Below are 115,343 nucleotides of genomic sequence, written 5' to 3'. Positions count from 1 at the left end.
CACACCCGTACAGGCCACGCCCCAGAAGCCGAAGGTGAAGGCGCTTTCGCCGCGATTGAACTTGCGCAGCAGTGGCGCATAGGCGGCATGGCAGATCACGCCGATGAAATAGATCAACTCGCCGCGTCCGACATCGAAAGACAGGATGGCGTCGATATTGCCGCGGAAAATCACCCAAACGGCACCCGCAGCGGCCAGAATGAGACTGGCCAGCACGGGTGGCCTCGTCTTCTGGCCGAGAAACACGAGGGCAAAACCCGCGCTCATCAGCGGCATGAGCGTGAAGACTGCACCCGTCGAAACCGGGCTGGTGAACTCCAGCGCCTTGAACATGGTGAACATGTAGACGGCCATCAGCATGCCAAGAATGACGAAACGCCAGAAGGCGGCCGGAACGCGGATCTCGACCCGAAGCACGAACAATCCGAAAAGGCCCATGACGGCAGTGCCGATGACATAGCGGATCGCATTGATCGCTGCTGACGGCATCACGCCAGCCGCCAATCCGCCCAGCGAGAAGGAACCGGCAATCAGGATGGCAAACAGCAACATGGCGCCGTGGGCCTTGAGCTTTTCGTAGCCTTTGGCGTGAATATTTGCGGAAGCTGCCATGATTGCGAATTCCAGACGAAGAGGATTGCCTGTGTGCCCGAGATGGCCGATGAAAGCAATCTCTGGTCGGTATCGAATGGCGGTTTGACGTGCAGTTTGCCCAGGAATTCATCCAGTCCCTGCTTCCCGGCCTCTCAGCGGGGATGCTGGCCATGCTGGCTCTGACAATTTTCGTTGCCGGATTGGCGCGGGGATTTTCCGGATTTGGCGCCGCGCTGATTTTCATACCACTCGCGAGCGCGCTCATCGGTCCGAAGCTTGCAAGCCCGGTTCTGCTTGTCATCGATATGGTGGCTGCAGCGGGATTGCTGCCGAATGCGGTGGCGAAAGCCAATCGTCGCGATGTCGGGGCAATGACCGCCGGCGCGCTGCTCGGCGTTCCGGCCGGTGCGGTGCTTTTGACGATGGCAGATCCGACGCTTGTCCGCTGGATCATTTCGTTGACCGCAGCCGCATTTCTGCTGCTTCTGATGTCGGGCTGGCGCTATAGCGGCAAGCCCTCGGTGCCGGTCGCCTCCGGTGTCGGACTGGTCGCCGGCCTCTATAGCGGTGCCGCGCAGCTGGGTGGGCCGCCGGTCGTCGCCTACTGGCTGGGCGGTCGCAGCAATCCCGATATGGTGCGGGCCAATGTGGTTCTTTATTTCGCCATTTCGTCGGTCATTTCCGCCGTGAGTTATGCGTTCGCGGGCCTACTGGTTCGCGATGTCTTTATTCTCGCACTCGTTTGCGGGCCGATTTACGCGCTCGGACTGACGATTGGCGCTCGTCTGTTCGGTCTGGTCAGCGACAGGGTCTTTCGCTTCATCTGTTATGGACTGATCGGCCTTGCCGCGCTCACCAGCCTGCCGCTTTTCGATCCGTGGATTCGTGGCTGAACAGAGTGGTGTATTGATATGGCCGACAGAAAAATGTGACATCTTATCATGTATAAGAGAATTCTGATGTTAATTTTTTCATCAAGATGTTGATATTGCTATAATTCTTGTTTTGCACGGGTGCTTGCGTTTCCGGTCGTTTGCCGAACATACTATCACGGTTGGTCTTGCTCCATCGAGCCGAATGTCCCGAGGAAACTTTTCCGGCTCGAGCGACAGACCATGCAAACGCCTGGCTTTGACAGAGGCCATCGCATGACCGAGTTTAATCGCGCCTGGAACAGACATCATGGCTTCATCTCACCTGAAATGGGTTGCCCGCGCCGCGTGCAGGCTGCCGCTCCCGATCATGAAACTTCTCAGCGGCAAACCGGCACAAATCGATGGCCGGCAACTCGATCCCGTCGTCCAGTTCATGGTTCGCTATTTCGCCGAGCCACCGGGCACGCTTGCATCCGTTCAGGAAACCCGCGACGGTTTTGATGTGCAGGGTAACTGGCTCACGCATCCGCCGGAGCCCAGTGTCCGGATTGAGGCCTGGTCTTTCCAGGGGCCTGCGGGCGAAGTCCGGTGCGAGATCCATCGTCCGGCGTCTCTCCCGGCCAAGGATGCACCGGTCCTGATCTTCTTTCACGGTGGCGGCCATGTCGCCGGTTCGCTCGATTCCCATCGCGATGTCTGTCGTCAGCTGGCGCATGACGGTCGCTGTGCTGTCATTGCCGTGGACTATCGCCTCGCACCCGAACACCGGTTTCCCGTCGGTATCAATGACTGCATTGCCGCCTTCGATTCGGTTGTCGCCAATGCCGAGATGCTCGGCATCGATCCGGCGAGGATTGGGCTCGGTGGCGACAGTGCGGGCGGAAATGCTGCCGCGGTTGTGGCGCAGCAGCGGCGCAAGGCCGCGTTCCCGCCGCGCCTGCAGATGCTCTGGGTGCCCTGGCTCGACATGAGCAAGCAGTCGCGTTCCTACCAGCTCTTTGCTGAGGGCTTCTTTCTCGAAAAGGCAAAGATGGAATGGTACACCGACCTCTATCTCAGCAAGCCCGATGACGCGCTCGATCCGATGGCATCACCGCTTCTTGGTGATGTGGACGGCGTATGCCCGGCCGTGTTGCTGATTGCCGGCTTCGACCCGCTACGCGACGAAGGACTGGCCTATGGCGAAAAGCTGAAGGCGGCCGGTGTGCCGACCGTGGTGAGACTGTTCGATGGTCTCGTCCATCCCTTCATCAATGTGGCTGGGTATGTGCCTGCGGCCAATGCCGCCTTCAGCGAAGCCACGCGATACCTGCGGGAACGCCTCTAAAGGGGCGTTCTTCCTCAGATTTCATCAATGGCTGACGGATTTCGACAGCAGATTGATGATCAGCACGCCGGCAATGATCAGGAAAAGACCGAAGATGGCCGCAAGATCGAGCTTCTGGCCGAAGAGAAGCCAGCCTGCGGCAGCTACGAGCACGATACCGGCGCCGGACCAGACGGCATAGACGATGCCGACCGGCAGCACCCGTGTAACGAGCGACAGCAGGAAAAAGGCGAAGCCGTAACCGATAATCGCAATCAGGCTCGGCCCGAGGCGGGTGAAGCCCTCCGTCTTTGGCAAGGCGGATGTTGCAATCACTTCAGCGACGATGGCGGCAAACAACAGGATGTAGGTCATACTGCGTCTTAGCCGGCAGCGCTTTCCAAGGCTAGCGGATTCCCGCCGGCGCCTGCCGTCCGAAGACCAGTCTTGCCGTCAAGCCTCGGGCACCCTACTTGATGGCCGGCAGGGGGAGATAAACATGCGGCTGAAGGTACGCGTCGCGGCGCTTTATGAATCGAAGTCGGGAGATGCGAACATCTTTCGCTACACTTTGCTTCTGATCGATATCGCCACGATCATTTTCCTCGTCATCAGCACCTTCATGATGGATGAACCCTGGGTCATCTGGGTCGATGTTGCGATCGGTATTTATGTGTTGCTCGATTATCTGGCGCGGCTTTGGATTGCGGGGCGCAAACTCGAATTCATTCGCCAACCCCTCAATCTGGTCGATCTGCTCGTCATCCTGTCGCTGTTTGCACCATTGTTCAATGCAAGCCTCTCCTTCCTGCGCAGCCTGAGAACGCTCAGGCTCCTCAGGTCCTACCGGCTGCAAAACAAATTGCGCGAGGATTTCGATTTCTATCGACGCAACGAGGATGTCATCAATAGTGCGCTCAATCTGCTGGTGTTCCTGTTCGTCATGACCGAACTGGTGTTCATGAGCCAGCACCGGATCAACCCGGAAATCGGTAACTTTCTCGATGCACTCTATTTTACGGTGACGACGCTGACGACGACCGGTTTCGGCGATGTGACGCTGGTGGGCGATGGCGGCAGGTTGCTGGCCATCTTCATCATGGTCATCGGGGTGTCGCTGTTCCTGCGGCTGATCCAGACGATTTTCCGGCCATCGAAGGTGCGCTACACCTGCGAGGATTGCGGCCTCTTCCTGCATGATCGCGACGCGGTCTGTTGCAAGCACTGCGGTTCGGTGCTGCATATTCCGAACGAGGGCGATGTTTAGTGTCGCGATATCGCACCTCTTGCATTCGTCGCGGATCGGCCTACATTGATCTCATGTTCAACGAAACGAAAGGAAGGTGATCCGATGTCTAATGAGTTTTCGGTACTCGCAGCTGGCATGGGAGTTCAGGTGAAGATTGCGGGGCAGCCCTCGCTCTGAACCAGCCTTCCAGGGATCGCCCTTCGGGTGATCCGGCCTGACACGAGGCCAGAATTCATGGGGGCCACCGAAAGGTGGCCCTTTTGATTTTCAGAGCTGATTTCTTTGTGGGAACGCTATTGGGACAGGGACGCGACTTCCAGCTTTACCGAACCCGGATGCAGGGCGTGGAGGCGGTGATGGCGAACAGCAATCGCGCTTTCGCCCGCCATACGCATGACCAGTTCGGCATCGGTATCGTCCTGCGGGGCGGCCAGACATCCACAAGCGGCCGAGGGCTCGTGGAGGCTGTTGCCGGCGATCTCATCACGGTCAATCCCGGCGAAGTGCATGATGGCATTCCGCTCAATGCCGATGGCCGAAGCTGGTCGATGCTCTATTTCGACTGCAATTTGATCCTCGATCATTTCGGGGACCTCGCCGAGGGGCGTTCCTATGACGAATTGCATTTCCCGGTTCTTAGGGATGACCGTGCTTCGTCGCTGTTTCTTCATCTCAAGGATGCTTTGACCGATGCTGGCTCCGTGACAGGCATGGCGGCCCAGAGCCTTCTCATCGAACTTCTTCATTGTCTGGTTTCAGCTGTGCCGTCTGAAAAGACCACGGCGGTGCCTCTGGCTGTCGAACGGGCGAAAGCACGGATCGATGATTGTCCTGTCGGTGAATATTCTCTGGGTAAACTTGCGGCGCAAAGCGCTCTCAGCCGTTTCCAGTTCCTGCGCGCCTTCCGGCGGCTGACTGGACTTACCCCGCATGCCTATATCCTGCAGAAGCGGGTACATCTGGCGCGGCGCCTGATCGGTTCGGGCGTCGGGTTGGCCGAGGTCTCTGCTGCTTCCGGTTTTGCCGACCAGAGTCATATGACCCGAGCCTTTGCCGCCCGCTACGGTATTTCGCCGGGAAGCTTTGCGGCGGCGATTGCCTGAACTGCAATTTCGTTCAAGACCGCAAGGTGCTGGTTGGCTAGTTTTTCGGGGATTGAACCCGGGAAACCAGCATGAGCCTCGAATTTCTGATCACCGCTTTTATTGTCGTTGCCTCACCGGGCACTGGCGCCATCTTCACCATCGCAACCGGGCTGACGCGGGGAGCGCGATCGAGCATCATCGCCGCCTTCGGCTGCACATTGGGCATCGTGCCGCATCTGGCTGCGGCCATCGGGGGGCTCGCGGTCGTGCTCCATACGAGTGCGCTCGTCTTTCAGCTGTTCAAATATGCCGGGGTCGCTTATCTCATCTACATGGCTTGGAACACGCTTCAGGAACAAGGAGCGCTCAGCGTCGATCCAACAAGCGCAGGCCCAGGCGGACGGAGAATCATTCCACAGGCGATCCTCATCAATCTGCTCAATCCAAAACTGTCGATCTTCTTTCTCGCCTTCCTGCCACAGTTCGTTCCTCAGGACGCCGCTGACGGGCTGGTGACGATGCTGCTGTAGAGCGGCGTCTTCATGCTGATGACCTTTGTGGTCTTTGCGATCTATGGCCTGTTTGCTGCGGCCGTGCGGGATCATGTCATTTCCCGGCCGCGGATCATGCTGTGGATGCGGCGCAGTTTCGCCGCAGCCTTTGTGGCTCTTGGCGCGAAGCTGGCGCTTGCGGAACGATAAGGTAGCCGGGCGGGTTGAAAAGAGGCTGCAGCAGGTTATCTCTTGCTCATGCGCGCTTCAGATCTGCTTTGCCCGATGCCGAAGGGGCTCTATTGTCCACCCGGCGATTTCTATATCGATCCGGTCGCCCCGGTGGAGCGGGCGCTGATCACCCATGGGCATTCCGACCATGCGCGGTCGGGGCACGCCCATGTGATGGCGACCGCCGAGACGCTCGATATCATGGGGCTGCGCTATGGTGCGGGGTATGCGGGGTCGGTGCAGATCGCGCGGCCGGGTGAGACGACAGCGATTAATGGCGTTTCCGTGCGGTTCGTACCCGCTGGGCATGTGCTGGGTTCGGCGCAGATCGTGGTCGAACAGGACGGCACCCGCATCGTGGCGTCAGGCGATTACAAGCGGCGGGCGGATGCGACCTGTGCGCCCTTCGAGCCGGTCGAATGCGATGTCTTCATAACCGAGGCGACGTTCGGGCTGCCGGTGTTCCGCCATCCAGACAGCGGCATGGAAATCCGGCGGCTCCTGCATTCCGTGGCGCAGTTTCCCGACCGGACGCATCTGGTCGGCGCCTATGCGCTGGGCAAGGCGCAGCGGGTGATCCGGCTGCTCCGAGAGGCTGGCTATGATCGCAAGATTTTCATTCACGGCGCCCTGCAGACATTGTCGGACTATTACCATAGCCAGGGCATCGATCTTGGCCCGCTCGGGCCCGCGACATTGGAGAAGGGGAAAGCCAGCGATTTCGCCGGCGAGATCGTGATCTCGACACCCTCTGCCTTCTCGGATCGCTGGGCGCGACGTTTTGCGGATCCGGTGACCTGCTTTGCCTCTGGCTGGATGCAGATCCGCCAGCGGGTGCGCCAGCGTGGTGTCGAACTGCCCCTGATCCTGTCGGATCACGCCGATTGGGACGAACTGACGGGCACGATCCGTGAGGTGAAGGCACCGGAAGTGTGGGTGACCCATGGCCGCGAAGAGGCGCTGGTGCGCTGGTGTTCACTCAACGGCATTGCCGCCCGGCCGCTCCATCTCGTCGGCTACGAGGACGAGAGCGAATGAGAGCATTTTCCGAACTTATCGACCGGCTGGTGCTGATGCCTTCGCGCAATGGCAAGCTGACGCTGCTCAAAAGCTATTTTGCCGAAACACCGGACCCCGATCGCGGGTTGGCGCTCGCGGCACTCACCGATGGCGGGCTCAACATTCCCGCCATCAAGCCAGCGGTGATCCGCGGGCTGGTGGCCGAGCGGGTCGATGAGGTATTGTTTGCATACAGCTACGATTATGTGGGCGATCTGGCCGAAACGGTGTCGTTGATCTGGCCGGAGCCGGCGGATGCCCAGGCCAATGACGAAGATCCCAGCCTCGGCATGGTGGTCGAAAGCCTGTCACGGGCCTCGCGCAGCGAAGCGCCGGCGCGCTTTGCCCAGTTGCTCGACCGGCTCGACCCGCCGGGCCGCTATGCGCTGATCAAGCTGGTGAGCGGTGGCTTGCGCATTGGAGTGTCGGCGCGGCTCGCCAAACAGGCACTGGCCGATTTCGGGGCCAAGGATATCATCGAGATCGAGGAGCTGTGGCATGGGCTGAAAGTGCCCTACACAGACCTGTTTGCCTGGCTGGAGGGCAGGGCGGAGAAGCCCAGCAATGCAGCACGTGCGCTTTTCCGGCCCGTGATGCTGGCCAATCCGGTCGAGGAGGGCGATCTCGACGGGCTCGACATCGCCGATTTCCGCGCCGAATGGAAATGGGACGGTATTCGGGTGCAGGTGAGCTGCGAAGGCGGCGTCAAGCGGCTCTATTCCCGCAGCGGTGATGATATTTCCGGCGCCTTTCCCGATCTGCTGGGCGCGGTGTCGGCCGAGGCTGTTATCGATGGCGAGTTGCTGGTTGGCGATCCCGCAGTCGAGACCGGCACATTCTCGGATCTGCAGCAGCGGCTGAACCGCAAGAGCGTATCGGCCAAGGTGATGCAGCAATATCCGGCCTTCGTGCGGGCCTATGATCTGCTGATGCTTGATGGACGCGACACGAGGGCCTTGCCGCTCGATGAGCGCCGGCAATTGCTGGAGGGGCTGGTCGCACGGCTCGATCCGCACCGGTTCGATCTCTCGCCGCTGGTGGCTTTCGACAGTTGGCAGCATCTCGACGAGATCAGGCGGGCGCCGATCCACCCCATCATCGAAGGGGTGATGATCAAGCACAAGGGCTCGCCTTATCTGCCCGGCCGCAAGAAGGGGCCCTGGTTCAAATGGAAGCGCGATCCGCATACGGTGGATGCGGTGTTGATGTATGCTCAACGCGGCCATGGCAAGCGATCGAGCTTCTATTCCGACTATACGTTCGGCGTCTGGAAAGAAGAGGCGGGAAACCTGCAACTGGTGCCGGTGGGCAAGGCCTATTTCGGCTTTTCCGATGAGGAACTGGCCCAGATCGACAAGTTCGTGCGCGACAATACCATTGATCGTTTCGGCCCGGTACGCTCCGTCAAGGCAACCGAGACTGAGGGGCTGGTGTTCGAAGTGGCGTTCGAAGGTTTGGCGCGCTCAAGCCGCCACAAATCCGGCGTCGCCATGCGCTTTCCCCGCATCTCGCGGCTCCGGTGGGACAAGCCGCCCGGCGAAGCGGACCGGCTCGAGACGCTGGAGAAAATGCTGGATGAGATGATCCGTTGAGGGTCAGGCGGTCCAGGGGTTGATGACGGGGACGCCGAGAGCTTCGAAAGCCGCTTGATCGCGCGTTGCCACCGAAAAGCCGTTTACTCTTGCGATGGATGCTATCTGACCATCGGCCATGCTCGTGTTGAAGCCATTTTTTCGGGCGTGGGCGACCGCGGTCGCATAAATTCTGGCGGCTTCGGTCGTGAAGGGTAGTATCCGGGGGCCGAACAAAGAATCCAGCAGCATCTCCATTTGGGCAAACATGGCGCGCTTCCGCTGACCATCCGGAACCAATTCCACGCCCACCAGCAATTCTGCCTGACTGACAGATGTAAGAAAAAGAGTTGCAGGCGGCTGATCGTTTAGCCATTGCTCGACCCTGGGATCGGGCCGTGAGCGCATTGGCTCGGAGATGATGTTCGTGTCGACGACGATCATTCAAAAGTCGCCGGTTCGATCGGGTTCTGATCCCGTTCGAAGTCGATATCTATTCCGCCGAACTTTACACCGAATTCGCGCAAAGCCGTCCCCAGCTTGATGGGCTCTTCCGGCTTCATGGCCTCGTCCAGAATGGCGCGGATTTCTGCTTCGGTACTACGACCATGCTTCTCCGCGTGCAGTTTCAAGGCGCGGTGCGTTTCATCGCTGAGATTGCGAATGAGGACATTGGCCATGGCATTTCTCCTTCAGGGCCTTGATATCACATTCGGCGATTTGATATCAATATCGGCGGGCGCCTTGAAAGAGAATGTACGGGAGCGAGTGGATAATGGCGCTCTTATGCAGCGCAAAATAAGGGCCTTGTTGCTGTGCACAGGTTGGCTGCCGGAAAGCAGATCTATTGCGGCTAATGCCCGTAAAAGATGCGCTTTTGCGGTTCCGGAAAATATCTTAAGCTTCGACAGTTGAGCCAGAGAAAGTAAGTCCAATGCCTCCATCGATCGATATGCGCGGGTATGAATTCAAGCGACGGGGCAGGTCTCTGAGATATGGCCAGCGGTCGGAACTTCGCGTGATCGATGTCATGACTGGAGAGTCGGAGGTGGTTTTTTCTAGCTCCGAACTAATCGAAGCTCCGAACTGGACGCCAGATGGGTCATTCCTGATTTTCAATGCCGGGGGTGAGATCTTCAGAATTGCTGTTGACGGGAAAGGCTTACCCGTGCGTATCGACACCGGTGATCTGGACGACCTCAATAACGACCATATCCTGTCCCCGGATGGGGCTGAACTCTATGTCAGTTCCGATGATGGGCATCTCTATGCGGTGCCGGTAACAGGAGGTATGCCAAGGCGCGTTTCCAACCATCATTCGTCGCCGTTTCACTATTATCTCCATGGGATTTCGCCGGACGGAACGACACTTGCCTACGTTGCTGTGGAAGGTGAAGGCAACGACAGGCGCATCAATCTCTTCACCATTCCTTCCGTCGGCGGAGCTGATCTGCGTTTGAGCGATATCGACAGGCCCAATGATGGGCCAGAATTCACGCCAGACGGCCGTTGGATTTACTTCAATTCCGAAAGAGAGGCGTTGCAACCGGGCCATTCGCAGATTTTCCGTATGCGACCGGATGGATCCGCAATCGAGCAACTCACGTTCGATAAACGGGTCAACTGGTTTCCGCATCTGTCGCCGGATGGCGCGCATATGGTCTATCTCAGCTATCCTTCCGGAACGCTTGGACACCCCGCCGACAAGGATGTCATTTTGCGTCTGATGGCGGCCGATGGCGGAGAACCGCATGATCTTGCGGCCTTTTTCGGCGGTCAGGGAACGATAAACGTCAACTCCTGGGCTCCCGATAGCCGCCGGTTGGCTTATGTCGCCTATCCGTTGTACGATTCAAGTCTATCAAGAGACTATTTAGGGCGTTGCGCCTGTTGAGACCCAGATGGTGAGAGAAGGGTTCTAGGGGATTAACCCCTCCCCCTTGCGGGGGAGGGGAAGCTGTTATTTGCGTCACGCCTGTTGCACCATGGTCAGATACTCGGGACAAGCCCGAGCATGACGGCAGTGACGGATTACTCCGCAGCCTCTTTGGCCATCGGGTTGTTGGGGTGCGTGGTCCAGTTGGCGTAGCTGTCGGAGACGACCTTGCCGGTGCGCTTGTCGGTGGTGCCGGGCGCCTGCTGCACCATGGTGATGCAGTTTTCGACCGGGCAGACATTGATGCAGAGGTTGCAGGCCACGCATTCCTCTTCGATGACCTCGAAATGGCGCTGGCCATCGAGCATCGAGGTGATGGCCTGGTGGGACGTGTCCTCGCAGGCGATGTGGCAGCGACCGCACTTGATGCAGGCGTCCTGGTCGATGTGGGCCTTGGCGATGTAATTGAGGTTGAGATACTGCCAGTCGGTGACGTTCGGCACGGCGCGGCCGCGGAAATCATCGAGGGTGGCATACCCCTTCTCGTCCATCCAGTTCTCAAGCCCGGTGATCATTTCCTCGACGATCTTGAAGCCATAGGTCATGACGGCGGTGCAGACCTGCACATTGCCGGCGCCGAGCATCATGAATTCGGCCGCATCGCGCCAGGTCGTCACGCCGCCGATGGCGGAGATCGGCAGGCCATGGGTCGCCGGGTCGCGGGCGATTTCCGCCACCATGTTCATGGCGATCGGCTTGACGGCCGGGCCGCAATAGCCGCCATGGGTGCCCTTGCCGTCGATCGACGGGGTCGGCGAGCAGGTGTCGAGATCAACGCCGGTGATAGAGTTGATCGTATTGATCAGCGACACGGCATCGGTGCCGGCCTCGTGCGCGGCGCGGGCCGGGCGGCGGATATCGGTGATGTTGGGTGTCAATTTGGTGATGACCGGCATGCGGGTATATTGCTTGCACCAGCGCACCACCATGGCGACATATTCCGGCACCTGGCCGACGGCGGCACCCATGCCGCGTTCGCTCATACCGTGCGGACAGCCGAAATTGAGCTCGATCCCATCGGCGCCGGTCTCTTCGACGAGCGGCAGGATGGCCTTCCATTCGTCCTCTTCGCAGGGCACCATGATCGAGGCGATGAGGGCGCGATCGGGCCAGTTCTTCTTCACCAGCTTCATTTCCTGCAGGTTCACCTGCAGGGGGCGGTCGGTGATCAGCTCGATATTGTTGAGGCCGAGCAGGCGACGGTCAGCGCCCCAGATGGCGCCATAGCGCGGGCCATTGACATTGACGACCGGCGGACCTTCCGAGCCGAGCGTCTTCCAGACAACGCCACCCCAGCCGGCCTTGAAGGCACGTTCGACATTGTAGGCCTTGTCGGTCGGCGGCGCGGATGCGAGCCAGAACGGGTTGGGGGATTTGATGCCAACGAAATTGTTACGGATATCAGCCATGGAATTGCTCCTCGCGCACGAAATCAGGCCAGAGCCTTGTGGATGGATTCGGCAGCGTCGCGACCCATCGCGGCGGCTGATACTGTGAGGTCGTCTCCTCCCTGGGCACAATCGCCGCCGGCCCAGACGCCGGAAAGCGTCGTGCGGCCTTCTTCGTCGATGGCGATCTTGCCACCTTCGATCTTGAGGCTTTCGATGCCGGTAACGTCGAGTTTCTGGCCGATGGCGGTCAGAACCTGGTCGCAGGCAAGCGTGATCGTGTGACCGGTGCCCTTGAGCGCGCCATCCTCGATATGGGTATATTCAAGCTCGATCGCGGAGACATGGCCATCCTTGTGGAAGATCTCCTTCGGCTTGACCCAATGGCGGATCAGAACGCCCTTCGATGCCGCGAGATCCTGCTCATATTCGGATGCGTTCATCTGCTCCTTGCCGCGGCGATAGCAGATTGTCACCTCTTCGGCGCCGAGCAGCTTGGACTGGATCGCGGCATCGACGGCCGTCATGCCGCCGCCGATGACGACGACGCGGCGACCGACCGGCACATCGGCCTTGCTGTCGGCAGAGCGCAGGGTTTCGATGAATTCCACCGCATCCATGACGCCATTGACGTGATCGCCGGTGGTGGCGAGCGCATTGACGCCTCCGAGGCCGATGCCGAGAAACACGGCATCATGCTTCTTCTTGAGATCATCGAGCGTGAAATCGCGGCCGAGCATCTGGCCGTCGAAAATGTCGATATTGCCGATGCCGAGAATGTAGTCGACCTCACGCTGAGCAAAGTCGTTGGGGGCCTTGTAGGCGGCAATACCATATTCGTTGAGGCCGCCAGCCTTCGGGCGAGCGTCGTAAATGGTAACCGCATGGCCCTTCATGGCGAGGCGATGGGCGCAGGCGAGACCCGCCGGACCAGCGCCGACGATACCGATCGTCTTGCCGGTCGAAGGAGCTGGCTTGTAGAACTGCTTGCCGGCGTCCATGGCCTTGTCAGTCGCATAGCGCTGGAGGCGGCCGATTTCGACCGGACGCTCTTCGGCGGTGTTGCGCACGCAGGCCTGTTCGCACAGAGTTTCGGTGGGACAGACGCGGGCGCACATGCCGCCCAGAATGTTCTGGTCGAAAATGGTCTTGGCGGCGCCGATCGCGTTGCCCGTCGATATCTGCCGGATGAACAGCGGAATATCGATGGAGGTGGGACAGGCCGTCATGCACGGCGCGTCATAACAGAAATAGCAGCGATCCGAGGCAACGAGCGCCTCGTGCTTGTCGAAGACCGGGTGAAGGTCGGAGAAATTCGCCTCGTATTCCTCGGGCGTCAGCCGCCCATGATGGATTCCGGGTGCGAGATTGGCCATCGTGCAGTTCCCTCTGGTTTTCTTGTTTATGGAGGGAGGATAACAAAGGAAAAAAATTTATCAAACGGTAAAACTTTTCCGGCCGAAGATTTTTTAACGGCTCTAAACTTGCCTCAAAAAGTCGAGAAATGCCGTGTGTTCGGGATCTGCCGGTCGGGGGAGATGAGGTGGAACCCAGATCAGATCTCGCCCAGTTGCCGGCGTTCCTGTTCGCGGAACTGGCGCGGTGTCACTCCGGCTTCGCGGGTGAAGAAGCGGGTGAAGTAGGCGGGATCGGAAAATCCAAGATCCCAGGCAATTTCCTGCGCTGTCATGAAGGTGAAAACGAGGTCGCGTCTCGCCTGACTCATGATCCTGTCCTTGAGCAGTTCGTTCATGGAACGGCCGGTTTCGTTGCGGCAGATGCGGTTGAGATGGGTGGGCGAGACGCCGATCTCGCCGGCATAGAATTCGACGGGGTAGTGCTGGCGAAAATGGGCGCCGATGAGGTCGTTGAGCTGGTCGATCCGGCTTTTATCACGGCTCGCGGTCATGTCGGACCCAGGCTCGCGGGATGCCAGGAGCGTCAGCACGATCTCGACATAGGCCTCGATCAGGCTCGATCGTGCGCCGAAACCCACGGCAAGTTCGTCGCCGATCCGATCGAGGGTCGTCGCCAGATAATCGCCATCGCCGGAGCCTGCGGTCAACCTTGTCACTGACGGCTGCGACATCAGTGACCGCCAGCCCGAACCCGGCCGCCGAGCCGGCAGGCGGGATGTCATGAGCGTGATCACCTGGCCATCGATATCATGCGAAAAGCGGAAGCCGTGGGTGAGTTTTTCGGGGACGGTAACAATGGTGCCGGGGCTCAGCCGTTCGCGGCGCTCGCCCAGCGCGGCATCGCCGGTTCCGTTCCTGACCTGCAGGATCTGGAAGAAACTCTCATGCCGGTGCTGACGGATTTCCCAATTGTAGAGCTGGCTGCGCGAAGCGATGGATTCGGCATGGATCCAGAAGTCGGGCGATCGCGCATCATCCTCGCCATAAAGACCGTAGGTGGGGACCTTCGCTTTCGGTCGCGACATTGATGGGGATCCTCCGTCATGTTCGGAAAGTGCAAGTTTATGATTGAAAACTGCATTCTTCAAGCCCCGGTCACGACTTATCATTTGCCAGAAATCCGGCGCCATAACCCGAACCGCCGGATGCCAATCATGGGGAGGAAAACCATGCGCACTCAAGTCTGCATCATCGGCTCTGGTCCGTCGGGCCTCATTCTCGGTCAATTGCTGTCCAACGCCGGCATCGACAATGTGATCCTCGATCGCGTCGACCGCGACTATATTCTCGGCCGCATTCGCGCCGGCGTTCTCGAAGTCGGTGCTGTCGAATTGCTCGACAGGGTGGGAGCTGGTGTGCGTATGCACAAGGAAGGCCTCATTCACGACGGGTTCGAACTGTCGTTTTCGGGCCGCCGCCACCGTATCCGGCTCAAGGAACTCACCGGAACCTCGGTGATGGTCTATGGCCAGACCGAACTCACGCGCGATCTGATGGATCATCGCGATGCGACCGGCGGCAAGACGATCTATGATGCGGCCAACGTGACGCCGCACGATTTCGACAGCGCCAAGCCCTATGTCACCTATGAGAAGGATGGCGTGACGCACCGGATCGACTGCGATTTCATCGCCGGCTGCGACGGTTATCATGGCGTCTGCCGCGCGTCGGTGCAGGACAAGGGCATCCAGAACTACGAGAAGGTCTATCCGTTTGGCTGGCTCGGCATTCTCGCCGACGTGCCGCCGGTGCATCACGAGCTGATCTATGCGAATCACGCGCGTGGTTTTGCGCTCTGCTCGCAGCGCTCGCTCACCCGGTCGCGTTATTACGTTCAGGTGCCGCTCACCGACAAGGTGGAAGAATGGTCTGACGATGCGTTCTGGGATGAGATCCGTCGCCGGCTGCCGGCCGATGTCGCCGAGGCGATGCAGACCGGTCCGTCGATCGAGAAGTCGATCGCGCCGCTTCGCTCCTTCGTGGCCGAGCCGCTGCGTTTCGGCTCGCTGTTCCTGGTCGGTGATGCCGGCCACATCGTGCCGCCGACCGGTGCCAAGGGGCTCAATCTTGCGGCGTCTGACGTGCATTATCTGTTTGAAGGTCTGCAGGAATTTTATGCGGACAAGAAGACGGCTGGCGTCGACGCTTACTCGCAGCGGGCCTTGAGCCGCATCTGGAAGGCCGAGCGCTTCTCCTGGTCGATGACGATGCTGATGCATCGGTTCCCGGCTGAAGGCGAGTTCGGTCAGAAGGTGCAGGAAGCGGAACTCGACTATCTGTCTTCCTCCACGGCGGCGCAGACGTCGATGGCCGAAAACTATGTCGGCTTGCCTTACTGATCCCGTCCGGATCGAGAAAAACGGCGCCCGATTGGGTGCCGTTTTTCTTGACTATAATCATCAAGTTTAATCTTTACTCTTTTTATCAAGTTATGTATCTGTCTTCCCACGGCGCCGATGAAGGGCGCGGCAAGATGCAGGGATGGACAGATGGCCAAGAAGAATCGCAATCGCCCGACGGCGCAGGCGAAGACTGTTGAGGAGACGAGCAAGCCACGCGAGGCTGCGCGCCTCAATGGGCGCGCCATTCTTTATGTCGGCGGTCGGGATTGCCAGGTCGCCCATTTGCGCCAGATCGCCGAGAATTTCGGTGCCGAACTGATCCATCACGATGGTGGCCTGCGCGAAGCCGTTTCCCGCATCGATACCGTGCTTCCGTCAGTCGAATGCGTCTTCTGCCCGATCGACTGTATCAGCCATGATGCCTGCCTGCGGGTGAAGACCGGGTGCAAGAAAACCGGCACGTCTTTCGTGCCATTGCGTAACGGTTCCAAATCCTCGTTCGAGCGGGCTCTACAGGAAATGAGCGAGCGCGCGCGACAATGAGCGACCTGACAAGAGATGATTTCATGATGATTGGCCTGCACAAGCTGGCGGCCGAACGTGGTGACGGACTGGTGCCGGAACTTCTGGCCGCGATTGCCGAACGCCGGCAGATGTTCAACGATCAGGTGATCATTCTCCATGCCGGCGAAAAAGTTGAGAAAAAAAGGAAGGTTCTGACTGGCAACGCTGGCGACAATGTCGTAGCGTTCCGGCGTCCCGCTCAGGGACGCAACTGACTATCGAGGAAGCTCCCATGTATATCGCCATGAACCGCTTCAAGGTCGCCGTCGGGCGGGAAGCGGAATTCGAATCCATCTGGAAGAACCGCAGTTCGAGCCTGCATGAAATGCCGGGCTATATCGAATTTCTGCTTCTGCGCGGCAAGACCTTTGCCGAGGATGGCTACACGCTCTTCTCGTCGCATACGAGCTGGAAGACGGAAGAGGATTTTGTGAACTGGACGCGATCGGAGAATTTCCGTCAGGCGCACAAGAATGCCGGCGCCAGCCGCGATCTCTATGTCGGACCACCTGTCTTCGAAGGCTTCAATACGATCGAAGGCGTCTGATTGATGGAGCAGGATGATCGGGTCGAGGTTTTGCCGATGCTTCCGTCTCTCGCTATTGAGGAGACGGAGGTTTTTTACCGGGACCGGCTGGGTTTCGACGAGACCGTCTATCGGGATGAAACCTACCTCATCCTCCGACGGGATTTCCTCGGAGGCAGGATCGAGATCCACTTCTGGAAAACCGACGACAGGCATCTCTGCGAGAATTCCGGTGTCTACATCCGTGGCGGCGGGATTGACCGCCTCCATGCGGAGTTCACTGAACGGGGTGCTGAGAAACTCTCACCCATGCTTCTGCGCCCCTGGAACATGGAGGAATTCTATGTCTGGGATCCGCACGGCAATATTCTGAAATTCGGGCGGATTCCGAAAGCCTGAGCCCCGTTCTGTATTTCGTTCAGCGGCGCGCCGGAAGTAGCGCGCCGATGGCGAGAATGACCCAGCCCAGGATCATCATGGTGCCGCCGGTCGGTGCCGACATCGGGAACAGGCCTTGCCCGGCTTCGGTCCGGTAGAGAAGATCACCCGCAAACAGAAGGCAGCCGAGGCCGATCAGCAGACTTGCAGGCACTGCAGTCCGGATCCTGTCGAAGCCTGCATAAAGGCCAAGCAGGGCAGGGGCATGCGCGAGGCAGATGCTGGCCGCCGTGCCGATGAGATGCGGATCCGCCCCATGGGCCGCCATGGCCGAGAGCGCGACGCCGGCAGCCCCGATCAATCCGGCGAGAAAGAGTGTCAGGCGCGCGAACCCAGCCGTCATGCCGGCCCTCCGTTTTCGTCGCGGTTCTGCATATGGTGGGCAAGGCGCTCGATCGGATCCCAGATGATCTCGCGCAGCTTGGGATGCTCGACCGTATCGGCAAGCGCCTGCCGGAAGCAGAGGATCCAGCCGTCTCTTTCTTCGGGTCCGATTGCTGCGGGAAAATGACGAGCCCGCAGGCGCGGATGGCCGTATTTCTCGATATAGAGCTGCGGACCGCCAAGATAGCCGGTCAGATATTCGTAAAGTTTCTGTTCGGAGCCGGCGAGACTGGGCGGATGAACATCACGACAGGCCTTTGCCTCCGGCAATGTATCCATCAACTCGTAGAAACGGCGCGTCAGCTTGCGAATGGTGGCATCGCCGCCAATCGCTTCGTACAGGGTAATTGTCTCTTCCGACATCTTGGCCTCCGGTCAATCGCTGATAAAGGGCCTGCGTTGGGCGGTCAATGCGGCATTTGCTCCGCAGTCCGTGGTTTTTAAAGCGCTCGTCATGGAGGCGGCGGCAGGCGAATTCAAACGCGAAAAATAGCCCTTGCGATGCGGGAAATTGCCAATTAACGTATCGATAAATTGAAAGCGCTTTCAAAATTTGGAGGAGATATCTATGACGATCCGCGCGCTGGTCTGGGGCGAAAACATCCACGAGAGAGTGAACACGGTTGTTGCCGGCCTCTATCCGGATGGGATGCATACGACGATCGCATCGGCACTGAACGCCGATGGCGGCATTTCGGCTAGCACCGCGACCCTTCAGGAAGCCGAGCATGGATTGACCGAGGCGCGATTGGCCGAAACGGATGTGCTTTTATGGTGGGGACACAGGGATCATGGTGCGGTGGCCGACGAGATCGTCGAGCGGGTCGCCCGCCGGGTCTATGAAGGCATGGGGTTGATCGTGCTGCATTCCGGCCATTTCTCGAAGATCTTCAAGCGGCTTATGGGCACGCCCTGCGCGCTCAAATGGCGCGAGGCCGGCGAGCGCGAGCGGATCTGGACCGTCAATCCCGGCCATCCGATCGCAAGCGGAATTCCGGAGCATTTCGTGATCGACAACGAGGAAATGTATGGCGAACATTTCTCGGTGCCGGAACCATTGGAAACGGTGTTCATTTCCTGGTTCGAGGGCGGCGAAGTGTTTCGCTCCGGCATGACCTGGAGGCGCGGCGCCGGCAATATCTTCTATTTCCGCCCCGGACACGAAACCTACCCGACCTACCATCATCCGATGGTCATGAAGGTCATCACCAACGGGGTCAAATGGGCGCATAACCCGATGCCGGCCCTGACGAGCGTTCACGATGCGCCGAATGTGCCGGTCGAAAAGGCGCTCGAACCGATCGTGCAGAAGGGGCCGACCCTGCACGAAGCCGGCGAGGAGGGCTTCAAGTGAGCGCAGCAACGAAGAAGCCTGTTCGCCTTCTGGTTCTGGGCACCGGAGGCATGGCGAACAGCCATGCCGAAGCCTTCGCGGCAATCGATGGTGTCGAGATGGTGGCCGCGGTCGATGTCGACCAGGCCCGCGTCGATGCCTTTGCCGCCAAACATGCGATCGCCCGCACCTTCACCTCACTTGAGGCTGCCATTGCCTGGGGTGAATTCGATGCCGTTACCAATGTGACGCCGGATCGGGCCCATTACCCGACCACGATGCAACTGGTTGCAGCAGGCAAGCACATGCTGTGCGAAAAGCCGCTGGCGGAGAATTACGACAAAGCGATGGAGATGACTGTGGCTGCCGAACGCGCGGGCCTCATCAACATGGTCAATCTCACCTATCGCAATGTGGCACCGCTGCAGAAAGCCCGTTCCATGGTGCAGGCCGGTGAGATCGGCCAAGTCAAGCATGTCGAAGCCTCCTATCTGCAAAGTTGGCTGATCTCGAAACAGTGGGGCGACTGGCGGACGGAAAGCCAGTGGCTCTGGCGTCTTTCGAGTGCGCATGGTTCAAACGGCGTGCTGGGCGACATTGGCATCCACATCCTCGACTTCGCCTCCTATGGCGCAGGGCTCGAGATCTATCATGTGTTCGGCCGTCTGAAGACCTTCGACAAGGTCGAGGGCGGCCGGATCGGCGACTACAGGCTGGATGCCAATGACAGTTTCACCATGTCGGTCGATTTTGCCAACGGCGCATTGGGCGTCATCCATGCGACGCGCTGGGCGGCCGGACATCTCAACGATCTGAAGCTGCGCATCTATGGCGACAAGGGTGGCATTGAAGTGCTGCACACGACCAAAGGATCCTGGTTGAAGGCCTCGGTCGGCGCCAATGTCGAAACGGCAGTCTGGGAGGATCTCGATGCCGGGGTGACGCCGACCAACTACCAGCGCTTCATCGATGCGGTGCGCACGGGACGCAACGGCGAGCCGGATTTCCGCCATGCGGCGCAGCTGCAGAAGGCGCTCGACCTGGCTTTCATTACCGAAAGGGAACGGCGCGAACTGTCGCTCTGAGCGGGCGGCGCTGTTCTTCGACTATCGGGTGATGCGGCCCAGCAGCTCCAGCAGGCGGTCCCGTTCGGCGGGGCCGCCGAGTTTTTCCACCAGCCTGTCTTCGTGGATGCGCCAGGTGCGCAACATACCGCGGGCAAATTCTTCGCCGCGTTCGGTGAGATAAAGCGCCTGCACACGGCGATCGGTTTCGGATTTACGGCGTTCTGCCAGTCCGCGCTGTTCGAGACTGTCGGCGATCGCCACGAAATTGGCGCGCTGGATGCCAAGCGCTTCGGCAACTTCGCTCTGTTTTAACCCGGGATTGGCCGAAACCACCAGCAGCACGGAAAAATCCGCCGGGCGCAGACCCTCGTTGGCAAAGGATTCGTGAAAGTCCTGGAAGACGGTGAGCTGGGCGCGCCGCAGCTGGTAGCCGATGGCTTCGACCAGAATCGAGAAATCGATCCTGCGGCCGTCATTCTGCATTTCGTCCTGTTCGAAAACGGCCATCGTCCCGTCCCGTCGTCTGGTTGTTCAAAATGCTATAGGGAATAATTGCTTTTAACGCAAACCATCTGCTTGCGGATCTGTCGAGAAAGTTATATTGCATAACTATATTGAACCGGACTGAAACCGGCGGGAGGAAAGATGAGCGAGCAGACCCCCAACATCGCGATCTCTGTCGAAGGATCGATCGCAATCCTGACCTTTTCGCGTCCGGAGAAGCGTAACGCGATCAATGACAGAACGCTAGCGGAGCTCGATGCTTTCTTTTCAACGCCGCCGGCTGGCGTGCGCGTGGCGGTGATCCATGGCGCAGGCGGCAATTTTTCCGCTGGTCTCGATCTTTCCGAAGCGGTGGAACGGGATGCGACGGCCGTTTTTGCCCATTCCCGCCATTGGCATGGTGTGATGGAGAAAATGCAGTTCGGCGGTCTGCCGATCGTTTCCGTCATGGAAGGTGCAGTGATGGGCGGCGGTCTTGAAATTGCCGCGGCTACGCATGTTCGGGTTGCCGATCCGACCGTCAAGTTCCAGCTGCCGGAAGGCAAGCGCGGCATTTTCGTCGGCGGTGGCGCAACGGCCCGCATTTCCCGGATCATCGGGCCGGACCGGATGACAGAAATGATGCTGACCGGTCGCATCTATGGCGGCGAAGAGGGAGTACGGCTCGGTCTGGCGCATTATCTCGTCGGCGAAGGCGAGGGGCTAGCGACCGCAAAGACGCTTGCGACCAACATCGCGTCCAATTCCTCGCTGATCAATCAGATGGTGATCCAGAGCATTTCGCGGATCTCAGACATGGGCCGTTCGGACGGATTGCATGTCGAGAGCCTGACGGCAGCGATCTGCCAGACGGGACCCGATGCTCGCGAAGGGCTCAAGGCGTTCCTCGAAAAGCGCAAGCCGAACTTCAGCTGATTGCTGTCAGCTGCCCTTGTTGGCCACGGCCATCAGTTCGGGCGGCAGCGCATAAGGCGCGTCGATCAGGCCGAGAAGCTGCTGGCGGTAGGCGTGGAGCGGCGCCATGTCGGGCGCTTCAAGCGTGATCGTCTTGCCATCGTAGCGATAGCCAAGCGCTTCGGCGACAATGCGGTGCCGATCCCAGATCGCCTGCCGCTGCGCTTCGTCATAGATCTCGAGCGCATGATAGGGATAGCCGCGCCAGAAGAAGGGATTGACGCTTGAGATGTTCTCGCGGAAGCCGACTTCCTGCTCGCGGGCCTGCAGGCGGCCGAAATCGCTTTCCTCGATTGCCTTGTCGATCTTGGCCTGGTCGCGGATGCCCAGCACCTGGCGGGCAAAGTTGCCGAACGCCGTTTCCTTGTCGAAATACATATCCTCATAGCGCATGAGGAAGACCGGGATTTCGGACTGGGTCAGCCAGGACAGGACGTTGAGATCCCAGCTGCCAACGCTGATCATGTAATGCGAACGGTTGCGGTTCGACAGCGTCATGAAGGGGTTGGCAATCAGCTTGATCCCCATCTCCGGCGTCGTCGTCATGTAATTGGCAAAGGAAGCCGCGACATCGATCGGGTTGCGGACAATCACCACGGCGCGCAGCGAAACATCCGGAGCAATGAGCGGGTTGCCATCAATGGTGCCGAAGCGGCTGTGGGTCTTGCAGAAATGACGGGAAGCGCCCACGCGGGCGGAAATCTGCCGCTGCAGCGGCGCCCGCCAGGCCATGTCGGGCAATACTTCCGGCATCGGCTGATCGCCATAAAAAAGCGCACGGGCTTCCGACGAGTTGCAGGTCGAGGTAAAGCGGGCAAACGCGCCCTTGTCATTGATAGTGCCGAGACCCAGGATCGAACTGATGAAGGCGCGCAGCCAGGTGTTGCCCGATTTCGGATAGCTTGCGAGCCAGATGATGTTTTGCGGCATGGTCGGCACTCTTTCTCGATGATGCCGCATCTCTCGCATGCCTGACTTGCCCGAACCTAGGGACAAAGGCGGTCAGGTCCCATGCCGGGCCGAAGCCGGATCGGATCTCGCCACGGTCCGTGGAAAAAGCGTTTTGGTTGGATGGAACTGAATTTTGCCATTGATGGCATCAAAGCTCTAGGCTAAAGGAGGGCTGTCGTGCTGCTTCGTGCGGCAACCGGCATGCGCACCCGTAGCTCAGCTGGATAGAGTGTTGGATTCCGATTCCAAAGGTCACAGGTTCGAATCCTGTCGGGTGCGCCAAAACACTTCATTGAAATAATTGAATAGTTTATTCCTCAGGGATTTGGCTGACACGGAAATACGCCGGCTCGGTTGCGCTTGCGCCTGACATTTTCGTTGCCGAAGTGAACGCCAAGGGAGATGCAAGATCAACGGCGAACGTGGTGGATTGCCTGCCTTTGAGCCGGTCAGACTGGTTGCCTTTGATTAACCGTACTGATTTCCACGATTGTAAGGACCTGTATGTTAGGAAACGTTCATCTGGCGATGGGCGGGCCTATGAATTTCAAGATTATACAACGCAGAATCCGAGACTTCATGTCGGTACAGAGCGAAAATCCTGAGCTTCTCAAAGCTCAGTATCGGGCTTTTACCCGTCAGATGCCGATGATGTATTTCATTCTGCTGTCTAGCACCTGGGCACTCGCCATGACCCATGTCAGCCTCGCCCCAGTGTGGCTGACGATCGGCGTGCCATCCGTACTGACATTCGGCTGCCTCCTTCGCGTGCTCTTCTGGTTCCGGACCAGAAATGTTACGCCATCACCCGAATTTGCCCATGCCGCACTTCAGCGTACCAACCGTCTCGCAGGTTTGATCGCGGTTGCCTTTACGCTCTGGTCCTTCGCCCTCATTCCCTATGGCGACGCCTACACGCGCTCGCATGTTGCCTTTTACATGGCAATCACCGTCATATCCTGCATCTTCTGTCTGATGTATGTCCGCTCGGCCGCCTTCATCGTGACGCTGATTGTCAACGGTGCCTTTATTGCTTTCTTCGTCTCGACGGCGCAGCCAACATTCGTCGCGATAGCGATCAATATCCTTCTGGTGTGCGCAGGGATGATGACCATTCTGTTGACCAACTACCGGAACTTCGAAAGCATGGTGGTTGCAAAGCAGCGGAGTGACGCGCTGAGTTGCGAGAATTTCAGGCTCGCCAATCTCGACAGCCTCACGGGTCTCGCAAACCGGCGCGCCTTCTTTGCGGACCTAGAATACGAACTGGAAAAGGCGCGGGCGAGCGGAAACCGCCTGGCGCTCGGGGTCATGGACCTGGATGGCTTCAAACCCGTCAATGACCTTTACGGTCATTCGGTCGGCGATCGTCTCCTGATCGAGGTCGCCAATCGCCTGTCCAACACTTTGACCGCCAGCACACCCTACAGATTGGGTGGTGACGAATTTGCGATCATTGCAGCGCTGCCGCCTGAGGATGCGCAGCTCGTCATAAATGCGAACAGGGTGTCTGCGCGGTTGCGGGAGCCGTATCCGATGCCGGAAGGCACGGTCCATGTCTCGGCGTCCATGGGGATCGCCGTCTTTCCCGACCTGGCCCTGAACCGCGAACAGCTTTTTGACCGGGCCGACTACGCGCTCTACCACGCCAAGAAGAGATTGCGTGGTGGTGCTGTTCTCTTCAATACCGACCATGAACATCAGATCAACCTTGAGGCCCGGATTGAAAGTGTGCTGAAGCAGGCCGATCTGGAAAAAGAGCTCTCGGTTGTTTTTCAGCCCATCGTGGATATCCGCGACGGCTCGACGATCGGGTTTGAAGCGCTGGCGCGATGGGATAGCCCGACTTTGGGGAAAGTGTCTCCGGCGAGCTTCATCCCGATCGCTGAGAGGGCCGGCATGATTGGCTCGCTGACGCGGCCCCTTTTCCGGAAGGCACTTGATGCAGCCATCTCATGGGATGCGCCTTTGCGCCTCTCGTTCAACCTGTCTGCGCATGACCTGAATGCTGCCGATGGTGTTCTGGCGATTATCGGCATCATCGAGACCAGCGGCTTCGATCCGAAACGGCTTGACCTCGAGATTACGGAAACCGCCTTCACCCACGACTTCGAGCAGGTGACGCAATCCGTCGAGACCTTGCGGCGCCTTGGTTGCGGAATCTCGCTCGACGATTTCGGAACCGGCTATTCGAGCCTCACTCGGCTGCATGCGCTGCCCCTGACGAAATTCAAGATCGACAGGAGTTTCGTCACGAACCTGCACCAGAGCCCCGCAAGTTACAAAATCGTCAAATCTCTCCTGACCCTCAGTGCCGACATGGGATTGGATTGCGTGATCGAGGGTGTCGAAACGGAAGAAGAACTCGAAGCACTCAAAGCCTTGGGCGGCACCAGCGTTCAGGGTTATCTCTTCTCGCCTCCGCTGCCGGAGGAGCAGGCGATGGAATTTGCGGCTCGAACCAGCCGCGAGGACAGCAAGATCGCCGTCTGATGGCTCAGGAGCAATATTCATTCATCCCGTTACGGCTAAAGGTTTCGCCGGCGCTTTAAACATAACGGCTGCGATCGCACCTGCGCACCCGCGCCCTGAACGCGTCTTGACCTCCCTTTTGGGCCTCGCCAGACGAACCCTACGCGCAGCGGATTGATTCCGGACTGCGCATTATTTAAATGCAGGATCCGGGCGCGGTGCGGAGCATTTCCGGACTTGCGGCTTTCTCCTTTGCCACGTTTCTGCAGCAAACGTTGCTCAACTCGACTGTTCTGAACGGACCGTTCTGACGATGTGGCATCTCTTAGCCAAGCTCAAGAGCTTTATCGTGTTTGGGGGCGGTTCGCTTCTGGGGGCGATCATCGATTATTTCATCACCCTCTCTCTGCACAATCACTATGGTCTGTCGCCTGGCGTCGCCCTTGTCCTGGCCATGGTTGTGAGCTCCCTTGTCGTCTTTCTCTACCACGATCACATCACCTTCCGTGTAGCCGAAAAGGGTGCGCTTGTGCGCTACGGGCGCTTTGCCCTGTTGACGGTCCTTGTCTTCGGTCTCCGCTTCGTGGTTCTGAATGGACTGATGGCCTGGGGAGCGTCGACCGAGATCGCGGTCATCGTCGCCATCGTTGCCGTCTCGATCATCAATTTCGGAATTTCCTCCGCCTTCATCTTCCTGAAAGATCGCCCATGACGTCCCTGTCGATCATCGTGCCCGTCTATAATGAGACGCCCAATCTTCAGATGCTGATCGAGCGTCTCGACGCGATCGCGCGTCGGCTCGAAGCCGAATATGGCATGGAGGTCCGCTATGTTTTCGTGGATGATGGCAGCCGGGACAATAGCTACGATCTTCTGCGGCAGCTCGATTTTGGCGGTCGCAAGGCCCGGCTTCTGCGGTTCTCGCGCAATTTCGGCAAGGAGGCTGCGCTGACCGCAGGCATCGATGCCGCAACCGATTGCGACGCCATCATCATGATGGATGCCGATCTTCAGCATCCGCCGGAAGTGATCGAGGAGATGGTCCGGATCTGGCGCGACGAAAAGGTCGACACCGTCTATGCCTACAAGGAATCGCGACGGGTCAGCGACGGTGTCGCAAAGGCGGCTCTGAGCCGGATTTTCTACAGGATCATGAACCAGGGTTCGCGCTTCCAGATGACCGAGAATGCCGGCGATTTCCGGCTGATCAGCCAGCGTTACGCCAATGCCTTGCGCATGTTGCCCGAGAGCGAACGGTTCATGAAGGGGCTTTACGGCTGGGTCGGCTTCTCGCAACGCGGCATCCCGCTCCCCCATGTCGAGCGCGAACGCGGCCAATCCAGCTTCAGCTCCTTGCGTCTGCTTGCGCTCTCCTTCGATGCCATGACCAGTTTCACGACGGCGCCGCTCCGGATCATGGCGTTTGCCGGGCTGCTGATCGCCTGTTTCAGCGGTCTTTATGGCCTCTATATCATCATCGAACGTCTGTTCTTCCCCTCCAGCAGCATTGGCCTTGCCTCGATCCTGACGCTGATTTCCTTTTTCGGCGGTCTGCAGATGGTGTTTCTCGGCCTGATCGGGGAATATGTCGGCAAGATCGTCTCGGAGGTCAAACGACGGCCGAGCTACGTGATTGCCGACGACAATCAGGTGACGGGTGACGGCAGGCCATCGCAATAAATCCTCTGCGTCTGTTGCCCCTGCATTTCCCTAGTTGAAAGAGTTGCCTGTGTCGCCCAAGTCTATCTGGTCAAGGCCATCCGTCTTTATCCTCATTCACTGCCTGGTCTGGTGGGTGATGACGATCAGTGCCAAGAGCACGCTCGATAGCTATGGCGATATGGTCGAAGTCTATGCCTGGTCGCAGCACTGGCTTCTGGGGTCCGACAAACATCCGCAATTTCTGCCGTGGATGGCAAAACTCTGGTTCCTGGCGGCTCCCAAATCGGTTGCCTCGTTCTATTTCCTGTCCGCCATCAATCTCGCCATCGCGCTGTACGGGATCGTGGCTCTCGGTCGCGCGCTCAAAATGAGCGAACCTGCCGTTTCGCTGGCGCTGGCTTTGACGGTGCTGGCGCTTCCCTATCTGACGCTGCCCGGCAAACTGAACATGAATGCAATCTGCCTGTCGGTCTGGCCCTGGGTGGTCTGGGCTTTTGCGAAGGCGCTGGATGGCAGAACGGAAAGTCGCAGAGTGCATGCGGCTGCGTTCGGGGTGCTGGCCGCAATCGCGATGCTGAGCAAATATTACTCCATTGTTCTGCTGCTTCCGTTGTTTGCCTATGCGTTCCTGCCATCCCAGCGCGGGATCTGGCGAACGGCCACGCCCTGGCTGGCCGTGGCTGTTTTCCTGCTTGCCTCTGCGCCGCATCTTTACTGGCTCGTGACGCATTCCGAAGCACTCGCCTATGCCAGCGAACAGGGCACCGACGACACCGCAGGGCAGCATGTCAAATACATCCTGAAGTTCCTGGCTGCCCCGCTCATCTATTGGCCGATCCCGCTTCTGGTTGCCTTTGCCTTTCTCGCGCGCGGCTCCTTGGCTGGGCGCATCCGGCAAATCCTCTCGCCCCGTTTCGTGCCGGGATTGCTCTTGTTTGCGGCGCTCGGTCCCTGGCTGACGACGATCCTTTTTTCCGTCGTTGGCCTTGTCGAACTCTCGATGCCCTGGGCGATTCCGATCGGTTTTGCCTTCACGCTCTATATCGCAACGAACGTTCCGCCGCAGATGCTTGCGGTTCGCTCGGCGCAGCTCGTGTCGGCGTTCCGCTTCCTCTGGCCGCTCATGATCGTGGCCGGTCTGGCAATTGGCGCGGTTCAGGGCCTCAAGGGCAGGCCCGGCTTCTATGTGCCGAATGAGGAAGCGGCGGCCGCCATTCTTGCCAACTGGTCCAAACGTTCGGCCTTGCCCCTGTCCTGGACGGCCAAGGGCAACAGCGCCGCAAATCTCGCGTTCTTTTCCGATGGTGCGGTCGAGGCTTTGCCAAACCTGCCCGACCGGATGCCATCCTACTATCCGCCCCGCACCAACTGGCGTCAGGAGGCCGGCGTGATCATCTGCTCGCTGGAGCCTGTCGGGAATGTCGATCGCGACTGTCTCAAAGAGGCGATGAACTGGGCGACGACCGTCGGTCTCAACAGTGCGGAAGCCATCCTTGAAACACGGCGGACTGGTGTGCGTTTTCCGCACAAGGTCCCGTTTGAAATGGCGGTTGTCTATGTCTGGCCAGGCTGACGCGATCGCGCTCACAATCGCTGACGATTTCGGCCTTGGTCGTGGACATGACCGCGTGATCCTGTCTCTTTTGGCGAGCGGCCGGATCGACGGAACCTCCGTCATGATCGACGGGGACATGGACATGGCCGATGTCAGCGCCTTGAAGGCGCTCAGAGAGAAGGGCGCAAAGGTCGGGCTCCACCTCAATCTCACGCATCCGTTTGCCGCCATGTCGGCGCATGCGCCGCTTTCGTCACTGATGCGGGAATGTCTGCTGGGCAAGGCTCCCGACTGGGCGCGAACCGAACTCGTCCGGCAAACGGAGGCGTTCCGCAAGCTCTTCGGAACGCTGCCGGATTATTATGACGGTCACCAGCATTGTCATTGCCTGCCGGGGATCGCTGCTTTTGCGGCCGATCTGCCGAGGGAGGAAGGGACATGGATGCGTGTTCCGCTTCCGGCCCATCTCCCGGGGCTGATCCTCAATGTGCGGGCAGGTGGGCTCAAGGTCCTGGTGGTCGCCGCAATGGCATGGCAGGCGAGAGCTGTCTTCGCCCGCAAACATTGGCGGATCAACAGCGATTTTTCCGGCTTTCTGAGACTGGACCGGCCGGACGCCGTTGCCCGATGGCTGCCGAGGCTGCTTGCGCGACGAAAAGACGATTGCCTGATGATGGTCCATCCGGGCGCCGTTGACGATCCGTGCCAATGTCCGGGCCACGATCCCGGCAGCAGGAAGGTCGAAGCGGTGATGCTGTCGCAGGTGGGTTGAAGACCGGCTGATCGATCCGGACGCATGGATTTTGCTGGAAAAATGGTAGTACTAGAGAGGATTAAAAACTGGAAATCTCCAAACTAAAGCATCATAAATACATGATATTATTACATTTTCATTATTTGATGAAACGCCGCTTTGTAGCAAGCTTTGCTTGCGGCTTTGTGGACGCGCGAAAGTTGGAAACGGACCAAGAGGCTATCCAAAAGCACAAATCGAGTTGCGCCAGCAAAAATACCCCTGCATTGCACTCCAATGCTAGTGAAGGCGATCAACATTCAAGCTAAAATTGCATATGGCGCTGAGTCGTGATTGAGCCGTATTTGACGCGCAATTGATGGAGTCTTGGGTGGCAATGGACATCTCGCAATACGCTAATCCGCTCAACAAGCTGCAACAACTCCTTACTGGTGCTAGCCCGGGCCTGTTAAATCCTAACAACAATTTTGAGGATGAATTTAGAGCGGAAATCAACAGAATGATTTACGCCAAAATTGAAGAAGAAGTGCCGAATTTAGTAAGAAGCGCTTTAGATCAATCGCAAATTCGTCTCGCAAAGCTTGACGGGCTTGTAGAAAATATCTCGCAATCCGTGTCCAGCGCCCAAGCAGAGTTATCCTCACTTGAGAACAAGAGTTCAAATATTAATCAAACTATTATCAATGTAGAAACGGATATCGAAGGGTTTAAGAACAGTGTCTTAGAGAAATTGAAGCTGGAGAAAGCAAGAAAATTGTGGACGACAAGGTCACTGAAATTTCGAGATTCATTTCGAAATTCTTCAATTATTATAGCAGTATTTTTGATATGCCCAATAATTTTTATCGCTACTGCAAATTTTCAAATACTACAATTCTTAAATAATATTGAAGCCGAAATGTTGGAAGTGGCGTCCGGTAAAGATATTGCCGGTGGTTTAGTATACGTAATAGCGTTAGGAAGATTGGTTGTCGTCACGTTGCCAATTGCTCTATATATTTGGATTATAAAATTGTTGATCAGATACAATGCAAGAACGCTGATTTTGCTGGATGACAGCGAGCAGCGTCATGCAATGCTCGAAACATATCTATACTTGGTTGAACAAGATGAAGGAACTAACTCGGATAGAGCAATTGTCCTAGAGGCGCTGTTTCGCGCTATGCCGGGGCACGCGAATGACGGAGGGGAGCCCTTCGCGATTGCGGATTTATTAAAGGCCGCTGGCAATCAACCTAGATAGTGGTATCGATCAAAGCCCGCCGATCTTCGCCGGCGGGCGTCGTTGTCAATCGCGACCATCGCCAAATTCGCGCCTGATGCTTTCCGGGATGTCGGGCGGCACATTGATTTTGCGGGCTGTAAGTTGTTGCTCTGCGGATCTGGAATTCTGGCAGTTCACGCCAAGTCGGTCGCTAGACTGGCTCGAATGCAAATCAAGGTGCTTGCCAGGTTTCTCTAAACTTGCTCAACGCAGCTAACCGGTTTCGCCTGAAGCACCGCTTCAAAGCAATTCACAACAATATCCAAAGGAAAAAATGGTGCTGCTAGAGAGATTTGAACTCTCGGCCTCTCCCTTACCAAGGGAGTGCTCTACCCCTGAGCTATAGCAGCATCGTGACCGGCGGGGCAAAGCCCGTAACCCGGTGAGCGGGCTGGCTATTGCCACAGCTAAAACCGAAGCGCAAGCGCCAATTCGTCTCTTTTGTGAGAATTGCCATGCTTTTTCAAAGTGGCCTTTGCCGGTTTGCGGGATTTGCAGTATCTGGAGCCAAAGACCGGGTGTTGATTTTTTTGGAGAGGCCGGAGGGTGATTTTGGAAAAAGAAGCAGATCCGACGGGAGCAGCGACGCCGGTTTCCGGCGAAAGGAAGCCAAATGCTGCGGCGAAGGCCAAAGAATCGCGTGATGAACGGTTAAAATCGCAGTTGCGCGCCAATCTGCAGCGGCGCAAGCAGCAGGCGCGGGCCCGGCGCGAAGGCCGCGAGGATGACAGGCCGGGCGATCTCGCGATTGGCGACACCAGCCGGGACCCGGAATAGGGCTTGCGTTTCGAGCGCCGCAATTTCCCCCCATTTACCGGATTTACCGCGTTTTGCGGCTTTTCTTGAATGTCGATCTCCAATCGTCTAAAGGGGCCGGATGGACGCGGGCGGCGCCCCCTTGGGCGCATACGGGACGGGATAACAGGACATATGGATCGAATCAGGATTGTGGGCGGACGCCCGCTCGAAGGCATCATTCCCATTTCCGGCGCGAAGAATGCGGCCCTGCCGCTGATGATCGCCTCGCTGATGACCAGTGACACGCTGACGCTCGAGAATGTTCCGCATCTCGCCGATGTCGAGCAGCTCATTCGCATTCTCGGCAACCATGGCGTCGATATTTCCGTCAATGGTCGCCGCGAGCATCAGGATGGTTCCTACGCGCGCACGGTGCACTTCACCTGCCGCACGGTGGCCGATGTGACCGCGCCTTACGAGCTCGTTTCCAAGATGCGCGCGAGCTTCTGGGTCATCGGGCCCTTGCTGGCGCGTGAAGGCAAGGCACGGGTATCGCTTCCGGGCGGTTGCGCCATCGGCACGCGTCCGGTGGATCTCTTCCTAGAAAGCCTCAAGGCTCTCGGCGCCGAAATGGAAATCGATGGCGGCTATGTCAATGCCACCGCGCCGAAGGGCGGCCTGATCGGCGCCCGCTACACCTTCCCGAAAGTTTCGGTCGGCGCCACCCATGTGATGATGATGGCTGCCTGTCTGGCTCGCGGCACGACTGTAATCGGCAATGCGGCGCGCGAGCCGGAAGTGGTCGATCTCGCCAATTGCCTCAATGCCATGGGTGCGCACATTTCCGGTGCCGGCACCTCGACGATCACCATCGAAGGTGTTTCGCTTCTGTCAGGCGCGCGCCATCGCGTGATGCCGGACCGGATCGAGACCGGCACCTATGCCATGGCCGTTGCCATGGCTGGCGGCGATGTGGAAATCATCGATACCAGCGTCGATTATCTCGAGACCGCCATCGAGGCGATCCGCCGCGCCGGTGCCGAGATCACAGTCACCGATCGCGGCATCCGCGTGCGTCGCAATGGCGGCCCGATCAAGCCGGTCGATGTCGTCACTGATCCCTATCCGGGTTTTCCGACCGACCTGCAGGCGCAGTTCATGGGTTTGATGACGCGCTCCAACGGCATTTCGCACATTACCGAGACGATTTTCGAAAACCGCTTCATGCATGTGCAGGAACTGGCCCGACTCGGCGCCAAGATTTCGCTCTCGGGCCAGACCGCCCGCATCGAAGGGGTGGAGAAGCTCAAGGGCGCGCCGGTGATGGCGACGGATCTGCGCGCGTCGGTGTCGCTGGTCATCGCCGGTCTTGCCGCTGAGGGCGAAACCACGGTCAGCCGTGTCTATCACCTCGATCGCGGCTTCGAACGGCTGGAAGAAAAACTCACCCGCTGCGGCGCCATTGTCGAACGTGTCAGCGAATAGGTTGCGCCGGAGGCTGGCACTTCTTATCTGAAGGACAGAAACAGTGCGGCGCCCCGGTGGGCGCCCTTCCATGTCTGGATGCGACCATGACCTTGAAATTGCTTGCCCTCGATGAAGAAGATCTCAGCGTCGTTTCGGCGCATATGCAGGATGCCGTCTTCAAGACCGCCGATGTCAGCTACCTTCAGAAACAGAAGCAGCTGACGATTGCCGCCAACCGTTTTGCCTGGGAAGAGACAAGCCGGTCGGAGCAGAATTTCGAACGGCACCGCACGGTTATTGCTTTCAAGCAGGTCAAGTCGGTCCGGTCGATCGGCATAGACCGCCGCGCCGGCGACAAGGTGCATTCGCTTCTTGCCGTCGTCTACGAAAAGGATGGCGACGGACCGGAAGGATCGATCGAACTGTTGCTTTCCGGCGACGCTTCGATCCTGCTAAATGTGGACTGTATCGAAGTTCAGCTTGCAGATACCGAGATTGCATGGGAAACGGGTCGCAGGCCGCGGCATCCCGGCGTCGGCTGAAGGATAGCAAGCAGGCAAGGGGGCATTCTTGGCAATCTGGCTCAATCAGCAGGCAGCGGATTTCGAGGCCCGTTTCAAGGCATTCCTGACGACCAAGCGTGAAGTCTCCGAAGACGTCAATGCCGCCGTCAAGTCCATCATTTCCGATGTGATTGCCCGTGGCGATGTCGCTCTTGCCGATTATTCGCTGAAATTCGACGGTCTCGATTTCAATCGCATCTCGATGCGGGTGACGGCAACCGAACTCGACGAGGCCTATCGCGATCTCGATCCGGCCATTCGCGATGCCCTTCATCTCGCCGCCGAGCGGATCGAGAAACATCACCGCCGGCAATTGCCGAAGGACGATATCTACGAAGATGCCATCGGTGTGACGCTCGGCTCGCGCTGGACGGCGATCGAAGCCGTCGGTCTCTATGTGCCGGGCGGCATGGCCTCCTATCCCAGTTCGGTGCTGATGAATGCCATTCCCGCCCGTGTTGCCGGCGTGCCGCGCATCGTCATGGTGGTTCCGGCACGCGAAGGCGCGATCAACCCGGCCGTGCTTGCAGCTGCCAAGATTGCCGGCATTGACGAGATCTACCGGGTCGGTGGCGCCCAGGCCGTGGCGGCTCTAGCCTATGGAACCGAAACGATCGCGCCGGTCGCCAAGATTACCGGACCGGGCAATGCCTTCGTGGCAGCCGCCAAGCGCCAGGTGTTCGGCACCGTCGGCATCGACATGATTGCCGGTCCTTCCGAGGTGCTGGTGATTGCCGATCGCGACAATGATCCGGACTGGCTGGCGGCGGATCTTCTGGCCCAGGCCGAACATGATACCGGCGCGCAATCGATCCTGATCACCAATGACGAGACGTTTGGCCGTTCGGTGGAACAGGCGGTCGAGCGACAGCTGAAGCGCCTGTCGCGCAACGAAACCGCATCGGCCTCCTGGCGTGATTTCGGTGCCATCATTCTCGTGCCCGATCTTGAGGCTTCGGTGCCGCTTGCGGACCGGATCGCTGCCGAACATCTGGAAATCGCCACCGACAATCCGGAAGCGCTGATGGCAAAGATCCGCAATGCCGGCGCCTTTTTCCTCGGACGCCATACGCCGGAAGTGATCGGGGACTATGTCGGCGGTTCCAACCATGTGCTGCCGACAGCGCGTTCGGCGCGGTTCTCGTCGGGTCTTTCGGTGCTCGATTACATGAAGCGCTCGTCGATCCTGCGGCTGGGTGCCGAACAGCTGCGGCAACTGGCGCCGCCGGCGATCACGCTCGCCAATTGCGAAGGGCTCGATGCCCATGCAAGGTCTGTCGCGATCCGGCTCAATCCGGAGGCGTAAGGATGAACGCAAAGAGCGCCTTCCGCCTGACAGACGTGACCCTCGATGAATCGATCGGCCGCTCGACGCCCGATGTCGAGCATGAGCGGGCAGTCGCGATTTTCGACCTGCTGGAGGAAAACTCCTTTACGCCCGAAGGCCATGCCGGCGGTCCCTATCATCTCAGGCTCTCCCTCGTCGACCAGAAGCTCGTCCTGACGATCATGACCGAGGCCAAGGAGCCGGTCGCCACGCATATCCTGTCGCTCACCCCCTTTCGCCGGATCATCAAGGACTATTTCATGATCTGCGAGAGTTATTATCAGGCGATCCGGTCCTCGACTCCGAGCCAGATCGAAGCGATCGACATGGGCCGTCGCGGTATCCATAATGAGGGGTCGCAGACGCTGCAGGAGCGCCTCAAGGGCAAGATCACACTCGACATGGATACGGCCCGGCGGCTGTTCACGCTGGTCTGTGTTCTCTACTGGCGGGGCTGAGCCCGATGGAACAACCGGGGGCCTCGTCCGGCAAGCAACCCGGCGCCATCCTGTTCATGTGCGGCATGAACTCCATCCGTTCGCCGATGGCCGAGGCGCTGGCGCGCCAGATGCTGCCCAACAGCGTCTATATTGCCTCTGCAGGGGTGCGGCGGGGCGAGCGCGATCCGTTTGTCGATGCGGTGCTGGATGAAGTCGGGCTGAGCCTCGGGCGCCACCAGCCGCATGTGCTGGAAGATCTCGAGGACGACTATTTTGATCTCATCGTCACGCTGGCGCCCGAAGCGCACCATGCAGCGCTCGATCTCACCCGCACCTGGGCGGTCGACGTCGTTTACTGGCCGACGCCGGATCCGACCGCAGCCACCGGGACGCGCGAACAGATTCTTTCGGCCTATCGCGAGGTCCGCGATCATCTTGCGCGGCTGATCCGGCAGCGGCTTGCGACCACAGTGCCGGCCACCGGTTCGTGATCGATCCGGCCTTTTGCGCAGAAAAGCGCCTGGAATGCTGCAATCAACGGTTTGCGGCTTCAAAAAACCGTTCCTGCCCTGTTCACAAACAGCAACGTTTTGTGTAGGTTCCGCGCCAATCGCGGGGCAGGGACCATCCGCCGCCGCTCTATCTAGGAAGATCATCCGAATATGCCGAAAGAAGAAGTACTGGAATTTCCGGGCGTCGTGACCGAATTGCTGCCCAACGCCACGTTCCGCGTCAAGCTCGAGAACGAGCATGAGATCATCGCGCACACGGCGGGCCGCATGCGCAAGAACCGCATCCGCGTTCTGGCCGGCGACAAGGTTCTGGTGGAAATGACCCCCTATGACCTGACCAAAGGCCGCATCACCTACCGCTTCAAGTAAACCTGGCCTGGAGCGGCGACCGGAATGCTCAAGCAAAGGCTGATACTGGCATCGGGCTCTCCGCGCCGTCTGGATCTTCTGGTTCAGGCCGGGATGCGGCCGGACCGGTTGATGCCGATGGATCTCGACGAGACGCCGAAACGCGCGGAGCATCCGCGCTCGCTGGCGCGGCGGCTGTCCGGCGAAAAGGCCGAAGCGGCCTTCCAGGCGCTCAAGGGCGATCCGCAATGGGCCGGCAGCTATATTCTCGCTGCCGATACCGTAGTCGCCGTGGGGCGGCGCATTCTCGGAAAGCCGGAATATCTCGAAGAAGCCTCATCGTCGTTGCATCTTCTGTCGGGTCGCAGCCACTGGGTCTATACCGGCATTGCAATCGTTACCCCGCTGGGCACCGTGCGCCAGAAGGTGGTGGAGACCAAGGTTCGCTTCAAGCGGCTGACCAATGTCGAAATCGCCGCCTATCTCGAATCGGGCGAATGGCGCGGCAAAGCGGGTGGCTATGCCATCCAGGGCTTCGGCGGAACATTCGTTCAGAAACTGGTCGGCTCCTACACAGCCGTAGTCGGGCTGCCGCTCTACGAAAGCATCCAGCTTCTCGTTGGCGAAGGCTTCCGCTTCCATGACAGCTGGAAAGAGGGCGGTGCGTCGTGACCGCAACTGTCGAACCGTTGCGCAAGGCAAGGCCTTGTCCGGAATGCGGGCGGCCATCGACCCGTGAGTCCTATCCCTTCTGTTCGGAGCGTTGCCGCAATCTCGACCTGTCGCGCTGGCTGAAGGGATCATACGCGATTCCCGTGGCTGACGACGAAGCGCTGGCTGAGTCTGAATCGGTGCGTCCTGAGCGTGGGGATGATTAAAACTCCCTTTATTTTCAGAGAGTTGGAAAAAGAATAAAAAAAGCGACCAAGGGGGTTGCACGTCTCTCCGAAGATGTTATAACCCCGCTCGCTTCCGGGGCGAACCAAGGTTCCGGTGAGGGTGAAAGCCCCGAGCAACAGGATGCCCAGGTAGCTCAGTTGGTAGAGCAGCGGATTGAAAATCCGCGTGTCGGTGGTTCGATTCCGCCCCTGGGCACCATTCATTTCCTGTGTATAGAAGCTTTACAGAGATTTGCGCGCTTTCTATCCGAGAATAGAAAGGTTTGTGTGCTATTGGGGATGTTAGGCGCACGCGCTTCGAGTGCCTGGGGCTTATTTCTTCGTAAATTCGACTTCAGGCCCATTCTCGCCTATTAATCGAAATGTGATAGGTATGGGTGCTTGTGATTGATCAATTCTACGTGCCTCTGCGAATAGACTGTCAATTTCATCTATCTCGGGAGTAGCTTCAGCGAGTTCGCCCATTTCCAAAAGGTTTTGTCGGCAAATTGAGTAGGCATCTGCCCCACATTCCGCGTGTGCTGTTACCATGGCATCAAACATCGTCTTGCGGTCTGACAGAAGGAAGCAAATTTGGAGAAATGCTGCCCAAGGCTTGGGGTTTTGTGGTGTCAAAAGAGCAAGAGCTAGAAGCGCAAAATGGGCGTCAATCAATGCTCCTCGCTCAATTGCTTGGACCATTATGTGATGGAGTTTTTCAGCCTGATGTGGCTTTGCTTGGATGCTATTGTGGAGAAACCACTTTGAAAGTTGAGCCTTTAATCTGACTTCTGCGGCAAGATTTTCATCTACAACCTTTTCAAGGTCCTCAAATGCAGTAGCGGCCTCCTCAAACGATCCCGCGTAAAGTTGGGCATCTGCTAAGCAAAACTGAAGTTTTTCCGTTTGTTCTAGCGACAATGCGGCTCGGTATGCGGTAACGGAGCATCTATATTTTCTAGAGAAAAACAACGATCCTCCAAGCTCACTCAAAAAATAAGATCTGGATAGGTAACTCGGCTCCAATTTACGAGCGCGGTTAAATGAGCGAACTGCCTTACCGTACAATCCGAGAGATGCCTGACTATTTCCTAGAGAATAAAATATGGCCGATGGATTTCGGCCCTGACTCGTTGCAGCTTTAGCGGCCTCCCGATTTAGCTTTTCTAGGGCTCGTGAATAGCGTTTGTCATTCCTCCCGTTATTCAGCAGTGAGATCACAAAGTTGCTGTAATTATAGTCTTGTTCTAGATGAATATTGTTCAAGATTGCTAGGTTTGTGGCCTCAAGGGGATCGCTCGCGAGCGCGCGGCAGGCTTCTGTTGCTAACTCTTTCTGTGGGGAAGTTAGATATTCTCTGAGGCAAAAAATCGCAGCGGACTTGGCGTGTGAATGAAGATTTATTCTAAGCAGAACGGCAGGAAGCCCATACAGAATTGTGGCTGATATTTCTTCATGGCTATAATTATTAATGCCGATATCCAGATTTCCTACGTCGGCCAACTCGATTCGAATGAATTTATCCCAGAGCTGAATGCTTAACTTGATGTCGTTTAGGCCTGGTTTGTTGAGATTGATGAAGGGGAGTGCGTATGAGACTCTGCGAAGTATCTTCTCGCTGTCAGAATAGTACTTGAACTTTCCCGTGTGATTTTGAAGCTCTATAAATATGTCTTCATTTTGTCTTGCAGATTGCAGTCTTCTAATAGCAATGAGGTGATTTTCAATTCTAGAAGGAGTCTCTTGCGTCCAATCGTTTGATAACGCGAGGGTAACGGTTTGGGTATCAGGCCGCATCACCTGGGCCAGCGCCTCTTGGTTCCAAATCCATTTCCAAGCACCGATTGGATCGCAATATCTGGCGATTAATGCAGGAACGTTCAGCGACGCTAAATAGTGTAATCTATCTGTTTTGATAGAAACTTTGTCGGATCTGCCTGCGTCATCTGTTGCCTTTAGTTGAACATTGAAGAAATACCCGGTTGCTTGACCGTCATCCCCAAAAATCTCAACCTCTAAGTCGACACCGTAGTCGCGACCTTTTTCCCTGCATACCCACTGTTCTGGAAGGAGCCTCTTAAACTCATTGATCGATTTATCTTCGAGCTGATGTGTTCTGGAGCGTTTGGGCAACTTGGATTCCAATAGAGGCTAAACATAGGACCTTCATTGATACATCGACTTCAAATTGCGTCCCATCGCAGACATTCTTTTTCCACTTCTTTAGGTTTACAGAACTCCAGCACCTCGCGGCAAACAGCCTTCTTACCTCTTTCTCGCCCGCTGATCCCTTCATCCACCGCCACGATGCGCGAGGTTGGTGCGACTTCGCCAGCTCCGGGCACTTCTTCGGATCGCCGGCTGCATAGCGCAGTCCTCACACTTTCCCTCAACCTGATAGGCACTCAACCTCATCATGTCCAAAAGCAAAAGGCCCGGAGTTTTCGCTCCGGGCCTTTCGGTCTTCTTAAGGTGAGGGGCCGCCGGAGCGGCCCTTTCGATCTTAGATTGCCTGGTAGGCGGTGATGACGGCGTTGACCTGGTCGCTATCCATGGCCTGGATCTGCTCTGCGGTGATCGCCTGCAGCTGGGTGCTCGAGAGGCCTGCGATATCGTCGGTCGACAGACCCGCCACAGCGCTGGTGCTGATGGCTGCGATGTCGTCGGTCGAGAAGGTCGCGAGATCTTCCGATGCCAGTGCTGCGATCGCTGCGGAGCTCAGTCCACCAACCTGCGTCGAAGACAGGGCCTCGATCTGTGTCGAACTCATTGCTTCGATCTGGGCCGTTGTCATGGCCGAGAGCGACTTCGAGCTCAACGAGGTGATCTGGTCGGTCGTCAGGGCCGCGATGCTTTCGGTCGTCAGCGCTGCGATCTGCGAGGAGGTCAGCGCTGCGATCTGCGTCGAGGCCAGAATGCCGACCTGATCGGTGGTCAGGGCCGCGATCTGGGTGGTCTTCAGGCCGACGATCTGGCCGGTCGAGAGTGCTGCAGTCTGCGAGGTCGACAGGACTGCGACACTATCGGTGGAGAGACCGCCGAGCGCCGTCAGGCTGATCGCTGCGATATCCTCGTCAGCGAAGGCTGCGATGTCTTCCGTGCTGAGCGCGCCGAGCTGGCTGGAGGTCAGAGCGGCCACCTGGGTGGAGCTCAGGGCCTCGAGTTGCGTCGAGCTCATCGCGGTGATCTGGGCTGTCGTCAGCATCGACACGGCCTTGGAGGTGAGAGCACCCACCTGGTCGGTCGACATTGCCGCGACACTGTCGGTCGACAGGGCCCAGATCTGGGTCGAGGTGATCGCCTTGACCTGATCGGTGCTCAGAACGCTGACCTGATCGGAGGACATGGCGCCGATCTGGGCGAACTTCAGAGCCGCGACCTGTGTCGTGGTCAGGGCCGCTGCCTGTGCCGTCGACAGGGCTGCGATGTTGTTGGTCGACAGGCCCGAAAGCGCCGTGATGCTGATGGCTGCGACATCTTCGTTGGCGAAGAGGGCGATGTCATCGGTCTGAAGGGCGCCGAGCTGCGTTGCGGTCAGAGCGCCAACCTGACTGGAGCTGAGGGCCGCGATGAGATCAGAACCCATGGCATCGATCTGAGCCGTGGACAGGCCGCCGAGGATCTTGGTGCTGAGCGCCGAGACCTGATCGGTGGACAGAGCCGCGATATTGGCGGTCGACAGCGATGCAAGCTGCGTGGAGCTGAGGGCGCCAAGCTGGGTGCTGCTGAGGACAGCGACCTGATCGGTGGACAGAGCCGCGATCTGGGTTGCCTTGAGCGTCGCGATCTGGGTGGAGGAGAGCGCCACCACCTGGTCGGTCGAGAGGGCTGCGAGGCTGTCGGTGGACAGTCCCGGCAGGGCCTTCACGTTCAGGGCTGCAATGTCGTCGGTCGAGAAGGTGGCGATGTCTTCGGTCGCGAAGGCTGCCAGCTGCGTCGAACTCAGGGCATTGACCTGCGTCGTGCTCAGGGCCGCGGCCTGTGTGGTGCTGAGGGCCGCGATCTGGGCGGAGCTCAGGGCCACCACAGCCTTGGAGCTAAGCGCCGTGACCTGATCGCTGGACAGGGCAGAGATCCCATCCGTGCTCATCGAAGACAACTGTGCCGAGCTCAGGGCCGCGATCTGGCCGGTGCTGAGGACGCTGATCTGATCGGTCGAGAGAGCAGCAACCTGGGCAGCGCGGAGCGAGGCGACCTGGCTGGTCGTCAGTGCGGCGGCCTGTGTGGTCGAGAGCACTGCGATATTGTCGGTCGCAAGACCGGCAAGAGCCTTATCGTTGATCGCCGCGATGTCGGTGGCGTCAAAGCCGGCCATATCCTCGGTCGCCAGGGCTGCGAGCTGGGTCGCGCTGAGGGCGCCGATCTGGGCGGTGGACAGGACGTCAACCTGATCGGTGGACAGAGCGCCGATCTGGGCGGTCGTCAGGGCTGCCAGAGACTTCGAGTTCAGCACCGAGACCTGGTCGGTCGACAGAGCCGCGATGCTGCCGGTCGAAAGGGCCGAGAGCTGCGAGGAGCTGAGAACCGCGACCTGGGTCGAGCTCAGAACCGCGATCTGGTCCGTCGACATTGCGCCGATCTGGGTCGACTTCAAGGCTGCGACCTGGGTGGTCGAGAGGGCGACTGCCTGATCGGTGGAGAGTGCGGCAATCACATCCGTCGAGAGCGAGCCAAGTGCCTTGACGTTGATGGCAGCGACATCATCGGTGGAGAAGGTCGCAATGTCATCGGTGGCAAGTGCCGCGATCTGGGTGGCGGTCATCGCGCCAACCTGGGCGGAGCTCAGGGCGCCGGCCTGGGCCGTGCTCAGGGCTGCGATCTGGCCAGATGTCAGGGCGCCCATCACTTTGGTGCTGAGCGACGTGATCTGGTCGGTCGAGAGGGCCGCCATGCTGTCGGTGGAGAGCGAAGCGAACTGGCTCGAAGAGAGGGCGCCAATCTGCGTGGAGGTCAGCACACCGATCTGATCGGTGGTCAGTGCCGCAACCTGCGTACCCTTCAGCGCCGCGATCTGGGTGCTGGAGAGGGCTGCAGCCTGATCGGTCGAGAGAGCGGCGATGCTTGAGGTCGACAGCGAGCCGACGACCTTGACGTTGATCGCAGCAATCTCGGTGGTCGAGAAGGTTGCAATGTCTTCGGTCGACAGGGCTGCGATCTGGGTGGCGCTGAGGGCGGCAACCTGGGTTGCGCTCAGGGCCTGTGCCTGATCAGAGGACAGGGCATCGATCTGGGCGGATGTCAGGCCGGCGAGGGCCTTGGTTCCGAGCGATGCGATCTGGTCTGTCGAGAGCGCTGCGATGCTCGAGGTCGATAGGGCTGCCAGCTGCGACGATGTCAGAGCGCCCACCTGGGTGGAGCTCAGAACGCCGATCTGGTCGGAGGTGAGGGCTGCAACCTGCGTTGCCTTCAGGGCGACCAGCTGAGCGGTCGTCAGGACGGACGCCTGGTCGGTCGACAGGGCCGCGACAGCTGCGGTGCTCATGCCGCTGATCGCCTTGGTGCTGATCGCGGTGATATCGGAGGACTGGAGGCCGACGAGATCTTCGGTCTGCAGCGCGCCGATCTGGGTCGCACCCAGGGCTGCGATGTGGAGCGAGCCAAGCGAGTCGATCTGGTCGGTGGTCATAGCGCTGATCTGCGCCGTCGACAGGGCGACCACCGCCTTGGTGCTCAGGTTCATGACCTGCTCGGTCGTGAGCTTGGAGATGTTGTCCGTCGAAAGTGCTGCCAGCTGGCTGGAGGACAGGGCGCCGACCTGGGTCGAGTTCAGAACCACGAGCTGATCGGAGGTCATGGCCGCAATCTGCGTCGACTTCAGCGCTGCGACCTGTGCCGTCGTCAGCGATGCGGCCTGATCGGTCGAAAGGGCTGCGATGTTGGCCGTCGAGAGGCTCGTGAGCGTCTTGATGCTGATTGCAGCAATTTCGCTGTTCGAGAAGGTCGCGATATCTTCGGTCTGAAGCGCACCGATCTGGGTGGCGCCGAGAGCTGCGATCTGCGACGAATTCAGAACATCGACTTGGTCGGTGGAGAGAGCGCCAACCTGGGCGGTCGTCAGCGCGCCGAGCACCTTGGTGCTCAGAGCCGTGACCTGATCCGTCGACAGGGCGGCAATCGCATCTGTGCTGAGAGCCGCGATCTGCGCGGAGGTGAGAGCGCCGATCTGGGTCGAGCTCAGGACTGCAACCTGGTCAGTGCCGAGGGCCGCGAGCTGCGTGGCCTTCATGGCAGCGATCTGGGTGCTGGACAGTGCGGCAGCCTGATCGGTCGACAGGACGGCAATGTTGGCCGACGAGAGCGAAGCGATCGACTTGGCGCTGATGGCAGCGACATCCTCAGTCGAGAAGGTGGCGAAATCCTCCGTAGCCAGCGCTGCGATCTGGGTTGCGCTGAGTGCAGCGACCTGCGTCGAGCTCAGGGCCGCGGCCTGGTCGGTCGACAGGGCGTTGATCTGGGCGCTCGAGAGGGCGCCGAGCACCTTGGTGCTGAGGGCGGCGATCTGGTCGGTCGACAGCGAAGCGACGGTGGTCGTGCTGAGTGCGCTCAGCTGTGCGGAGGTCAAGGCGCCGATCTGGGTCGAGGAGACGACTGCGAGCTGGTCGGTCGACAGTGCATTGATCTGCGCGGCACGCAGGGCTGCGAACTGGGTCGAGGTCAGCGCTGCGGTCTGGTCGGTCGAAAGTGCGGCAATGCTGTCGGTCGAGAGGCTGGAGAGCGCCTTGACGTTGATTGCGGCGATTTCGGTATCGAGGAAGGCGGCCATGTCTTCAGAGGCAAGGGCCGCGATCTGGGACGCGCTCAGTGCCGCGATCTGGGTGCTCGAGAGCATTTCGATCTGGTCGGTGCTCATCGCCGTGATCTGGGCCGTTGTCAGGCCAGCCATGACCTTGGAGCTCAGATAGGTGATCTGCGAGGTCGAAAGGGCGGCGACCGTATCCGTGCTGAGAGCCGCAATCTGGGTCGAGGAGAGTGCGCCGATCTGGGTCGAGCCGAGGACGCCGATCTGGTCGGTCGACAGGGCTGCGATCTGCGTGGCCTTGAGGGCTGCGATCTGGGCGGTGGTCAGAGCTGCTGTCTGGCTGGTGGAGAGGGTCGCCAGCGTGGTGCTCGAAAGGCCGGAGAGCGACTTGACGCTGATGGCGGCCACTTCCGCATCAGAGAAGGTGCTGAGATCTTCCGAAGCAAGGGCGGCAATCTGAGTTGCGCTGAGGGCGGCGATCTGGGTCGAAGACAGGGTTTCGACCTGATCGGTCGACAGCGCGCTGATCTGGGCCGAAGACAGTGCAACAATCGCCTTGGAGCTCAGCGATGTGATCTGGTCGGTCGAAAGGGCAGCGATGTTGGTGGTGCTGAAAGCTGCAAGCTGCGAAGAGGACAGCGCTGCGAGCTGGGTCGAGCTCAACACGCTGACCTGATCGGTGGAGAGGCCGGCAATCTGCGTGGCCTTCAGGGCAACGATCTGTGCCGAGGTGAGGGCTGCAGTCTGGTCGGTGGACAGTGCGCCGAGCGCCGTGCTCGAGAGACCCGTCAGAGCCTTGACGTTGATGGCGGCCACTTCATCGTTGCTGAAGGTGGCGAGATCTTCGGTCGCAAGCGCGCCGATCTGAGTGGCGCTCAGGGCTGCGATCTGGGTGGAATTCAGGACTGCAACCTGATCGGTGGAAAGAGCAGCGATCTGTGCCGTCGTCAGAGCGCTCATCACCTTCGAGCTGAGCGACGTGATCTGGTCGGTCGAAAGGGCAGCAATGTTCGTGGTGCTTATGGCAGTCAGCTGTGCCGAAGTGAGAGCACCGATCTGGGTCGAGCTGAGTACGCTGATCTGGTCGGTCGAAAGCGCTGCGACCTGGGCCGCGCGAAGGGCTGCAACCTGGGTGGAGGTGAGGGCCGTGGCCTGATCCGTCGAAAGGCCCGCGATCGAACCGGTCGAGAGGCCGGCGAGCGACTTGGCGCTGATTGCGGCGATTTCGTCGTTCGAGAAGGTCGCGATATCATCGCTGGCGAGAGCTGCAAGCTGGGCCGAGCTCAGGACGCTGATCTGGCGGGAGTCGAGGACATCAATCTGGTCGGTGCTCAGTCCGCCGATCTGGGTCGCGGACATGGCCGCAATCTGGGTGGTGCCCAGGCTGCTCATCTTTGCGGTTTCGAGAACGGCGAGCTGATCGAGGCTCAAGCCGGAAATCGAAGTGGATGCGATCGCGCCGATCTGGTCGGTCGACATGACCGCGAAATCTTCTGTCTGGATGGCCGCAATCTGGGCCGCCGACAGGGCCTTGACCTGAGTAGTGGACAGCGCCGCTACATCTTCCGTGGTCAAGTTGGCGATCATTGTGGTGGAGAGTGATCTGATCTGCGTCACAGACAGAGAGGAAACGATCGAAGTCATTGACACGGCCTTTGATGTTAACGGGTTACTATCGCCTTTCCTCTCGCACTGCCGGAGCCATAACCCGGTGCCGCATGGCCACGACAAAACGTCGCCCATGACTGACTTGGGTTTTGCTGCCGTCCGAGACCGTCTGTCTCTATCGCTGGACGCGTCTTCAGATGTGGCAGTGTTCTGAGGGACATGGCTCTCGAGAGCCTGGGTGCGGGAGTGGCCTCATGCATGCAGGGTTACCCTGCTTCCCACACCAGTATGTCAACATGTCTCGCGAGGGAGACCTTGCATTCCAAACCGTATCAGGCGCAATCATCTGCAGCCTTCAGATACAGCTATCTCGCCATAATGTTTAGGCAGTGCGTTTTAATATTGAGTTAACAGCACCACCCCTGATTTGCAGTGGCTTTCCACGATTTGTTTGGTATCGCTCCACGGACAGTCAATCGGTGCATTTTCGAAATGTTGCGGCGATTGATCTTTGCAACAATTGTTAATCACCAAGGTTCAGACGTCTGACCGTCTTTGGGAACTGTTTCCTTCCTCCAATTGCGATGACGCAAAGCTTTCATTGAAGAAAGCAATAGGCGCGCGAACTTGTCCGAGCCTGTAATTGAATAGGCGCCGGAGTACTTGTGCGGCGATCGACCGGTTCTGTTCACCGATCGGGTGCTGTTTGCTCTGGCAAGCCCAAAGCAAGCTAGCGGCTTTACATGTGGCCATCGCCCAATCTGCCGAAGTGCCGGCCAAGCGCCGCTCGACCCTGGAATATAAATGGCCACATCACCCCAATCCGCTGCCGAGACCGTTTCACCGCTGGTCGGAATCATTGATCGCGCCCGCAACCAGACGCTACCGCTGGGAGAATTGTTCCAGGTCGCCGAGAGCCTGAACGCGGCCGGGCACAGGGCGCAGGCCGCGGAAATCTACAAGGCCTGGATTGCCTTCAACGAAACCAATCCGCTCGTCCATGTCGTTTACTTTAACTATTCGGTAACCCTCAGGCAGCTTGGTGATGTGACCGGCGCCATTCATGCGCTGCGCGCCTGCCTCAGGGCCGAACCGAAGTTCGGTCAGGCCCACATCAATCTCGGTCGCGCGCTTGAAGACTGCAGCCTGATCAATCAGGCCGTTTCCGCCTGGCGCGTGTATCTCGACCAGACCGCTGATGTCACCCCGGACCGGTTGAGCCATCGTCTGATGACGTTGCAACATCTGGGGCGTGTGCTTGAAAATGCCAATCTGCTCGAAGAGGCCGAGAACATTCTCTGGCAGGCGATCGAACTGCGGCCGGACAAGCCGGAAGCCGGCCAGCATTGGACCTCGATCCGTCAGCGCCAGTGCAAATGGCCCGCGCTCGTGACTTCAGATCATGTCAGCGCCCGCCAGCTGATCGATGCGATGTCGCCGCTGACGCTTGGCTGCTATGCCGACGATCCGATGTTCCAGCTCGCCAAGGCCTACCGCTATAACCGCCAGCTCGTCGGACGACCGGACCTTTCGGCCCATCCCCGACCGGCTGCGAAGCTCAAGACGGGAACCGGACAGCGGTTGCGGGTCGGCTATGTGTCCTCGGATCTGCGCGATCATGCCGTCGGTTTTGCCCTGAGCGAAGTCTTCGAACTGCATGACAAGGCCAAGGTCGAGATCTATGCCTATTACTGCGGCGAACCGCGCGTCAATGATGCGACGCAGGACCGTATCCGTGCCGCCGTCGATTGCTGGCGGGATATCAGCAATCTCGACGATGCGGCTGCCGCTCTCACGATCGCTGGCGATGCAGTCGACATTCTGATCGACGTCAACGGCTATACAAAGCATGCCCGTACGAAGATTTTCGCCTACCGACCGGCTCCGGTCATCGTGAACTTCTGTGGCTATCCGGGGTCTATGGGCAGCCCGCACCATCAGTACATGATTGCCGACGGCCAGATCGTGCCGCCGGAAAACGAGATCTACTATTCGGAAAAGCTCTACCGGATTGCCTGCAACCAGCCGGTTGACCGCAAGAGGGTGATTGCGCAGAAGCCGACGCGCGCGGAAGCCGGCCTGCCGGACAATGTGTTCGTCTATGCCTGCTTCAACGGCATGCAGAAGATCAATGCCAGCTGCTTTGCGCGCTGGATGGCCATTCTTGCAGCGACGCCGCAAAGCGTTCTCTGGCTGCTTGCGGGCGGTGCCGATGTCGAACAGCGCCTGCGTCAGTCGGCTGCTGCGCTGGGTGTCGCTCCCGAGCGGCTGATTTTTGCCCCCAAGGCGCCAAATCCGCACCATCTGGCCCGCATCGCGCTTGCCGACCTGTTCCTCGACACGTTCCCCTATGGTGCGCATTCGACTGCAGGCGACGCGCTGACGATGGGTCTTCCGGTGCTGACGGTGCCCGGCAACAGTTTCGCTTCGCGCTTCTGCAGCAGCATCGTGCTGGCCGCCGGCGTGCCGGAACTGATCTGCACTGGCCCGGAGGATTTCGTCCGCAAGGCAATCGGTTTTGCGCGTGATCGCGACAGTCTTGCCCGGATCCGGCAGAGCCTGGCGGACAAACGCGAGACCAGCGTTCTCCGCGACATTCCGGGTCTGGCGCGTCGTCTGGAGGAAATCTACTGGCAGATGCAGGGCGAGGCCGAACGCGGCGAGACGCCCGTTCCGGATCTTTCCAATCTCGACATCTATTACGAGATCGGGGCGGAAATCATCAAGGATCGCACCGAGTTCTGGAACCGCGACGAGTATCACGCGATCTACAGAAGCCGGCTTGCGGAATGGGACGCGCATTCGCCCATCGCTGCCGACAGGCGTCTCTGGTCCGGCCCGACCGGCTGACCTAAAGTTAACTATTCTAGGAGGGGTGAATGGCTCCCGTCATTCTTGTTACTTTTGCCGGCCGCCAGCGACGCATGGAACTTCTGACGCGCTATGTGCGTGAAGCCATGAATGCCGGCATCATCGATGAATGGCATATCTGGGATTTCACCCGTTCGCCGGAAGATCACGAATGGGTGACGCGTGAATTCGGCCCGGTGCGTTTCATGGGCTCGACGGCCCCCTATGAAGCCAAGGGCAGCGTTTCGCCGCGCGCCTCTTTCCGCGCCAGCGCACTCATTGCCAACGATCTCCATGTCGCTGTGCTGCCCAAGACCGATCCCGACCACTATCTCGAGCTGGTCGTCGGTGGTTGGGCCAACCAGCATTCGGTCATGCGGCGCCTGCCGCGGAGCGAACTGCAGACTTTCGATCGCAACAATGTGCAGCACAACTGGGCGCGATCGACACCCGGAGTTCTTTCTCCCGGCAAGGCCAACGAAATCGTCCTCGGCATCGATGCGAAAGGCGTTCTGACGCTCAATGTCAACGATGTGGCGATCGGCAGCTGGCCGGAGATCGATCTGTCCGCCGGCGCAGAAGTGATGATCCGTGGTGGCTGGGGCGCCAATCTCGAGCTTTGCGATGTTCGCGAACGGATCATGCGTTACATCGGCAACCCCTATGAGAAGATGCCATACTGGCAGGCCTATGATTATTATGCCCGCCGGCTCGACATGTTCAAGGATGCGCTGTTCCTCAAATGTGACGACGACATCGTCTATATGGACAACGACAAGCTCGATGCCTTCATCGAGTTCCGCCGCGCCAACCCGAAATATTTCGTCGTCTCGGCCAATGTGGTCAACAATGGCGTCTGCGCCTACTGGCAACAGGTGGCGGGATCGCTTCCCTCCCATATCGGCCAGTTCGAATATCCGCCGGGCGGCTTTGGCGGCACCCTCTGGCAAAGCGCCGGCAAGGCGACCGATCTGCACGATTTCTTCCTGACCACGCCGGAAAAACAGCTGCCGCTGCCGAACCCGGTCATCGAATGGACCGAGCGGCAATCGATCAATTTCATCTCCTGGCTCGGTCGCGACCTTGTCCATATGGCGCTGCCGAAAGGCGACGACGAACATATGCTGACGGTCGAACTGCCGACCATGCTGGGCCGGCCGACGGCGATTTTTTCCGATTTCACCGTCAGCCATCTCAGCTTCGGCCCGCAGGAGGCCGGGCTCGATCCGGATCGCCTGATCGATCGCTATGAAGAACTGATGAACCTCAAGCTCGCCTCGTGAGGGCAGGAACCGGAACGCAGGTTTCCGGGTGAACCATATCCGTCGGGAGGAAAGATCCGCCATGGTCCATAAGGGAAACATCGCCGTCGTTGGGGCAGGGCTCTCGGGCGCCGTCATTGGCCGCGAGCTGGCGGAAGCCGGTTATCAGGTGACAGCCTTCGACAGCCGCGATCATATTGCGGGCAACTGCCATACCGAGCGCGATGCCGATACCGGGGTGATGGTGCATGTCTATGGACCGCATATCTTCCATACCGACGATCAGGAAGTGTGGGACTATGTCAACCGCTTCATGCGCTTCATGCCCTACAAGAACCGGGTGAAGACCACCAGCCAGGGGCAGGTCTTCTCGCTTCCGGTCAATCTGCACACGATCAACCAGTATTTCGGCAAGACCTTCAGGCCTGATGAGGCGCGTGCGTTTCTCGAAAGCCTGGCCGACCGCTCGATTGAAAACCCGCAAACCTTCGAGGAGCAGGCGCTGCGGTTCGTCGGCAAGGATCTCTACGAGGCGTTCTTCAAGGGCTACACCCAGAAGCAATGGGGCTGCTCTCCCACCGAACTGCCGGCTTCGATCCTGAAACGATTGCCGGTACGCTTCAACTATGAGGACAACTATTTCTTCCACAAGTTCCAAGGCATGCCTGAGCATGGCTACACGGAAATGGTGGCAGGCATTCTCGATCATCCGGCCATTTCCGTTCGACTCGGCCAGAATTTTTCCCGCGCCGAGGTGGCCGATTTCGATCATGTTTTCTATTCGGGGCCACTCGACGGATATTTCGATTATCAATCCGGTCAGCTGGGTTACCGGACGCTGGATTTCGAACGTTTCACCTATGATGGCGACTATCAGGGCTGTGCCGTGATGAACTATGGCGATGTCGAGGTTCCCTATACCCGCATCACCGAGCACAAGCATTTCTCGCCCTGGGAGGAGCATCAGGGCTCCGTTTGCTACCGCGAGTTCTCGCGGGCCTGCGAGCGTGACGATATTCCCTACTATCCGATCCGGCTCGTCGAAGAGAAGGAACAGCTGGCGACCTATGTCGCATCGGCCGAGCAGGAAAAGGGGATCACCTTTGTCGGTCGTCTGGGGACCTATCGCTATCTCGACATGGATGTGACGATCCGCGAGGCGCTTGATACCGCAAGGCTCTACCTCACGGCAAATGCCAGCGGCCAGGCCATGCCGGCCTTCCTGCGCTCGCCGCTCTAGGTTTCGCCTCGCGGCGTTGATCTTCCGTTTTCCGGGCGATCGCAAACCTGCAAATGCAGGTGTAATTTATTAGCTTGATTGAATTCTGTTTTTCCTTCAACCTAACTTCTGCTTGATTGCAGGAGGGACGTTGAAGAAATCGAAGGCGAATACTTTCAAAAGCAAGGAAGCGCCCCGGTTCTTGTATGACCGGGCCCATGAGAAACGTTTATCGCTCGCCTATCAGGCTGCCAGTATCGCGCTCGTTCTTTTCGGTGCAGTTTGGGCTGTGTGGATGACGTTCGAGGGCGAGCCTTTGCTCGTCCTTCTCAACCTCTTCTACATGCTGGCAGGGCTTGTTCTCTGGTGGCGGATCCGCAGCGGAAACTTCATCACGGCGGCCACCATCGTCCACGCAGCCTTGACGCTCGTTCTCTTCGAAATCTGTCTGAATTTCGATATTCCGTCTGCGGCAGCGCCACGGGTGACGCATCTCTATTTTCTTGCTCTGGCCTTTCTGGCTTACGTCACCTTCCGTGACAGCCATCCTCGCATGACGATCACAGTCGTCCTGTTCTACCTTGCATCCTTCATCGTCTTTTCCAGCACCACCTTCGGCACATCCTATGCCACGCCCTTGCCGGATCATGTGCGCATGCTCGGTTCATGGGTGCACAGTTTCGTGGCGATCGCCATCATGTGTATCAGCGTCCTTATCATGCAGGCGGAATTTGCGGCGCGGTCAGACATGGGGCGCCAACTGATCGCCGCGCTGACGGGTGGTCAGTTTGAACTCTACTACCAGCCACAGGTTGACCGGATAGGGCAGGTCAAGGGTGCCGAAGCCCTGTTGCGGTGGAAGCATCCCACACGCGGGATGGTCCCTCCCGGCGAATTCATTTCGGTTGCCGAGCAGTTGAACATGATGCCTGCAATCGGGCGCTGGGTGTTTGAGGCAGCCTGTTTGCAGCTTGCCCAATGGCAGTCGGACGAACGGACGCGGTCATTGACCGTGTCGGTCAATGTCAGTCCCCAGCAGTTTCTTGATGCCGGTTTCGTCGCGGAATTAAGGGACATCATCGCCCGCCATGGTGTCGACCCGCGCCTTATCAAACTCGAACTTACGGAAAGCGTGGTCGTGGATGATATCGAGGATGTGATCGGCAAGATGAACGAACTCAAGGCCCTGGGGCTGACACTGGCGCTTGACGATTTCGGAACCGGCTATTCCTCGCTGCAATATCTCAAGCGCATGCCCTTCACGCAGGTGAAGATCGACCAGAGTTTCGTGCGCGACATGCTGTCGGAGGCGCGGGGTGCAGTTATCGTGAAAGGGATCGTGCAGATGGGGCGGGACCTCAATCTGTCGGTTCTGGCGGAAGGCGTAGAGACGGTGCAGCACCGCGACCATCTACTCGCACTCGGCTGCACCGAATTCCAGGGCTATCTGTTCGGGCGACCGGTTCCCGCCGACCGGTTTGCGGATTTTCTCGTCGCGCCAGAGCACCAGGCGGCGGGGTGAGATTGGCTGTTACGTGGCAGCGAATTGATCGCCGGGGCCACCTTCCTATTTGATGCCGCTTGGCATAGGTTGCCGGCCGAAACGATCCTTGCCACAGCAGTCCGAGCCCATGATTCTGTCCCACGAGCACAAGTTCATCTTCCTCAAGCCGCGCAAGGTCGCTGGCACCTCGTTCGAGATCGCACTGTCGCGCTTCGTCAATCGGCCGGATGACATCGTAACCCCGATCTCGCGCAAGGATGAGGCGATCCGCCGCTCACATGGATTTGCGGGGCCTCGCAATTTCCAGTTCGAGTTCCTCAAGCGGTTCAGCAATGATCCGCAACGGCCGGCCAGATTGTTCGGCTACGAATTGCCGCTGAAATTCTACAATCACATTCCGGCCGCGCGGGCGAAATCGCGCCTGCCGGCCGAAGTCTGGCGCGATTATCAGCGCATTTCTCTCGTTAGAAATCCGTGGGATCGGGCGGTGTCTCTGTTCTTCTGGCGCAACAAGGGCAGCGAGAAGCCGGATCTCAAGGACTTCACGACCTATTTCAAGAACAATCAGAAATATCTCGAAATCAATTACCCCAACTATCGCGTCGGCGGTCAGGATGTCATCGACCGCTATTTGCGCTACGAGCATTTCCAGGAGGACATGCTGGCGCTCGAAGCGGAACGTCCGGCGCTGTCCGGGCTCTGGGAGACGTTCAGCGGCATCAACGCCAAGGGGGCTGCGCGTGACCGGTCGGTTACGACTGCTGAGATCTTCGCCAGCCATCCCGAAGTCAACGCCATGGTCGAAAGGCTGAATGCCTGGGAAATCGAGAAATTCGGCTATCGCCTTCAATAGGCAGAATTGGCCAAGGCAGCGCTATTTCAGATAGACCTTGACGGTGGCCGCCCGGCCGATCGCATCGATGACCGTCAGTGTCGAATAGCCGGCGCCATCCGGTATCCATTGAAAATTGCGCTTGCGGATCGCATCCGGCATCGCCTTGCCATTGGCGAGCCAGCGGAAGGGCGGGCGGCCTCCTTGAAGTTTCAGGGCGAGAGGCAATGTCTCGCCGCTGTTCAGCCCGAGTTCCACTTCGGCACCCTCGGGCGGATAGACGATCTGTGGCGCCGGTTCGCGTGCACTGAAGGATATGAGGCCCGTGCGCGTCATGGCAAAACGCTTGAGGCTCGCCGGCAATTCGGCTTCCGTGAGCCGCAGGGCTCCCGGGGGAGCCGCCGGCATCGATTCGATCGCGACGCCCGACTTGACGAAGGCTTCGAACAGGATCGGCGCTGCCGACTGATAGCCGCTGATGCCGGGAACGGCCGCATTGTCGGCTCGGCCGACCCAGACGCCGATGACATGGCGCCCGTCGTATCCCACCGACCAGGCATCGCGGTAGCCGTAGGAGGTGCCCGTCTTGTAGGCGATGTTGCGATCGACGGCGCCCTGTGGCGGGCGCATGCCGGACAGGATATCGTTGACCTGCCAGGCGGCGGCCGGTGTGAGCAGTGGTTCGCCGGCAATGGCTTCGGGCTGTTCATGCACCCCGTCGCCGAGCTTCACCGGCGCGCCGCCATTGGCTAGGGCGGCATAGAGCTGCACGAGATCCTTGAGCGTGATGCCGACACCGCCGAGCGCGATGGCCAGTCCCGGCGTCTCGTTCGCCGGCAGAACGGGTTTAACCGCGGCGCGGCGGAACCGCACCATCAGTCGTGACGGTCCGACCGATTCCAGCAGTTTGACCGCCGGAACGTTGAGGCTCATCTGCAAAGCCTGGCGAATGGTGACATCGCCCTGATAGGACATATCGAAGTTGCGCGGCCGATAGCCGTAGAAATCCGCCGGACGATCCTCGATGATCGTCTGCTGCGCAATCATGCCCTCTTCGAAGCCAAGACCGTAGATGAAGGGCTTGAGCGTCGAGCCCGGCGAGCGCAGCGACCGCGTCATGTCGATGAACCCGGCCCGGCTGGAATCGAAATAGTCCGCCGATCCCGTGGCGCCGATGATTTCGCCGGTGCTGGCATCTGCCATCACGATCGCGACGGAAATCTTGGGGCCGAGCTTGCGCGCCGATTGCGACGCCACGGCTTCCAGCGCCGCCTGCACATCGCGGCGCAGGGTGGTCGGATGGATCTGCTTCTGCTTGTCGCGGCTCACGGCCATCTGCGCCAGGTGGGCGGCATAGGATGGAAGCGCGAGGCGCTTGTTCGGAACCGCCACCAGCCCGGCGCGCTCGACCTCGCCTTCGCCGATCACGGCGGAAACGGCCATGCGATTGAGCACGCGGGCGCGGGCTTCCGTCGCCGCCTTGTGATAACGATCCGGGCGGCGGCGTTCCGGCAATTGCGGCAGGGCGACGAGCAGGGCCGATTGCGCGACTGTGAGCTTGGTTGGTTCCTTGCCGAAATAGGCGAGGCTTGCGGCACGCACGCCTTCGAGATTGCCGCCATAGGGGGCGAGGTTGAGATAGAGATCGAGGATCTCGTCCTTGCTCAGGCGCCGTTCGATCTGGGCAGCCCGTGCCATTTGCAGGAGTTTGGAGCCAATCGAGCGGTCCTGACGCGGTTCGAGCAGTCGCGCCACCTGCATCGACAAGGTCGAGCCGCCGGAAAGAATGCGGAGATTGGTCGTGAACTGGTAGGCTGCGCGACCGAGTGCCAGAAGATCGATGCCCCTGTGTTCGGCAAAGCGCCGGTCCTCATAGGCAATCAGCATGCGTTTATATTGTGGGTCGACGAGCGCGCCATCGACTTTCAGGCGCCACTTGCCATCCGGCGTGGTGAAGGCCCGTAGCAAGCGGCCGTTGGCATCCACCACTTCCCTGGAATAGACCGACGCCTTTTCAAGCGGCGGCGGGAAGGCGCGGTCGGCAGCCTCGATGCCCCAGGTAATGCCGGCGGCAAAGGCCACCTGCATGCCTGCGAAGATCAGAAACAGCCGTGTCCGCGCCATCCGTGTCATTGCCTCAGTTCTTCACCACCTGCATGCGACCGGCGGCCGTGCGGGCAGAGAGTTCCGGACGATACATGTCCTCGACGGTAGCGGCCGGATGGGCATAGGTGCCGGGATTGACCGCGCGGACCACGTAGGCCAGCGTGAATTCCCGTCCGTTGCCCGGCGCGTAATCGAGTGCCGCCGTGAAGCGATCATAGCGGAACTCGAGATGCGCGGCCTGGGTTTCCGGCAGCCAGTCGAAATTGCCGAGCGAGGCCGAGTTGACCAGACCCGGATTGTCGATGGTGAAGCCGGCCGGCAGCAGGTCGTTGACCATCAGACGGGTTGCCCAGTCGTTGGTCTGCTTGACCGTGAGGACGACGACATAGCGTTCGTTCTGCACCGCTTCGCTGACATTGGCTTCCTCGCCGTCGAGCGTGTAGTAGGCGCGGCTGATTTCAAAGCCGTCGCCACCCGCCGTCAGCGGCTCCTTGGGCGCTGCAACCGTGGTCAGAACCGCCGTGACCGGCTGATCGGACTCGTTTGAAACGCTGATCGGATTGACGAGCAGATCCTCGCCCGTCACCGTCGAACGGTAGCCGCCGGATTTCAGTTCACCATTGACGCTGACCCGGATCGACTTGTCCTGTTCCTTGAGCGCGCGCGCTGCCAGAACCATCCAGGTCTGTTCCTGGGTCGAGAGGTAGCTGCGGCGCTGCCATTCCTTGTCGACCAGTTGCGCCATCATGTCGATGATCGGCGGTTGCGGCCGGCTTTCGGCAGCAAGCGCAAGGATCGCGGCATCGTCACGCAGGGCCGAACCATAGTCGGAGCGTGCAAGGCTGACATTGACGAGCATGCTCGACATCTGCGCCGCACCGGCAAAGATCTTCTCGGACCGTTCCACATCGCCATAGAGCGCCAGGGCCGCGGCAATATGGGCCTTGGCAAGCTGGGTGGGGAACTGTTCGAGCATCGTGTCGGCATAGTAACGCAGATCGGAGATCGCGGCGCGCTTGTTGCGGGCCAGCACATAGAGCGCATAGGCCATCTCGTTGCCACGCACGGCGACATTGTCGTCGTAGCCCAGCACGTTTTCGAGATTGTCGAGTGCCGAAACCATCGCCTGTTCCGGAACCAGATATTTCTGTTCGCGGGCGCGGGTGAGGAAGTCGGTGACATAGGAATCGAGCCAGAGATCACCCGAGCCTGGGCCCCAGAGGCCGAAGCTGCCCGCCGACGACTGGTAGGACAGGACGCGATAGATCGCATCCTGCACGCGTTCGCGCACCTTGTCGTCATCCGGCATGCCGGCATCCTTCGAAAGCTGGCTCAGATAGAGCAGCGGCAGGGCGCGGCTGGTTGTCTGTTCGGCGCAACCATAGGGGTAGCGGTCGAGTGACATCAGAAGTGCCGGAATGTCGAAGGCGGGCGAACGGGTCAGGTTGAGGCTGATCGAGGCACCCTGCATGATCGAACCGGCAAGCAGCTGGTCATCGACGGTCAGGCTGCGACCCGGCTCCAGCCGCACCAGACGACGCTCGGTCATCGGCATGGTCTGCGGACGCACCAGCACATCCAGCGACTGGTCGATCGTCATGCCATCGGCGCCGCGCAGCGTGACGGTAATCGTGCCGCTTCCGGGAACGCCGGCCACGATCGGCAGCGTCACGTCGGCCTTGGCGCCGGCTTCCAGACGGATGGACTTGGGTGCTTTCTCCGCATCGACTTTCACCAGATCAGATGCGCTGACGGTGAGGGCATAATCGCCCGCCGGTGCATCGGTATTGGCAATGTCGAGCCGCATTTCAGCCTTGTCTTCCGGCGCGAGGAAGCGCGGCAGCGAGGCGGTGACGACGATCGGATCGCGGATCACCACATCCTTTTCGGCATGACCGATACCGGCCTTCGACCAGGCAACCGCCATGACGCGAGCCGTGCCGTTGAACTGCGGAATATCGAAGCTCACGGAGACATTGCCATCGGCATCGACCTTGAGCGGGCCGGAGAAGAAGGCAACGAGCTTTTCGGTCGGCGGGTTGCCCGACAGAGGCTCCTCGCCGCCGTCACCACCGGTCCGGAGCTTGCCGGTCGCACCCAGCGAGCCATCGATCAGGCGGCCGTAGAGGTCGCGGATTTCAAGACCCAGCCGGCGCTGGCCGAAATACCAGCCTTCCGGATTGGGCGTCTCGTAGCGGGTCAGGTTGAGAATGCCGACATCGACGGCCGCGACCGTGACATAGGCTTCCTCGCCGGCCTTGGCATTGGCGACCTTCACCGAGATATCGAGCGGCTGGCGGGGCAGGGTCTTTTCAGGGGCCGTGATCGCCAGCGACAGCTTGCGGTCGCCCGGATCGACGCTCAGCCATTTCAGGCCGATCGCCCGCATCGGCATGCGGCTTTCCTGGGCATCCCCCGGGCGGAAGAGCGTTGCCGTCACATAGGCACCTGAACCGAAATCGGAGGTGACCGGGATTTCCACCACGGTTCCTTCAGCAGGAACGGTGGCGGTCACCGTCTTGACCACGCTTTCGGTGCCGATATTGATCAGGGCCTCACCGGCAAAACGCGGCGAGATATTGAGGCGCATCGTATCGCCGACATGATAGGACGGCTTGTCGAGCGCGATTTCCAGCCCATCCGGCGTTTCCGTGGAGGTGGCTTCGACATACCAGCCGGCATCGAATTCGACGCTGGTGGTGGGGCCATCCGGCGCCATCGTTTCCACTTCGAGGCGGTACCGACCCCAGGTCACCGGTGCAGAAATCTTGGCGCCGTCTGCGGTCGGGCTGATCGTGCCCGTCGCCACCTGCTTGGTGGTGGTGATGGGTTCATAACGCCAGGACGAACCGTCGCGATACCATTGATACTGACGTTCGACGCTCAGGAGCTTCCAGACCAGATCCTTCATCGCAACGCGGCTGCCGCCGCTGTCGAAACCGGCAACATGGAAGTTGGCGATCGAGTTTTCCGGCAGGGCGTCGGCGAATTCCGGTTTGATGCCGATCATCGGACCTTCAGGGCGAACCGGCAGTGCAATTTCGCGCTCGACGGCCCGGCCACCGGCCTCGCTCATGCGAACCACGATGCGGGCATCGAGGAGCTGGGTGGTCGAGGGCAATTCGGGAAGGTCGACATCGAAGGCAGCCTTGCCTTCCTCATCGAGCGGTTCGAGGCCGGCAATGGCCGCACGGGTTTCTTCCTGGGCTTCCTCATCGGCAAGGCCGAAGAAATAGCCGGGAATGCTTTCGCGGGTGCGGGTTGGCTTGACGACCACATCGCCTTCGATATCGAGGCCGGCCGCCGGGGCGCCATAGAGGAAGCGTCCGTCAACGGTCACCTTGGCGGGTTCAGTGCTTGCAATATCCTTGGAGGTCGTGGCGAGATCGAATTCGATGCGATCCGGCACGAAGTCGTCGACCATGAAGGTCTTTTCGGCGATCGCCGTCTGGTTGGGGTCGGTATGGACCCGCATGGTCCAGGTGCCGCGCATGGCGTTCGACTGGATCGGCAGGTCGAGCGTATGGCCGCCCAAGCTGCCGCCATCAGACACCATGCGGCGTTCTTCCACGCCATCCGGGCGCGAGAAGATGAAGGTCAGCGGCAGTTTCTCGATCGCCTGGCCGGCAATGTCGCGGGCAAGGGCCGAGACATGCACCGTTTCGCCGGGACGATAGATGCCGCGTTCGGTCCAGGTCAGGACATCGACGGCACCCGGTGCCGGACGACCCGTCACGCCGCGATCGGAGAGATCGAAGCCGGCGCGGGTCATGTCGAGGAACACATAGTCCTTGTCGGCATTGGCGGCCGTGATGACGGCTGGCGTCATGGCGGCGGTCCCGCGCATCAGGCCGGCATCGAAGGTGGCGCGACCGTTGGCATCGGTCGTTGCGGTGCCCAAGATTTCGTTGTTCTTGGCCAGAAGCTGCAGGGTCACATTGGCGAGCGGCTTTGCGGTGGCGAGTGAGCGGACGAAGACGTTCAGCCCATCCGTGCCGGCATAGGTGGAAATGCCGAGATCGGACACCACGAACCACTGCGTAGCCTTGGAATCCCAGTAGTTGCCCTGTTCCTCGGAGGAGACCGCAGTCAGCACATAGACGCCGGGCTTGCGCTCGGGCAGGGCCTCATCGACCGGGAAGGAGGTGATGACTTCCTTGTTGAGTTCGTTGCCGACATCGATCGAACCCTGCCAGACCAACTGGCCCTGTTCGTCTTCGATCTGGCTGGCGCGATAGCCGTCGACCTGGGTCAGGAACTGCGAGTTGGCGAGCACCGAGGCGATGTTGCGGTCGCCGATCCGGTAGAGTTTCAGCTTTGCGCTCGAAGAATTGATCGAAACGATCGGGATACCGCGACGCGCAGTCGAAGGCAGCACGAAACTGTCGCCGGTAAAGCGCACGCTCGGGGTGCGGTCGCGGACATAGATCGACAGATCGACCTGGGCGCTGAGCGGTTCATCGACGGCGGACGGAAGTCCTTCGCGTAGCGAGATCTTGTAGCGCTGGCCGTGCTGGAGGCCCTCGACGCAGAGTTCGGCCTCCTTGGCTTCGATGGCTTTCGGGGCCTGCCCGTCGACCAGAACGTAGGAGGCGTAATCGACCCCGGCCTTGACGAGCTGTTCGGAGAACTGCACGCAGGCACGCGGATTGGAATTGTCGTTGTCGAGCGTATTGCCGACCACCCGGAAACCCTGGCGAAGGCGAAGATCGTCAAGGGCGGCGCGGACCGTGCCGTTATCCACCAGCTTGAGGCTGGCCTTGTAGGCGTTGATGCCGGCCCGGTAATACTGGTTGTTTTCCATCGACTTGGCCATCAATGCCAGGACGCGGGCGCGATCGGGAGCCGTGCGCGTCAGCCGATAGGCGTTGATGGCGGCAGACATTCCCTGATTGTTGATCGTGTAATTGTCGCTGACGCGGTTGGCGGCCTCTACGAGACCGGTCCAGAGATCGAGATTGTCGGGAGAGGATACCAGGCCTGACTGATAGGCTGCGATGGCGCGATCGATGGCGCCCCGGTTCAACTCTTCCTTGGCGGCGGCCTTGATGCCGTCAATGCCGAGGGTTTCGTAGCCAAGCGAGACGGCCAAATTCTGGCGGAAGGTCGTGGCATCCACTTCCTGCTGCTCGGTCAGGAAAGCGAGCGTCGGCGGTGCGCCGATATCGGGAGCGGATGCGGCCTGGACGACGACCTTGCCGGCGACGGCGCCCGCGAACGGGTTCATCGTCTTGAAGTCGGATTTCAGGAAGCACCAGCCGGCCTTGGTGTTGAAGGTGAAGGCCTTGCAGGCGTTGTCGTCGATGCAGGCGGCCTTGCACTCGTCCAGCGTCACGTTCTGGACGGTTCTTAGGTCGAAGCCGAAATAGTCGGCATCCTTGACGGTTACGATCGTGCGTTTTCCATCCGCCGCATGCGATGTGGCGGCAAAAGGTGCAGCAAGAGCGAGAAGCACAAGGGATGACCGGATGAGTGCGCGCATGGTCTCTTTCTCCCGATGGTGGCCCGGACGTCGTTTCCGCGGCGATTGCGCCGCAGCCCTCCAGGATCCTCAAGCAATGTTTCCACGTCATTGCGGACGTGGTCAACAATATCTTCAGATGATTCGATGTCAGCGCTTTTCGGTTACTTGCAAAAAGCAAAATACCGCAGAAAAGCACGGTCAAGTAAATCCGCTGGCGAGCGTGAAAACGCAGGGCGCCAAAGATTGTCCTTGCCGTGTGATGAGACGCGCCGGTTCCCGATTTTATTCGGTTGCAGAGCGCCTGCTTTTCTGTGGATGGGGGTCAGGCGTTCGGCTTGAACGCGAGCACGTGGTAACCGGCGACCATGACAAGGCCGACATTGTAGCCAGCGACGGCAAGGCCAAGGCTCATGAAACTCGCGCCGGTGAAGATGTAGGCAATGAGGAAGGCAACCACCAGCAGGAACGCGACGAGAATGATGGAGACCACCGAGCGCAGAAGAGCGGCGCTCACTCCCAGCATCATGGCGGTTGCAAAAATCATCTTCGATCTCCGTCGGCGTTATCGGACGACAATGCCACCGGCAAACTAAATTAGGTTTAGACCGATCGATTGCATTTTAACGATCGGTCGAAGTTTCGTCCACCATCAGGGCTGCACGCACCGAATCTGGCAGGGGCACGGCCATCAGTCGCTCCGGATCGTCCGGATAGCGCCCGGTCCAGACACGTTTTTCGTGGCCGCGAATGGCTTCCTTGCCATCCTTCAGGATACGGTGTTCGATCGAGAAGCTTGATCGGCCGAGCTCGCTGACTTTCGAATGGATTGAGACGACATCGCCATAGGTGCAGGGATTGCTGAAGCTCGCCCCCGTATCCACCATCGGTATGCCGACAATGCCATAGGCCTTCGTCCAGGCGGCTTTCTTCATGCCGAAGGCCTTTTCGAGAAGATAGGCCGTTGAGGCATCGAAGATGGCGAAATAGCGGGGATAGAAAACGATGCCGGCGGCATCGCAATCTCCCCACTCGATTTCGACGGTCCGGGTGTTTTCGATCATCCGGTTATTTTGGCTGCATGCGCAGTGCGCCGTCAAGCCGCACGGTCTCGCCGTTCAAGTAGGGATTTTCGATCATCGACTGGACGAGGCGTGCGAAATCCTCCGGCAGGCCGAGACGCGAGGGGAAGGGAATCGAGCGGCCAAGGCTTTCCTGGATCTCTTCCGGCAGTTCGTCCATCAGCGGGGTCTTGAAGAGGCCGGGGGCGATCGTGAGAACGCGGATGCCGATGCGTGCAAATTCGCGTGCTGCCGGCAGGGTGAGGGCGACGATGCCACCCTTGGAGGCAGCATAGGCAGCCTGGCCGATCTGGCCTTCGTAGGCGGCCACCGAGGCGGTGGAAATGATGACGCCGCGTTCGCCATCGCTGTTCGGTTCGTTGGCCTGCATGCGAGCGGCGGCCAGACGCATCATGTTGAAGGTACCGATGAGATTGACCCGGATGACCTTGTCGAAAGCCGAAAGCGGCATCGGTCCATCCTTGCCGACGATGCGGGCGGCGGTACCGATGCCGGCGCAGTTGATGAGCGCATTTGGTCCGCCGATGGTTGCGGCCAACTGGTCGAGTGCAGCGATTGCGCTCTCCTCGCTTGCCACGTCGCAACGGGCAAAGGCGCCGCCAAGTGCGGAAGCCAGCGCCTCACCGGCATCCTGGTTGAGATCGAGAATGCCGACCTTGGCGCCGAGAGCTGCAAGATGCCGCGCCACGCCGGCACCGAGGCCCGAGGCGCCGCCGGTGATATAAATCGTCCTGCCTTCAATATTCATCCGTTCCTCCTCTGATGCCGGTAAATCGGCGCCGATCGCTCTTCAGCCCTTGCGATCGGCCACGAGCACATGGGCTTTGATCGTCTTGTCGTAGAGATCGTCCACCAGGTCCGGATTGTTGGCAATGACGGCCTTCTGGTTGATCGATCCCTTGTCGGTGATCTCATTGCGGGCCGGATCGGGCAGCCGGTCGATGATGATCGCTCGCGCTAACAGTGTGGACGAGCCGGTGGAACGGCGCGCCAGATCGTTGAGACCTGCCTGGATGCGGGCGCGGATCTCAGGATTTCTGGCGATGACGACTTCATCTTCGATGGTGGCGAGGGCCGGCACGACCTTGCGGCAGGCGTCGGCATCGAGATAGAGGAACGCGCCGATATGCGGGCGGTCGAGGCCGGTCAGGACCATATCGCGCACGAGCGGCGCGAGGCCCGAGATGGTGGCCGCGCGGACAGCTGCCATATTCACCCAGGTGCCGGTGTCGAGCTTGAAATCCTCGCTGACGCGGCCATCGAACAGGAGCCCCTTAGACGGATCGTCCGGATCGACGAATTTCAATGCGTCGCCGATCTTGTAGAAGCCTTCCTCATCGAAGGATTCCGCCGTCTTGTCCGGCTGCCGCCAGTAGCCTGGCGTGATCGAGGGACCGCGCAGGCGCAGTTCGAGCTTTTCGGCATTCGGAACCAACTTCATTTCGAGCCCGGTGGCCGGCAGGCCGATTTCGCCCGGACGTCCGACCGGCCAGGTGGTGGTCGCGGCAAAGGGAGCGGTTTCGGTCGAGCCGTAACCGGTGATGATCATCACCTTCTTGCCGATCGTCTGTTCGGCGAGCCCCTCCAGCGCGTCCCAGACATGCTTGGCGAGCGAAGCGCCGGCATATTGCAGGATGTTGAGACGGCTGAAGAATTTCGTCCGCAGTTCGTCATTGCTGGTGAGATGCTCCGCCAGCATTTCATAGCCCTTGGGCACATTGAAATAGAGCGTGGGCTGGACATCGAGCAGGTTGCGGACCGTCTTGAAGATGCCTTTAGGCGTCGGTGCGCCGTCATCGATATAGAGCGTGCCGCCATTGAACAAGGCAATGCCGAAATTGTGGTTGCCGCCGGCCGTATGGTTCCAGGGCAGCCAGTCGCATAGGACCGGCGGCTCCTCCTTGAGGAAGGCCATGGCTTCCCGGATCATGACCTGGTTGCAGCAGAGCATTCTCTGCGTGTTGATGACGGCCTTCGGCAGGCCCGTCGAACCCGATGTGAAGAGGAATTTGGCGATCGTATCGGGCGTCAGGGCGGCGATCGATTGATCGACTTCCGGGCCGGCAGGCGTCTGCGTGATTTCATCGAGACTGTGTGCCCGCGGCAGGGTCGAAAGGTCGCCGGTGCCGAAGACGGGTGTCGCTTCCGGCACGGTGGCGCGGATGGCTTCGGCGAAAAGCTCGATATGCTCGGCGAAAATCATGCCGGGCGTCAGCAGGCTGACGACATGGCGCAACTTCTGAAAATCGTGCGTAACGGTGGAATAGGCCGGCGCAATGGCCGAGTAGGGCACGCCGGCTGCCATGGCACCGAGTGCCACGAGTGCGTGATTGACGGAGTTGCCCGACAGGATCAGGACCGGATGATCGACCGAGAGATTATGGCCGAGAATCCAGGCGGCGACGGAACGCGTCATCCGCCAGGTCTCGGCATAGGTCAGACGCCGCCACTCGCCGTTTGGCAACCGGTCGGCAATGAAGATCCGGTCGGGTTCGGTTTCAGCCCAATGACGCAGCATGTCGATGTTGGTGCGCGGAACGTCGGTGAGTTCGGCCACGGATCGAACATACTGGACGCCGTCCTCGGCCTTGCGGACGGTAACGCCCATATCGCCCATCAGAACAGGACGCAGACCCGGCAAATTGATTTGTGGCATGATTTCCTCCCAGAATTAGTTTTATGATATAACAATTATCTGGGATATCAAGAGGCATCGCGTCGAATATGTCGGCGTACGATTTTCAAGCCTTGGCAGTGTTGCCATGCGGCCGGGCATTGGAAGCGATTGGCTTTTCGGGCGGGGAGATGGAGTACAAACAAAAAAGGCCAGGCGTTTGCCTGACCCTCCTTGCAGCTCGGATCTTCGACGGTGCCAGTACATCCGTGGTCACCGGAAAATCCGAACGCTGTCGGTTTAACCGTTCATGATGACAGTTAAGCAACAGATTGGTTAATATTTGGTTAAGATCCGAAAAATATCAAGGGTCCGAATGAAAAAACTTTCACAGGACGCAAGATGCAGAAAAGGGAGGCGCATTTCGGCGCCTCCCTTGACTTCATACTCATTCTAGCCGGACGCCTGCGAACGGGCATCGGCGAAGATCAATGGCTGTCCTTGCCGACAGCGCTGCCGCGACAACCCTTGAGGAAGTCGAGGTCGGCGCCGGTATCGGCACCCTGCACATGCTGCTGGTGCAGCCAGGCATATCCCGACGTCGGCAATTCGTGGCTTGGCTTCCATTCGGCCAGACGACGTGCCAGTTCCTCGTCGGAAATGTCGAGATGCAGGCGCCGGTTCGGTACATCGAGCTCGATCATGTCGCCATTCTTCACCACAGCCAGCGGGCCACCGACAGCGGCTTCGGGTGAGGTGTGCAGCACGACAGTGCCGTAGGCGGTGCCGGACATGCGGGCGTCAGAAATGCGCACCATGTCGGTGATGCCTTTCTTCAGCACCTTGGGCGGCAGGCCCATGTTGCCGACTTCTGCCATGCCGGGATAGCCCTTGGGTCCGCAATTCTTCATGACCATGACGCAGGTCTCGTCGATATCGAGATTGTCGTCGTTGATCTTGGCCTTGTAGTCGTCGATATCCTCGAACACCACGGCGCGACCGCGATGGACGAGCAGGCTCGGCGTCGCAGCCGACGGCTTAAGCACCGCGCCCTTGGGGGCGAGGTTGCCGCGCAGGACGACGATACCACCAGACTGGGTGAGCGCCTTTTCGGCCGGCAAGATCACGTCTTCGTTCCAGTTGACGACGTCCTTGACCTCGTCCCAGACCGTTTCGCCCGATACGGTCATCGCATCCTTATGCAGGAGACCCGCCTCGCCGAGGCGCTTGAGCACGACAGGCAGACCGCCGGCATAGAAGAACTCTTCCATGAGATATTTGCCCGAGGGCATCAGATTGACAATCGTCGGCACATCGCGGCCGCAGCGATCCCAGTCGTCGAGCGTCAGGTCGATACCGACGCGGCCGGCCATCGCGAGAAGATGGATCACGGCATTGGTCGAACCACCGATCGCCGCATTGGTGCGGATGGCATTCTCGAAGGCCTTCTTCGTCATGATGTCGGACGGCTTGAGATCGTCCTTGACCATCTGCACGATGCGGCGGCCGGTGATCTGCGCCATTGCCTTGCGGCGGGAATCGACGCCGGGGATGGCGGCATTGCCCGAAAGTGCCATGCCGAGCGCTTCGGCCATCGAAGCCATGGTCGAGGCGGTCCCCATCGTATTGCAGGTGCCTGACGAACGGCTCATCGAGGCTTCGGCTTCGAGGAATTCGGCCTGGGTCATTTCACCGGCCTTGACCATCTCGGAGAACTTCCACAGATGGGTGCCGGAACCGACGCGCTCGCCGCGGAAATAGCCGTTGAGCATCGGACCGCCGGTCACCACGATCGAAGGCAGGTCGCAGGAGGCCGCGCCCATCAGAAGCGACGGGGTGGTCTTGTCGCAACCGACCAGCAACACGCAGCCATCCATCGGCTGGCCGCGGATCGCTTCTTCGACCGCGAGTGCCGCCAGGTTGCGGTACATCATCGCGGTGGGGCGGAAGGTGTTTTCGGAGGCCGAAAACACCGGCACTTCGAGCGGGAAGCCACCGGCCTCCCACACGCCCGCCTTCACCTTTTCGGCAAGTTCGCGGAGATGGCCGTTGCACGGCGTCATATCCGACCAGGTATTGAGGATACCGATCACCGGGCGTCCGTCGAACAGGTCGTGGGGATAACCCTGATTCTTCAACCAGCCACGATGATAGATGACGTCACGGCTCGTGCCGCCATACCATTCCTGAGATCTCAACCGACGCGGCCATTCCGCTTTCTTGCTCATTGACGTCTTCCTTGGAAGGCTTGGCCCGCTTATCAGGCCAAGGTGTAGGATGTTTTCACCGAGGTGTAGAACTCGGCGGCATATTTGCCCTGTTCGCGCGAACCGAAGGAGGAACCCTTGCGGCCGCCGAAAGGCACGTGGAAATCAACACCAGCGGTCGCGACATTGACCATCACCATGCCGGCTTCGACATTGCGCTTGAAATGGGTCGCGTGCTTGAGGCTGGTGGTGCAGATGCCGGCCGACAGGCCGAACGTCGTGTCATTGGCCGTGGCCAGCGCTTCGTCGTAGTCCTTGACGCGAATGACGGAAGCCACCGGTCCGAAGATCTCTTCGCGGCTGATGCGCATCTGGTTGGTCGCTTCGGTGAAGAGCGCGGGCTTGAGATAGAAGCCGGGCGTTTCGCGGTTGAGACGCTCACCGCCGGAAACCAGCTTCGCGCCTTCCTTCTGGCCGATCTCGATATAATCCTCGTCCTGCTTCATCTGGCTGGCATCGACCACCGGACCGATATGAGTGCCGGCTTTCAGCGCATTGTCGATCACGAGGCCATTGAGGCGTTCGGTGACGGCGGCAACGAAACGGTCGTGGATGCCTTCGGTGACGATCAGGCGCGAGGAGGCCGTGCAACGCTGGCCGGTCGAGAAGAAGGAGCCGTTGACACAGGCCTCGACAGCATTGGCGAGATCGGCATCATCGAGAACCACCATCGGGTTCTTGCCGCCCATTTCGAGCTGGTACTTGCGGTTATGCTCGACGGAGGCAAGGGCGACGCGCTTGCCGGTGCCGGTGGAGCCGGTGAAGGTGATGCCGGAAAGCAGCGGGCTGTCGAGCATGACCTGGCCGACGACCGAGCCCTTGCCCATGACGAGGTTGAGGACGCCCTTCGGCAGGCCGGCGCGGTTGAGAATGTCGACGATGGCCCAGGCGCAGCCAGGAACCAGTTCGGCCGGCTTGAAGACGACCGTGTTGCCGTAGCAGAGCGCAGGAGCGATCTTCCAGGCCGGGATGGCGATCGGGAAATTCCATGGCGTGATGATGCCGATGACGCCGAGCGGATCACGGGTGATTTCGATGCCGATGCCCGGGCGGACCGACGGAAGGGTTTCGCCTGCCAGACGCAGTGCTTCGCCGGCAAAGAAATCGAAGATCTGGGCGGCGCGGATCGTCTCGCCGATACCTTCGGCGAGCGTCTTGCCTTCTTCGCGCGAAAGCAGGGCGCCCAGTTCATCCTTGCGGGCCAAGATTTCGTCGGCGGTCTTCTTCAGGATCGCGTGGCGCTCGAGGATGCCGGACCGCGACCAGGCCGGGAAGGCGGCTTTGGCAGCGGCAATCGCATCCTGCATGTCCTGGGCCGAACCGCGCGCATACTCGCCCACGACATCGTTGGTGTCGGACGGATTGATGTTGGCGATCGCGTCGCCACCGACCCATTCGCCGGCGATAAGGTTCTGGTGCAGTGCCATGTCGGTAAACTCCATTTCAGGCGGGGAAAGCGACCGGAGCGGGGACTCGGTCCGGCGCGTTTAAAGAGACCGGATGGTTATTTCCTCTTTGGCTGCTATTTTCAACGGATTACGCAGGGCAAGCCCGAATTCCGGCACCTCGATTTCGAAGACATCGCCTTCTTCCGGCTTGATGCCATCGGCAAAAGACAGCGTCGCGGTGCCGAACATATGGACATGCACATCGCCCGGCTGGCGGAACAGGCCATATTTGAAATGGTGATATTCGAGGTTCGCGAAAGTGTGGCTCATGTTGGCCTCGCCCGACAGGAACGGCTTTTCGAAGATCACCTGATCGCCGCGGCGAATCCGCGAGGTGCCGCGGATATCTTCCGGCGGCGCGCCGATGCGGATTTCGGGGCCGAAGCTTGCCTGCCGCAGCTTGGAATGGGCGAGATAGAGATAGTTGATCCGCTCGGTCACGTGATCGGAGAATTCGTTGGAGACGGCAAATCCGACCCGGTAGGGTACGCCATCGTCACCGATCACGTAGATGCCAGCCATTTCCGGCTCTTCGCCGCCATCGAGCGCGAATGACGGGGAGATAAGCGGCTGCTCCGAGGCGATCGCCTGGGTGCCGTTGCCCTTGTAGAACCATTCCGGCTGCACGCCGGTTTCGCCCGGTGCCGGCTTGCCATTCTCGAGCCCCATGCGGAACATCTTCATGGAATCGGTCAGGGTTTCTTCTGCCGCTTCCGTTGTCTTCTTGTGCATGGAATCGCGTGTGGCCGCTGAGCCGAGATGCGTCAGGCCCGTGCCCGTCAGGTGCAGATGCGCCGGATCGGGATGGGTGATGGGTGGCAGGAAGCGGCCTTCGTTGCGAACGGTTTCAAGGTCGATTTCCATGCCGAAGCCACGGGCTTCGATAACCGAGACGAGAGACTGGCCGGTGCGGGCCGCTTCGAGTGCGAGCGCCCGAACAGATGTGGTTCCCAGCACTTCGCGTGCCTTTCCACCCACTTCGCGCGCCGCAACGATGGTGGTGCCTTCCGGAGTGATGATCTGCGAAATGAGCATTGCTTATCCTTTCTGCGGTCGCTTGAGGACGCAACAGGGCATCCATCGGTTTCGCGACGGTCAAACTGGTCGTTCGGGAGGGGTTGAACGCGTAGGTAAGCGCTCAGCCCTTCCGCTTGTTGTAGACGTCGAAATAGACTGCTGCGAGCAGCACCAGGCCCTTGACCAGCTGCTGGTAGTCGATGCTGAGACCCATGATGGACATGCCGTTGTTCAGCACACCCATGATAAAGGCGCCGATGACAGCACCGGTGATCTTGCCGACGCCGCCGGAGGCCGAGGCGCCACCGATGAAGCAGGCGGCGATGACGTCAAGTTCGATGCCGACACCCGCCTTCGGGGTCGCCGAGTTCAGACGTGCGGCAATGATCATGCCGGCCAGCGCAGCCAACACACCCATGTTCGCGAAGGCATAGAATGTCAGTCGCTCGGTATTGATGCCGGAAAGCTTGGCCGCCTTCTCGTTGCCGCCCATTGCATAGATGCGGCGGCCGATGGTCGAACGGCTGGTGACGAAGCTGTAGAAGGCAATCAGAACCGCCATCAGGACGAGAACGTTCGGCAGGCCCTTGTAGGTCGAAAGCTGGAAGCCGATGAAGATGGCGACGATGCTGGTGAGACCCATCTGCAGTGCGAAGAAGACGACCGGCTCGTTTTCGGTGCCGTGCGCATCGTTGAGTTTCCGCTTCCGGAAACCGGCATAGATCATCCAGCCGACGAGAGCGACAACCACGATCAAGGCGAACCAGTTCTTGATCAGGCTCGTTGCCGGATCGCCCTGCAGGAAGGAGAAGAAATCAGGGATGAAACCGGTCGAGAGCAGGCCGAATTCCTTCGGGAAGGGACCAACCGGGCGGTTGGACAGGACCAGATAGGTGAGGCCGCGAAACACCAGCATGCCGGCAAGCGTGACGATGAAGGCGGGGATCTTCTGGTAGGCGGTCCAATAGCCCTGTGCGGCGCCGGCGATGCCCCCAAGCACCAGACACAGCGGGATCACGATAACCACGGGAAGCGGCGGCAGGCCGAGCCAGGGAACGCCCTTGATGATCAGGATGCCCGACAGGCCGCCGACGAGGGCCGCGATCGAACCGACGGAAAGGTCGATATGGCCCGCCACGATGATCAGCAGCATTCCGAGCGCCATGATGACGATGAAGGAATTCTGCAGCACGAGGTTGGTCAGGTTGACCGGGCGAAAGAGAACCCCGCCGGTGATGACCTGGAAAAACAGCATGATGACGATGAGTGCGATCAGCAGGCCGTACTCACGGATGTTCTTGCGGAAATAATCGCCCACCGAAGGCTGGGTCTTTGCGTTGCTGCTGGTTTCCGAGACCATTACTTCTTCTCCCCGGAGCGCATGATGGCGCGCATGATGGATTCCTGGCTTGCCTCTGCCTTCGAAAGTTCGGCGACGATGCGGCCCTCGTTCATCACGTAGATGCGATCACAGGTGCCGAGCAGTTCGGGCATTTCCGACGAGATCATCAGAATGCCTTTGCCGTCGGCGGCAAGCTCGTTGATAATGCTGTAGATTTCATATTTCGCGCCGACATCGATGCCGCGCGTCGGTTCATCGAGAATGAGCACTTCCGGGTTGGTGAAGAGCCATTTCGACAAGACGACCTTCTGCTGGTTGCCGCCGGAAAGATTGACGGTTTCCTGATAGATCGAATGGGAGCGGATGCGCAGCCGCTTGCGGAAATCGGTCGAGACCCGCATTTCGGCATGGTCATCGATGACGCCCGAGCGCGATACGTCGTCCAGATTGGAAAGCGTGGTGTTGTGCATGATCGAGTTGATCAGCACGAGGCCGAGATGCTTTCGGTCTTCCGTCACATAGGCGAGGCCGGCATCGATGGCCTTGGGAATGGTGCTGACATCGACCGTCTTGCCGCGAACCTTCACCTCGCCGGTGATTTTGTGGCCCCAGGAGCGGCCGAAGATGCTCATCGCCGTTTCAGTACGGCCGGCACCCATCAGGCCGGCGATGCCGACGACTTCGCCGGCGCGGACGGTAATGTTCACATCATGCAGGAACTGGCGGTCGCGATGGTTCTGGTGGAAGACGTTCCAGTTGTTGACTTCGAGAACCGTGTCGCCGATCGGCACGTCGCGTGGCGGATAGCGGTCTTCCATGTCGCGCCCGACCATGCCCTTGATGATGCGGTCTTCGGAGACTTCCGTCGTATGGCAGTCGAGCGTCTCGACCGTGCCGCCGTCGCGCAGGATGGTGATCTGGTCGGCGACCTTGCGGATCTCGTTTAGCTTGTGGGAGATAATGATCGAGGTCATGCCCTGCTTGCGGAACTCAATCAGGAGATTGAGGAGGGCATCGGAATCCTTTTCGTTGAGCGAGGCTGTCGGCTCGTCGAGAATGAGCAGACGGACTTTTTTCGACAGCGCCTTGGCAATTTCGACCAGCTGCTGCTTGCCGACGCCGATATCGGTGATCAGCGTTGTGGCCGGCTCCTTGAGCCCGACCTTCGTCAGCAGCTCCTGGGTGCGCGCGAATGTCTGCGGCCAGTCGATGACGCCGTTCCTGGCGATCTCGTTGCCGAGGAAAATGTTTTCTGCGATCGACAGGAGCGGCACGAGCGCCAGTTCCTGATGGATGATGATGATGCCGAGATCTTCGCTGTCGGCGATGGTGGAAAAGCGCCGCACCACGCCATCGAAATAGATATCGCCATCATAGGTACCGGCCGGATAGACGCCGCTCAGGACCTTCATCAGCGTCGATTTGCCGGCGCCGTTTTCGCCGACCAGCGCGTGGATCTCGCCTTCGCGTACCTTCAGATTGACATTGTCCAGCGCTTTCACGCCAGGGAATGTCTTGGTGATGCCGCGCATCTCGAGAATGATCTTATCCATATGCAAGCATTCCAGAAACCAGGCGCCGGTAAAGGTCGGCGGGGAGCTTCGTCTCAGATGTGATCGGGGCCCGCGGCTGGCGCGGACCCCTTTGAAGGTGAAAGAGAGATCAGTTGTTGATCTGGTCTTCCGTGTAGTAGCCGGCGCCGACCAGGATGTCCTTGACGTTGGACTTGTCGGCAGCAACCGGGGTCAGCAGGTAGGACGGAACAACCTTGACACCATTGTTGTAGGTCTTGGTGTCGTTGATCTCGGGCTCCTTGCCGGTCATGATCGCGTTGACCATGTTGACGGCGACCTTTGCCAGTTCGCGGGTGTCCTTGAAGACGGTCGAGTACTGTTCGTTGGCAAGGATGGACTTGACCGACGGCAGTTCTGCGTCCTGACCGGTGACGACCGGCATGGTCATGTCGCCCGAGCCGTAGCCGACGCCCTTGAGGGCCGACAGGATGCCGATCGACAGACCGTCATAGGGAGCGAGAACGCCATTGACCTTGGCATCGGTGTAGGTGGAGGAGAGCAGGTTTTCCATGCGGGCCTGGGCAACAGCACCATCCCAACGCAGGGTGCCGACCTGGTCCATGCCCATCTGGCCGGACTTGATCACGATGTCGCCGGAGTCGATCATCGGCTGCAGAACGCTCATGGCGCCGTCATAGAAGAAGAAGGCGTTGTTGTCGTCCGGCGAACCGCCGAAGAGTTCGACGTTCCACGGCTTCACGCCCGGGAACTTTTCCTTCAGGCCCTGAACGAGCGAGTTGGCCTGCAGGACGCCGACCTGGAAGTTGTCGAAGGTGGCGTAGTAGTCGACATTGCCGGAATCACGGATCAGGCGGTCATAGGCGATGACCTTGACGCCAGCATCGTGAGCCTTCTGGAGAATGTCGGAGAGCGTGGTGCCGTCGATAGCGGCGATCACGAGCACCTTGGCGCCCTTGGTCACCATGTTCTCGATCTGCGAAAGCTGGTTCGGGATGTCATCGTCTGCGAACTGCAGGTCAGGCGTGTAGCCGGCATCCTTGAAGAGCTTCTCCATGGTCTCGCCGTCAGAAATCCAGCGGGTGGAGGTCTTGGTCGGCATGGAAATGCCCACCATGCCCTTGTCTTCGGCAAAGGCCGGGGCGACGAAGGACGCCACGGTCATGGCAGCTGCAGCAAGCAGCGAGGTAATGATTTTCATTTGGTTCTCTCCCTAGGTGAACTTCAGACGGCAAAACCGCCTGATCCCGAAACGCGAGGATGGAACAAGGTCGTCGCCAACATCCGCACTTAAACGGTGCTTTAAATCGATGCAAATGGCCACGTATCCTCCGCATCCCTCCCATGCGTAGCGGCAAACTGCCTACAAACTCATATAACTGTCAAATAGAATAGATGTAGCTATATATACCGAAATTGGTATAATATCCAAAAAGTCATACTTTTCAAAGGGTATTGGAATGGACCAGAGATCGGGCGGCCCGAATTTTCCCCAACTACTGCGCCCAAGCAGCCATCCGCCTGAAAGCGTAAACGATTCTCTCGTCAAATCCGGTCTCAAGTTGAACCATCTCCGGTTGATTGCGGCGGTGGCCGATACAGGCCAGGTAAGCACGGCGGCCGAAAGGATGAACATCTCCCAGCCGGCCGCTTCGCGCCTGTTGAGCGAGGTGGAGGCGATGCTGAAAGCGCCGCTGTTCGAAAGAGCGGCGCGCGGCATGGAGCCGACCCGTTTCGGCGAGGCGATGGCCCGGCGCGCCCGATCCATTCTTCTGGAGGTGCGCGAAGCAAATCGCGAGATTGCCGAATTGAAGTCCGGGTTCGGCGGTTCGGTCAGCCTCGGCTCGGTCACCGGGCCGGCGATCGGTCTGGCTGTGCCGGCGATCCGTAAGGTGCGGCGTCTCTACCCTGCGATCCAGGTTCATTGCCAGGTCGAAACCAGCAACGTTCTGGCCCGCGACCTGCTTGCCGCGCGTTACGATTTCGTCATTGGCCGTATTCCGGACGATCTCAATCCGAAAATCTTCAATGCGAAAATGCTGGGTGTCGAGCGTGCCTGCCTGATCGTGCGCGCCGGTCACCCTCTTCTCACGCGCGCGCCGGTGCGTGTAGCGGATCTCGCCGAATATGACTGGGTCTACCAGCCGCGCGGATCGCTGCTGCGCCGCGCCGTCGAACAGCTGTTCCTCCGAAACGATGTGCCCCTGCCAGAGAATGTCGTCAGCACTTCTTCCGTGCTTTTGACCATGGCGCTGATTTCCGAAACCGATACGATCGCGCCGATCGCGGAGGATGTCGCCCGGTTCATCGCCAGTCGTTCGGCGCGCGTTGGCGAAATCGTCGTCCTCGAGACCGATTTCGAGATTGCGCTCGATCCGGTCAGCCTCATCACGGCGCAGGGGCGTGACCTGCCGCCGTCCGCCAAGATGCTCTATGACATGATCCTTGAGGAGAACCTTTCACTTACGGGCGACCAGCTTCGCTAAATCCAGGTCTGCTTTGCTGGGGGCGAAGGGAGATGCCATGCCCGTATTCGGCAAGACCGTGTTTCAGACGCTTCTCGACAAGGCCGAGGATCAGAGCGAAGACGAGGATGACGAGGCATTGACTCCGTCATCGCCGCAGGTGCGTGGCTTCAACTCGGGTTTCGTGCATGCCGGCTGGAATCCCGTCCTTGAGACCGATCCCGTCGAAATGCAGTTCGGCTATGATGATTACATCGATGCGGAGGATCTTGGGTCCGAGCCGCCGGTTGAGCCGGAAACCCTCATGGATCTGTCGCGCATGCTCAAGCTGACAGCGGAGGACATCGCGGCCGAACTGGATCTGGCGAGCGTGACAGATATCGCTGCCCTGCGCCGGTTGCGGCGGGATTTCGCCCGCGCCAATCATCCCGATCGGGTGCCTGCCGTCTGGCGGCAGGAAGCAACCATCCGGATGATGATCGCCAACCAGTTGATCGACAAGGCGCTCAGGGCTCTTTCGAGGGCGTGATGTCCTGATCCGGCTTTTCGTCGCTTGCAGCCTTATCCTCTGGCTCATCGGCAGGGCGCGCAGGTGGAGGCTCAGGCGGCTTGTAGGCGATCAGCAGCGTGAAAACGCAATAGACTGCGGTTGCCCCGGAGATGACCAGCCAGAAGGGATCGCGACCGTAGATCTCGAGCGCCAGCCAGAGAGCTGCGCCGATACAGATGCCGATGCGCAATCCGATCGGGCGATAGAATTCGCTTGATGTGTCGATCAGGTAAAAGGGCGTTGTGCGTTTCTTTTCGGTCATGGCTCGATTTTGATCGATTGAGACAATGTCCCATGGCATGCGCCAGCGCTTTCGACAAGCCGGACCGGGCAGATTGACGATTGTCATGCCCTGAAGCGATGTCGAACGGTGAATTGTCGATGCCGCTCCCGGAATATCTCCTGGCAACTGGATTTGAGCGAGAAATCATTTAAACGTTTCAGTCATTCAAGAAGGATTCGAACATGACTGAAGACAAGGGCAAGGCGCTGCCCAAGAGCGGCGACCTCGATGAGCAGGCACTTTTCTTTCACCGCTATCCGCGCCCCGGCAAGCTTGAAATTCAGGCAACCAAGCCGCTCGGCAACCAGCGCGACCTGGCGCTGGCCTATTCGCCCGGGGTTGCCGCGCCCTGTCTTGCCATTCGCGACAATCCCGATGCCGCTGCCGAATATACCTCGCGCGCCAATCTGGTCGCGGTGATTTCCAACGGCACGGCGGTTCTCGGTCTCGGCAATATCGGTCCGCTTGCGTCCAAGCCGGTCATGGAAGGCAAGGCCGTCCTGTTCAAAAAATTCGCCGGTATCGATGTGTTCGACATCGAAATCGAAGCGCCGGAAATCGATCGCATGGTCGATGTGATCTCCTCGCTCGAGCCGACCTTCGGCGGTATCAATCTCGAAGATATCAAGGCGCCGGAATGTTTCGAAGTCGAGCGCCGGCTGCGCGAGAAGATGGCGATCCCGGTCTTTCACGATGACCAGCATGGTACGGCGATCATCGTGGCGGCCGCCATCCTCAACGGTCTCAGCCTCGCCGGCAAGGATATCGCCAACGTCAAGATCGTCGCTTCGGGTGCGGGCGCAGCGGCACTTGCCTGCCTCAATCTGCTCGTCAATCTCGGCGCCAAGCGCGAAAATATCTGGGTCCATGATATCGAGGGACTGGTCTATAAGGGACGCGAAGTCCTGATGGATCCGTGGAAATCTGTCTATGCGCAGGAGACCGACAAGCGTGTGCTCGCCGAGTCGATCCCCGGCGCCGACGTATTTCTCGGTCTCTCTGCGGCGGGCGTGCTGAAACCCGACCTGCTCGGGCAGATGGCGGAGCGGCCGCTCATCATGGCGCTCGCCAACCCGACGCCAGAAATCATGCCGGATCAAGCGCGGGCCGTGCGCCCTGATGCGATGATCTGCACCGGGCGTTCGGATTTCCCCAATCAGGTCAACAACGTTCTCTGCTTCCCCTACATCTTCCGCGGTGCGCTTGATTGTGGTGCCACCACGATCAATGAAGAAATGAAGATGGCGGCTGTGAAGGCGATCGCGTCGCTTGCGCGCGAGGAAGTCAACGAGGTCGCCGCCAAGGCGATCGGCGGCGATACGCCGATTTTCGGGGCCGATTATCTCATCCCGTCGCCGTTCGACCAGCGGCTCATCCTGCGCATTGCGCCGGCAGTGGCCCGCGCGGCGGAGGAAACCGGCGTCGCCAAGCGGCCGATTGCCGATTACGACGCCTATCTCGACCAGCTCAACCGCTTCGTCTTCCGCTCCGGCTTCATCATGAAGCCGGTTTTCGCAGCGGCAAAACTGGCCAGCAAGAAGCGTGTCATCTTCGCCGAGGGCGAGGACGAGCGCGTGCTGCGGGCCGCCCAGGTTCTGCTCGAGGAAAACATCGCCAAGCCGATCCTGATTGGTCGCCCGTCGATCATCGAGGCGCGGCTGCAGCGGTTTGGTCTCAAGATCCGGCCGGAAATCGATTTCGAACTGGTCAACCCGCAGGACGATCCGCGCTTCAAGGATTATGTCGACGACTATTTCAATCTCGTCGGCCGCAAGGGCGTCATTCCGGAAGCCGCTCGCACGATCGTGCGCACCAATGCCACCGTCATCGGTGCGATCGCGGTCAAGCGCGGCGATGCCGATGCACTGATCTGCGGTGTCGAAGGCCGTTACGCCCGCCATCTGCGCGATGTCAGCCAGATCATCGGCAAGAAACCCGGGGTGCTGGATTTCTCTGCCCTCAGCCTGCTGATCTCGCAGCGCGGTGCCACCTTCTTCACCGATACCTATGTGACCTTCAATCCGTCGGCTGAAGAAATCGCCGAGATGACGATCATGGCGGCGGCGGAAATCCGCCGGTTTGGTATCACGCCGAAGGCAGCGCTGGTTTCGCATTCCAACTTCGGCAGCCGCGATTCCGACAGTTCGGAAAAGATGCGCAAGGCGATCTGCCTGGTGAAGGAGCTCGCGCCCGATCTCGAGGCCGATGGTGAAATGCACGGTGATTCGGCGATTTCGGAAGTGCTTCGCAAACGCGTGATGCCGAATTCGACGCTCACGGGCGAAGCCAACCTGCTGGTGTTCCCCAACATCGATGCGGCCAACATCACGCTCGGCGTCGTCAAGACGATGACGGATTCGCTGCATGTCGGTCCGATTCTTCTTGGTGCTGCCCTTCCGGCGCATATCCTGTCGCCGTCGGTCACCTCGCGCGGTGTCGTCAACATGGCGGCGCTGGCGGTGGTCGAGGCGTCCTATCCGGAACAGGCATAACGAAAAGCCGCGATGCAGGTGTCTGCATCGCGGCTTCAATTGCGGTTTCTATAGAATTATTGCTGTTCGACGCTGACCGTCACCGAGATCATTTCGGGCGAGTTGCCGAGGCGCATGCCGGAAACCGGTGCGGTATCCTCCGCGTCAAGTCCGTGCGCGACCCGCACATAGCGCTGGTCGGGGCAGATCTTGTTGGCAGGATCGAACCCGACCCAGCCGAGGCCCGGAAGATGTGCCTCCGCCCAGGCATGCGAGGCGGCGGCCATGTCGGACGTGTCGAACATGTAACCGGCCACGTAACGGGCCGGCAGCCCGAGCATGCGGGCGATGCCGATGAAGACATGGGCATGATCTTGGCAGACGCCGGCACCCTGTTCGAGCGCCTGTTCGGCCGTTGTCTTCGAATCGGTGGCGTTCTTGCGATATTCGAGGGTGGTGTGAACAAGCTCCATCAGCTGATGCATGCGGGCAAGATCGCCGTCCGCATCGATTTGTTTGCCGAGCTCGCGCATGAACTTGCCGGGTTTGGTGAGTGCGGTCTCGCGCTTGAAAAGCCAAAGCGGCACATGACCGATATGAGCGCCGAATACACCGTTGAGCTCTTCGGTCTCCACCTCTCCCATCGCCATGATTGAAATGCGCTCGGCGCCATCGATCACGCTGACAAGTTCGACGATATTGCCGAAATGATCTTCGTACTGGGCTTCATTCTGCACGCCTGAGACGGTGGTCATCCAGGAGATCACCTTTTGGCCGGGCCCGTCCTTGGGCGTCAGTCGCAGGCGCTGCAGCGCAAACTCCACCGGCTCGTCATAGCTATACTCGGTCATATGGCTGATTTTCAGACGCATGCTGTCAACTCACTTGTAGAACCGGTAGCCGTCGGAGATTTCCTGGGCGAGCTTGTCGTTGGCGATGATGAAATTCTCGATGAATTCATGCAGGCCGCTTTCCATGACCGCATCGATCGATGTGTTCATCAGCCGGTCGCGGGTTCTCGCCGCCGTCTCATGCGCATCCACCTGGCAGCCATAATCGCGCGCGATATGGGCGAGGTTGCCGCTGAGCTGCTCGTAACAGAAGGCGAGCGACCGCGGCATGCGCCGGTTGAGAATGAGGAAGTGGGCGATATTGGCCGGCTTGTACTCGGAGTCATAGACCCAGGAATAGGAGCGCAAAGCCGAGACGGACCGCAGGATCGACTGCCATTGGAAATTGTCCATGGAAGTGCCGACATGCATGAGCGATGGCAAGAGCACGTAGTACTTCACATCGAGGATGCGGGCCGTATTGTCTGCCCGTTCGATGAAGGATCCCAGCATGGCGAAATTGTAGATTTCGTCGCGCAACTGGGTGCCGGAGAAGGTGCCGCGCATCAGGGCGACCCGCCGTTTGATCGCGTCGATAACATCGGGCAAGGTCGCTTGTGTCACCTTGCGCGACAGAACCTGGCGCAGTTCCAGCCAGGTTTCGTTGACGGCTTCCCAGGTTTCGCGCGTCAGCGCCGTGCGCACCATGCGGGCATTGTTGCGGCCATATTCCAGGCAGTTGATGATCGACGACGGGTTCGATTTGTCGCGCAGCAGAAAATCAAGCGCATCCGCGCCGGTGACCCGATCGGATTTCTGCGCATAGAGTTCGCGCATGCCGGCACTTTGCAATACCCCGTCCCAATCCTCGTCGGAAGCGACGGATCGGGTCAGGGACATACGAAAGCCGGCATCGATCAGGCGAGCAGTGTTTTCGGCGCGTTCGATGTAGCGGGACATCCAGAACAGGCCTTGAGCGGTTCTTCCTAGCATCATCGATCAGTCCTCCAGAACCCAGGTATCCTTCGTCCCGCCGCCCTGGCTGGAATTGACAACCAGCGAGCCTTTCTTGAGCGCGACGCGGGTCAACCCGCCGGGGATGATATGAACCTTGTCGGAGACCAGCACATAGGGGCGCAGGTCCACATGGCGCGGAGCGATGCCCTTCTTGACCATGATCGGCACGGTGGAGAGCGAGAGCGTCGGCTGGGCGATGTAGTTGGCCGGCTTGGCCTTCAGCTTTTCGGCGAAAAGGGCAATCTCCTTGCGGCTTGCAGTGGGCCCCACCAGCATGCCGTAGCCGCCCGAACCATGGACTTCCTTGACCACCAGTTCCGGCAGATGCTCCATCACATATTTGAAACTGTCCGGCTCCGAGCAGCGCCAGGTCGGGACATTCTCCAGCATGGCCTTGCGGCCGGTATAGAATTCCACGATTTCCGGCATGTAGGAGTAGATCGCCTTGTCATCGGAGATCCCGGTGCCGGGCGCGTTTGCGATCGTGACGTTGCCGGCGCGATAGACATCCATGATGCCGGCGACGCCGAGACAGGAATCGGGCCGGAAGGTGAGGGGGTCGAGGAAATCGTCATCGACGCGGCGGTAGATCACATCGACGGGCTCGTAGCCCTGCGTGGTGCGCATGCAGACCTTGCCGTTGATGACCCTGAGATCCGACCCTTCCACCAGTTCGGCGCCCATCTGGTCGGCCAGAAAGGCATGTTCATAGTAGGCCGAATTGAAGATGCCCGGCGTCAGCACCACAACGCGCGGCTTGCCCTTGCAGCCTGGAGGGGCGAGCCGGTCGAGGCTCTGGCGCAGTTTCGACGGATAATCCTCCACCGGTCGTACCCGGACCTTGTAGAAAAGCTCCGGGAACATCTGCATCATCGTCTCGCGGTCTTCGAGCATGTAGGAGACGCCGGAGGGGGTACGGGCATTGTCTTCCAGCACATAGAACTGGTCTTCACCGGTCCTGACGATATCGGTGCCGATGATATGGGTATAGACGCCGCCGGGCGGTTTCATGCCGATCATCTGTGGCAGGAAGGCGAGGTTCTTCTCGATCAGTTCGCGCGGGATGCGACCAGCGCGGATGATCTCCTGCTTGTGATAGATGTCCTCGAGGAAGGCGTTGAGCGCCAGCACGCGCTGTTCGATGCCCTGGGCAAGCTTGCGCCATTCGGAACCGGAGATGATGCGCGGGATGAGATCGAACGGGATGAGCTTTTCGGTCGCATCCTCATGGCCATAGACTGCGAAGGTGATACCGGTTTTGCGGAAAATGTTTTCTGCATCCCGGGCCTTGGCTTCCAGATAAGCCGGGTTCTGCTCCTTAAACCACTCGAAATATTGCTTGTATGGCCCTCGCGGATTGCCATCCGCGTCAATCATTTCATCGAATGCCAAGTGTTCGTTCCCCAATGTTATGCCTGCATTTGAGCCCAATGTTTGGATCAATGCAAGAAGCATGCACAATTGCGGGTTAGGATTTTCGTCGATGAAAAAATCCGGCAAATGAACGGGCAATTGACGTTTCTGGTGGCAACAGTCGCAATTGCCTCTCCCAGAATTGTTCAGTGCTCTACAGATTTCGTCCAAAAAATAGGCGTATTGAGCAAACTGTCGGCAGAAATAGTCATTGCATTCAGTTTGCGGTACCGGGATGACGGAATATCTTGAGGCCCTTCAACCAGAGACGCAGTGCCTCGTAATGAATGCCGGCGATGACCTTGAGCGTCATCAGCGGAAATGCGATGAACTGCCGCAGCAATTCCCGGTCGGTCAATGGCCGCCGTTTCATCGCCATGGTGGCGGTCAGCACCAGCCCATCGCGATCACGGTCGCGGATGGCGATCGAGAAATCGTCTTTCGGTGGATGAACGATAAAATCGTAGGCGAGATCCATCGGCAGGAACGGCGAGACGTGGAAGGCTTTTGCGCAGGTCTGGGTGATCGGCAAAGCGGCGGACGCATCGACGGGCAGGGCATAGATGTGGCGTTCGCCGAACGTGTTGTGGACTTCATAGAGGATGGCGGCGAGCCGCTTGTCCGCCGCATAGCAGAAATGAACGGTCAGCGGATTGAATGCATAGCCGAGAAGGCGCGGCATCGTCATCGACCGGATCGTTGCATCTGGACCAAGCGCGATCCCTTCGCGATCAGCCAAATCCAACAGACGCTCCTTCAGCGTTCCCAGCCCGTCGGGGCCGAAATCCTTCTCATGGATGGAGAAGAGGTTGAAACGGCCGACCGAGAGAAGGCGCAGTCTTCCATCAAGCGTTTCGAGCTCATCGAGATCGATCAGCAGCTGGAACAGGCTGTAACGCAGGAAATGCCGCTTCGGCTTCAGGCGGCGATGCGCCACCGAACCATAATAGACTGCGGACTGGCCTTCCTCGCGTCTGCTCATTCCGCTGCCATTGCCTCCGCATCGGCATGATCGCCGAGCACGATTCTACCGGATTCGTTGGCGACCGACCATGGACGGCGCACGTCACCCAGTTGCTCGGCGACCGCGAGGCCGGCCTGAAGACCGTCTTCATGGAACCCGGCGCCGAAATAGGCGCCGGCAAACCACACTCCGCCGTGGCCTTGCAGCGACCATAGGCGTTGCTGGGCCGAAATCGCATGGTGATCAAACATCGGATGCTCATAGGTCACACGGTAATGGACCTGGGCGGGATCCGGATCGGTCAGCGGATTGAGCGACAGGAAAAGCGGATTGTTGGGATCAATGCCCTGCAGGCGGTTCATCCAGTAGGTGACGCTCAAGGCATCCGCCCGCGACCTGTCGGCGAGATAGTTCCAGCTCGACCAGGCCCTTTTCCGCTTTGGCATCAGGCGGCGATCCGAGTGCAGGACGGCTTCGTTGACGCTGTAGCGGAAGGCACCGAGAATGCTCTGCTCGGAGGGTGTCGGGCGGGCAATCATGGCGAGGGCCTGGTCGGCGTGGCAGGCAAGAACGACATGGTCGAATATTTCGGATTGGCCGGTCTCATCGATCACCGAAACGCCATGGGGCTGACGAACGATCTTGTGAACGCCGCAGTTCAACCTCGGACGTTCGCCGATTTCGGACAGCATGCGGTTGACATAGTTGCGGCTACCACCCTTGACCGTTTTCCAGATCGGTCGACCGGAAACTTTAAGAAGTCCGTGATTTTCGCAGAAGCGGACGAAGCTCTTGGCCGGATAGGCGCCGACGGATCCGGCCGGCGTCGACCAGATCGCGGCCGCCATCGGGTAGAGGTGGTCGTCGCGGAAAGCGCGGCCGTAACCCTTGCGGTCGAGATAGGAATCAAGGCTTTCCAGCCCCATCAGCTCGAGGTCGGCCGGGGCCTCGCGATAAAAGCGCAGGATGTCGCGCAGCATGCTGAGGAAGCGCAGGTTCACCAGATTGCTTTTCTGCGCGAAGATGCCGGCAAGATCGGTTCCGGAATATTCGAGCTTGCCGTGGTCGAGCGACACCGCGAAGGACATCTCCGTATCGACCGTTTTCACATCGAGATGTTTGAACAGCGCCGTCAGGTTCGGATAGGTCACTTCATTGAAGACGATGAAGCCTGTATCGACGGGAACCGGACCCATTGCGGTCTCGGCAACAACGGTATTGGAATGCCCGCCCGGCCGGCTGTCGGTTTCATAGAGCCTGACGTCATGCTTTTTGGAAAGCAGCCAGGCGGCTGACAGCCCGGATATGCCGGAGCCTATGACCGCGATCTTGAGTGGTGGTGTCGTTCCGGTCATCCGCTGCAGCAAGTGAGCTTCCTTTCGCGATAGATCGTTTGTTTTTTCTGGGTTATGTACGAAGCACGTGCGGGGGAGGATCACCGGGCGCCGGAGAGTTTTTTGTCAGTCTTCTGTGATCCGTCAAAACAGCACATGCGTAATTGGGGCTATGAATGCGAAAACGTCAAAAGACTCGAGGGACATCGGTCCCAGGCCCGCGCTCCGGACGCTCTTCATGAGTGGATCGGATGATCGCGCATGGATGCCGACGGCCAGTGATCTGGCTGAACTGCTGGGGCTAGTCGCCGTCCATCAGGACCGACAGGCTTTCGCGGCCCTGTTCCGATTCTATGCGCCTCGTCTGAAGTCCTTCCTGTTGCGGCAGGGCTTTTCCGACAGCGAATGCGAGGATCTGATTCAGGAAGCGATGCTCAATGTCTGGCGTCGTGCCGCAAGCTTCGACATTGCCAAAGCCGGTGTATCGACCTGGATTTTCACGATTGCGCGCAATGCCGGGATTGATCGGCGCCGGCGCGAGGCGAGGGCGTTGCAGCCAGCCTATGAAGATCCGGTCGAGGAGTCCGATCCGGCGCCCAGCGCCGAGGGAGAGCTTATCAGTCGGCAGAGCGAGCAGCAGGTGCGGGCCGCACTGGAACGTCTGCCGCCCGATCAGGCGACGGTCATCCGGCTGTCCTACTATTCGGACAACCCGCAATCCGAGATCTCGAAGGCGCTCGGCATTCCCCTTGGTACGGTTAAATCGCGCATGCGGCTGGCGCTCCAGCGCTTGCGCCAGCTGATGGAAGAGCGCGAATGACGATGACCCAACATATTGCGAGCGACGACGTTCTTTTGCGTCATTCGTCGGGACGTCTGTCGGCCGCCCATGCGCTCGTTCTGGATTGCCATCTGGAAATGTCTGCCGAAGCAAGGTCGCGCTATTCCCATATGGAGGCGCTCGGCGGGATGCTGCTGGAAGAGTTGCCGCTGGCACAGGTTGGCGACGACCTGTTCGAAAAGACGCTTGCGCGCCTGAACCAGCCGGTCGTTGCAACGCCCCGGCGTGTTCCGCATTACGATCACCAGCGCCTGGCCATGGGGGTGGATGTTCCCACACCGCTGCGGCATCGGCAGATCGGAAACTGGCGGTGGATGGGCCCCGGCATGCGCTTTGCCCGGATCGAAATGCCGGAAGACCCGACAATCAACCTGGTTCTGTTGCGGATTGCCGCTGGCCAGCGAATGCCGGAACATGGGCATTCCGGCAAGGAACTCACGCTCATTCTCAAGGGGGCCTTCAGCGATGAAAGCGGCCGCTACACGGTGGGGGATCTTGCCGAAGAGGATGGTGAAACCGAACATCGGCCGATCGTCGATACAGATGGGGAATGCATCTGTCTTGCCTCGATCGAGGGGCCGATGCGCCCGCACGGCTGGGCCGCGCGGCTCTTCCAGCCTTTCATCGGGCTTTGAGCCATGACCGTGGCGATCATCATCGCCGCGCTGTGGATGGTCCTTGCCATGGCGATCCTGTGGAGCCGCTCGGAAAAGAGCGGCGTTTCCGGTGAGATCGATGGCGGCTGGGCGCTTTCGACCGGGATTGCCTGCCTCATCATGGCCCTCTGGCCCGGAGAGGGCTGGCTGCCGGAACCGCGACAGGTGGTCGTGGCAATTCTTTCTTCGATCTGGTCCTATCGGCTTGGCCGGCACATCTTTTCGCGCAATGGACCGGCGGGCGATGATCCCCGTTATGCCGCCTTGCGTCGCCAGTGGCAGGAGCGGGCTTCGGTCCGCATGTTTCTCTTTCTGCAAAGCCAGGCCGTTGCTGGTCTCATTCTCGCTTTCGCTGTCTATGTCGTTGCTCATCGGGACTCCGGGTTTCCCGATCTTTTCGATCTGATCGGAGCCGGGGTCGCTATCTTTGCACTCGTCAATGAAGCGCGCGCTGATGCACAGCTTGCGTCCTATCGGCGTCAGAAGGACCGAGCACCAGTTTGTGAAATCGGCTGGTGGGGGCGCAGCCGTCACCCGAATTACTTCTTCGAGTTTCTGTTCTGGTTCGGACTTGCCTTGATGGGCGTCGACTGGCGGCTGGATGAATTGATGGGATTGCTTGCTTTCGTCGCGCCCGCGATGATGTACCATCTCCTGACGAAGGTCTCCGGTATTCCGCCGCTGGAAGAGCATATGCTGGCCAGCCGCGGCGAAGCCTATCGCGACTACATGGAGCGGGTGCCGCCCTTCTTCCCGAAATGGTAGAAGAGCGGCAGAGATGTGGGCCTATCCGCGGTTCGTGAACCAGAGTGTCACAAGCGTGCCGACATAGGCGGCAATGGCGCTTGCGATCATGCCCCAGGCCATGTCGAGAACAGTAATCGTTACCGGCCAGTTCTTCAGCGTCGCCTGGTTGGTGAGATCGTAGGTCGCATAGGCGATGAGACCGAACAGGCCGCCATAGACAAGTGCCATCACCGGGCGGCCGGATGTCAGACCGGACTGAACCCCGAACACCACCAGGCCGACGCCATAGATCAGATAAAAAAGCACTGCGGGCAAAAGCAGGAAGCGATCGAGCACCAGGTCACCCATCAAAGGCTTATAGACCCTGGAGGCCATGGTGCCGAGCCAGATGGCGTCGAGAACGAGGAAACTGGCTAGAGAAGAAACATAGGCAATGACTGCATTTCGCATGGAAACCTCCGTGGTGTTTGTCTTGATACGTAGCGAAGCTGGAGGTGGTTCAAAATGCGCGGTGGTTACGTGTTTTGACCTTCGTCAGCCAATGGTATAGGGCTGCGCCGGTCATCGTTTTCATTGCAAAGGCCCTTCCTTGTCTCTTGAGCGTCTTGCGCCGGCCTTGTTCGTGCTTCTCTGGTCGACGGGCTGGATCGCGCCCGTCTATGGTATCGGCCATGCTTCCGCGGAAATCTTTCTGGTGGTGCGTTTCGCGCTCGCCGCGCTTGCCTTTGCCGGCTTGAGCCTGATCATGGGCGCGCGCTGGCCGCGTGAACCGAAAGCGATGCTGCATGCGACGATCTCGGGCATGCTGCTGCATGGTGTCTATCTCGGCGGTGTCTGGTGGGCGATCTTCAATGGCGTCCCAGCATCGGTATCTGGCGTCATCGCCGCTCTGCAGCCTCTGATGACGGCAGCGCTTGCGCCGTGGCTCGTGCGGGAACGCCTCTCGCTCGTGCAGATCACGGGCCTGGTGCTGGGACTCGTCGGCATTCTGATTGCGCTTTCGCCCAGCATGGCGGGCGTGACGGCGGAAACCTTCTCTGCCCAGGGGCTGCCGATCCTGATCAATGTCGGCGCGATGGTCGGCGCCGTTCTCGGAACACTCTACCAGAAACGTTATCTCCAGGTCGGCGATCTGCGCACGATCGGCACCTTTCAATATCTCGGAGCATTTCTGGTCGTGGCGGTATTGGCGCTGATCGTCGAGGAGCCGCATTTCGATTTCAGCCTGCCGCTGATGGGTGTTTTGCTCTGGTCGGTGTTCGGCCTGTCTATGGGGGCCGTCGGGCTTCTGCTTTATCTGGTGCGGCGAGGTCAGGTCGCGCGCGCCGCCTCCCTGATCTATCTCATCCCGCCGACGGTCGCGGTCGAATCCTTCCTCTTGCTCGGCGAACCGTTGCAGCCCATGATGATCATCGGGACCCTTATCGTCGTCGTCGGCCTGTGGCTGGCCGGACGCAAGACGAACGCAACCACCTGAAAATCTTTAATCGGCGCTCGTCCTCCCGCCCTTTCGGGCGGGTGCCTTCGCACGTCCCGCATTTGCTGAATTTTGCAATTGCCAATCCGAATTGCGAGTCTATATTAAGAATAATTCTCAATAGCAGAAAAGTCGATCATGGACGCGCGCAGCAAATCGAACGACGGATGGAGAGTGGATCGTGGCGAGGCGCCGCTTGCGGATGTGCACCGCTCGATCAAGGTGTCGCCCAATGCGAGCTGGCTCAAGCGCATGTTGTCGTTCGTCGGTCCTGGCTACATGGTCGCGGTCGGTTACATGGATCCCGGCAACTGGGCCACCTCGCTCGCGGGCGGTTCGAAATTCGGTTATATGCTGCTGAGCGTGGCGCTGATCTCCAATATCATTGCCATCATCCTGCAATCGCTTTCCGCCCGGCTGGCGATCGCCTCGGGGCGGGATCTGGCGCAGGCCTGCCGCGATGCCTATCCGAAGCCGGTCGCCTATATTCTGTGGCTGCTGGCTGAACTGGCGATCATTGCTACCGATATTGCGGAAGTGATCGGTACTGCGATTGGCCTCAACCTGATTTTCGGTATTCCGCTCGAACTCGGAGTCATCATCACGGCGCTCGACGTCTTCCTCATCCTTTACCTGCAGAAGCTTGGCTTCCGCTGGATCGAAGGTTTCGTAGTGGCGCTCCTCGCCGTGATCGCCGTCTGTTTCGCGATCCAGATCGCCATGGCCGATCCTGTGTGGGGGGATGTGATCCGCGGCTTTGCACCGACGGTCGAGATCGTGAATAATCGCGACATGCTCTTTCTGGCGCTCGGCATTCTTGGCGCCACCGTGATGCCGCATAATCTCTACCTGCATTCGGGCATCGTGCTGACGCGCGATTTCGGCGACACGATCCCTGAAAAGCGGCAGGCGCTGACCTTCGCGACCATCGATTCGACCGTGGCGCTGATGTTTGCGCTTTTGATCAATGCCTCGATCCTGATTCTGGCGGCTGCGGCCTTCCATCACAATGGTCGGACGGATGTCGCCGAACTGGGCGATGCGCATACGCTCCTGGCGCCGCTTCTCGGTTCTGCGATCGCTCCGACGCTCTTCGGCATCGCGCTGCTTGCCTGTGGGATCAACTCGACCGTGACAGCAACCCTGGCCGGCCAGATCGTGATGGAGGGTTTCATCCAGTTCAGGTTACCCGCATGGATGCGGCGACTGATCACGCGCGGTATCGCCATCGTGCCGGCCGCTGTCGTGACGATCTTCTATGGCGAAAGCGGTACGGGCAAGCTTCTCATTCTCAGTCAGGTTGTTCTCAGCCTGCAACTGTCCTTCGCGGTCTTTCCGCTGGTGTTGTTCACGGCCGACCGCGCCAAGATGGGCGCGCTTGCGGCGCCCCGCTGGCTGGTCGTCCTATCTCTTTTGATCGCCATCTTCATCGCAGGGCTGAACATGAAGCTGCTCTATGATGTATTCTCAGTTCTTTAGGGCCTCAATCAGGCCATCTGGAGGGCGATGCGGTTGCCTTCGGAATCGCTGATTTCCGCGACATAGATGCCGTTGGTCGCGAGTGTCTTGGGAAAAAGGATTTCGCTTCCCTGGGCGATCGCCTTTTCGATTGTTGCATCGATATCCTTGACGACGAAGTAGAGAATGGCACCATTAACTGTGGGGACATAGGCCGGTCCTTCGCAGAGCGCGCCGCTGGCGCCTTCGCGCGTTTCGTCGAACGGAAAAAAGGCCATGCGACTGTCGTGAAGCAGGACGGTGTCGGAAAATTCGATATCAAACAGGGTTGTATAGAAACGGACGGCTCTTTCCAGATCCGTGACCGCGATTTCCACGTGGGAGATGATGTTCATCCGATTGTCTCCAAGTTTGAGCTTATATAGGACGCAAAAAGGGCCCGGCGAGAGGCCGGGCCCAAAATCACTCGCTCTGCGGCAAAATTAGAGCAACAGAGCGTCGCTCACCGCAAATTTACATTATTTTACAAAGGCTCACCCTTGGGTGCCGGCCTTGCGGCCGCCGCCATTGCCACTGCGCTGGCGATAACGCTGCTGACCGCCGCCGCGATGGTCGGTACGCTTGTCACCGCGCTTCTCTCCCGGCTGCTGCGGACGGGCGGGTTTGCGGGCTTCGGCGTTACCGACGAAATTGTCGTCGTTGGCAAAACCGGCGAGCCGGGCCGGCTGATGGCGATTGGCGCCGGACGCAGCCTTGTCGCCGACTGCAGCTTGCTTGCGCTCCTGGCCTTCGGGCCGTGGACCACGGTGGCGGTTGTCCTTGCGATTGTCGCCTCGGGCCTCGGTGCGCGCGTCACTCCTGCCTTCCGCACGGTTCTCCGAGCGGGGCGCGCCTTCGCCGCCAAACGGCTTCTGGCGCTGCTCATTTGTCTGGGCACGGTCCTGACGGTCAGCGAAGCTGCGACGATCCGGACGCGGACGGCGTGCCTTGCGGCGACCGGCGAAATCGGGATCTTCGGCCAGATCCTTCACGACCACGAATTCGGCGTCGGCCTTGGCCTTGCGCTCTTCGGCGCGCTGGCCGGCCTGCTCGCGTTCCTCGCGCGGACCACGGCTTTCCGGACGGCGACCGCGATGACCTTCGCCGCCGCTTGCCGCCTTTTTCTTGCCTTGCCATTCGTGACGATCGCCGCTGGCGACCGGGATGGCGATGCCCATCAGCTTCTCGATATCATAGAGAAGCTTGATATCCTCGGGACCGCACAGCGCAATCGCCTGGCCTTCGCGGCCGGCACGTGCGGTACGGCCGATGCGGTGGACATAGGTGTCGGGAACGTTGGGCAGATCGTAGTTGTAGACATGGCTGACGCCTGGAACGTCGATGCCGCGCGCAGCGACGTCCGTCGCCACAAGGGTCGCGATCTCGTTTTCGCGGAAGGCCTTCAGAGCCCGGTCGCGCTGGCCCTGGCTCTTGTTGCCATGGATGGAGGCGACAGAGAAGCCGCTGTGATCCAGGTGGCGCGACAGTTTTTCGGCACCATGCTTGGTCTTGCAGAAAATCAGCGACAGGCCCTTGTTGGCCTTGAGCAGGTCCTTCAGCAGGGCGGTCTTGTGATCGCGGCCAAGCACGAAATGGACCTGCTGATCGATCCTGTCGGCGGCCTTGCCCGGCGGGGTCACGGAGACCTGCACCGGATCGGTCAGGTAGTTTACAGAGAGATCGGCAATCGCTTCCGGCATGGTGGCCGAAAACAGCATCGTCTGGCGACGCTTCGGAACCATCTTCACGATCTTCTTGAGATCGTGGATGAAGCCGAGATCGAGCATCTGGTCAGCTTCATCGAGCACGAGATAGCGGGTTGCCGAAAGATTGAGTGCCTTGCGATCGCAGAGATCGAGCAGGCGGCCCGGGGTAGCGACGAGAATGTCGACGCCCTTTTCGAGGATCTTGGCCTGCACGTTGATCGAGGCGCCACCGACGACAGCCGTCTGCTTGAGCGGTGATTTGCGGGTGAAAACTTTCAGGCTTTCGGCGATCTGGTTCACCAGTTCGCGCGTCGGCGCCAGAATGAGGGCACGACAGGCCTTGGGTTCGGCCTTTACGCCTTCCTTGATCAGGCGGGCAATGATCGGCAGGCCGAAACCGAGTGTCTTGCCGGTGCCGGTCTGGGCGAGGCCAATGAGATCGCGGCCTTCGAGGAGATGGGGAATTGCCTGCGCCTGGATCGGCGTCGGTGTTTCGAAGCCATTGGCTGCGAGCGTATCGAGGAGATATTGCGAGAGGCCGAGCGTTTGAAAGCTGGACAAATTGGTACTACCTTTCGGGGTGCCAAACGACCTTACCGGACAGGCACCATTGCCTTCCGGTTCGTCTGGCCCAAGAACCCCGCGTGAAATGGGAACTTGCTGTTCGTTTATGGATATGCTTTCCGGCACTGGGCCGCCGTGTCGGCGGTCATAAATGATCCGTGCTTTGCCTCTTCAAACGAAATCCTTGGCTCGTGCGGGCAGCTCACGCGGCGCCCTCGAGGGGAAAGCTGGTGCTCATGTCGTTCATTCGCCCGACAATGTCAAGGGGAAAGGCGGAGGATGATTGCCGCTCATTTGAGCGCATGCTTACCGAAGCGGCACCGAAACCCGTGCCTCGAAGCCGCCTTCCGGCCGGTTTTCAAGTGTGAGATCAAGCCCATAGACATCGATGATCTCACGCACGATCGACAGTCCGAGGCCGCTGCCGGGCTTTCGATGATCGAGGCGAACACCACGCACGGTCAGGCGTGCAAGGTCGTCGTCCGGAACTCCTGGACCATCATCGGCAATCTGGATGGTCCAGCGATCGGGCAATGTTTCTGTTGCGATCCGGATGCGGCTCCTCGCCCATTTGCTGGCATTCTCGAAAAGATTGCCCAGCATTTCTCGCAGATCATTCGGATCGATCGGCAATTCCGGATCGGCATCTAGTTCCACCGACCAGTCGAGACGTTCGCCGGCTTCGGTCCGGTTCAGCGTCTTGACCAGGTCGCGGACGATCTTTCCGGGCTGCACATCGGAACGCCGCTGGTCGGGCGTGTTGGCAATGCGGGAGCGCGCCAGTTCATGGTCGATATGAGCGAGCATCGAGCCCGCCAGCATGTCGAGTTCCTCGGCGATTTCGGTTTCGCCGCGTTCGCGCAGGGTCAAGGCATCGTTGGAAATGACGGTCAGCGGGGTCTTCAATCCATGCGCCAGGTCGCTCGCGCGCTGGCGTGCGCGTTCGATCGCCTGTGCCTGGCTCTCCAGAAGCTGGTTGAGCCTTGCGACCAGCGGTGCCAATTCGCGCGGATAGGGGCCGGGAAGCGCCTTGAGCTTTCGCTGCCGGACGTTTTCCAGATCGTCTGCCACCTTGTCGAGCGGTTTGAGGCCGATCTTGAGCTGGACCAGGGACATGATGACGAGAAAGGCGGCCAGGGCCGTGATATAGGGCAGGAGATCACCGGCAAAATCGCGTTTGGCACTGTCGAGCGCTGCGGCATCAAGGGCTACCGCGATCCGGATCAGGCGCGTGCCGCCGGGCGCCACCACCTGCAGCGCCCGCTCAAGCACGATCACTTCGGCGCCTTCCGGCCCATTCAGTCGATAATGGTGGATGGTGCCGGCGGGATGGCCGTCGTTGGGCAACGGCAGCGCATAGTCGAAGAGGGAGGGCGAGCGGAGTTCTGTGCGTTGGTCGGCATCGAAGACCTGCCAGTAGAGGCCGCTATAGATCTGGAAGAAGCGGTTGTCGGCCGGGCTTGCCGGTGCAAGCAGCTTGCCAGTGGCATCGAAACGCAGATCGCCCGCCAGTCGGCTGATATGGCTGCTCAGTTCGGCATCGATCCGACGGCGGTAGCTCTCTTCAAACAGCGCGATCAGGAACCAGGCGGCAAAGACGAGTGCGATCGTGACGCTGGCGAGAGAGATAAGCGCGAAACGGACCCGGATCGACATCATTCCGGATCGTCCTGCGCTATCTGATAACCGAAGCCACGCCTTGTCAGGATGGCCTCCTTGCCGAGTTTTCGACGCAACCGCCCGATCAGAACCTCGACGGAATTGCTCTCGCGCTCGAAATCCTGGTGGTAGAGTTGCTCGGTCAGTTCCGCCTGCGATACGGCGCGTGTCCGGTGCTGCATGAGGGTGGCGACACAGCGATATTCGAGAGGGGTGACATCGACCTGCTTGCCATCGATGCTGACGGTCTGCTGGCGCATGTCCACCGAAACCGGACCGCTGCTCATCACCGGGCTTGCCTGGCCGGAATAGCGGCGCAGAACTGCCCGCAGGCGTGCCAGAAGCTCCTGCATCCGGAACGGCTTGCCAAGATAATCGTCGGCGCCGGCATCGATGCCTTCGACCCGTTCCTCCCAGTTGCCGCGTGCAGTTAAAACGATGACCGGCATGTTGCGGCCCGCAGCGCGCCAGCGCTTGAGAATGGCGAGCCCGTCGAGTTTCGGCAGCCCGAGGTCGAGCACAACGGCAGCAAAGTCTTCACTGTCGCCGGCATACCAGGCATCCTCGCCATCCGGTGCATGATAGACGTTGAAACCCGCAGCTTCGAGATGCCGGGTGACATCGCGGGCAATCATGGGATCATCTTCGGCCAGCAGAATGCGCATCAGGGTCAAGACTCAATCAGGTTTCGCGCGTCGCAGATACTCGATGAATGATCGATCCATCTTCAGATCCGCTTCTAAAACCGGACGATTTTTCCGCATACTACGCTCCAAATCCTGATTGAGTTTTGACCTAGTCGTTCTCGACCTCGAGGACCTTGCCGCTGCGGGCGTCGACTTCCACTTCGATCAGGTTGCCGTTGGCGGCTAGGATCTTGATCTCGTAGATGACTGTTCCTTTCTCCCCGTCGATCGAAAGATCGACGATTTCGCCGGGCCAGGCGGCCAGCACTTTCTGTTTTATGCTTGCGAGCGAGAGAAGCCGACCGGCGCGAACGCCTTCGAGCACGTCATCATAGTCCATGTCGCCATCATCGAATTGTCGATGATCGTCGCCATCTGCCCGCACATGCAACGGCATCGCCGCGCCCGCGAGGGACGCGATCAGGATTGCTGCAAGGCGGGTCCGTATCTTCTGCATGGGCAATGTTTACGTTCGTGAAGCTGACCGAAGCCTGACAGGACGGGTCACCCCTCTGTCAGGTTCGGCCGCCTAGGGTGCATTCAACGGTTCGGGCAATCAAGTCCGCCGCGTTGATCCAAGGAGATCCCGATGAAGTCAATCGTTCTCGCCGCCACCGTAGCACTTGCAGCTCTCGCGTCCACCGCTCATGCCGAATCCGACAAGTGCGGCAACGTTCCGAAGGACAAGTGGATGACGGAAGATGCGATCCGCGAAAAGGCCAAGGGCATGGGTTATGACGTCCGCAAGATCAAGATCGAGGACGGCTGCTACGAGGTTTACGCGATCGATGCCAAGGGCAGCAAGGTCGAGAGCCTCTTCAATCCGGAAACCGGCGCAGTCGTCGGCCAGGACGGTGACGACTGATGGTTGCCAACGCTGATGTGGTCGCAGGGGACGGCAAGAGCCCGTCCCCGACCGTGAAGGTCTGGGACCCGTTTGTCCGGATCTTTCACTGGTCGCTCGTTGGCCTGTTCGCCTTCTCGTTCCTGACGGGTGACGAATGGAAATCCGCGCACATCTATTCCGGATATGCCATCGGCACATTGATCCTGCTGCGGGTGCTTTGGGGGCTGGTCGGTTCCCGGCATGCACGTTTTTCGGATTTCATCTTCAGCCCAGGCACCGTTATCGGCTTCCTCTTCGATACGGTGCGGATGCGGGCGCAACGGTATCTCGGTCACAATCCGGCAGGGGGCGCCATGGTGGTGGCTCTGCTTCTGATGATCGCAGGCATTGCGACCAGCGGATACATGATGACCACGGATGCCTATTGGGGCATCGAATGGGTCGAAGAGCTGCATGAAACCCTGGTCTATCTGACCATCGGCCTTATTGCCCTGCATGTGGCAGGTGTCGTTCTGGCCAGTTTCGAACATCGCGAAAATCTCGTTCGCGCCATGTTCACCGGACGCAAGCGCCGGTCCTGAGTTCCGTAGCGTCGCGGCCTTGCACAAGCCGCGGCGAAGAGGCCCGGATGTGCTCCCCGCATCCGGGCCTTTGCCTGTGCTTCGATCAGAAATCGGTCGGCACGCCACCTTCTGCCTTGCGGCGGGCAACGAAGGCGTCGAGTTCTTCTTCGATCGCCGGATCGATGGCGGGGCGTTCATAGGCGGCAAGCTTTTCCTTCCAGACCCGGTTGGCATGATCGAACGTCGTCGGCTTGCCGGCTTCCACCCAGGTTTCATTGTTGCGCCAATCCGACAGGATCGGCGAATAGAAGGCCGTTTCATAGCGGTCGAGCGTGTGCTGGGTTCCGAAGAAATGGCCCCCCGGTCCGACATCCCGGATCGCGTCGAGCGCAAGCGTGTCGGGGCTTACGTCCAGAGGCTTGAGGAACTCTGCGACCATCTGCAGAAGGTCCACATCGAGAATGAATTTCTCGTAGGATGCGGTCAGCCCGCCTTCGGTCCATCCGGCCGAATGCATGATCAGATTGCCTCCGCCTTCGATCACGCCCCAGAGCGAGAAGACCGATTCGTACGCAGCCTGAGCATCGATCGTGTTGGCCGCATTGGTGTTTGAGGTACGGTAGGGAATGCCGTAACGGCGCGCGAGCTGGCCGCCGGCGATCACGGCCTTCATATATTCCGGCGTTCCAAAGGCTGGTGCGCCACTCTTCATGTCGACGTTGGAGGTGAAGCCACCATAGACGGCCGGCGCACCACGCCTCACCATCTGGGTGAAGGCCAGCCCTGCAAGAGCTTCGGCATTCTGCATCACGAGGGCGCCTGCGACGGTCACTGGCGCCATCGCACCTGCCAGAGTGAAGGGTGTCAGCACCACCACCTGGTTGGCGGACGACATTTCGATGATGCCCTGCATCATCGGTGCATCGAGCCGGAGCGGCGACGAGGAGTTGATGATCGTGAAGAGCGACGGTTCGCTTTCGAGTTGCTCGCGGCTGATGCCGCGGCCGATCCGGGCAATCTCGAGCGCATCCTGGTTGCGTTCCTTGCCGAGCGAATAGGCATGAAACACCTTGTCGGTGAGCTTGACGAGATCCGACAGGCAGTCGAGATGGCGCACCGATGCGTGGACATCGACCGGTTCCACCGGATAGCCGCCGGTCATATGCACGACATCGTAGCATTGGGCGAGCTTGACCAGATTGCGGAAATCCGCCTGGTTTCCGGTGCGGCGACCACCTTCCATGTCCGATACGAAGGGAGCGGATGCGATCTGCGCGAAAACGAGATTGTTGCCGCCGATGCGGACATTGCGGACCGGGTTGCGGGCATGCAGGGTAAATTCCGACGGGATGGTCGAGATCATGTCCATGATCAGGCCGCGGTCGAAACGCACGCGCTCGGTGCCCGCCTCAACATCGGCGCCGGCGGCCTTCATGCGCTCGCGCGCCTCGGGCAGGATCACATCGATGCCGATTTCTTCAAGAACGGTCAGCGATGCATTGTGGATTGCCTCAAGCTGGTCCTCGGAAATGAGATCGACCTTTTTACGGTCATTGATCAGGTTGAGATAGGACGGGCCGCTCATACGACGGGTACGATCCCCGCCGCGTCCGGACCTGCGACGACGCTGCTCTCCGACTTCTGTTTCGGTCAAGACTGTCTTGTTTTCTGCGGTCATCCTGGCTCCCCGGCATTCATGCTTGCATGGTTGGATCATCGCAGAACTGCTGCCGCCTGACAGCGGGCAAATACGACACGATTTCTTCGTTCCTTGGCGCAGGCAGCAAAGAGACTGCCCCGAATGCGGCGCGAACTCCGCGCAATGTTGGAGCAATAGGAGAAACAATCGGAGACGGTTTTCGGTGGGGAAACCGACCGGCGTTCCCCAGTCGAAATTTCGTTATGGTTAACCGATTGTTTATGACGCGAGTGCTAGAGCAGAAACACGCCTAGGGAGACGTGAGTGATCTATTACAGGGACCCGCTGCTCGAGAAAATCTGCGACCGCATCAACGGTCTGCCGACGCCTGCCTTTATCAAGAACAGCGAACTCGTCTATGTTGCGGTCAATCAGGCCTTTGCGGACCTGTTCAATGGAACGATTTCGGACTTCGTCGGCACGTCGAGCAGCGATCACGAGGAAATCGAATCCCTTCTGGGGCTTTATGACCGCGAGCGCGCCTGTATCGTCTTCGGAGAGGACCAATCCAGTCACTATGCCGATCCCTATGGACGTGGGCGCTACCGCGTCGAGCTCGAGCGCTTCACGCTCGCGGATGGCCAGACCTATCTCTATTGCATCTTTGGCGATCTCTCGGCGGTCTCGTCGAGTCTGTCCGACCATCAAAAACGCGATGAACCGGTCCTTGATATCGCTCCGGAACCTCCGGTAGCCGAAGAACAGCCAGAGCCGCAGATCAAGGGGGCGGGCGGCGGTATCGACATTCATCAAGCTGAACAACTGATCCGAGCCTTTGATGTCGGCATCTGCATCTGGAGCGCAGATGGAAGGCTGACCTACTATAATGAAAAGCTGGAAGAATATTACGGCCATGTCATCGGCCAGGTCTACCTCGGTATGCAAATCCGGGAGATCGCCGAGCTTGCCTACGACCGTATCATGCAACACTATCCGGCAACCCTCGCAAACTACACTGGCAGCCGCGAAGAGTGGATCGAGGCCCGGCTGAAGACCTATTCCAGCACCGAAAGCGAAGAATTTCTAAGATTGCCCAGTGGCATCTGGATCCGCAGTGTCAACCGCCGCCTGGATGACGGCAGCCTGGTCGGGCTCAGGATCGATGTCACCGAAGCGAAGAACCGGGAACTCGCGCTCGAGAAACATATCGAGGATGTTTCACTATACCGGACGCTTCTGGATCATCTGCCTGTCCCTTCCTACGCTCGTGATTCCGACCATCGACTGCTCTATGCCAATCCAGCCTTCGGGGACTTTTTCAACCTGCCGGTCGATACGCTCATCGGCACAACGGAACTTGACACCTATGGGTCGGTCGGTTTCGCGGTATGGGATGCGAACCAGAAGCTGCTAAATGACGGGCAAGCCTTCGAAATCGAGCGGCAAATCCGGACCGGCGACCAAAAGCTTGTCGATACAATCGGCAAGGTGTCGCGCCTGGTCACCGAGACAGGTGCCCGTTATGTCGTCGGCTCCTTCATGGATATCTCCGAGATGCGCCGGCATGAGCGGCAGATGCATGAAGCCAATGCCAAGGCAGAGGCGTTGCAGCGAGACTTCGAGCATATCGTCTCGGGTATCAATGTCGGCCTCATCCTTCTCGATTCTGACCTCAACATCCAGCTGGTCAACGATGCCTATCGCACTCGGATCTGGGGGGGCGCCGCCGATAGCTGGCAGGGCGAACTGGTCGGTCGCCCATTCGAGGATCTGCTTCGCCACAACTTCAAGGCGGGCCATACGCCGCAGAGCCATCCGGATTTGGAAAGCTACTGCCGCGACCGTCTGGAGGAGATCCGCCGCGGTCCGATCGATGCCAGAGAAGTCGTTTTCCACGACGGAACCGTGACGCTTTATTCCGGTATCAAACTGTCCAGCGGAAGCTATGTCCTGTCCTATGTCGACCTGACCGAGATGCGGATGCGCGATCTTGAGGCGCGTGAGGCGCATCTCGCTGCGGAACGCGCCTACAATCTCGTTCGGAACGCGACGGATGCCATGCCCGAGGGGCTGATGGTGCTCGAAGGCGATCAGATCATCCTCGCCAACCATTGCCTGGCCGACGTGATCAATGTGCCGGACCAACTGCTGGTGCCCGGTGGTCGCTGGGTCGATGTCTTCATGGAAACATCACGCCAGAACCCGGATCTGGATGAGCAGCAGATCGAGCAGCAGTTCCGCCGCTTCGAAGCGGCGGTCAATGAACGTCGCGCTGTTTCCTATAAATTTCGTCTCGATTCAGAGCGTTGGGTTCAGCTCGACATGCGGCCGCTGAGCAACGGCCAGATGGTCATTCTTTGTGACGACCATACCGAGGTCGTACGACGCGAAGCGGAACTGAAGCATCTTCTGGCGAAGGCCGAGGCTGCCGATAGGGCCAAATCCGAGTTTCTTGCCAATATGGGCATCGAAATCCGCACCCCGATGAACGGCATTCTGGGGATGGCGGAAATCCTCTCGAAATCGGGTCTCGATGCGCGGCAGAAAGCCTATGTCGACATCATCCAGAAATCCGGCAATGCGCTTCTGACGATCATCAAGGATATTCTCGATTTTTCGCGTATCGATTCCGGGCAGGTCCAGATCCGTTCGGCTCCGTTCGACCCATTTGCTGCCCTTGAGGATGTTGCAGTCCTGCATGCCGCCGCAGCCAGCGAAAAGGGCATCGAATTGATCATGCGCCACGAGGGCGAATTGCCGGCCGTCATCCTCGGCGATGCGGGGCGCTTTCGGCAGATCCTCTCGAACCTGATCGGCAATGCCGTCAAATATACCGAAAGAGGCCATGTCGTCGCCACCATGCGCAGCAGGAGCAGTGGCGACAACGAGGCGATGCTCGAAATCGATGTCGAGGACACCGGTATCGGTATCCCAGCAGAGAAGATCGAGCGCATTTTCGAAAAGTTCTCGCGGAGCGGTGCGGCTGGCCACAAGGAAGGGGCCGGTCTCGGACTGGCGATCTCGCAGCGTCTCGCCAATCTTCTGGGTGGCAACGTGACCGCCAGAAGCCAGGAGGGGCAAGGCTCCGTTTTTACGCTGACCCTGTCCGCTCCGGTGACCGCCGATCGTCCCAGGGTCGCTGATTTGCCAGCCATCGTGGAATCGTCGTCCGTTCTTCTGCTCGCAAAGAACCCGGTAAGCCGGACCTATCTCCAGTCCGAAATCCAGAGCTGGGGTTTCGATTGTGCTGCGGCAATGGATGCCTCTGTTTGCCTTTCGACATTGGCGTCAGCAAAGGCCGACCAGGTTCCGGTCGATGCCATCGTCCTGGATATCGATGCGACGGGTGGTTTCGGTCCCGAAATTGTCCGCCAGATCCGTCAGGATCGTTCCAACGATAGCACTGCGATCATCCTTCTCTCATCGCGCGAAACCTCCTCCCCGGACGGTTACATTGCCGTCCATGATATCGATGCGCATATCGCAAAACCCGTGCGTAGCGCCGTGCTCCGGGAAACGCTGATCGATGTCATTCGCAGCCGCCGGCGTCAAAACATCTGGACCAACCGGACCGGTTTGCCTGTCGCACGGACATTCGCGACCAAAGAACCGAATCCTGCAACGACTGCGCCTGCAGTAGCTTCGCCTTCGATCGCGATTGCCGATGTCGAACCGCCACCAGCCTCTGTCGAGGGGGCCTTCGACGTGCTTGTTGCCGAGGACAACGAAATCAACAAGATCGTTTTCGCCCAGATCCTCGACGGGATCGGCATCCGATATCACATCGCCTCAACAGGCATTGAGGCGATCGAGGCCTGGAAGCACGGCCGGCCCCTGATCATCTTCATGGATATGCTGATGCCTGAAATGGATGGTCTGGAAGCCTCCCGGCAGATCCGCGGCCTGGAACAGGGCAGCGGCGACCGCGTACCGATCATTGGCGTCTCGGCGGCCATATGCAACGGAGATCGCGATATGTGTCTGGAAGCCGGCATGGACGACATGATCGTCAAACCCTTGAGCCCCGAGCGGCTGGAAGAAAAGATCCGCATCTGGCTCGAGGATCGTCACAACGGCCTGCTCTTCGGAGAGCATGGTTAGCGCAAACCGCCGTGGGGCTGGAATTTCCTTCCTTTAGCAGATAAGAGCGTGGATCCGGTCGATCGTGATCGAGGCTTCGGTCTCCGCGCCGCCGGATTGTGCAATCAATCGCCGGCAATTGGTCGGAAGGCAGAAACATGGCTTTATTCGTCGCGGGGCTTATCCTCTTCATCGGACTTCACCTCATGCGGGTCCTGGCGCCCGGATTGCGGGAAAACCTGATCGCGCGCTTCGGAAAGACCGTGTTTCAGGCTGTCCACGGCATTCTCTCGATCGTTTTCCTTGCCCTGCTGGCCTACGGCTTCGGCGAGGCGCGGCAGGAGACCGACATTCTCTATGTGCCGCCGGTTTTCACCGCGCATATCACACTTCTGCTGATGCTGTTTGCAGCGATCATCTTTGCCTCCGGGCTGATGCCGGCCGGCTACATCAAGACCTACACGAAATTTCCGGTGACGCTGTCAGTGAAGATCTGGGCATTTGCGCATCTGCTTGCCAATGGTGAAACCGTGCAGGTCATCCTGTTTGCCGCTTTCCTGGCCTGGGCGGTGGTGTTGCGGATCTCCTACAAGCGTCGCGTTGCCTCGGGCGATATCGCGTTGCCGGTCTACAAATCCTGGATCTGGGACATTGCGGCGCTGGTGATCGGTGCTGCCTTCTACCTCGCCATGTTCAAGGGCTTGCATGAATGGCTCATCGGCGTGCCAGTGCTCGTCATGTGAGTTTCTTGAGCCGCCCCCTTACACGGGCGGTAAAATCGGTTAGAAGCGGTTAAACGACAGGCCGCAGGAAGACGGAACGAGCCATGACAATGATGAATAACGATGACAGCTTCATCCGCGAGGTGAACGAAGAACTGCGTTCCGAACAGATGAAAGCCGTCTGGAAGCGCTTCGGGCCGGTCATCATCGGCATTGCGGTGCTGATCGTTGTGGGCGTTGCCGGCAATGTGGCCTACCAATGGTGGGAAAACACCCAGAAGTCCGCCTCAGGCGACCGGTTCATGTCAGCCCTGCAGGCCGCTGGCCAGAACAATCTCGATGAAGCGCAGAAGCAGCTCGAAGCCCTGTCCAAGGACGGGTTCGGCTCCTATCCGCTGCTCGCCCGCATTCGCCTTGCCAGCCTCAAGGCCGATAAGGGCGATGTCGCTGCGGCCGTCTCGGATTTTTCCGCGATCGGCAAGGATGGCACCATTCCCGAGGCGGTTCGCAATGCTGTCAGGCTGCGGGCTGCCTGGCTGCTCGTCGATACCGGCACCTACGAGCAGGTTGCCGCCGAAGTCGAAGAACTTGCCGTTCCGTCCTCTGCCAACCGGTTCGGCGCGCGCGAAGCGCTTGGACTTTCGGCCTGGAAGGCTGGCGATTATGCCAAGGCGCGCGACTGGTTCCAGCTGATCGTTGACGATCAGGCATCGCCGTCCGGCGTCATGAACCGTGCCCGCACGATGCTGGATCTCATCACGGCCAGCGGCAAGCTGTCGTGATCCTGGTGAACCGGCGATAATACGGAGAGAAGAATGACATTCACCGTGGCTATTGTCGGTCGTCCGAATGTTGGCAAATCGACTTTGTTCAACCGACTGGTGGGCAAGAAGCTGGCGCTGGTGGACGATCTTCCCGGCGTCACCCGCGATCGTCGTCCCGGCGAGGCCAAGCTGATCGATCTCCGGTTCCGGATCATCGATACGGCCGGTCTCGAAGAGGCAGGCGAGGAAACGCTTCAGGGCCGCATGCGCGCCCAGACCGAAGCGGCCATCGATGAGGCCGATCTGACATTGTTCGTCGTCGATGCCAAGCTCGGTCTCACGCCGCTCGACAATACGCTGGCGGAAATGCTGCGTCGTCGCGGCAAGCCGGTGGTTCTGGTTGCCAACAAATCCGAAGCGCGCGGCTCCGATGCCGGCTTCTATGATGCCTATACGCTCGGGCTTGGCGAGCCTTGCCCGATTTCTGCCGAACATGGCCAGGGCATGATCGATCTGCGCGATGCGATCGTGGCTGCGATCGGCGAGGAGCGGGCGTTCGAAGATGACGATGACGTTGCAGAGACCGATGTCGACCTGCCGATCGACCAGGATCTGGTCGAAGGCGAGGAAGATGAGGTCGAACCGCTCTATGACGAAACCAAGCCGCTCAGGATTGCTGTCATCGGACGGCCGAATGCCGGCAAGTCGACGATGATCAACCGGTTTCTCGGCGAGGACCGTCTGCTCACCGGGCCGGAAGCGGGCATCACCCGCGATTCGATTTCGGTCGAATGGGAATGGCGTGGCCGCACGATCAAGATGTTCGACACTGCCGGCATGCGGCGCAAGGCGCGCGTGACGGAAAAACTGGAAAAGCTTTCGGTGGCAGATGCGCTGCGCGCGGTTCGCTTTGCCGAAATCGTCATCGTGGTGTTCGATGCGACGATCCCGTTCGAAAAGCAGGATCTGCATATCGTCGATTTCGCCGTCCGCGAAGGTCGCGCCGTCGTGCTCGCCTTCAACAAGTGGGACCTGATCGAGGACCGCCAGGCGGTGCTTGCCGATCTGCGCGAGAAGACGGAACGGCTGTTGCCGCAGATCCGTGGCGTGCGTGCGGTGACCGTGGCCGGCCAGACCGGTGAAGGGCTCGACCGGCTGATGCAATCGGTCATCGAGACCGACAAGATCTGGAACAAGCGGGTTTCGACGGCCAAGCTCAATCGCTGGCTGGAGTTCCAGACCCAGGGTCATCCGCCACCAGCTGTTTCGGGTCGCCGGATCAAGCTCAAATACATGACGCAGATCAAGGCCCGCCCGCCGGGCTTCATCATCAATTGTTCGCGGCCGGAAGCGCTACCGGAAAGCTACACCCGCTATCTCATCAACGGGTTGCGGCAGGATTTCGGGCTTTTGGGCGTGCCGATCCGGATCTCCTATCGCAGCAACGTCAATCCCTATGACGACAAGCGCAAGAAGCGCTGATCTCGGGGTCGACACCTGCCTTCTGTCCAAGTGAGAGGTTTTCAATGAGCGGCGATGGACCGGACAAGGGATCGACGGGCGTTGTCGCCAACCGCAATGCCGGTTGGCGCCCCGAAACGCAGGCCGTCGATGCAGGGCTGGTGATTGATCCGCTGACGCGCTCGATCGCTCCCAACCTCTCCTTCTCGGTCAACAATGTCGTGGTTCCGGGCGAGGGGGCCTTCTCGGCCGCCGGGGTCGATGATCTGGCTGATTTGCCCTATCTCTATGCGCGCTGGACCAACCCGACTGTTCGGCAACTCGAACAGCGCGTTGCCGCCCTCGAACAGACCGAAGAGGCCCTGGCATCGGCAACCGGCATGGCGGCGGCCGCCGGCGTGTTCTTCACCTTTCTCAAGGCCGGCGATCATCTGATCGTCTCGGATGTCTGTTATGCCGGTGTCGCCGAACTGACGCGCAGCATCCTTCCCGATTACGGGATCGAGGTGTCGGTGGTGAATATGTCGCGCATCGATGCGGTGGAAAAGGCGATCCGACCCAATACCCGGCTCATTCATTGCGAAAGCCCCTGCAATCCGCTGATGCGTCTGACCGATATAGCCGCCGTCAGCGCGCTTGCCCGGTCCCGCTCCATCCTCGTTTCGGTCGATTCGACCTTCGCGACGCCGGTCGCGACACGGCCGGCATCGCTGGGTGCCGATCTGGTCATTCATTCGCTGACCAAGTTCATGAATGGTCATGGCGATGCGCTGGGCGGTATCGTCTGCGGCTCAAAGGCGCTGATCGCCCGCATTCGCGCGCGCACCGGGGTCTATTTCGGTGCCGCACTCTCCGCTCACAGCGCCTGGCTGATCATGCGCGGCATCGACACGCTCTATCCCCGCATGCGGATGGTTTCGGATAGCGCGTTGAAGGTCGCGCGCTTTCTCGAATCCCATCCGAAGGTTGGGCGGGTCATCTATCCCGGTCTCGAAAGCCATCCGCAGCGCGACCTTGCCGCACGGCAGATGGAGATTTCCGGCGGCATGATCTCCTTCCAGGTCAAGGAACGGGCGAAAGATCACGCCATGGCCATGGCAAACAATCTCAAGGTCGTGCATTACGCCTTCTCGCTTGGCCATCAGCGCAGCCTCGTCGTGCTGCTCGATACCGATGAGATGATTGCTTCGACCTTCCGGCTGACGGGGGAAGATCTGGACGATTATCGTGCCTGGGCTGGCGATGGCACGTTCAGGCTATCGATCGGGCTGGAGCATGTCGACGATTTGATTGCCGATCTCGATCAGGCGCTCAATTCGGTTGCCTGAAGGGCAGGGGTTTCTGTCTTATACCAAGCGTCGATGATAGGAACCGATTGCGCCGGAGCGATTTTGGTATCCGGCGAGGAGAAAACCACAGACGGACCCAAAGGTCCGGCGCGGATTTTCGACGACGTCCGGAGGGCAAAAGCGACCGGTCCTCCGGATGGGCCGGACATTCTTCCCCGACTTTGTCGCAATCCTCGACCGATGCCTTTGCATCGCTCTCCGGTCTGCTCCTCGTCGGATAAAGGTGTCCAGTCCCACGCAATCGGTTTCTATCATCGACACTTGGTATTAGGTGCCATGCCGTTGGCATACATGACATTGCCGAGAAACTGAGCCGTTGCTGCTTCCCAGGTGAAGGATGTGCCGTGGCGGCGCGCATCCTCGGATGTTTTCGTCAAAGCCTCAAGGCATGCCGCCCGCAGGTCCTCGTTCAAGGCGCCGGCTTCGCCATGGCCTTCGAGAATATCGGCCGGACCGGTGACCGGATAGGCGGCAACGGGCGCGCCCGAAGCAAGCGCTTCGAGAATGACATTGCCGAACGTATCGGTTCTGGACGGGAAGACGAACACATCGGCTTCGGCATAGTAGTCGGCGAGTTCCTCGCCGAACTTGGCGCCGACGAAGACGACGTCCGGAAAGGCGGCGGCAAGCTTTTCGCGATCAGGACCATCGCCAACCACCATCTTAGTACCGGGCAGATCGAGTGCCAGAAAGGCCGGCAGGTTCTTCTCCACCGCGACACGTCCAACCGAGAGGAAAAGCGGACGCGCATGACCGAACGGCTTTTCGGTGCGCGCCTTGGGCGAGAACAGCGATTGATCAATGCCACGCGACCAGCGGCGGAGATTGCGGAAACCCTTTTCCGTCAATTCCCGCTCGAGACTTGCGGTCGCGACCATGCAGACATTGCCGGCATTGTGGAAACGGCGCACCAGCCGGTACAGCAGCGATTGCGGGATGGGCAGGCGGGCCGACACATATTCCGGGAAACGGGTATGGTAGCTGGTCGAGAAGGGCATCTTCTTCTTCAGGCACCAGCGACGTGCCCAGAAACCCAGGGGGCCTTCGGTCGCGATATGGACGAAGGACGGCTGGAACCCGTCGATGGCGCGCGCCACCGTGCGGTATCCCACAAGGGCGATACGGATTTCCGGATAGGATGGCAGCGGCAGATTGCGGAACTTGTCCGGCGTCACGAGCATGATTTCGTGGCCGAGCCTTCTCAATTCGGCGATCGTATTGTCCAGCGAGCGGACGACGCCGTTGACCTGGGGATGCCATGCATCCGTAACGATGGTGATCTTGGCCATGGGGCGCCTGTCCGATGGCTCCGTGCCGGAGCGGTTGTCAGGCTTTTGCAACGGCTCTGTTACAGACGTGTGACGGTCGGTCTGAGACACTTGGTTTGAGAACCGCGCACCGCTTTGCTGACCCAGGTGCGGTTTACGGAATCGGTTGCAAACGCTAAAGCAGAATTGTGTCCCCTGCCGGCTTGGAGAATGCGATGACAAAGGCCAGTTTCCCCTCGAAAGCCGGTGCAGACTGGTGGCGTGGGGCGGTGATCTACCAGATATATCCGCGCTCCTTTCAGGATAGTCGCGGAACCGGCAGCGGCGATCTTGCCGGCATCGTCAGGCGGCTGCCCTATGTCGCCTCGCTCGGGGTTGATGCCATCTGGCTCTCGCCCTTCTTCAAATCGCCGATGGCCGATATGGGCTATGATGTTTCCGATTATTGTGCGGTCGATCCGATGTTCGGTACCCTTGCCGATTTCGACCGACTGGTGGCCGAAGCGCACCTGCTCGGCCTGAAGGTGATGATCGACCAGGTGATCTCGCACACGTCCGATCAGCATCCCTGGTTCAAGGAAAGCCGGTCGAGCCGCGATAATCCGAAAGCGGACTGGTATGTCTGGGCGGAGCCGAAGCCGGATGGCACGGCGCCGAACAACTGGCTGTCGATCTTCGGCGGGCCGGCCTGGGAGTGGGATGGTGTCCGCCGACAATATTACATGCACAATTTCCTGACCTCGCAGCCGGATCTCAACTTCCACAATCCGGAGGTTCAGGATGCGCTTCTCGAAACGGTGCGCTTCTGGCTCGAACGCGGGGTCGATGGATTCCGGCTCGATACGGTGAATTTCTATTTCCATGACCGGCAGCTGCGCGACAACCCGCCGCTGGTGAAGATCGAGGGTGCGACGAGCGCCGATGCGCCGGATGTCAATCCTTACGGCATGCAGAACCATCTCTATGACAAGACCCAGCCGGAGAATATCGATTTCCTCCGGCGGTTTCGTGCGCTTCTGGACGAATATGGCGACCGGGCAACGGTCGGCGAGGTGGGCGATGGCGCACGGTCGCTGTCGACGGTGGCGGCCTATACGGCCGGCGGCGACAAGCTGGACATGTGCTACACGTTCGATCTCCTGTCTGAGAATTTTACCGCAGACCATATCCGGCGTTGTGTTCAGGCCGTCGAGGCGGAGGTGGCCGACGGCTGGATCTGCTGGGCCTTCTCCAACCATGACGTGATGCGCCATGTCAGCCGATTCAGCCGTGATGACGACGACCGGTCCGAGGTTGCCAAGCTGGCAATCGCCGTGCTCGCCTCCCTGCGCGGCTCGATCTGCCTCTATCAGGGCGAGGAACTGGCGCTGCCGGAAGCCGACCTTGCCTTCGAGGAGCTGCGCGATCCCTATGGCATCCGCTTCTGGCCCTCCTTCAAGGGCCGCGACGGGTGCCGCACGCCGATGGTGTGGGAGAGCACCCTTGCCAATGGTGGCTTCTCCGACGCCAGGCCCTGGCTGCCGGTGCGTTACGAGCATCAGGTGCTGGCCGTTGACGCGCAACTGGGCGTCGAGGGTTCCGTGCTCGAACATTACCGTCGCATGCTGGCGTTCCGCCGCGCGCACCCGGCGATGGTGACCGGCGATATCGCCTTTGTCGCGACCAATCAGGATCTCCTGGTCTTCACCCGCCGGCTTGAAGGCGAGGCGCTGCTCTTCGTCTTCAATCTCACCCGCGAGGAGCAGTCCTTCCAGCTTCCCGCCGGGCTCGTTGCGCGCCAGATCATCGAACTGCCCGGCTATCGTCCAGCATTCGATGGAAAGACCGTCGTTCTCAAGGGCCTAGATGCCTTCGTGGTCGGCATCGATTGATCTCCATGGGACCGATTGCGAAACTTTCGGTCATCGGCGGCGTCCTGGTGCTGATCCTCATCGGCATTGGCTTTCTGCTGACCGAACGTGTGCGGCAAGTATGGCCTGAGGACATGGAATGCCGATCCGAAAAGCTGATGCTGAATTCGAAGGTCACATTCGGCCTGTTCAGCGTCAGGACGGACGGCAAGGATCTGGTGATCGATCTCAGCAAAACCGACCGCAGGGCCGGTACCATTGCGATGGCCGAATACCAGCCGATCGCGAAAGCCGCCTACTGCCTTGTCGAAAAACAGGGTGGCAAGGTCCGCATGGTCCTCGCGGGCAACGAGGTTGGACGCTTCGAGGCCGGTCATTGGATCAGTTCGGTCGCGCCTTGAAGCTGACCAACATCAAAAATCCGCATTTTCGCCATTAGGTGAAAGCCATCTTGCAAGCGGATTGATGTCATGCGTTTTTCAATTGTTGCCGCTGCCCTTCTGGCGGCTCTTCCTTCTTTTGCCTCTTCGGAGCCGAAACCGAAGCAGCTTGTGCTGATTTCCTTCGATGGGGCGCATGACAACCGGCTGTGGGACCGGTCGCGCTCGATGGCCGCGCGAACCGGCGCCCGCTTCACCTATTTTCTCTCCTGCACCTATCTGGTGAAGCCCGCCGATCGCAAACAGTATCAGGCGCCGCATGAGAAGGCTGGACGCTCGGCCACCGGCTGGGCGCTGAGCGAGCATGAAGTGCAGGTGCGGCTCGGCAACCTCTGGCAGGCGCATCTCGAAGGCCATGAAATCGGCTCGCATGCCTGCGGTCATTTCGATGGCAAGGACTGGAGCAGGGCGGACTGGTCGAGTGAGTTTGACGCCTTCGATCGGGTATTAGCGGGTGCCTGGAAAGCCAATGGCGTCGGCGATCGCGAACCGGACGGATGGCAGGACTTTGTTCGCGATGACATCAAGGGCTTTCGCGCGCCCTATCTCTCGACCGGGAAGAACCTTCTGCCGGCGCTCAAGGCGCATGGCTTCCGTTACGATGCCAGTTCCGTCTCCAAGGGGCCGGCATATCCCGCGCGCGAAGACGGGATCACCCGTTTTGCCCTGCCGCGGATTGCCGAAGGTCCCGAAGGCCGGCTGATCATCGGCATGGACTATAATCTCTTCATCCGCCATTCCGGCGGGCTCAATGCACCCGGCCGCGCGGAAACCTTCTCCGCCCGCACGCTTGCAGCCTTTGAGAAAGCGTTCGACGAACAGTACCACGGCAATCGCATCCCGCTGCAGCTAGGCTTTCATTTCGTTGAAATGAACGGCGGCGCCTATTGGGATGCGCTGGAGAAATTTGTGGCCGATGTCTGCGTGCGGCCCGATGTTGCCTGCGTCACCTATTCGGAGGCGATGACGCAGGCGGAGAAGCCGGACGGCTCGGCGTTCTAGGAGCGGTTGTTGCTGCGCAAAGGCGGACTTCGGCGACCTTACGTCACCATTGATTCCACCTCAGTTTCTGGCAATGGCATGTCTTCAATTGCAAGTTCGAAGGTTTTCAATCGCTTGTAGATCGATATCAGTTTGACGATATCGTCCCAGGAATTGACGAGATACTGGAACGACCCGGACACATTTCCGAATGCCGTCCCGATTTGCTGAAAGACACCGAGGCTGAAAGCGCCGGCGCTGAGTGATGGGACAAGGAGAATGTATGAGAATACGTTGTCCGCATTTATGTAAACGCGTCGGACTGCGTTGAAATACAGGTAGTTGAAATAGAGCTTGAAGTAGTTGGTCCTGACATCGCCGAAAAGGGAATTCACCGTTGAGACGTGAGCTCGCTCATGGTTGTCTTCACCATGAACCAGCTCTTTTCTATAGGCAGCCTCGACTTTTTGATTGTTGAACTCCAGACCGGGCAAGCGGATGCCAGTCAGCCAAAGCAGAATCGTACCGAAGAGCGACCAGAATATTGCTGCGGTGACCAATGGGTGCGGGATTGCGCCGACGATTGGCAATTCTTTGACAAACCGTTCTAGCTCCAGGAGGATCGGCAGGAATGCCAACAAGGTCATGAAAGCTTCAACGAAATTCGACCCTAGATTCTCGGTCATGTTCGCAAAGTTCATCGTGTCTTCTTGGATGCGCTGGCTTGCGCCTTCGACCTTCCGCAGTTTCTTCCAATGTTCTGAGTAGTAATCGTTCATGGCGTGACGCCATCTGAACAGATAGTGGCTGAGGACGAAACGAAAGATCGAAAAGATGAAAACTGCCACGATCGCGATCTGCGCAAAGATAATGAAGAGCTCGTAAAAATCCCAGACCGGTACTGTATTCGGTTTGGTTAGAGCCTCCTGAATCTTGTCGAAAAGCGGTCGTTGCCAGTTGTTGATGCAAACCGATACGTCGACCGAGTATTTCGTAACGATCAGCAGGAACGCCGTTCCCCAGACGGACCAACGTTTCCATCGGCATTCCCGATCGAAGACCTGCCAGAAAGCGCAGAACAAGGCTGTAACAGCAAGAAAGTAGCCGTAGAACCACAAGGCATCGTTGGTTACAAAGAAACCGAGACCAATGGGCTTCTGGAATTCCTCTATCGGTCCCATCCCAAATGTCGTGCCGAAATCGCGCCAGAAGCCGTACCAAAGCGCGAGACAGATGCCGGACCAGATTGCCGCGCTCGAAAAAAACATCTTCGGCTTCGGGAAGAAGGATTTGAACAAGGCTGCAAGTCTCCTGAATGCATCACGCTTCGTCCGAAGCGTTGATTTTTCCGGACCCTAGTTGAGAAAATATGGCCTCGCAATGGTGCCAAGCGCTTATGACGAAAATGTAATTTTTACCGGGTTTCCAGCCTCCGCGCGCCGTCATCCAGTCCTGCCGTTTAGATCCAGCCCGGTCCGTTCAGCAGGCCGGTAAGGCGGATTTGATGTCGAAGCGGAACCAGCCCGAAGCGGCAAAGGCCGCAAACCGCTTTTCGACATCGACCCGCGAAAACAGGCTGCAGGTGGTTTCGATATCCTGCTGCCGGTCGTCATCCAGCCGCACCACCAGCAACGTATCGCCCTGGCGAATGCATTCGGCGTGGATATTGGCTTCGCGTTCCTCGAGCCCGTGCGTCATGAGTACGGAAACAAGACAGGTTTCGGCGCCGTCGCTTTTTTCCGTGTCTGCAATTTGCCGGGCGATCTTGCCGGCAACGGCAGCAGGGCCAATACCGGGAATGTTCATGACGCCGACGCCTGCATGCAGGTCCTGCAGCTGTTCAGCCGCATTCGTTCCCTTTGTCTTTCCGGCTTGAGATGTGGCTGAAAAGGCCCCCTTGATGCAACGGGTCACAAAGCTGATATCGGCCTCGGCAATGCAGATGGCCTTGAGCGCGCGGATGGCCCGTGCCGCGTCATCGAACGTCTCAAAAAGTGTCGTCAGAAAGCGCATGATCGTTCCCCAGAGTTGTAACGCCGGAGGCGGGGGAATGGTGCCTTTCATCCTTGTTTTTGGGGCACCTGATGAGGTGCCTATATGCGATGAAATTCGGTATGTTTGGCCGGTATTGGCTTTTCGCCATTCCTTCTTCCGCCAAACACACCTGCAACACTGCCTGTTCGCCTCTCAACCATCCCTCGCGGGACAATTAAGAAACGCACAATTTAACATTAGACGCCAGCAAAATTTGCGAATCGTCAATCAACGAGCGTGAGAATGATCGGCCCGTTGCGCGATGCGACGATCGTGTGTTCATACTGCACGGTCAGTGCTCGCGGCTCGCTCACCAGCGTCCAGGGATCATCGGTTCCTTCCGCCCAATGGCCGCCGAGCGACAGGAACGGTTCGATCGTAAAGACCTGTCCTTCCTCGATGATCCTGCGTTCGGAAGGGTCAGGCCAGGTCGAAAGTTCGGTCGGCTCTTCATGCAGCGACCGGCCGATGCCGTGGCTGGCGAGGTTTTCGATCAGCGTATAGCGGTTCTTGGCCGCAAATGTGCCGATTGCCTCGCCGATCTTGGCGAAGGGGCGGCCCGGCTTCACCTGGTTGAGGCCGACCCAGAGCGCCCGTTTGCCATCTCGGCACAGCTTCTCGATCTTGCTCGCTGCCGGTGGAATGACGAAGGATGCACCGGTGTCGCCGAAGAAGCCATCCTTGACGGCGGACACATCGATATTGATCAGGTCACCCCTGGCGAGAACGCGCGCGCCCGGAATGCCGTGCGCAACTTCCTCGTTGACGCTGATGCAGGTGGCGCCGGGGAACTGGTAGCAGAATTCGGGCGCGCTCTCGGCACCTTCCTGCTCGAGAAACTTGCGGCCGATCGCATCGAGCTCGGCTGTGGTCATGCCGGGCTCCATGGCGGCGGCCATGATCTGGACGGCACGACCGCAAATACGGCCGATCACCTTCAGCTTTTCAAGTTCCTCGTCAGTGGTGACGATCATGGCAGGCTCCGATTGGCGACTCACAGGCTCGGTTTTCGAGGTCCCTGCCATGTCTGCCGGGACGGGTCAAATCAGGGCATGTTACCGGCTGAAACCGGACCGGTTCACGAGCCGATGGCGTCGCGGACGATCGGCGCGACCTTGGTGCCGAAGAGTTCGATGCCGCGCATCAGCTGATCGTGCGGCACAAGGCCAAGGGCCATCTGCAGCAGGAAGCGATCGTTCTTGAAGATCTTGTGATGCTCGATGATCTTGCGGGCCACGCGCTCCGGATCGCCAATGAACAGCGGTCCGCGATCGCTGGTCGACTGGTTGTAATGGGCACGGCTTTGCGGTCCCCAGCCACGTTCGCGGCCGATGCGGTTCATGACCGCCATCGAAGGTTCGTAATACTGTTCGATTGCCGCATCGTTCGTATCGGCGATGAAGCCATGCACGTTGATCGAGGTCTTGAGGGCTGCGGGATCGCGCCCGGCCTTGAGGGCGACCTGGCGGTAGAGATCGAACAGCGGCGCAAAGCGCGCCGGTTCGCCACCGATGATCGCGAGCGCCAGCGGCAATCCATAGGCAGCGGCGCGGGCGACCGATTGCGGGGTGCCGCCCACGGCGATCCAGAGCGGCAGCGGGTCCTGCAGCGCGCGCGGATAGACGCCGCGATCATTGATCGACGCGCGCGTCTCGCCCTGCCAGCTTACGGTTTCGTTGTTGATGATGTTGATGAGCAGGTCGAGCTTTTCCTCGAACAGCTTGTCATAGTCGCCGAGATCGTAGCCGAAAAGCGGGAAGCTTTCGATGAAAGAGCCGCGGCCTGCCATGATTTCGGCGCGGCCGTTGGAAATCAGGTCAAGCGTCGCATATTGCTGATAGACCCGCACCGGATCATCCGAACTCAGCACCGAGACCGCACTGGTGAGTCTGATCTTTTTCGTCTTTGCCGCGATGGCCGCCAGGATCACGGCCGGCGCCGAGGCGGCATAATCCGGCCGGTGGTGCTCGCCCAGACCGAACACATCGAGGCCGACCTGATCGGCAAGTTCAATCTCGGCAATCAGTTCGCGAATGCGCTTTTCGCCGTCGCGGCCACGCTCGCCGGGGCCGGGATTGGGGTTGACGTCGGCGAAGGTGTAAAGACCAAGTTCCATCAGCGGTATCTCCGTTTTGCCCGATATGGCAATTTCAACCGCAGAAGGAAAGATCCTGCCGCTTTACGCTGTGTTCAGTTCTAAGCGATTGCCGAGGCGTTGATCTGCAAACCGTATTGGCAGATCCATCCCCTGTTCAAAATTTGACCAATTGGCAAAAATCACCTCTTGCGATTTTTTGCATCTGCGCACAGGCTGCGGATCAAACCAACAAGAGCCGAACGAATGCCAGACCAATACCGCAACACGATCGAATTCATGCTGAACGACCGCACGGTCGAGATCAGCGCACTCTCGCCACGCCAGACGCTTCTCGACTGGTTGCGGCTTGAAAAGAGGCTGACGGGCAGCAAGGAAGGCTGCGCCGAGGGCGACTGCGGCGCCTGCACGGTGCTGGTGGGGCGGCTGGTCGAGGGGCGTCTGCTCTACGAATCGGTCAATGCCTGTATCCGTTTTGTCGGTTCGCTTCATGCAACCCATGTTGTCACGATCGAACATCTCAAGGCCCTCGATGGCAGCCTGCACCCGGTACAGAAGGCCATGGTGGATATGCACGGGTCGCAATGCGGCTTCTGCACGCCCGGTTTCGTGATGTCGCTCTATGGACTCTGGCTTTCGGAAGATAATCCGTCGCGCGAGCGGATCGAGCAGGCGCTGCAGGGCAATCTCTGTCGCTGCACCGGCTACGAGCCGATCGTCAAGGCGGCCGAAGCTGTCGCCGCCTTGCGGCCAACCTCCGTGTTCGATCCGATCGAAAAGACGCGTGTTGCGGTGGAAGCCTACCTGCGTGGGCTCTCCGGCGGCCCGTCGGTGCATGTCCATCACGAGGGGCTCGATCTCTATGTGCCGACCCATCCCGGCGATATCGCCGAGTTGATGGCGCGGCATCCGCAGGCAACCATCGTTGCCGGCTCGACCGATGTCGGTCTCTGGGTGACCAAACAGATGCGCCCCATCAATCCGGTCATCTTCATCGGCGGCGTCGAGGGGCTGCAGAAGATTGCGGCGAGCGAAGCCGGAATGACGATCGGCGCCGGCGTTACCTATTCGCAGGCGCTCGCGCGGCTTGCGGCCTCCTATCCGGCGCTCGGCAAGCTTCTACCGCGCATCGGCGGCGAGCAGGTGCGCAACATGGGCACGATCGGCGGCAACATTGCCAACGGTTCGCCGATCGGCGATACGCCGCCGGCCCTGATCGCACTCGGTGCTGAACTGACGCTGCGCTCTCGCGAGGGTGCCCGCTCGATGCTGCTTGAGGATTTCTTCATCGATTATGGCAAGCAGGACCGCCAGCGCCACGAATTCGTCGAGAGCGTTTTCATTCCGAAACTCGCCGCCGACGCGCATTTTGCCGTCTACAAACTGTCCAAGCGCCGCGATGAGGATATTACCGCCGTGCTCGGCGCCTTCTATCTCAGGCTCGATGCGCAGGGTCGCGTGAACGAGATCCGGCTGGCCTATGGCGGCATGGCCGGTACGCCGAAACGGGCAGCCGCAGTGGAAGCAGCGCTTGTCGGTCAGGTCTGGAACGAGGCGAATGTGCGTTCGGCAGCCGAAAAGCTTGGCGATGACTTTTCGCCGCTCACCGACTGGCGCGCGACCGCCGAATACCGGATGCTGACGGCGCGCAATCTTCTCACCCGCTTCTATCTCGAAAGCCAGGGCGAGACCGCCGAACTCAAGCGTTTTGCCGAGGGAGCGCGCTGATGAACAAGATGGATCTCTCCTTCAAGACGGAAATCTCCGGCCCGATGCATGCGGAACTGAGGCACGATTCCGCCCACAAGCATGTGAGCGGCGAGGCCGACTATATCGACGATATGGTGCTGCCTGAAGGTGCGCTGCATATGGCGGCAGGCCTTTCGGATCGGGCGCATGCCGATATCCTCTCGCTGGATCTCTCTGCCGTGCGCGCAACGCCGGGCGTCGTCGCCGTCTATACGCATCACGATATTCCGGGTCACAATGATATCGGCCCCAACCACCGCGATGACGAGCCGCTGCTTGCCGAAAAGCGGATCGAGTTCCATGGCCAGATGGTGTTCGTGGTGGTGGCCGAGACGCGCGAAATTGCACGTGCGGCTGCCCGCAAGGCCAAATTCACCTACGAAGACCTGCCGCATGCCACCGATCTTCTCGAAGCCCGGCAGATGGGCTACGATCTGGTCACGACACCACTGACGCTGAAGCGCGGCGATGCCGATGCCGGGCTTGCCAAGGCGCCACGCCGCCTCAAGGGTGCCATGCGCATTGGCGGGCAGGAGCATTTCTACCTTGAAAGCCATATTGCGCTCGCGATCCCGGGTGAGGATGACGAGGTGACCGTCTGGTCCTCGACGCAGCATCCGAGCGAAATCCAGCATATGGTCGCCAATATTCTGCAGATTCCGTCGCATGCGGTGACGGTGAACACTCGCCGGATGGGCGGCGGCTTTGGCGGCAAGGAGACGCAGGGCAACCAGTTTGCGGCGCTTGCGGCGATGGCGGCCAAGAAGCTCAACCGCGCCGTCAAGTTCCGCCCCGATCGCGACGAGGATATGGTCATGACCGGCAAGCGGCATGATTTCCTCGCCGAATATGAGGTCGGCTTCGATGACGAGGGGCATATCCAGGCGGTGAAGGCAAACTTTGCCGCGCGTTGCGGCTTTTCCTCGGATCTGTCCGGACCGGTTACGGACCGGGCGCTCTTCCATGCCGACAATGCCTATTACTATCCGGACGTACTTCTGACCTCGGAACCGCTCAAGACCAACACCGTGTCGAACACCGCCTTCCGCGGTTTCGGCGGACCGCAGGGTCTGGTCGGCGCCGAGCGCATGATCGAAGAGGTCGCCTATGCGGTGGGCCTCGATCCGCTCGAAGTCCGCAAGCGCAATTTCTACGCCATCGATGGCGACGAACGCTGCCTCACCCCCTACCACCAGAAGGTGGAAGACAATG

The 115,343-nt window shown here is 59.5% G+C and carries 99 protein-coding genes, 3 tRNA genes and 1 pseudogene (2 of these 103 running past the window's edge); 59 read left to right on the top strand and 44 right to left on the bottom strand.

Features of this window, described 5'->3' with window-relative positions:
• On the bottom strand, positions 1 to 612 hold the 5' portion of the coding sequence (locus tag Q4481_RS10645) for a DMT family transporter (protein ID WP_304376328.1). It extends 300 nt beyond the left edge of the window; only the first 612 of its 912 coding nucleotides appear in the window; it begins with the start codon at positions 610 to 612; the stop codon falls past the left edge of the window.
• A 143-nt stretch (positions 613 to 755) separates the two neighbouring features.
• Between Q4481_RS10645 and Q4481_RS10640 the strand changes: the two genes are divergently transcribed.
• Both Q4481_RS10640 and Q4481_RS10635 read left to right on the top strand, forming a co-directional pair.
• On the top strand, positions 756 to 1,487 hold the full coding sequence (locus Q4481_RS10640) for a sulfite exporter TauE/SafE family protein (protein ID WP_304376584.1): 732 nt from the start codon (positions 756 to 758) through the stop codon (positions 1,485 to 1,487).
• Between the two features lie 289 nt (positions 1,488 to 1,776).
• On the top strand, positions 1,777 to 2,796 hold the full coding sequence (locus Q4481_RS10635; protein WP_304376327.1) for an alpha/beta hydrolase: 1,020 nt from the start codon (positions 1,777 to 1,779) through the stop codon (positions 2,794 to 2,796).
• 24 nt (positions 2,797 to 2,820) lie between these two features.
• Here Q4481_RS10635 and Q4481_RS10630 read toward each other — a convergent pair whose 3' ends face one another.
• A complete protein-coding gene (locus Q4481_RS10630) occupies positions 2,821 to 3,150 on the bottom strand; it encodes an SMR family transporter (protein ID WP_304376326.1) in 330 nt (109 codons plus the stop codon).
• Positions 3,151 to 3,274: 124 nt separating this feature from the next.
• Between Q4481_RS10630 and Q4481_RS10625 the strand changes: the two genes are divergently transcribed.
• The 5 genes and pseudogenes from Q4481_RS10625 (at position 3,275) to Q4481_RS10605 (ending at position 8,482) form a co-directional block, all read left to right on the top strand.
• On the top strand, positions 3,275 to 4,042 hold the full coding sequence (locus Q4481_RS10625) for a potassium channel family protein (RefSeq protein WP_304376325.1): 768 nt from the start codon (positions 3,275 to 3,277) through the stop codon (positions 4,040 to 4,042).
• Between the two features lie 338 nt (positions 4,043 to 4,380).
• A complete protein-coding gene (locus tag Q4481_RS10620) occupies positions 4,381 to 5,127 on the top strand; it encodes an AraC family transcriptional regulator (protein WP_304376324.1) in 747 nt (248 codons plus the stop codon).
• Between the two features lie 71 nt (positions 5,128 to 5,198).
• Positions 5,199 to 5,810: pseudogene (locus Q4481_RS10615) on the top strand (LysE family translocator).
• A 48-nt stretch (positions 5,811 to 5,858) separates the two neighbouring features.
• Positions 5,859 to 6,869, top strand: a complete 1,011-nt coding sequence (locus Q4481_RS10610; protein WP_304376323.1) for a ligase-associated DNA damage response exonuclease — start codon at positions 5,859 to 5,861, stop codon at positions 6,867 to 6,869.
• Positions 6,866 to 8,482 (top strand): cisplatin damage response ATP-dependent DNA ligase, encoded by a 1,617-nt coding sequence (locus Q4481_RS10605; protein WP_304376322.1) that lies wholly within the window; start codon positions 6,866 to 6,868, stop codon positions 8,480 to 8,482. The genes Q4481_RS10610 and Q4481_RS10605 overlap by 4 nt, the downstream gene beginning before the upstream one ends.
• 3 nt (positions 8,483 to 8,485) lie before the next feature.
• On the opposite strand, the gene Q4481_RS10600 is transcribed toward Q4481_RS10605, so the two are convergent.
• Complete coding sequence (locus Q4481_RS10600) at positions 8,486 to 8,905, bottom strand: type II toxin-antitoxin system VapC family toxin (protein WP_304376321.1); 420 nt, start codon at positions 8,903 to 8,905, stop codon at positions 8,486 to 8,488.
• Positions 8,902 to 9,141, bottom strand: coding sequence for a FitA-like ribbon-helix-helix domain-containing protein (locus tag Q4481_RS10595; RefSeq protein WP_304376320.1), 240 nt, complete (start codon positions 9,139 to 9,141; stop codon positions 8,902 to 8,904). Before Q4481_RS10595 ends, Q4481_RS10600 begins: the two co-directional genes overlap by 4 nt.
• On the opposite strand from Q4481_RS10595, the gene Q4481_RS10590 reads away from it, so the two are divergent.
• Both Q4481_RS10590 and Q4481_RS10585 read left to right on the top strand, forming a co-directional pair.
• Positions 9,140 to 9,376 carry a nuclear hormone receptor family protein gene (locus Q4481_RS10590; protein ID WP_304376319.1) on the top strand — a complete coding sequence of 79 codons (237 nt, stop codon included), beginning with the start codon at positions 9,140 to 9,142 and terminating at the stop codon, positions 9,374 to 9,376. The two genes, Q4481_RS10595 and Q4481_RS10590, sit on opposite strands and share 2 nt — an antisense overlap.
• A 103-nt stretch (positions 9,377 to 9,479) precedes the next feature.
• On the top strand, positions 9,480 to 10,355 hold the full coding sequence (locus tag Q4481_RS10585; protein WP_304376318.1) for a TolB family protein: 876 nt from the start codon (positions 9,480 to 9,482) through the stop codon (positions 10,353 to 10,355).
• 137 nt (positions 10,356 to 10,492) lie between these two features.
• Here Q4481_RS10585 and preA read toward each other — a convergent pair whose 3' ends face one another.
• From preA to Q4481_RS10570, 3 genes are all read right to left on the bottom strand, one after another.
• Complete coding sequence (preA, locus tag Q4481_RS10580) at positions 10,493 to 11,806, bottom strand: NAD-dependent dihydropyrimidine dehydrogenase subunit PreA (protein ID WP_304376317.1); 1,314 nt, start codon at positions 11,804 to 11,806, stop codon at positions 10,493 to 10,495.
• 23 nt (positions 11,807 to 11,829) lie between these two features.
• Positions 11,830 to 13,161: an NAD(P)-dependent oxidoreductase gene (locus Q4481_RS10575; RefSeq protein WP_304376316.1), complete on the bottom strand. Its 1,332-nt coding sequence runs from the start codon at positions 13,159 to 13,161 to the stop codon at positions 11,830 to 11,832.
• Between the two features lie 179 nt (positions 13,162 to 13,340).
• Positions 13,341 to 14,228: a helix-turn-helix domain-containing protein gene (locus Q4481_RS10570; protein ID WP_304376315.1), complete on the bottom strand. Its 888-nt coding sequence runs from the start codon at positions 14,226 to 14,228 to the stop codon at positions 13,341 to 13,343.
• Positions 14,229 to 14,372: 144 nt separating this feature from the next.
• On the opposite strand from Q4481_RS10570, the gene pobA reads away from it, so the two are divergent.
• The 5 genes from pobA (at position 14,373) to Q4481_RS10545 (ending at position 17,034) form a co-directional block, all read left to right on the top strand.
• Positions 14,373 to 15,542, top strand: coding sequence for a 4-hydroxybenzoate 3-monooxygenase (gene pobA, locus Q4481_RS10565; protein WP_304376314.1), 1,170 nt, complete (start codon positions 14,373 to 14,375; stop codon positions 15,540 to 15,542).
• Between the two features lie 150 nt (positions 15,543 to 15,692).
• Entirely contained in the window at positions 15,693 to 16,088 is a 396-nt protein-coding gene (locus Q4481_RS10560) for a DUF2325 domain-containing protein (RefSeq protein WP_304376313.1), read from the top strand.
• Between the two features lie 23 nt (positions 16,089 to 16,111).
• Positions 16,112 to 16,324, top strand: coding sequence for a hypothetical protein (locus Q4481_RS10555; RefSeq protein WP_304376312.1), 213 nt, complete (start codon positions 16,112 to 16,114; stop codon positions 16,322 to 16,324).
• A 17-nt stretch (positions 16,325 to 16,341) separates the two neighbouring features.
• Positions 16,342 to 16,656, top strand: a complete 315-nt coding sequence (gene hmuQ / locus Q4481_RS10550; RefSeq protein WP_304376311.1) for a heme-degrading protein HmuQ — start codon at positions 16,342 to 16,344, stop codon at positions 16,654 to 16,656.
• A 3-nt stretch (positions 16,657 to 16,659) separates the two neighbouring features.
• Positions 16,660 to 17,034: a DUF8817 family protein gene (locus Q4481_RS10545; RefSeq protein WP_304376310.1), complete on the top strand. Its 375-nt coding sequence runs from the start codon at positions 16,660 to 16,662 to the stop codon at positions 17,032 to 17,034.
• A 19-nt stretch (positions 17,035 to 17,053) separates the two neighbouring features.
• Here the strand turns inward: Q4481_RS10545 and Q4481_RS10540 are convergent, their stop codons facing one another.
• Positions 17,054 to 17,416 carry a DUF423 domain-containing protein gene (locus Q4481_RS10540; RefSeq protein WP_304376309.1) on the bottom strand — a complete coding sequence of 121 codons (363 nt, stop codon included), beginning with the start codon at positions 17,414 to 17,416 and terminating at the stop codon, positions 17,054 to 17,056.
• Positions 17,413 to 17,820: a group II truncated hemoglobin gene (locus tag Q4481_RS10535; RefSeq protein WP_304376308.1), complete on the bottom strand. Its 408-nt coding sequence runs from the start codon at positions 17,818 to 17,820 to the stop codon at positions 17,413 to 17,415. Before Q4481_RS10535 ends, Q4481_RS10540 begins: the two co-directional genes overlap by 4 nt.
• A 205-nt stretch (positions 17,821 to 18,025) precedes the next feature.
• Between Q4481_RS10535 and Q4481_RS10530 the strand changes: the two genes are divergently transcribed.
• Positions 18,026 to 18,811, top strand: coding sequence for a ThuA domain-containing protein (locus tag Q4481_RS10530; protein WP_304376307.1), 786 nt, complete (start codon positions 18,026 to 18,028; stop codon positions 18,809 to 18,811).
• Positions 18,808 to 19,875 (top strand): Gfo/Idh/MocA family protein, encoded by a 1,068-nt coding sequence (locus Q4481_RS10525; protein ID WP_304376306.1) that lies wholly within the window; start codon positions 18,808 to 18,810, stop codon positions 19,873 to 19,875. The genes Q4481_RS10530 and Q4481_RS10525 overlap by 4 nt, the downstream gene beginning before the upstream one ends.
• A gap of 21 nt (positions 19,876 to 19,896) precedes the next feature.
• Here Q4481_RS10525 and Q4481_RS10520 read toward each other — a convergent pair whose 3' ends face one another.
• A complete protein-coding gene (locus Q4481_RS10520; RefSeq protein WP_304376305.1) occupies positions 19,897 to 20,364 on the bottom strand; it encodes a MarR family winged helix-turn-helix transcriptional regulator in 468 nt (155 codons plus the stop codon).
• 138 nt (positions 20,365 to 20,502) lie between these two features.
• Between Q4481_RS10520 and Q4481_RS10515 the strand changes: the two genes are divergently transcribed.
• A complete protein-coding gene (locus Q4481_RS10515) occupies positions 20,503 to 21,276 on the top strand; it encodes a crotonase/enoyl-CoA hydratase family protein (protein WP_304376304.1) in 774 nt (257 codons plus the stop codon).
• A 6-nt stretch (positions 21,277 to 21,282) separates the two neighbouring features.
• Here Q4481_RS10515 and Q4481_RS10510 read toward each other — a convergent pair whose 3' ends face one another.
• Entirely contained in the window at positions 21,283 to 22,245 is a 963-nt protein-coding gene (locus Q4481_RS10510; protein WP_304376303.1) for a sulfotransferase domain-containing protein, read from the bottom strand.
• A gap of 226 nt (positions 22,246 to 22,471) precedes the next feature.
• On the opposite strand from Q4481_RS10510, the gene Q4481_RS10505 reads away from it, so the two are divergent.
• The 7 genes from Q4481_RS10505 to Q4481_RS10475 all read left to right on the top strand — a co-directional run bounded on the left by Q4481_RS10505 (position 22,472) and on the right by Q4481_RS10475 (position 29,952).
• Positions 22,472 to 22,548 (top strand) — tRNA-Arg (locus Q4481_RS10505).
• Between the two features lie 258 nt (positions 22,549 to 22,806).
• Positions 22,807 to 24,759, top strand: a complete 1,953-nt coding sequence (locus tag Q4481_RS10500; RefSeq protein WP_377353914.1) for a putative bifunctional diguanylate cyclase/phosphodiesterase — start codon at positions 22,807 to 22,809, stop codon at positions 24,757 to 24,759.
• 292 nt (positions 24,760 to 25,051) lie between these two features.
• A complete protein-coding gene (locus Q4481_RS10495; protein WP_304376301.1) occupies positions 25,052 to 25,450 on the top strand; it encodes a GtrA family protein in 399 nt (132 codons plus the stop codon).
• Positions 25,447 to 26,418 (top strand): glycosyltransferase family 2 protein, encoded by a 972-nt coding sequence (locus Q4481_RS10490; protein ID WP_304376300.1) that lies wholly within the window; start codon positions 25,447 to 25,449, stop codon positions 26,416 to 26,418. Before Q4481_RS10495 ends, Q4481_RS10490 begins: the two co-directional genes overlap by 4 nt.
• A 49-nt stretch (positions 26,419 to 26,467) precedes the next feature.
• A complete protein-coding gene (locus tag Q4481_RS10485) occupies positions 26,468 to 27,973 on the top strand; it encodes a glycosyltransferase family 39 protein (RefSeq protein WP_304376299.1) in 1,506 nt (501 codons plus the stop codon).
• The gene (locus tag Q4481_RS10480; protein ID WP_304376298.1) at positions 27,957 to 28,727 is read left to right on the top strand and encodes a ChbG/HpnK family deacetylase; all 771 of its coding nucleotides are present in this window, start codon (positions 27,957 to 27,959) and stop codon (positions 28,725 to 28,727) included. Before Q4481_RS10485 ends, Q4481_RS10480 begins: the two co-directional genes overlap by 17 nt.
• Positions 28,728 to 29,085: 358 nt before the next feature.
• Positions 29,086 to 29,952, top strand: coding sequence for a DUF6161 domain-containing protein (locus Q4481_RS10475; RefSeq protein WP_304376583.1), 867 nt, complete (start codon positions 29,086 to 29,088; stop codon positions 29,950 to 29,952).
• Between the two features lie 296 nt (positions 29,953 to 30,248).
• Here Q4481_RS10475 and Q4481_RS10470 read toward each other — a convergent pair.
• Positions 30,249 to 30,323 (bottom strand) — tRNA-Thr (locus tag Q4481_RS10470).
• 202 nt (positions 30,324 to 30,525) lie between these two features.
• Here Q4481_RS10470 and Q4481_RS10465 point away from each other — a divergent pair.
• The 10 genes from Q4481_RS10465 to Q4481_RS10420 all read left to right on the top strand — a co-directional run bounded on the left by Q4481_RS10465 (position 30,526) and on the right by Q4481_RS10420 (position 36,466).
• Positions 30,526 to 30,750 (top strand): hypothetical protein, encoded by a 225-nt coding sequence (locus Q4481_RS10465; protein WP_304376603.1) that lies wholly within the window; start codon positions 30,526 to 30,528, stop codon positions 30,748 to 30,750.
• A 153-nt stretch (positions 30,751 to 30,903) separates the two neighbouring features.
• Entirely contained in the window at positions 30,904 to 32,196 is a 1,293-nt protein-coding gene (gene murA / locus Q4481_RS10460) for a UDP-N-acetylglucosamine 1-carboxyvinyltransferase (protein ID WP_304376297.1), read from the top strand.
• Positions 32,197 to 32,282: 86 nt separating this feature from the next.
• Positions 32,283 to 32,720, top strand: a complete 438-nt coding sequence (locus Q4481_RS10455; protein ID WP_304376296.1) for a DUF2948 family protein — start codon at positions 32,283 to 32,285, stop codon at positions 32,718 to 32,720.
• A gap of 28 nt (positions 32,721 to 32,748) precedes the next feature.
• Positions 32,749 to 34,047 (top strand): histidinol dehydrogenase, encoded by a 1,299-nt coding sequence (hisD, locus tag Q4481_RS10450; protein WP_304376295.1) that lies wholly within the window; start codon positions 32,749 to 32,751, stop codon positions 34,045 to 34,047.
• A 2-nt stretch (positions 34,048 to 34,049) separates the two neighbouring features.
• Positions 34,050 to 34,526: a UPF0262 family protein gene (locus Q4481_RS10445; protein ID WP_304376294.1), complete on the top strand. Its 477-nt coding sequence runs from the start codon at positions 34,050 to 34,052 to the stop codon at positions 34,524 to 34,526.
• Positions 34,527 to 34,531: 5 nt separating this feature from the next.
• Positions 34,532 to 34,999: an arsenate-mycothiol transferase ArsC gene (locus Q4481_RS10440; RefSeq protein WP_304376293.1), complete on the top strand. Its 468-nt coding sequence runs from the start codon at positions 34,532 to 34,534 to the stop codon at positions 34,997 to 34,999.
• Between the two features lie 171 nt (positions 35,000 to 35,170).
• The gene (infA, locus tag Q4481_RS10435; protein ID WP_004117876.1) at positions 35,171 to 35,389 is read left to right on the top strand and encodes a translation initiation factor IF-1; all 219 of its coding nucleotides are present in this window, start codon (positions 35,171 to 35,173) and stop codon (positions 35,387 to 35,389) included.
• 24 nt (positions 35,390 to 35,413) lie between these two features.
• Complete coding sequence (locus Q4481_RS10430; RefSeq protein ID WP_304376292.1) at positions 35,414 to 36,040, top strand: Maf-like protein; 627 nt, start codon at positions 35,414 to 35,416, stop codon at positions 36,038 to 36,040.
• Entirely contained in the window at positions 36,016 to 36,246 is a 231-nt protein-coding gene (gene yacG, locus Q4481_RS10425; protein WP_304376581.1) for a DNA gyrase inhibitor YacG, read from the top strand. The genes Q4481_RS10430 and yacG overlap by 25 nt, the downstream gene beginning before the upstream one ends.
• Positions 36,247 to 36,390: 144 nt before the next feature.
• Positions 36,391 to 36,466 (top strand) — tRNA-Phe (locus tag Q4481_RS10420).
• Between the two features lie 113 nt (positions 36,467 to 36,579).
• Here the strand turns inward: Q4481_RS10420 and Q4481_RS10415 are convergent.
• The gene (locus tag Q4481_RS10415; RefSeq protein ID WP_304376291.1) at positions 36,580 to 38,379 is read right to left on the bottom strand and encodes a DUF4365 domain-containing protein; all 1,800 of its coding nucleotides are present in this window, start codon (positions 38,377 to 38,379) and stop codon (positions 36,580 to 36,582) included.
• Between the two features lie 370 nt (positions 38,380 to 38,749).
• Complete coding sequence (locus Q4481_RS10410) at positions 38,750 to 44,629, bottom strand: beta strand repeat-containing protein (RefSeq protein WP_304376290.1); 5,880 nt, start codon at positions 44,627 to 44,629, stop codon at positions 38,750 to 38,752.
• A 768-nt stretch (positions 44,630 to 45,397) separates the two neighbouring features.
• Here Q4481_RS10410 and Q4481_RS10405 point away from each other — a divergent pair.
• The 5 genes from Q4481_RS10405 to Q4481_RS10385 all read left to right on the top strand — a co-directional run bounded on the left by Q4481_RS10405 (position 45,398) and on the right by Q4481_RS10385 (position 52,281).
• Complete coding sequence (locus Q4481_RS10405; protein ID WP_304376289.1) at positions 45,398 to 47,443, top strand: O-linked N-acetylglucosamine transferase, SPINDLY family protein; 2,046 nt, start codon at positions 45,398 to 45,400, stop codon at positions 47,441 to 47,443.
• Positions 47,444 to 47,472: 29 nt separating this feature from the next.
• Positions 47,473 to 48,726, top strand: coding sequence for a DUF6250 domain-containing protein (locus tag Q4481_RS10400; protein ID WP_304376288.1), 1,254 nt, complete (start codon positions 47,473 to 47,475; stop codon positions 48,724 to 48,726).
• A gap of 61 nt (positions 48,727 to 48,787) precedes the next feature.
• Positions 48,788 to 49,945, top strand: coding sequence for a UDP-galactopyranose mutase (gene glf / locus Q4481_RS10395; protein WP_304376287.1), 1,158 nt, complete (start codon positions 48,788 to 48,790; stop codon positions 49,943 to 49,945).
• Positions 49,946 to 50,126: 181 nt separating this feature from the next.
• Positions 50,127 to 51,446, top strand: coding sequence for a putative bifunctional diguanylate cyclase/phosphodiesterase (locus Q4481_RS10390; RefSeq protein WP_304376286.1), 1,320 nt, complete (start codon positions 50,127 to 50,129; stop codon positions 51,444 to 51,446).
• Between the two features lie 109 nt (positions 51,447 to 51,555).
• Positions 51,556 to 52,281 (top strand): sulfotransferase family 2 domain-containing protein, encoded by a 726-nt coding sequence (locus Q4481_RS10385; RefSeq protein WP_304376285.1) that lies wholly within the window; start codon positions 51,556 to 51,558, stop codon positions 52,279 to 52,281.
• 21 nt (positions 52,282 to 52,302) lie between these two features.
• Here the strand turns inward: Q4481_RS10385 and pbpC are convergent, their stop codons facing one another.
• The 12 genes from pbpC to chvE all read right to left on the bottom strand — a co-directional run bounded on the left by pbpC (position 52,303) and on the right by chvE (position 72,330).
• Positions 52,303 to 54,384: a penicillin-binding protein 1C gene (gene pbpC, locus Q4481_RS10380; RefSeq protein ID WP_377353922.1), complete on the bottom strand. Its 2,082-nt coding sequence runs from the start codon at positions 54,382 to 54,384 to the stop codon at positions 52,303 to 52,305.
• Positions 54,385 to 54,397: 13 nt separating this feature from the next.
• Positions 54,398 to 59,848 carry an alpha-2-macroglobulin family protein gene (locus tag Q4481_RS10375; protein ID WP_304376284.1) on the bottom strand — a complete coding sequence of 1,817 codons (5,451 nt, stop codon included), beginning with the start codon at positions 59,846 to 59,848 and terminating at the stop codon, positions 54,398 to 54,400.
• Between the two features lie 304 nt (positions 59,849 to 60,152).
• On the bottom strand, positions 60,153 to 60,374 hold the full coding sequence (locus Q4481_RS10370) for a hypothetical protein (protein WP_304376283.1): 222 nt from the start codon (positions 60,372 to 60,374) through the stop codon (positions 60,153 to 60,155).
• Between the two features lie 76 nt (positions 60,375 to 60,450).
• Entirely contained in the window at positions 60,451 to 60,891 is a 441-nt protein-coding gene (locus Q4481_RS10365; RefSeq protein WP_304376282.1) for an acyl-CoA thioesterase, read from the bottom strand.
• Between the two features lie 4 nt (positions 60,892 to 60,895).
• Complete coding sequence (locus Q4481_RS10360) at positions 60,896 to 61,657, bottom strand: 3-hydroxyacyl-CoA dehydrogenase (protein ID WP_304376281.1); 762 nt, start codon at positions 61,655 to 61,657, stop codon at positions 60,896 to 60,898.
• A gap of 42 nt (positions 61,658 to 61,699) precedes the next feature.
• Positions 61,700 to 63,565, bottom strand: a complete 1,866-nt coding sequence (locus Q4481_RS10355; protein WP_304376280.1) for a feruloyl-CoA synthase — start codon at positions 63,563 to 63,565, stop codon at positions 61,700 to 61,702.
• Positions 63,566 to 64,011: 446 nt separating this feature from the next.
• Entirely contained in the window at positions 64,012 to 65,751 is a 1,740-nt protein-coding gene (gene araD / locus Q4481_RS10350; RefSeq protein WP_304376279.1) for an L-arabinonate dehydratase, read from the bottom strand.
• A 32-nt stretch (positions 65,752 to 65,783) separates the two neighbouring features.
• A complete protein-coding gene (locus Q4481_RS10345; protein WP_304376278.1) occupies positions 65,784 to 67,217 on the bottom strand; it encodes an aldehyde dehydrogenase family protein in 1,434 nt (477 codons plus the stop codon).
• Positions 67,218 to 67,277: 60 nt separating this feature from the next.
• Entirely contained in the window at positions 67,278 to 68,273 is a 996-nt protein-coding gene (gene araD1, locus Q4481_RS10340) for an AraD1 family protein (RefSeq protein ID WP_304376277.1), read from the bottom strand.
• A gap of 103 nt (positions 68,274 to 68,376) precedes the next feature.
• Entirely contained in the window at positions 68,377 to 69,615 is a 1,239-nt protein-coding gene (gene mmsB, locus Q4481_RS10335; protein ID WP_304376276.1) for a multiple monosaccharide ABC transporter permease, read from the bottom strand.
• Positions 69,615 to 71,150, bottom strand: coding sequence for a multiple monosaccharide ABC transporter ATP-binding protein (gene mmsA / locus Q4481_RS10330; protein WP_304376275.1), 1,536 nt, complete (start codon positions 71,148 to 71,150; stop codon positions 69,615 to 69,617). Before mmsA ends, mmsB begins: the two co-directional genes overlap by 1 nt.
• A gap of 109 nt (positions 71,151 to 71,259) precedes the next feature.
• A complete protein-coding gene (chvE, locus tag Q4481_RS10325; protein WP_304376274.1) occupies positions 71,260 to 72,330 on the bottom strand; it encodes a multiple monosaccharide ABC transporter substrate-binding protein in 1,071 nt (356 codons plus the stop codon).
• A gap of 259 nt (positions 72,331 to 72,589) precedes the next feature.
• On the opposite strand from chvE, the gene Q4481_RS10320 reads away from it, so the two are divergent.
• Together Q4481_RS10320 and Q4481_RS10315 are read left to right on the top strand one after the other, a co-directional pair.
• Positions 72,590 to 73,615: a LysR family transcriptional regulator gene (locus Q4481_RS10320; protein WP_304376273.1), complete on the top strand. Its 1,026-nt coding sequence runs from the start codon at positions 72,590 to 72,592 to the stop codon at positions 73,613 to 73,615.
• Positions 73,616 to 73,652: 37 nt separating this feature from the next.
• The gene (locus tag Q4481_RS10315; RefSeq protein WP_304376272.1) at positions 73,653 to 74,123 is read left to right on the top strand and encodes a hypothetical protein; all 471 of its coding nucleotides are present in this window, start codon (positions 73,653 to 73,655) and stop codon (positions 74,121 to 74,123) included.
• On the opposite strand, the gene Q4481_RS10310 is transcribed toward Q4481_RS10315, so the two are convergent.
• Positions 74,101 to 74,406, bottom strand: a complete 306-nt coding sequence (locus tag Q4481_RS10310; RefSeq protein WP_304376271.1) for a hypothetical protein — start codon at positions 74,404 to 74,406, stop codon at positions 74,101 to 74,103. The genes Q4481_RS10315 and Q4481_RS10310 overlap by 23 nt on opposite strands.
• A gap of 203 nt (positions 74,407 to 74,609) precedes the next feature.
• On the opposite strand from Q4481_RS10310, the gene Q4481_RS10305 reads away from it, so the two are divergent.
• Positions 74,610 to 76,919: an NADP-dependent malic enzyme gene (locus tag Q4481_RS10305; RefSeq protein ID WP_304376270.1), complete on the top strand. Its 2,310-nt coding sequence runs from the start codon at positions 74,610 to 74,612 to the stop codon at positions 76,917 to 76,919.
• 56 nt (positions 76,920 to 76,975) lie between these two features.
• On the opposite strand, the gene Q4481_RS10300 is transcribed toward Q4481_RS10305, so the two are convergent.
• From Q4481_RS10300 to Q4481_RS10280, 5 genes are all read right to left on the bottom strand, one after another.
• Positions 76,976 to 77,770 carry a transglutaminase family protein gene (locus Q4481_RS10300; RefSeq protein ID WP_304376269.1) on the bottom strand — a complete coding sequence of 265 codons (795 nt, stop codon included), beginning with the start codon at positions 77,768 to 77,770 and terminating at the stop codon, positions 76,976 to 76,978.
• Positions 77,771 to 77,779: 9 nt separating this feature from the next.
• Positions 77,780 to 78,721, bottom strand: a complete 942-nt coding sequence (locus tag Q4481_RS10295; RefSeq protein WP_304376579.1) for an alpha-E domain-containing protein — start codon at positions 78,719 to 78,721, stop codon at positions 77,780 to 77,782.
• A gap of 6 nt (positions 78,722 to 78,727) precedes the next feature.
• Complete coding sequence (locus tag Q4481_RS10290; protein WP_304376268.1) at positions 78,728 to 80,200, bottom strand: circularly permuted type 2 ATP-grasp protein; 1,473 nt, start codon at positions 80,198 to 80,200, stop codon at positions 78,728 to 78,730.
• Between the two features lie 175 nt (positions 80,201 to 80,375).
• On the bottom strand, positions 80,376 to 81,140 hold the full coding sequence (locus tag Q4481_RS10285; RefSeq protein WP_304376267.1) for a DUF1365 domain-containing protein: 765 nt from the start codon (positions 81,138 to 81,140) through the stop codon (positions 80,376 to 80,378).
• A complete protein-coding gene (locus tag Q4481_RS10280) occupies positions 81,137 to 82,477 on the bottom strand; it encodes an NAD(P)/FAD-dependent oxidoreductase (protein WP_304376578.1) in 1,341 nt (446 codons plus the stop codon). Before Q4481_RS10280 ends, Q4481_RS10285 begins: the two co-directional genes overlap by 4 nt.
• 217 nt (positions 82,478 to 82,694) lie before the next feature.
• On the opposite strand from Q4481_RS10280, the gene Q4481_RS10275 reads away from it, so the two are divergent.
• Genes Q4481_RS10275 through Q4481_RS10265 form a run of 3 tightly spaced genes read left to right on the top strand, consistent with a single transcriptional unit; the run spans position 82,695 to position 84,718 of the window.
• Positions 82,695 to 83,276 carry a sigma-70 family RNA polymerase sigma factor gene (locus Q4481_RS10275; RefSeq protein ID WP_304376266.1) on the top strand — a complete coding sequence of 194 codons (582 nt, stop codon included), beginning with the start codon at positions 82,695 to 82,697 and terminating at the stop codon, positions 83,274 to 83,276.
• The gene (locus tag Q4481_RS10270; protein WP_304376265.1) at positions 83,273 to 83,932 is read left to right on the top strand and encodes a ChrR family anti-sigma-E factor; all 660 of its coding nucleotides are present in this window, start codon (positions 83,273 to 83,275) and stop codon (positions 83,930 to 83,932) included. Before Q4481_RS10275 ends, Q4481_RS10270 begins: the two co-directional genes overlap by 4 nt.
• 3 nt (positions 83,933 to 83,935) lie before the next feature.
• Positions 83,936 to 84,718, top strand: coding sequence for a DUF1295 domain-containing protein (locus Q4481_RS10265; RefSeq protein ID WP_304376264.1), 783 nt, complete (start codon positions 83,936 to 83,938; stop codon positions 84,716 to 84,718).
• A 21-nt stretch (positions 84,719 to 84,739) separates the two neighbouring features.
• Here Q4481_RS10265 and Q4481_RS10260 read toward each other — a convergent pair whose 3' ends face one another.
• On the bottom strand, positions 84,740 to 85,150 hold the full coding sequence (locus tag Q4481_RS10260) for a DUF2177 family protein (RefSeq protein ID WP_304376263.1): 411 nt from the start codon (positions 85,148 to 85,150) through the stop codon (positions 84,740 to 84,742).
• 139 nt (positions 85,151 to 85,289) lie between these two features.
• On the opposite strand from Q4481_RS10260, the gene Q4481_RS10255 reads away from it, so the two are divergent.
• Both Q4481_RS10255 and Q4481_RS10250 read left to right on the top strand, forming a co-directional pair.
• Positions 85,290 to 86,177 (top strand): DMT family transporter, encoded by an 888-nt coding sequence (locus Q4481_RS10255; protein WP_304376262.1) that lies wholly within the window; start codon positions 85,290 to 85,292, stop codon positions 86,175 to 86,177.
• 138 nt (positions 86,178 to 86,315) lie between these two features.
• A complete protein-coding gene (locus Q4481_RS10250) occupies positions 86,316 to 87,656 on the top strand; it encodes an Nramp family divalent metal transporter (protein ID WP_304376261.1) in 1,341 nt (446 codons plus the stop codon).
• Positions 87,657 to 87,664: 8 nt separating this feature from the next.
• Here Q4481_RS10250 and Q4481_RS10245 read toward each other — a convergent pair whose 3' ends face one another.
• From Q4481_RS10245 to Q4481_RS10225, 5 genes are all read right to left on the bottom strand, one after another.
• Positions 87,665 to 88,030: a VOC family protein gene (locus Q4481_RS10245; RefSeq protein ID WP_304376260.1), complete on the bottom strand. Its 366-nt coding sequence runs from the start codon at positions 88,028 to 88,030 to the stop codon at positions 87,665 to 87,667.
• 138 nt (positions 88,031 to 88,168) lie between these two features.
• Positions 88,169 to 89,941: a DEAD/DEAH box helicase gene (locus Q4481_RS10240; RefSeq protein WP_304376259.1), complete on the bottom strand. Its 1,773-nt coding sequence runs from the start codon at positions 89,939 to 89,941 to the stop codon at positions 88,169 to 88,171.
• 309 nt (positions 89,942 to 90,250) lie between these two features.
• A complete protein-coding gene (locus Q4481_RS10235; RefSeq protein WP_304376258.1) occupies positions 90,251 to 91,603 on the bottom strand; it encodes a sensor histidine kinase in 1,353 nt (450 codons plus the stop codon).
• Positions 91,600 to 92,268: a response regulator transcription factor gene (locus Q4481_RS10230; protein WP_304376257.1), complete on the bottom strand. Its 669-nt coding sequence runs from the start codon at positions 92,266 to 92,268 to the stop codon at positions 91,600 to 91,602. Before Q4481_RS10230 ends, Q4481_RS10235 begins: the two co-directional genes overlap by 4 nt.
• A gap of 130 nt (positions 92,269 to 92,398) precedes the next feature.
• On the bottom strand, positions 92,399 to 92,746 hold the full coding sequence (locus Q4481_RS10225; protein ID WP_304376256.1) for a PepSY domain-containing protein: 348 nt from the start codon (positions 92,744 to 92,746) through the stop codon (positions 92,399 to 92,401).
• A 132-nt stretch (positions 92,747 to 92,878) separates the two neighbouring features.
• On the opposite strand from Q4481_RS10225, the gene Q4481_RS10220 reads away from it, so the two are divergent.
• Together Q4481_RS10220 and Q4481_RS10215 are read left to right on the top strand one after the other, a co-directional pair.
• Complete coding sequence (locus Q4481_RS10220) at positions 92,879 to 93,154, top strand: PepSY domain-containing protein (protein ID WP_304376255.1); 276 nt, start codon at positions 92,879 to 92,881, stop codon at positions 93,152 to 93,154.
• Positions 93,154 to 93,717, top strand: a complete 564-nt coding sequence (locus Q4481_RS10215) for a cytochrome b/b6 domain-containing protein (protein WP_304376254.1) — start codon at positions 93,154 to 93,156, stop codon at positions 93,715 to 93,717. Before Q4481_RS10220 ends, Q4481_RS10215 begins: the two co-directional genes overlap by 1 nt.
• A gap of 85 nt (positions 93,718 to 93,802) precedes the next feature.
• On the opposite strand, the gene Q4481_RS10210 is transcribed toward Q4481_RS10215, so the two are convergent.
• Positions 93,803 to 95,377: a trimethylamine methyltransferase family protein gene (locus Q4481_RS10210; RefSeq protein ID WP_304376253.1), complete on the bottom strand. Its 1,575-nt coding sequence runs from the start codon at positions 95,375 to 95,377 to the stop codon at positions 93,803 to 93,805.
• A 285-nt stretch (positions 95,378 to 95,662) separates the two neighbouring features.
• Between Q4481_RS10210 and Q4481_RS10205 the strand changes: the two genes are divergently transcribed.
• The 5 genes from Q4481_RS10205 (at position 95,663) to Q4481_RS10185 (ending at position 103,693) form a co-directional block, all read left to right on the top strand.
• Positions 95,663 to 99,439: a PAS domain-containing hybrid sensor histidine kinase/response regulator gene (locus Q4481_RS10205; protein WP_304376252.1), complete on the top strand. Its 3,777-nt coding sequence runs from the start codon at positions 95,663 to 95,665 to the stop codon at positions 99,437 to 99,439.
• Positions 99,440 to 99,576: 137 nt separating this feature from the next.
• On the top strand, positions 99,577 to 100,161 hold the full coding sequence (locus Q4481_RS10200) for an NnrU family protein (RefSeq protein ID WP_304376251.1): 585 nt from the start codon (positions 99,577 to 99,579) through the stop codon (positions 100,159 to 100,161).
• Positions 100,162 to 100,250: 89 nt separating this feature from the next.
• Positions 100,251 to 100,922 (top strand): tetratricopeptide repeat protein, encoded by a 672-nt coding sequence (locus Q4481_RS10195; protein WP_304376577.1) that lies wholly within the window; start codon positions 100,251 to 100,253, stop codon positions 100,920 to 100,922.
• A 33-nt stretch (positions 100,923 to 100,955) separates the two neighbouring features.
• Entirely contained in the window at positions 100,956 to 102,386 is a 1,431-nt protein-coding gene (gene der, locus Q4481_RS10190) for a ribosome biogenesis GTPase Der (protein ID WP_304376250.1), read from the top strand.
• Positions 102,387 to 102,430: 44 nt separating this feature from the next.
• Positions 102,431 to 103,693: a trans-sulfuration enzyme family protein gene (locus tag Q4481_RS10185; RefSeq protein WP_304376249.1), complete on the top strand. Its 1,263-nt coding sequence runs from the start codon at positions 102,431 to 102,433 to the stop codon at positions 103,691 to 103,693.
• A 272-nt stretch (positions 103,694 to 103,965) separates the two neighbouring features.
• Here Q4481_RS10185 and Q4481_RS10180 read toward each other — a convergent pair whose 3' ends face one another.
• Complete coding sequence (locus tag Q4481_RS10180; RefSeq protein WP_304376248.1) at positions 103,966 to 105,003, bottom strand: glycosyltransferase family 4 protein; 1,038 nt, start codon at positions 105,001 to 105,003, stop codon at positions 103,966 to 103,968.
• 194 nt (positions 105,004 to 105,197) lie between these two features.
• Here Q4481_RS10180 and bglA point away from each other — a divergent pair, with 194 nt between their 5' ends.
• The 3 genes from bglA to Q4481_RS10165 all read left to right on the top strand — a co-directional run bounded on the left by bglA (position 105,198) and on the right by Q4481_RS10165 (position 108,274).
• Positions 105,198 to 106,853, top strand: coding sequence for a beta-galactosidase BglA (bglA, locus tag Q4481_RS10175; protein WP_304376247.1), 1,656 nt, complete (start codon positions 105,198 to 105,200; stop codon positions 106,851 to 106,853).
• A 5-nt stretch (positions 106,854 to 106,858) separates the two neighbouring features.
• On the top strand, positions 106,859 to 107,233 hold the full coding sequence (locus tag Q4481_RS10170) for a hypothetical protein (RefSeq protein ID WP_304376246.1): 375 nt from the start codon (positions 106,859 to 106,861) through the stop codon (positions 107,231 to 107,233).
• A gap of 69 nt (positions 107,234 to 107,302) precedes the next feature.
• Positions 107,303 to 108,274 (top strand): polysaccharide deacetylase family protein, encoded by a 972-nt coding sequence (locus tag Q4481_RS10165; protein ID WP_304376245.1) that lies wholly within the window; start codon positions 107,303 to 107,305, stop codon positions 108,272 to 108,274.
• A 38-nt stretch (positions 108,275 to 108,312) separates the two neighbouring features.
• On the opposite strand, the gene sbmA is transcribed toward Q4481_RS10165, so the two are convergent.
• The 4 genes from sbmA to Q4481_RS10145 all read right to left on the bottom strand — a co-directional run bounded on the left by sbmA (position 108,313) and on the right by Q4481_RS10145 (position 112,403).
• Positions 108,313 to 109,551: a peptide antibiotic transporter SbmA gene (gene sbmA / locus Q4481_RS10160; RefSeq protein ID WP_304376244.1), complete on the bottom strand. Its 1,239-nt coding sequence runs from the start codon at positions 109,549 to 109,551 to the stop codon at positions 108,313 to 108,315.
• Positions 109,552 to 109,732: 181 nt separating this feature from the next.
• Positions 109,733 to 110,266, bottom strand: a complete 534-nt coding sequence (locus tag Q4481_RS10155) for a hypothetical protein (RefSeq protein ID WP_304376243.1) — start codon at positions 110,264 to 110,266, stop codon at positions 109,733 to 109,735.
• 245 nt (positions 110,267 to 110,511) lie between these two features.
• The gene (map, locus tag Q4481_RS10150) at positions 110,512 to 111,261 is read right to left on the bottom strand and encodes a type I methionyl aminopeptidase (RefSeq protein ID WP_304376242.1); all 750 of its coding nucleotides are present in this window, start codon (positions 111,259 to 111,261) and stop codon (positions 110,512 to 110,514) included.
• 104 nt (positions 111,262 to 111,365) lie between these two features.
• Positions 111,366 to 112,403, bottom strand: coding sequence for an LLM class flavin-dependent oxidoreductase (locus tag Q4481_RS10145; protein WP_304376241.1), 1,038 nt, complete (start codon positions 112,401 to 112,403; stop codon positions 111,366 to 111,368).
• A gap of 225 nt (positions 112,404 to 112,628) precedes the next feature.
• Here Q4481_RS10145 and xdhA point away from each other — a divergent pair, with 225 nt between their 5' ends.
• Entirely contained in the window at positions 112,629 to 114,110 is a 1,482-nt protein-coding gene (gene xdhA / locus Q4481_RS10140; protein ID WP_304376240.1) for a xanthine dehydrogenase small subunit, read from the top strand.
• A protein-coding gene (xdhB, locus tag Q4481_RS10135) for a xanthine dehydrogenase molybdopterin binding subunit (RefSeq protein ID WP_377353938.1) crosses the window boundary here: on the top strand, positions 114,110 to 115,343 show its 5' portion. Its footprint extends 1,103 nt past the window's final position; only the first 1,234 of its 2,337 coding nucleotides appear in the window; its start codon is at positions 114,110 to 114,112; the stop codon falls past the right edge of the window. The genes xdhA and xdhB overlap by 1 nt, the downstream gene beginning before the upstream one ends.

The sequence above is a fragment of the Fluviirhizobium alvei genome, from assembly GCF_030551875.1.
In the GTDB taxonomy this organism is placed as follows: domain Bacteria; phylum Pseudomonadota; class Alphaproteobacteria; order Rhizobiales; family Rhizobiaceae; genus Rhizobium_E; species Rhizobium_E alvei.
The sequence above is the reverse complement of the archived record's forward strand: the minus strand, read 5'-3'. Positions and strand labels throughout refer to the sequence as shown.

Excerpts from the sequence above, each read along its gene's own strand:
- Q4481_RS10290 (WP_304376268.1), bottom strand. The coding sequence starts at position 80,200 with ATGCTTCTTGCATTGATCCAAACATTGGGCTCAAATGCAGGCATAACA.
- Q4481_RS10430 (WP_304376292.1), top strand. The coding sequence starts at position 35,414 with ATGCTCAAGCAAAGGCTGATACTGGCATCGGGCTCTCCGCGCCGTCTG.
- Q4481_RS10265 (WP_304376264.1), top strand. The coding sequence starts at position 83,936 with ATGACCGTGGCGATCATCATCGCCGCGCTGTGGATGGTCCTTGCCATG.
- Q4481_RS10180 (WP_304376248.1), bottom strand. The coding sequence starts at position 105,003 with ATGGCCAAGATCACCATCGTTACGGATGCATGGCATCCCCAGGTCAAC.
- Q4481_RS10250 (WP_304376261.1), top strand. The coding sequence starts at position 86,316 with ATGGACGCGCGCAGCAAATCGAACGACGGATGGAGAGTGGATCGTGGC.
- xdhA (WP_304376240.1), top strand. The coding sequence starts at position 112,629 with ATGCCAGACCAATACCGCAACACGATCGAATTCATGCTGAACGACCGC.
- Q4481_RS10515 (WP_304376304.1), top strand. The coding sequence starts at position 20,503 with ATGAGCGAGCAGACCCCCAACATCGCGATCTCTGTCGAAGGATCGATC.
- Q4481_RS10300 (WP_304376269.1), bottom strand. The coding sequence starts at position 77,770 with ATGCGTCTGAAAATCAGCCATATGACCGAGTATAGCTATGACGAGCCG.
- Q4481_RS10530 (WP_304376307.1), top strand. The coding sequence starts at position 18,026 with ATGACGATCCGCGCGCTGGTCTGGGGCGAAAACATCCACGAGAGAGTG.
- Q4481_RS10400 (WP_304376288.1), top strand. The coding sequence starts at position 47,473 with ATGGCTCCCGTCATTCTTGTTACTTTTGCCGGCCGCCAGCGACGCATG.
- Q4481_RS10220 (WP_304376255.1), top strand. The coding sequence starts at position 92,879 with ATGAAGTCAATCGTTCTCGCCGCCACCGTAGCACTTGCAGCTCTCGCG.
- Q4481_RS10195 (WP_304376577.1), top strand. The coding sequence starts at position 100,251 with ATGATGAATAACGATGACAGCTTCATCCGCGAGGTGAACGAAGAACTG.
- Q4481_RS10235 (WP_304376258.1), bottom strand. The coding sequence starts at position 91,603 with ATGATGTCGATCCGGGTCCGTTTCGCGCTTATCTCTCTCGCCAGCGTC.
- Q4481_RS10490 (WP_304376300.1), top strand. The coding sequence starts at position 25,447 with ATGACGTCCCTGTCGATCATCGTGCCCGTCTATAATGAGACGCCCAAT.
- Q4481_RS10555 (WP_304376312.1), top strand. The coding sequence starts at position 16,112 with ATGATGATTGGCCTGCACAAGCTGGCGGCCGAACGTGGTGACGGACTG.
- Q4481_RS10345 (WP_304376278.1), bottom strand. The coding sequence starts at position 67,217 with ATGGCACTGCACCAGAACCTTATCGCCGGCGAATGGGTCGGTGGCGAC.
- Q4481_RS10385 (WP_304376285.1), top strand. The coding sequence starts at position 51,556 with ATGATTCTGTCCCACGAGCACAAGTTCATCTTCCTCAAGCCGCGCAAG.
- Q4481_RS10535 (WP_304376308.1), bottom strand. The coding sequence starts at position 17,820 with ATGTCGGAAGAGACAATTACCCTGTACGAAGCGATTGGCGGCGATGCC.
- Q4481_RS10540 (WP_304376309.1), bottom strand. The coding sequence starts at position 17,416 with ATGACGGCTGGGTTCGCGCGCCTGACACTCTTTCTCGCCGGATTGATC.
- araD1 (WP_304376277.1), bottom strand. The coding sequence starts at position 68,273 with ATGCTCATTTCGCAGATCATCACTCCGGAAGGCACCACCATCGTTGCG.
- Q4481_RS10145 (WP_304376241.1), bottom strand. The coding sequence starts at position 112,403 with ATGGAACTTGGTCTTTACACCTTCGCCGACGTCAACCCCAATCCCGGC.
- Q4481_RS10210 (WP_304376253.1), bottom strand. The coding sequence starts at position 95,377 with ATGACCGCAGAAAACAAGACAGTCTTGACCGAAACAGAAGTCGGAGAG.
- Q4481_RS10510 (WP_304376303.1), bottom strand. The coding sequence starts at position 22,245 with ATGCCGCAAAACATCATCTGGCTCGCAAGCTATCCGAAATCGGGCAAC.
- Q4481_RS10310 (WP_304376271.1), bottom strand. The coding sequence starts at position 74,406 with ATGACCGAAAAGAAACGCACAACGCCCTTTTACCTGATCGACACATCA.
- der (WP_304376250.1), top strand. The coding sequence starts at position 100,956 with ATGACATTCACCGTGGCTATTGTCGGTCGTCCGAATGTTGGCAAATCG.
- chvE (WP_304376274.1), bottom strand. The coding sequence starts at position 72,330 with ATGAAAATCATTACCTCGCTGCTTGCTGCAGCTGCCATGACCGTGGCG.
- Q4481_RS10375 (WP_304376284.1), bottom strand. The coding sequence starts at position 59,848 with ATGCGCGCACTCATCCGGTCATCCCTTGTGCTTCTCGCTCTTGCTGCA.
- Q4481_RS10640 (WP_304376584.1), top strand. The coding sequence starts at position 756 with ATGCTGGCCATGCTGGCTCTGACAATTTTCGTTGCCGGATTGGCGCGG.
- Q4481_RS10405 (WP_304376289.1), top strand. The coding sequence starts at position 45,398 with ATGGCCACATCACCCCAATCCGCTGCCGAGACCGTTTCACCGCTGGTC.
- Q4481_RS10275 (WP_304376266.1), top strand. The coding sequence starts at position 82,695 with ATGAGTGGATCGGATGATCGCGCATGGATGCCGACGGCCAGTGATCTG.
- Q4481_RS10480 (WP_304376298.1), top strand. The coding sequence starts at position 27,957 with ATGTCTGGCCAGGCTGACGCGATCGCGCTCACAATCGCTGACGATTTC.
- Q4481_RS10440 (WP_304376293.1), top strand. The coding sequence starts at position 34,532 with ATGGAACAACCGGGGGCCTCGTCCGGCAAGCAACCCGGCGCCATCCTG.
- Q4481_RS10590 (WP_304376319.1), top strand. The coding sequence starts at position 9,140 with ATGGCATTTCTCCTTCAGGGCCTTGATATCACATTCGGCGATTTGATA.
- Q4481_RS10170 (WP_304376246.1), top strand. The coding sequence starts at position 106,859 with ATGGGACCGATTGCGAAACTTTCGGTCATCGGCGGCGTCCTGGTGCTG.
- Q4481_RS10410 (WP_304376290.1), bottom strand. The coding sequence starts at position 44,629 with ATGACTTCGATCGTTTCCTCTCTGTCTGTGACGCAGATCAGATCACTC.
- araD (WP_304376279.1), bottom strand. The coding sequence starts at position 65,751 with ATGAGCAAGAAAGCGGAATGGCCGCGTCGGTTGAGATCTCAGGAATGG.
- map (WP_304376242.1), bottom strand. The coding sequence starts at position 111,261 with ATGATCGTCACCACTGACGAGGAACTTGAAAAGCTGAAGGTGATCGGC.
- Q4481_RS10230 (WP_304376257.1), bottom strand. The coding sequence starts at position 92,268 with ATGCGCATTCTGCTGGCCGAAGATGATCCCATGATTGCCCGCGATGTC.
- Q4481_RS10600 (WP_304376321.1), bottom strand. The coding sequence starts at position 8,905 with ATGATCGTCGTCGACACGAACATCATCTCCGAGCCAATGCGCTCACGG.
- Q4481_RS10215 (WP_304376254.1), top strand. The coding sequence starts at position 93,154 with ATGGTTGCCAACGCTGATGTGGTCGCAGGGGACGGCAAGAGCCCGTCC.
- Q4481_RS10635 (WP_304376327.1), top strand. The coding sequence starts at position 1,777 with ATGGCTTCATCTCACCTGAAATGGGTTGCCCGCGCCGCGTGCAGGCTG.
- Q4481_RS10630 (WP_304376326.1), bottom strand. The coding sequence starts at position 3,150 with ATGACCTACATCCTGTTGTTTGCCGCCATCGTCGCTGAAGTGATTGCA.
- Q4481_RS10200 (WP_304376251.1), top strand. The coding sequence starts at position 99,577 with ATGGCTTTATTCGTCGCGGGGCTTATCCTCTTCATCGGACTTCACCTC.
- Q4481_RS10165 (WP_304376245.1), top strand. The coding sequence starts at position 107,303 with ATGCGTTTTTCAATTGTTGCCGCTGCCCTTCTGGCGGCTCTTCCTTCT.
- Q4481_RS10260 (WP_304376263.1), bottom strand. The coding sequence starts at position 85,150 with ATGCGAAATGCAGTCATTGCCTATGTTTCTTCTCTAGCCAGTTTCCTC.
- Q4481_RS10595 (WP_304376320.1), bottom strand. The coding sequence starts at position 9,141 with ATGGCCAATGTCCTCATTCGCAATCTCAGCGATGAAACGCACCGCGCC.
- Q4481_RS10570 (WP_304376315.1), bottom strand. The coding sequence starts at position 14,228 with ATGTCGCGACCGAAAGCGAAGGTCCCCACCTACGGTCTTTATGGCGAG.
- mmsB (WP_304376276.1), bottom strand. The coding sequence starts at position 69,615 with ATGGTCTCGGAAACCAGCAGCAACGCAAAGACCCAGCCTTCGGTGGGC.
- Q4481_RS10605 (WP_304376322.1), top strand. The coding sequence starts at position 6,866 with ATGAGAGCATTTTCCGAACTTATCGACCGGCTGGTGCTGATGCCTTCG.
- Q4481_RS10495 (WP_304376301.1), top strand. The coding sequence starts at position 25,052 with ATGTGGCATCTCTTAGCCAAGCTCAAGAGCTTTATCGTGTTTGGGGGC.
- Q4481_RS10185 (WP_304376249.1), top strand. The coding sequence starts at position 102,431 with ATGAGCGGCGATGGACCGGACAAGGGATCGACGGGCGTTGTCGCCAAC.
- glf (WP_304376287.1), top strand. The coding sequence starts at position 48,788 with ATGGTCCATAAGGGAAACATCGCCGTCGTTGGGGCAGGGCTCTCGGGC.
- Q4481_RS10475 (WP_304376583.1), top strand. The coding sequence starts at position 29,086 with ATGGACATCTCGCAATACGCTAATCCGCTCAACAAGCTGCAACAACTC.
- Q4481_RS10305 (WP_304376270.1), top strand. The coding sequence starts at position 74,610 with ATGACTGAAGACAAGGGCAAGGCGCTGCCCAAGAGCGGCGACCTCGAT.
- Q4481_RS10320 (WP_304376273.1), top strand. The coding sequence starts at position 72,590 with ATGGACCAGAGATCGGGCGGCCCGAATTTTCCCCAACTACTGCGCCCA.
- Q4481_RS10270 (WP_304376265.1), top strand. The coding sequence starts at position 83,273 with ATGACGATGACCCAACATATTGCGAGCGACGACGTTCTTTTGCGTCAT.
- Q4481_RS10560 (WP_304376313.1), top strand. The coding sequence starts at position 15,693 with ATGGCCAAGAAGAATCGCAATCGCCCGACGGCGCAGGCGAAGACTGTT.
- pbpC (WP_377353922.1), bottom strand. The coding sequence starts at position 54,384 with ATGGCGCGGACACGGCTGTTTCTGATCTTCGCAGGCATGCAGGTGGCC.
- Q4481_RS10285 (WP_304376267.1), bottom strand. The coding sequence starts at position 81,140 with ATGAGCAGACGCGAGGAAGGCCAGTCCGCAGTCTATTATGGTTCGGTG.
- Q4481_RS10500 (WP_377353914.1), top strand. The coding sequence starts at position 22,807 with ATGAATTTCAAGATTATACAACGCAGAATCCGAGACTTCATGTCGGTA.
- Q4481_RS10245 (WP_304376260.1), bottom strand. The coding sequence starts at position 88,030 with ATGAACATCATCTCCCACGTGGAAATCGCGGTCACGGATCTGGAAAGA.
- Q4481_RS10370 (WP_304376283.1), bottom strand. The coding sequence starts at position 60,374 with ATGATTTTTGCAACCGCCATGATGCTGGGAGTGAGCGCCGCTCTTCTG.
- Q4481_RS10280 (WP_304376578.1), bottom strand. The coding sequence starts at position 82,477 with ATGACCGGAACGACACCACCACTCAAGATCGCGGTCATAGGCTCCGGC.
- preA (WP_304376317.1), bottom strand. The coding sequence starts at position 11,806 with ATGGCTGATATCCGTAACAATTTCGTTGGCATCAAATCCCCCAACCCG.
- Q4481_RS10295 (WP_304376579.1), bottom strand. The coding sequence starts at position 78,721 with ATGCTAGGAAGAACCGCTCAAGGCCTGTTCTGGATGTCCCGCTACATC.
- infA (WP_004117876.1), top strand. The coding sequence starts at position 35,171 with ATGCCGAAAGAAGAAGTACTGGAATTTCCGGGCGTCGTGACCGAATTG.
- mmsA (WP_304376275.1), bottom strand. The coding sequence starts at position 71,150 with ATGGATAAGATCATTCTCGAGATGCGCGGCATCACCAAGACATTCCCT.
- bglA (WP_304376247.1), top strand. The coding sequence starts at position 105,198 with ATGACAAAGGCCAGTTTCCCCTCGAAAGCCGGTGCAGACTGGTGGCGT.
- Q4481_RS10225 (WP_304376256.1), bottom strand. The coding sequence starts at position 92,746 with ATGCAGAAGATACGGACCCGCCTTGCAGCAATCCTGATCGCGTCCCTC.
- Q4481_RS10445 (WP_304376294.1), top strand. The coding sequence starts at position 34,050 with ATGAACGCAAAGAGCGCCTTCCGCCTGACAGACGTGACCCTCGATGAA.
- pobA (WP_304376314.1), top strand. The coding sequence starts at position 14,373 with ATGCGCACTCAAGTCTGCATCATCGGCTCTGGTCCGTCGGGCCTCATT.
- Q4481_RS10545 (WP_304376310.1), top strand. The coding sequence starts at position 16,660 with ATGGAGCAGGATGATCGGGTCGAGGTTTTGCCGATGCTTCCGTCTCTC.
- Q4481_RS10625 (WP_304376325.1), top strand. The coding sequence starts at position 3,275 with ATGCGGCTGAAGGTACGCGTCGCGGCGCTTTATGAATCGAAGTCGGGA.
- Q4481_RS10155 (WP_304376243.1), bottom strand. The coding sequence starts at position 110,266 with ATGCGCTTTCTGACGACACTTTTTGAGACGTTCGATGACGCGGCACGG.
- Q4481_RS10610 (WP_304376323.1), top strand. The coding sequence starts at position 5,859 with ATGCGCGCTTCAGATCTGCTTTGCCCGATGCCGAAGGGGCTCTATTGT.
- Q4481_RS10575 (WP_304376316.1), bottom strand. The coding sequence starts at position 13,161 with ATGGCCAATCTCGCACCCGGAATCCATCATGGGCGGCTGACGCCCGAG.
- Q4481_RS10520 (WP_304376305.1), bottom strand. The coding sequence starts at position 20,364 with ATGGCCGTTTTCGAACAGGACGAAATGCAGAATGACGGCCGCAGGATC.
- hmuQ (WP_304376311.1), top strand. The coding sequence starts at position 16,342 with ATGTATATCGCCATGAACCGCTTCAAGGTCGCCGTCGGGCGGGAAGCG.
- Q4481_RS10360 (WP_304376281.1), bottom strand. The coding sequence starts at position 61,657 with ATGAATATTGAAGGCAGGACGATTTATATCACCGGCGGCGCCTCGGGC.
- Q4481_RS10355 (WP_304376280.1), bottom strand. The coding sequence starts at position 63,565 with ATGCCACAAATCAATTTGCCGGGTCTGCGTCCTGTTCTGATGGGCGAT.
- Q4481_RS10620 (WP_304376324.1), top strand. The coding sequence starts at position 4,381 with ATGGCGAACAGCAATCGCGCTTTCGCCCGCCATACGCATGACCAGTTC.
- murA (WP_304376297.1), top strand. The coding sequence starts at position 30,904 with ATGGATCGAATCAGGATTGTGGGCGGACGCCCGCTCGAAGGCATCATT.
- Q4481_RS10455 (WP_304376296.1), top strand. The coding sequence starts at position 32,283 with ATGACCTTGAAATTGCTTGCCCTCGATGAAGAAGATCTCAGCGTCGTT.
- Q4481_RS10315 (WP_304376272.1), top strand. The coding sequence starts at position 73,653 with ATGCCCGTATTCGGCAAGACCGTGTTTCAGACGCTTCTCGACAAGGCC.
- Q4481_RS10365 (WP_304376282.1), bottom strand. The coding sequence starts at position 60,891 with ATGATCGAAAACACCCGGACCGTCGAAATCGAGTGGGGAGATTGCGAT.